Source organism: Enterobacter asburiae, from assembly GCF_007035645.1.
Taxonomy (GTDB): domain Bacteria; phylum Pseudomonadota; class Gammaproteobacteria; order Enterobacterales; family Enterobacteriaceae; genus Enterobacter; species Enterobacter asburiae_B.
The window spans coordinates 4,294,818-4,410,160 of sequence record NZ_AP019632.1 but is presented as its reverse complement, the minus strand read 5'-3'; the positions used below and the strand labels follow the sequence as shown (position 1 = coordinate 4,410,160).

Annotated in this window: 94 protein-coding genes, 2 tRNA genes, 3 rRNA genes and 2 pseudogenes (2 of these 101 cut by a window edge); 65 read left to right on the top strand and 36 right to left on the bottom strand. The window is 53.6% G+C overall.

Annotation, left to right across the window (positions count from 1 at the left end):
* Both ubiD and fre read left to right on the top strand, forming a co-directional pair.
* Nucleotides 1-466, top strand: partial view of a 4-hydroxy-3-polyprenylbenzoate decarboxylase gene (gene ubiD, locus FOY96_RS21125; RefSeq protein WP_161496003.1) — the 3' portion only. It extends 1,025 nt beyond the left edge of the window; only the last 466 of its 1,491 coding nucleotides appear in the window; its start codon lies beyond the left edge, outside the window; it ends in the stop codon at nt 464-466.
* A 42-nt stretch (nt 467-508) separates the two neighbouring features.
* Nucleotides 509-1,210, top strand: a complete 702-nt coding sequence (fre, locus tag FOY96_RS21120; protein WP_008501516.1) for an NAD(P)H-flavin reductase — start codon at nt 509-511, stop codon at nt 1,208-1,210.
* A gap of 182 nt (nt 1,211-1,392) precedes the next feature.
* Here the strand turns inward: fre and fadA are convergent, their stop codons facing one another.
* Complete coding sequence (gene fadA / locus FOY96_RS21115; protein ID WP_109846471.1) at nt 1,393-2,556, bottom strand: acetyl-CoA C-acyltransferase FadA; 1,164 nt, start codon at nt 2,554-2,556, stop codon at nt 1,393-1,395.
* Between the two features lie 9 nt (nt 2,557-2,565).
* Nucleotides 2,566-4,755, bottom strand: a complete 2,190-nt coding sequence (gene fadB / locus FOY96_RS21110; protein ID WP_143347691.1) for a fatty acid oxidation complex subunit alpha FadB — start codon at nt 4,753-4,755, stop codon at nt 2,566-2,568.
* A 190-nt stretch (nt 4,756-4,945) separates the two neighbouring features.
* On the opposite strand from fadB, the gene pepQ reads away from it, so the two are divergent.
* The 12 genes from pepQ (at nt 4,946) to FOY96_RS21050 (ending at nt 17,484) form a co-directional block, all read left to right on the top strand.
* A complete protein-coding gene (gene pepQ, locus FOY96_RS21105) occupies nt 4,946-6,277 on the top strand; it encodes a Xaa-Pro dipeptidase (RefSeq protein WP_045888442.1) in 1,332 nt (443 codons plus the stop codon).
* The gene (locus FOY96_RS21100; RefSeq protein ID WP_143347690.1) at nt 6,277-6,891 is read left to right on the top strand and encodes an IMPACT family protein; all 615 of its coding nucleotides are present in this window, start codon (nt 6,277-6,279) and stop codon (nt 6,889-6,891) included. Before pepQ ends, FOY96_RS21100 begins: the two co-directional genes overlap by 1 nt.
* A 41-nt stretch (nt 6,892-6,932) precedes the next feature.
* Nucleotides 6,933-8,384, top strand: coding sequence for a Trk system potassium transporter TrkH (trkH, locus tag FOY96_RS21095; protein ID WP_023309600.1), 1,452 nt, complete (start codon nt 6,933-6,935; stop codon nt 8,382-8,384).
* Nucleotides 8,385-8,394: 10 nt separating this feature from the next.
* Complete coding sequence (gene hemG / locus FOY96_RS21090) at nt 8,395-8,940, top strand: menaquinone-dependent protoporphyrinogen IX dehydrogenase (RefSeq protein WP_143347689.1); 546 nt, start codon at nt 8,395-8,397, stop codon at nt 8,938-8,940.
* A 354-nt stretch (nt 8,941-9,294) separates the two neighbouring features.
* A 16S ribosomal RNA gene (locus FOY96_RS21085) occupies nt 9,295-10,834 on the top strand.
* Between the two features lie 70 nt (nt 10,835-10,904).
* Nucleotides 10,905-10,981, top strand: a tRNA-Ile gene (locus tag FOY96_RS21080).
* 42 nt (nt 10,982-11,023) lie between these two features.
* Nucleotides 11,024-11,099: transfer RNA gene (locus FOY96_RS21075), tRNA-Ala, on the top strand.
* Between the two features lie 170 nt (nt 11,100-11,269).
* Nucleotides 11,270-14,175: ribosomal RNA gene (locus FOY96_RS21070) — 23S ribosomal RNA — on the top strand.
* A 70-nt stretch (nt 14,176-14,245) separates the two neighbouring features.
* A 5S ribosomal RNA gene (gene rrf, locus FOY96_RS21065) occupies nt 14,246-14,361 on the top strand.
* Together the 16S, 23S and 5S rRNA genes with 2 tRNA genes alongside form the textbook arrangement of a ribosomal RNA operon.
* Nucleotides 14,362-14,487: 126 nt before the next feature.
* On the top strand, nt 14,488-15,516 hold the full coding sequence (gene murB, locus FOY96_RS21060) for a UDP-N-acetylmuramate dehydrogenase (RefSeq protein WP_143347688.1): 1,029 nt from the start codon (nt 14,488-14,490) through the stop codon (nt 15,514-15,516).
* On the top strand, nt 15,513-16,475 hold the full coding sequence (gene birA / locus FOY96_RS21055; protein WP_033146880.1) for a bifunctional biotin--[acetyl-CoA-carboxylase] ligase/biotin operon repressor BirA: 963 nt from the start codon (nt 15,513-15,515) through the stop codon (nt 16,473-16,475). Before murB ends, birA begins: the two co-directional genes overlap by 4 nt.
* 16 nt (nt 16,476-16,491) lie before the next feature.
* On the top strand, nt 16,492-17,484 hold the full coding sequence (locus FOY96_RS21050; RefSeq protein WP_143347687.1) for a family 8 glycosyl hydrolase: 993 nt from the start codon (nt 16,492-16,494) through the stop codon (nt 17,482-17,484).
* Nucleotides 17,485-17,532: 48 nt separating this feature from the next.
* On the opposite strand, the gene bcsG is transcribed toward FOY96_RS21050, so the two are convergent.
* From bcsG to bcsE, 3 genes are read right to left on the bottom strand one after another with little or no spacing between them, the layout of a single operon-like run.
* Nucleotides 17,533-19,212: a cellulose biosynthesis protein BcsG gene (bcsG, locus tag FOY96_RS21045; protein WP_033146878.1), complete on the bottom strand. Its 1,680-nt coding sequence runs from the start codon at nt 19,210-19,212 to the stop codon at nt 17,533-17,535.
* Nucleotides 19,205-19,402 (bottom strand): cellulose biosynthesis protein BcsF, encoded by a 198-nt coding sequence (gene bcsF, locus FOY96_RS21040; protein WP_024908822.1) that lies wholly within the window; start codon nt 19,400-19,402, stop codon nt 19,205-19,207. Before bcsF ends, bcsG begins: the two co-directional genes overlap by 8 nt.
* The gene (gene bcsE, locus FOY96_RS21035; protein WP_143347686.1) at nt 19,396-20,958 is read right to left on the bottom strand and encodes a cellulose biosynthesis c-di-GMP-binding protein BcsE; all 1,563 of its coding nucleotides are present in this window, start codon (nt 20,956-20,958) and stop codon (nt 19,396-19,398) included. The genes bcsF and bcsE overlap by 7 nt, the downstream gene beginning before the upstream one ends.
* A 175-nt stretch (nt 20,959-21,133) precedes the next feature.
* Between bcsE and bcsR the strand changes: the two genes are divergently transcribed.
* The 9 genes from bcsR (at nt 21,134) to FOY96_RS20990 (ending at nt 36,999) form a co-directional block, all read left to right on the top strand.
* Complete coding sequence (bcsR, locus tag FOY96_RS21030) at nt 21,134-21,322, top strand: cellulose biosynthesis protein BcsR (protein WP_008503237.1); 189 nt, start codon at nt 21,134-21,136, stop codon at nt 21,320-21,322.
* 11 nt (nt 21,323-21,333) lie between these two features.
* The gene (gene bcsQ, locus FOY96_RS21025) at nt 21,334-22,086 is read left to right on the top strand and encodes a cellulose biosynthesis protein BcsQ (protein ID WP_143347685.1); all 753 of its coding nucleotides are present in this window, start codon (nt 21,334-21,336) and stop codon (nt 22,084-22,086) included.
* Nucleotides 22,083-24,698 (top strand): UDP-forming cellulose synthase catalytic subunit, encoded by a 2,616-nt coding sequence (bcsA, locus tag FOY96_RS21020; protein WP_029740462.1) that lies wholly within the window; start codon nt 22,083-22,085, stop codon nt 24,696-24,698. Before bcsQ ends, bcsA begins: the two co-directional genes overlap by 4 nt.
* A gap of 10 nt (nt 24,699-24,708) precedes the next feature.
* A complete protein-coding gene (gene bcsB / locus FOY96_RS21015; protein ID WP_143347684.1) occupies nt 24,709-27,129 on the top strand; it encodes a cellulose biosynthesis cyclic di-GMP-binding regulatory protein BcsB in 2,421 nt (806 codons plus the stop codon).
* 6 nt (nt 27,130-27,135) lie between these two features.
* Nucleotides 27,136-28,242: a cellulose synthase complex periplasmic endoglucanase BcsZ gene (bcsZ, locus tag FOY96_RS21010; protein ID WP_033146873.1), complete on the top strand. Its 1,107-nt coding sequence runs from the start codon at nt 27,136-27,138 to the stop codon at nt 28,240-28,242.
* The gene (gene bcsC, locus FOY96_RS21005) at nt 28,224-31,706 is read left to right on the top strand and encodes a cellulose synthase complex outer membrane protein BcsC (protein WP_143347683.1); all 3,483 of its coding nucleotides are present in this window, start codon (nt 28,224-28,226) and stop codon (nt 31,704-31,706) included. The genes bcsZ and bcsC overlap by 19 nt, the downstream gene beginning before the upstream one ends.
* 119 nt (nt 31,707-31,825) lie before the next feature.
* Entirely contained in the window at nt 31,826-33,832 is a 2,007-nt protein-coding gene (gene hmsP / locus FOY96_RS21000) for a biofilm formation regulator HmsP (RefSeq protein ID WP_064673669.1), read from the top strand.
* Between the two features lie 159 nt (nt 33,833-33,991).
* Nucleotides 33,992-35,278 (top strand): dicarboxylate/amino acid:cation symporter, encoded by a 1,287-nt coding sequence (locus FOY96_RS20995; protein ID WP_023309587.1) that lies wholly within the window; start codon nt 33,992-33,994, stop codon nt 35,276-35,278.
* A gap of 227 nt (nt 35,279-35,505) precedes the next feature.
* Nucleotides 35,506-36,999 carry a M16 family metallopeptidase gene (locus FOY96_RS20990; RefSeq protein ID WP_033146870.1) on the top strand — a complete coding sequence of 498 codons (1,494 nt, stop codon included), beginning with the start codon at nt 35,506-35,508 and terminating at the stop codon, nt 36,997-36,999.
* A 57-nt stretch (nt 37,000-37,056) separates the two neighbouring features.
* On the opposite strand, the gene kdgK is transcribed toward FOY96_RS20990, so the two are convergent.
* Nucleotides 37,057-37,986, bottom strand: a complete 930-nt coding sequence (gene kdgK, locus FOY96_RS20985; protein WP_048981464.1) for a 2-dehydro-3-deoxygluconokinase — start codon at nt 37,984-37,986, stop codon at nt 37,057-37,059.
* A 228-nt stretch (nt 37,987-38,214) separates the two neighbouring features.
* Between kdgK and pdeH the strand changes: the two genes are divergently transcribed.
* Nucleotides 38,215-38,988 (top strand): cyclic-guanylate-specific phosphodiesterase, encoded by a 774-nt coding sequence (gene pdeH / locus FOY96_RS20980; protein WP_023309584.1) that lies wholly within the window; start codon nt 38,215-38,217, stop codon nt 38,986-38,988.
* Nucleotides 38,989-39,053: 65 nt separating this feature from the next.
* On the top strand, nt 39,054-41,096 hold the full coding sequence (locus FOY96_RS20975) for an AsmA family protein (RefSeq protein ID WP_143347682.1): 2,043 nt from the start codon (nt 39,054-39,056) through the stop codon (nt 41,094-41,096).
* Nucleotides 41,097-41,156: 60 nt separating this feature from the next.
* Here the strand turns inward: FOY96_RS20975 and FOY96_RS20970 are convergent, their stop codons facing one another.
* The 3 genes from FOY96_RS20970 to FOY96_RS20960 form a co-directional block, all read right to left on the bottom strand.
* Nucleotides 41,157-42,479 carry an MFS transporter gene (locus FOY96_RS20970; RefSeq protein WP_023309582.1) on the bottom strand — a complete coding sequence of 441 codons (1,323 nt, stop codon included), beginning with the start codon at nt 42,477-42,479 and terminating at the stop codon, nt 41,157-41,159.
* A 260-nt stretch (nt 42,480-42,739) separates the two neighbouring features.
* Entirely contained in the window at nt 42,740-43,765 is a 1,026-nt protein-coding gene (yhjD, locus tag FOY96_RS20965) for an inner membrane protein YhjD (protein ID WP_048981470.1), read from the bottom strand.
* A gap of 52 nt (nt 43,766-43,817) precedes the next feature.
* Nucleotides 43,818-44,717, bottom strand: a complete 900-nt coding sequence (locus tag FOY96_RS20960; protein ID WP_143347681.1) for a LysR family transcriptional regulator — start codon at nt 44,715-44,717, stop codon at nt 43,818-43,820.
* 119 nt (nt 44,718-44,836) lie between these two features.
* Here FOY96_RS20960 and FOY96_RS20955 point away from each other — a divergent pair.
* A pseudogene (locus tag FOY96_RS20955) lies at nt 44,837-45,594 on the top strand (SDR family NAD(P)-dependent oxidoreductase).
* A 97-nt stretch (nt 45,595-45,691) separates the two neighbouring features.
* On the opposite strand, the pseudogene FOY96_RS23300 reads toward FOY96_RS20955, so the two are convergent.
* Together FOY96_RS23300 and FOY96_RS20945 are read right to left on the bottom strand one after the other, a co-directional pair.
* Nucleotides 45,692-45,790 (bottom strand): annotated as a pseudogene (locus tag FOY96_RS23300) (lysozyme); the annotation flags it as partial.
* A 71-nt stretch (nt 45,791-45,861) separates the two neighbouring features.
* Nucleotides 45,862-46,401: a GNAT family N-acetyltransferase gene (locus FOY96_RS20945; protein ID WP_143347680.1), complete on the bottom strand. Its 540-nt coding sequence runs from the start codon at nt 46,399-46,401 to the stop codon at nt 45,862-45,864.
* A 148-nt stretch (nt 46,402-46,549) separates the two neighbouring features.
* On the opposite strand from FOY96_RS20945, the gene FOY96_RS20940 reads away from it, so the two are divergent.
* Complete coding sequence (locus FOY96_RS20940; protein ID WP_094934861.1) at nt 46,550-48,139, top strand: STY4199 family HEPN domain-containing protein; 1,590 nt, start codon at nt 46,550-46,552, stop codon at nt 48,137-48,139.
* A 127-nt stretch (nt 48,140-48,266) separates the two neighbouring features.
* Here the strand turns inward: FOY96_RS20940 and FOY96_RS20935 are convergent, their stop codons facing one another.
* The 3 genes from FOY96_RS20935 to FOY96_RS20925 form a co-directional block, all read right to left on the bottom strand.
* Nucleotides 48,267-49,916, bottom strand: a complete 1,650-nt coding sequence (locus FOY96_RS20935; RefSeq protein ID WP_033146864.1) for an alpha,alpha-trehalase — start codon at nt 49,914-49,916, stop codon at nt 48,267-48,269.
* 181 nt (nt 49,917-50,097) lie between these two features.
* A complete protein-coding gene (gene gorA / locus FOY96_RS20930; RefSeq protein ID WP_143347679.1) occupies nt 50,098-51,450 on the bottom strand; it encodes a glutathione-disulfide reductase in 1,353 nt (450 codons plus the stop codon).
* Between the two features lie 71 nt (nt 51,451-51,521).
* Entirely contained in the window at nt 51,522-52,364 is an 843-nt protein-coding gene (locus FOY96_RS20925; protein ID WP_143347678.1) for a 23S rRNA (adenine(2030)-N(6))-methyltransferase RlmJ, read from the bottom strand.
* Between the two features lie 214 nt (nt 52,365-52,578).
* Between FOY96_RS20925 and prlC the strand changes: the two genes are divergently transcribed.
* Together prlC and rsmJ are read left to right on the top strand one after the other, a co-directional pair.
* Entirely contained in the window at nt 52,579-54,621 is a 2,043-nt protein-coding gene (gene prlC, locus FOY96_RS20920; protein WP_048976969.1) for an oligopeptidase A, read from the top strand.
* A 7-nt stretch (nt 54,622-54,628) separates the two neighbouring features.
* On the top strand, nt 54,629-55,381 hold the full coding sequence (gene rsmJ, locus FOY96_RS20915; protein WP_029740252.1) for a 16S rRNA (guanine(1516)-N(2))-methyltransferase RsmJ: 753 nt from the start codon (nt 54,629-54,631) through the stop codon (nt 55,379-55,381).
* Between the two features lie 96 nt (nt 55,382-55,477).
* Here rsmJ and uspA read toward each other — a convergent pair whose 3' ends face one another.
* Entirely contained in the window at nt 55,478-55,915 is a 438-nt protein-coding gene (uspA, locus tag FOY96_RS20910; protein WP_003861223.1) for a universal stress protein UspA, read from the bottom strand.
* A 282-nt stretch (nt 55,916-56,197) separates the two neighbouring features.
* Here uspA and uspB point away from each other — a divergent pair, with 282 nt between their 5' ends.
* A complete protein-coding gene (gene uspB, locus FOY96_RS20905) occupies nt 56,198-56,533 on the top strand; it encodes a universal stress protein UspB (RefSeq protein WP_003861224.1) in 336 nt (111 codons plus the stop codon).
* A gap of 43 nt (nt 56,534-56,576) precedes the next feature.
* Here the strand turns inward: uspB and FOY96_RS20900 are convergent, their stop codons facing one another.
* From FOY96_RS20900 to pitA, 3 genes are all read right to left on the bottom strand, one after another.
* On the bottom strand, nt 56,577-56,984 hold the full coding sequence (locus tag FOY96_RS20900; RefSeq protein WP_143347677.1) for a hypothetical protein: 408 nt from the start codon (nt 56,982-56,984) through the stop codon (nt 56,577-56,579).
* Nucleotides 56,962-57,351, bottom strand: a complete 390-nt coding sequence (locus FOY96_RS20895; RefSeq protein WP_197736964.1) for a polymorphic toxin type 44 domain-containing protein — start codon at nt 57,349-57,351, stop codon at nt 56,962-56,964. Before FOY96_RS20895 ends, FOY96_RS20900 begins: the two co-directional genes overlap by 23 nt.
* A 174-nt stretch (nt 57,352-57,525) precedes the next feature.
* Nucleotides 57,526-59,025: an inorganic phosphate transporter PitA gene (gene pitA, locus FOY96_RS20890; protein ID WP_023309552.1), complete on the bottom strand. Its 1,500-nt coding sequence runs from the start codon at nt 59,023-59,025 to the stop codon at nt 57,526-57,528.
* A 228-nt stretch (nt 59,026-59,253) separates the two neighbouring features.
* On the opposite strand from pitA, the gene FOY96_RS20885 reads away from it, so the two are divergent.
* The 8 genes from FOY96_RS20885 (at nt 59,254) to FOY96_RS20850 (ending at nt 70,586) form a co-directional block, all read left to right on the top strand.
* Complete coding sequence (locus FOY96_RS20885) at nt 59,254-60,456, top strand: BaiN/RdsA family NAD(P)/FAD-dependent oxidoreductase (protein WP_143347676.1); 1,203 nt, start codon at nt 59,254-59,256, stop codon at nt 60,454-60,456.
* A gap of 142 nt (nt 60,457-60,598) precedes the next feature.
* Nucleotides 60,599-61,441 carry a TnsA endonuclease N-terminal domain-containing protein gene (locus FOY96_RS20880; protein WP_020833813.1) on the top strand — a complete coding sequence of 281 codons (843 nt, stop codon included), beginning with the start codon at nt 60,599-60,601 and terminating at the stop codon, nt 61,439-61,441.
* Complete coding sequence (locus tag FOY96_RS20875) at nt 61,428-63,551, top strand: TnsB C-terminal domain-containing protein (RefSeq protein ID WP_143347675.1); 2,124 nt, start codon at nt 61,428-61,430, stop codon at nt 63,549-63,551. The genes FOY96_RS20880 and FOY96_RS20875 overlap by 14 nt, the downstream gene beginning before the upstream one ends.
* Entirely contained in the window at nt 63,551-64,999 is a 1,449-nt protein-coding gene (locus tag FOY96_RS20870; protein WP_001049182.1) for an ATP-binding protein, read from the top strand. The genes FOY96_RS20875 and FOY96_RS20870 overlap by 1 nt, the downstream gene beginning before the upstream one ends.
* A 41-nt stretch (nt 65,000-65,040) precedes the next feature.
* Nucleotides 65,041-66,597 (top strand): TnsD family Tn7-like transposition protein, encoded by a 1,557-nt coding sequence (locus tag FOY96_RS20865; RefSeq protein WP_143347674.1) that lies wholly within the window; start codon nt 65,041-65,043, stop codon nt 66,595-66,597.
* 11 nt (nt 66,598-66,608) lie between these two features.
* Entirely contained in the window at nt 66,609-67,535 is a 927-nt protein-coding gene (locus FOY96_RS20860; RefSeq protein ID WP_000262426.1) for a hypothetical protein, read from the top strand.
* A gap of 362 nt (nt 67,536-67,897) precedes the next feature.
* Nucleotides 67,898-68,197, top strand: a complete 300-nt coding sequence (locus FOY96_RS20855; RefSeq protein ID WP_001097217.1) for a helix-turn-helix domain-containing protein — start codon at nt 67,898-67,900, stop codon at nt 68,195-68,197.
* A gap of 562 nt (nt 68,198-68,759) precedes the next feature.
* Nucleotides 68,760-70,586, top strand: a complete 1,827-nt coding sequence (locus FOY96_RS20850) for an AAA family ATPase (RefSeq protein WP_137493228.1) — start codon at nt 68,760-68,762, stop codon at nt 70,584-70,586.
* A 166-nt stretch (nt 70,587-70,752) separates the two neighbouring features.
* Here FOY96_RS20850 and copM read toward each other — a convergent pair whose 3' ends face one another.
* The 4 genes from copM to silR all read right to left on the bottom strand — a co-directional run bounded on the left by copM (nt 70,753) and on the right by silR (nt 74,081).
* Nucleotides 70,753-71,103: a CopM family metallochaperone gene (gene copM / locus FOY96_RS20845; RefSeq protein WP_049013324.1), complete on the bottom strand. Its 351-nt coding sequence runs from the start codon at nt 71,101-71,103 to the stop codon at nt 70,753-70,755.
* Between the two features lie 147 nt (nt 71,104-71,250).
* Complete coding sequence (gene silE / locus FOY96_RS20840; protein WP_023321967.1) at nt 71,251-71,682, bottom strand: silver-binding protein SilE; 432 nt, start codon at nt 71,680-71,682, stop codon at nt 71,251-71,253.
* Between the two features lie 250 nt (nt 71,683-71,932).
* The gene (gene silS / locus FOY96_RS20835; protein ID WP_137493227.1) at nt 71,933-73,408 is read right to left on the bottom strand and encodes a copper/silver sensor histidine kinase SilS; all 1,476 of its coding nucleotides are present in this window, start codon (nt 73,406-73,408) and stop codon (nt 71,933-71,935) included.
* Entirely contained in the window at nt 73,401-74,081 is a 681-nt protein-coding gene (gene silR / locus FOY96_RS20830) for a copper/silver response regulator transcription factor SilR (RefSeq protein WP_004118020.1), read from the bottom strand. Before silR ends, silS begins: the two co-directional genes overlap by 8 nt.
* Nucleotides 74,082-74,270: 189 nt before the next feature.
* Between silR and silC the strand changes: the two genes are divergently transcribed.
* The 7 genes from silC to FOY96_RS20795 all read left to right on the top strand — a co-directional run bounded on the left by silC (nt 74,271) and on the right by FOY96_RS20795 (nt 83,937).
* Nucleotides 74,271-75,656, top strand: a complete 1,386-nt coding sequence (gene silC / locus FOY96_RS20825; RefSeq protein WP_023331517.1) for a Cu(+)/Ag(+) efflux RND transporter outer membrane channel SilC — start codon at nt 74,271-74,273, stop codon at nt 75,654-75,656.
* A 28-nt stretch (nt 75,657-75,684) separates the two neighbouring features.
* Complete coding sequence (cusF, locus tag FOY96_RS20820) at nt 75,685-76,038, top strand: cation efflux system protein CusF (RefSeq protein WP_001246153.1); 354 nt, start codon at nt 75,685-75,687, stop codon at nt 76,036-76,038.
* 113 nt (nt 76,039-76,151) lie between these two features.
* Complete coding sequence (silB, locus tag FOY96_RS20815; RefSeq protein WP_137493226.1) at nt 76,152-77,444, top strand: Cu(+)/Ag(+) efflux RND transporter periplasmic adaptor subunit SilB; 1,293 nt, start codon at nt 76,152-76,154, stop codon at nt 77,442-77,444.
* 10 nt (nt 77,445-77,454) lie between these two features.
* On the top strand, nt 77,455-80,601 hold the full coding sequence (gene silA, locus FOY96_RS20810) for a Cu(+)/Ag(+) efflux RND transporter permease subunit SilA (RefSeq protein ID WP_137493225.1): 3,147 nt from the start codon (nt 77,455-77,457) through the stop codon (nt 80,599-80,601).
* Between the two features lie 85 nt (nt 80,602-80,686).
* Nucleotides 80,687-81,127 carry a DUF411 domain-containing protein gene (locus FOY96_RS20805; protein ID WP_015387182.1) on the top strand — a complete coding sequence of 147 codons (441 nt, stop codon included), beginning with the start codon at nt 80,687-80,689 and terminating at the stop codon, nt 81,125-81,127.
* A 97-nt stretch (nt 81,128-81,224) separates the two neighbouring features.
* Complete coding sequence (gene silP / locus FOY96_RS20800) at nt 81,225-83,699, top strand: Ag(+)-translocating P-type ATPase SilP (RefSeq protein WP_131653157.1); 2,475 nt, start codon at nt 81,225-81,227, stop codon at nt 83,697-83,699.
* Between the two features lie 40 nt (nt 83,700-83,739).
* Entirely contained in the window at nt 83,740-83,937 is a 198-nt protein-coding gene (locus tag FOY96_RS20795) for a DUF2933 domain-containing protein (RefSeq protein WP_004388331.1), read from the top strand.
* 33 nt (nt 83,938-83,970) lie between these two features.
* On the opposite strand, the gene FOY96_RS20790 is transcribed toward FOY96_RS20795, so the two are convergent.
* Together FOY96_RS20790 and FOY96_RS20785 are read right to left on the bottom strand one after the other, a co-directional pair.
* Nucleotides 83,971-84,708 carry a peptidoglycan DD-metalloendopeptidase family protein gene (locus FOY96_RS20790; protein ID WP_137493224.1) on the bottom strand — a complete coding sequence of 246 codons (738 nt, stop codon included), beginning with the start codon at nt 84,706-84,708 and terminating at the stop codon, nt 83,971-83,973.
* A 288-nt stretch (nt 84,709-84,996) separates the two neighbouring features.
* The gene (locus tag FOY96_RS20785) at nt 84,997-85,446 is read right to left on the bottom strand and encodes a copper resistance protein (protein WP_001023257.1); all 450 of its coding nucleotides are present in this window, start codon (nt 85,444-85,446) and stop codon (nt 84,997-84,999) included.
* A gap of 234 nt (nt 85,447-85,680) precedes the next feature.
* On the opposite strand from FOY96_RS20785, the gene pcoA reads away from it, so the two are divergent.
* From pcoA to FOY96_RS20750, 7 genes are all read left to right on the top strand, one after another.
* The gene (gene pcoA / locus FOY96_RS20780; protein WP_143347673.1) at nt 85,681-87,498 is read left to right on the top strand and encodes a multicopper oxidase PcoA; all 1,818 of its coding nucleotides are present in this window, start codon (nt 85,681-85,683) and stop codon (nt 87,496-87,498) included.
* A gap of 5 nt (nt 87,499-87,503) precedes the next feature.
* Nucleotides 87,504-88,394 (top strand): copper resistance outer membrane transporter PcoB, encoded by an 891-nt coding sequence (pcoB, locus tag FOY96_RS20775; protein ID WP_001378118.1) that lies wholly within the window; start codon nt 87,504-87,506, stop codon nt 88,392-88,394.
* Nucleotides 88,395-88,433: 39 nt separating this feature from the next.
* Nucleotides 88,434-88,814 (top strand): copper resistance system metallochaperone PcoC, encoded by a 381-nt coding sequence (gene pcoC, locus FOY96_RS20770; protein WP_000025662.1) that lies wholly within the window; start codon nt 88,434-88,436, stop codon nt 88,812-88,814.
* Nucleotides 88,815-88,869: 55 nt separating this feature from the next.
* Nucleotides 88,870-89,748: a copper resistance inner membrane protein PcoD gene (gene pcoD / locus FOY96_RS20765; RefSeq protein WP_229692861.1), complete on the top strand. Its 879-nt coding sequence runs from the start codon at nt 88,870-88,872 to the stop codon at nt 89,746-89,748.
* A 54-nt stretch (nt 89,749-89,802) separates the two neighbouring features.
* On the top strand, nt 89,803-90,483 hold the full coding sequence (gene pcoR / locus FOY96_RS20760; RefSeq protein WP_001188930.1) for a copper response regulator transcription factor PcoR: 681 nt from the start codon (nt 89,803-89,805) through the stop codon (nt 90,481-90,483).
* Complete coding sequence (gene pcoS / locus FOY96_RS20755; RefSeq protein WP_143347672.1) at nt 90,480-91,880, top strand: copper resistance membrane spanning protein PcoS; 1,401 nt, start codon at nt 90,480-90,482, stop codon at nt 91,878-91,880. The genes pcoR and pcoS overlap by 4 nt, the downstream gene beginning before the upstream one ends.
* A 217-nt stretch (nt 91,881-92,097) precedes the next feature.
* A complete protein-coding gene (locus tag FOY96_RS20750; RefSeq protein ID WP_000723070.1) occupies nt 92,098-92,532 on the top strand; it encodes a hypothetical protein in 435 nt (144 codons plus the stop codon).
* Between the two features lie 257 nt (nt 92,533-92,789).
* Here the strand turns inward: FOY96_RS20750 and FOY96_RS20745 are convergent, their stop codons facing one another.
* Complete coding sequence (locus tag FOY96_RS20745; RefSeq protein WP_001572377.1) at nt 92,790-93,905, bottom strand: nickel/cobalt efflux protein RcnA; 1,116 nt, start codon at nt 93,903-93,905, stop codon at nt 92,790-92,792.
* Nucleotides 93,906-94,027: 122 nt separating this feature from the next.
* Between FOY96_RS20745 and rcnR the strand changes: the two genes are divergently transcribed.
* Nucleotides 94,028-94,300, top strand: a complete 273-nt coding sequence (gene rcnR / locus FOY96_RS20740) for a Ni(II)/Co(II)-binding transcriptional repressor RcnR (RefSeq protein WP_000019951.1) — start codon at nt 94,028-94,030, stop codon at nt 94,298-94,300.
* Between the two features lie 461 nt (nt 94,301-94,761).
* Here the strand turns inward: rcnR and FOY96_RS20735 are convergent, their stop codons facing one another.
* Nucleotides 94,762-95,700 (bottom strand): NAD(P)-dependent oxidoreductase, encoded by a 939-nt coding sequence (locus FOY96_RS20735; RefSeq protein WP_033146859.1) that lies wholly within the window; start codon nt 95,698-95,700, stop codon nt 94,762-94,764.
* The gene (locus FOY96_RS20730; RefSeq protein WP_058842012.1) at nt 95,700-96,392 is read right to left on the bottom strand and encodes an RraA family protein; all 693 of its coding nucleotides are present in this window, start codon (nt 96,390-96,392) and stop codon (nt 95,700-95,702) included. The genes FOY96_RS20735 and FOY96_RS20730 overlap by 1 nt, the downstream gene beginning before the upstream one ends.
* A 169-nt stretch (nt 96,393-96,561) precedes the next feature.
* Between FOY96_RS20730 and FOY96_RS20725 the strand changes: the two genes are divergently transcribed.
* Entirely contained in the window at nt 96,562-97,299 is a 738-nt protein-coding gene (locus tag FOY96_RS20725; protein ID WP_033146857.1) for an IclR family transcriptional regulator, read from the top strand.
* Between the two features lie 37 nt (nt 97,300-97,336).
* Here FOY96_RS20725 and FOY96_RS20720 read toward each other — a convergent pair whose 3' ends face one another.
* Nucleotides 97,337-98,671: an MFS transporter gene (locus tag FOY96_RS20720; RefSeq protein WP_033146856.1), complete on the bottom strand. Its 1,335-nt coding sequence runs from the start codon at nt 98,669-98,671 to the stop codon at nt 97,337-97,339.
* A 317-nt stretch (nt 98,672-98,988) separates the two neighbouring features.
* Between FOY96_RS20720 and FOY96_RS20715 the strand changes: the two genes are divergently transcribed.
* On the top strand, nt 98,989-99,387 hold the full coding sequence (locus FOY96_RS20715) for a potassium channel family protein (protein WP_023309546.1): 399 nt from the start codon (nt 98,989-98,991) through the stop codon (nt 99,385-99,387).
* Between the two features lie 166 nt (nt 99,388-99,553).
* On the top strand, nt 99,554-100,579 hold the full coding sequence (locus tag FOY96_RS20710; RefSeq protein WP_143347671.1) for a TerC/Alx family metal homeostasis membrane protein: 1,026 nt from the start codon (nt 99,554-99,556) through the stop codon (nt 100,577-100,579).
* A gap of 60 nt (nt 100,580-100,639) precedes the next feature.
* Here the strand turns inward: FOY96_RS20710 and FOY96_RS20705 are convergent, their stop codons facing one another.
* On the bottom strand, nt 100,640-101,302 hold the full coding sequence (locus tag FOY96_RS20705) for an HAD family hydrolase (RefSeq protein ID WP_014885577.1): 663 nt from the start codon (nt 101,300-101,302) through the stop codon (nt 100,640-100,642).
* A 239-nt stretch (nt 101,303-101,541) separates the two neighbouring features.
* Between FOY96_RS20705 and FOY96_RS20700 the strand changes: the two genes are divergently transcribed.
* Entirely contained in the window at nt 101,542-102,069 is a 528-nt protein-coding gene (locus tag FOY96_RS20700; protein ID WP_032667969.1) for an NlpC/P60 family protein, read from the top strand.
* Between the two features lie 5 nt (nt 102,070-102,074).
* Here the strand turns inward: FOY96_RS20700 and FOY96_RS20695 are convergent, their stop codons facing one another.
* The gene (locus FOY96_RS20695; RefSeq protein WP_045403298.1) at nt 102,075-102,869 is read right to left on the bottom strand and encodes an SDR family NAD(P)-dependent oxidoreductase; all 795 of its coding nucleotides are present in this window, start codon (nt 102,867-102,869) and stop codon (nt 102,075-102,077) included.
* Nucleotides 102,870-102,901: 32 nt separating this feature from the next.
* Nucleotides 102,902-103,783, bottom strand: coding sequence for a LysR family transcriptional regulator (locus FOY96_RS20690; RefSeq protein WP_032662157.1), 882 nt, complete (start codon nt 103,781-103,783; stop codon nt 102,902-102,904).
* Nucleotides 103,784-103,882: 99 nt separating this feature from the next.
* Between FOY96_RS20690 and FOY96_RS20685 the strand changes: the two genes are divergently transcribed.
* The 8 genes from FOY96_RS20685 to arnF all read left to right on the top strand — a co-directional run bounded on the left by FOY96_RS20685 (nt 103,883) and on the right by arnF (nt 112,088).
* Nucleotides 103,883-104,386 carry a phenolic acid decarboxylase gene (locus FOY96_RS20685; RefSeq protein WP_008503103.1) on the top strand — a complete coding sequence of 168 codons (504 nt, stop codon included), beginning with the start codon at nt 103,883-103,885 and terminating at the stop codon, nt 104,384-104,386.
* A gap of 326 nt (nt 104,387-104,712) precedes the next feature.
* A complete protein-coding gene (gene arnB / locus FOY96_RS20680; protein ID WP_023309541.1) occupies nt 104,713-105,852 on the top strand; it encodes a UDP-4-amino-4-deoxy-L-arabinose aminotransferase in 1,140 nt (379 codons plus the stop codon).
* A gap of 1 nt (nt 105,853) precedes the next feature.
* Nucleotides 105,854-106,837 carry an undecaprenyl-phosphate 4-deoxy-4-formamido-L-arabinose transferase gene (arnC, locus tag FOY96_RS20675; RefSeq protein WP_029740674.1) on the top strand — a complete coding sequence of 328 codons (984 nt, stop codon included), beginning with the start codon at nt 105,854-105,856 and terminating at the stop codon, nt 106,835-106,837.
* The gene (arnA, locus tag FOY96_RS20670) at nt 106,834-108,816 is read left to right on the top strand and encodes a bifunctional UDP-4-amino-4-deoxy-L-arabinose formyltransferase/UDP-glucuronic acid oxidase ArnA (RefSeq protein WP_143347670.1); all 1,983 of its coding nucleotides are present in this window, start codon (nt 106,834-106,836) and stop codon (nt 108,814-108,816) included. The genes arnC and arnA overlap by 4 nt, the downstream gene beginning before the upstream one ends.
* Entirely contained in the window at nt 108,813-109,715 is a 903-nt protein-coding gene (arnD, locus tag FOY96_RS20665) for a 4-deoxy-4-formamido-L-arabinose-phosphoundecaprenol deformylase (RefSeq protein WP_047652920.1), read from the top strand. The genes arnA and arnD overlap by 4 nt, the downstream gene beginning before the upstream one ends.
* Nucleotides 109,712-111,367: a lipid IV(A) 4-amino-4-deoxy-L-arabinosyltransferase gene (arnT, locus tag FOY96_RS20660; RefSeq protein ID WP_143347669.1), complete on the top strand. Its 1,656-nt coding sequence runs from the start codon at nt 109,712-109,714 to the stop codon at nt 111,365-111,367. Before arnD ends, arnT begins: the two co-directional genes overlap by 4 nt.
* On the top strand, nt 111,367-111,702 hold the full coding sequence (gene arnE, locus FOY96_RS20655; RefSeq protein WP_039263049.1) for a 4-amino-4-deoxy-L-arabinose-phosphoundecaprenol flippase subunit ArnE: 336 nt from the start codon (nt 111,367-111,369) through the stop codon (nt 111,700-111,702). Before arnT ends, arnE begins: the two co-directional genes overlap by 1 nt.
* On the top strand, nt 111,699-112,088 hold the full coding sequence (gene arnF, locus FOY96_RS20650; RefSeq protein WP_143347668.1) for a 4-amino-4-deoxy-L-arabinose-phosphoundecaprenol flippase subunit ArnF: 390 nt from the start codon (nt 111,699-111,701) through the stop codon (nt 112,086-112,088). Before arnE ends, arnF begins: the two co-directional genes overlap by 4 nt.
* Here the strand turns inward: arnF and acpT are convergent.
* The 5 genes in view from acpT to FOY96_RS20625 are tightly spaced (at most 2 nt apart) and all read right to left on the bottom strand, a layout consistent with a single transcriptional unit that may run on beyond the window.
* Nucleotides 112,036-112,653, bottom strand: a complete 618-nt coding sequence (gene acpT, locus FOY96_RS20645) for a 4'-phosphopantetheinyl transferase AcpT (RefSeq protein ID WP_048977509.1) — start codon at nt 112,651-112,653, stop codon at nt 112,036-112,038. The two genes, arnF and acpT, sit on opposite strands and share 53 nt — an antisense overlap.
* A gap of 2 nt (nt 112,654-112,655) precedes the next feature.
* Nucleotides 112,656-113,885: a beta-ketoacyl-ACP synthase gene (locus FOY96_RS20640; protein WP_039263052.1), complete on the bottom strand. Its 1,230-nt coding sequence runs from the start codon at nt 113,883-113,885 to the stop codon at nt 112,656-112,658.
* On the bottom strand, nt 113,882-114,613 hold the full coding sequence (locus FOY96_RS20635; RefSeq protein WP_032662188.1) for a 3-ketoacyl-ACP reductase FabG2: 732 nt from the start codon (nt 114,611-114,613) through the stop codon (nt 113,882-113,884). Before FOY96_RS20635 ends, FOY96_RS20640 begins: the two co-directional genes overlap by 4 nt.
* Nucleotides 114,610-115,083 carry a hotdog family protein gene (locus tag FOY96_RS20630; protein WP_143347667.1) on the bottom strand — a complete coding sequence of 158 codons (474 nt, stop codon included), beginning with the start codon at nt 115,081-115,083 and terminating at the stop codon, nt 114,610-114,612. The genes FOY96_RS20635 and FOY96_RS20630 overlap by 4 nt, the downstream gene beginning before the upstream one ends.
* Nucleotides 115,080-115,343, bottom strand: partial view of a beta-ketoacyl-[acyl-carrier-protein] synthase family protein gene (locus tag FOY96_RS20625; protein ID WP_143347666.1) — the 3' end only. The gene runs 906 nt beyond the window's last position; the window shows 264 of its 1,170 coding nt (coding positions 907-1,170); its start codon lies beyond the right edge, outside the window — the gene reads right to left on this strand; the stop codon is at nt 115,080-115,082. The genes FOY96_RS20630 and FOY96_RS20625 overlap by 4 nt, the downstream gene beginning before the upstream one ends.

The following is a 115,343-nucleotide window of genomic DNA, read 5'->3' as shown; positions in this document are numbered from 1 at the left end:
GATCCTGCAAAAGCAGTTCCCGGAAATTGTTGATTTTTATCTGCCGCCTGAAGGATGCTCGTACCGTATGGCGGTGGTTACGATGAAGAAGCAGTATCCTGGTCATGCTAAACGCGTGATGATGGGCGTATGGTCTTTCCTGCGCCAGTTTATGTATACCAAATTTGTTATTGTCTGCGATGATGACGTTAACGCCCGCGACTGGAATGACGTAATCTGGGCCATTACCACGCGAATGGACCCGGCGCGCGATACGGTGTTAGTCGAAAATACGCCGATAGATTACCTGGATTTTGCCTCGCCGGTTTCCGGCCTTGGCTCAAAGATGGGACTGGATGCCACAAATAAATGGCCTGGCGAAACCGACCGTGAATGGGGTCGCCCGATCAAAAAAGATCCTGCAGTGACCGCGCGAATTGACGCGATCTGGGACGAGCTGGCCATAATGAATAACGGTAAACCCTGAGCTAACCGTTAAGCCCTATAGACTTCCCGACAGAGAGAGCGAATGACAACCTTAAGCTGTAAAGTGACCTCGGTAGATGCCATCACCGACACCGTATATCGCGTCCGTTTAGTGCCAGAAGCGCCATTCTCTTTCCGCGCGGGTCAGTACCTGATGGTTGTGATGGATGAGCGTGATAAGCGTCCTTTCTCTATGGCCTCAACGCCAGCGGAGCAGGAATTTATTGAGCTTCATATTGGTGCGTCAGAGCTTAACCTGTATGCGATGGCGGTGATGGATCGGATCCTGAAGGAACGTGAAATCGTGGTGGATATTCCGCACGGCGATGCGTGGCTGCGCGATGACGAAGACCGTCCGCTGATCCTGATCGCTGGTGGTACGGGCTTCTCTTATGTGCGCTCTATTCTGTTGACCGCCCTGGCGCGTAACCCGGACCGTGACATCACCATTTACTGGGGTGGCCGCGAAGAGAAACATCTGTACGACCTGTCTGAGCTGGAAGCGCTGAGCGTAACCCATCCTAACCTGCGCATTGAGCCGGTGGTCGAGCAGCCGGAAGAGGGCTGGCGTGGTCGCAGCGGGACGGTGCTGACGGCGGTGCTGCAGGATCACGGCACGCTGGCAGGGCACGATATCTATATCGCTGGCCGTTTTGAGATGGCGAAAATTGCCCGCGACCTGTTCTGCAACGAACGTGACGCGCGTGAAGACCGCCTGTTTGGCGATGCGTTTGCCTTCATTTAAATAAAAAACCCGCCCCTGACAGGCGGGAAGAACGGCAACTAAACTGTCTCTCTTCGCCAATGACGCCATAACTGCGTTGGCTGCGCTCGTTCACCCGAATCACTTACTTGAGTAAGCTCATCGGGATTCGCTCGCTTGCCGCCTTGTTCTGACGCCATTGGCTTTGAGATACTTTTCCTGATTTACACTCTCTCAAACACCGTCGCGATACCCTGACCCAGCCCGATACACATCGTTGCCAGACCAAACTGGGCATCTTTGCGTTCCATCAGGTTGATAAGCGTCGTGCTGATACGCGCCCCGGAGCAGCCCAGCGGGTGGCCGAGGGCGATCGCGCCGCCGTTGAGGTTAATCTTCTCGTCGATCTGCTCCATCAGCCCCAGATCTTTAATGCACGGCAGGATCTGCGCGGCGAACGCTTCGTTCATTTCAAACAGGTCGATGTCGCCGGCGGTTAATCCCGCTTTTTTCAGCGCCAGCTTCGAGGCCGGAACCGGGCCGTAACCCATGATTGAAGGATCGCAGCCCACGACCGCCATCGAACGTACCCGAGCGCGAGGCGTTAAGCCCAGCTCGCGGGCGCGGCTTTCGCTCATCACCAGCATCGCGGCGGCACCGTCGGACAGCGCCGACGAAGTACCTGCCGTTACCGTACCGGTGACCGGATCAAACGCAGGGCGCAGGGTAGAAAGCGCTTCTACGGTGGTTTCCGGGCGGATGACTTCGTCGTAGCTGAACTGCTTCAGTACGCCGTCAGCGTCGTGGCCGCCGGTCGGGATGATCTCATTCTTAAAGGCACCGGACTGCGTCGCCGCCCATGCGCGAGCGTGAGAGCGCGCGGCAAAGGCATCCTGCATTTCACGGCTAATGCCGTGCAGACGAGAGAGCATCTCGGCAGTCAGACCCATCATCCCCGCGGCTTTCGCCACGTTACGGCTCATGCCAGGATGAAAATCGACCCCGTGGCTCATCGGCACGTGCCCCATGTGCTCGACGCCGCCCACCAGGCAGGCCTGCGCATCACCGGTCATGATCATCCGCGCCGCGTCGTGCAGCGCCTGCATTGACGAACCGCACAGACGGTTGACGGTGACAGCCGGAACCGAGTGCGGGATCTCCGCCAGCAGCGACGCGTTACGGGCGATGTTGAAACCTTGCTCCAGGGTCTGCTGCACGCAGCCCCAGTAGATATCGTCCAGCGCAGCAGGATCCAGCGCCGGGTTACGCGCCAGCAGGCTACGCATCAGATGCGCGGAGAGGTCTTCCGCACGCACGTTACGGAATGCACCGCCTTTTGAACGGCCCATCGGGGTGCGAATCGCATCAACAATGACAACCTTTTCCATTGTGACTCCTTAAGCCGTTTTCAGCTCGCCAACCGGACGGGCTGGCTCAACTGCTGGATAGTAGGGTTCGTTATGGCGCGCTTTGTTACGCAGCCCTTCCGGCACCTCATAAAGCGGGCCGAGGTGCTGATACTGCTGAGCCATATCGAGATAGCGGGCGCTGCCGAGCGTGTCCAGCCAGCGGAACGCGCCGCCGTGGAACGGAGGGAAGCCCAGGCCGTACACCAGCGCCATATCGGCTTCTGCCGGGCTGGCGATGATGCCTTCTTCAAGGCAACGCACCACTTCGTTGATCATCGGGATCATCATGCGGGCGATGATCTCATCGTCGGTGAAGTCGCGTTTCGGCTGGCTTACATCGGCCAGCAGGCCGTCCACCACGGCATCTTCTTCTTTCTTCGGTTTGCCTTTGCTGTCTTCTTTATAGCGCCAGAAGCCCAGGCCGTTTTTCTGGCCGAAGCGGTTAGCGTCGAACAGAGCGTCAATGGCGTCGCGATAATCTTTCTGCATACGCTGCGGGAAGCCTGCCGCCATCACCGCCTGAGCGTGGTGAGCAGTATCAATGCCGACCACGTCCAGCAGATACGCCGGGCCCATCGGCCAGCCGAACTGTTTCTCCATCACTTTGTCGATTTTGCGGAAGTCCGCACCGTCGCGCAGCAGCTGGCTGAAGCCGGCAAAGTAAGGGAACAGCACGCGGTTAACGAAGAAGCCCGGGCAGTCGTTAACAACGATCGGCGTTTTGCCCATCTTGCTGGCCCATGCCACCACTTTAGCGATGGTTTCGTCAGAGGTTTTTTCCCCGCGGATCACTTCGACCAGCGGCATACGGTGTACCGGGTTGAAGAAGTGCATCCCGCAGAAGTTTTCCGGACGCTTCAACACGCTCGCCAGTTCGCTGATTGGAATGGTGGAGGTGTTAGAGGCCAGCACGGTCTCAGGACGAACTTTATCTTCCGTTTCTGCCAGCACCGCTTTTTTGACTTTCGGGTTCTCGACGACGGCTTCGACTACTACGTCGACACGGTCGAAACCGCTGTATTCCAGCACGGGCTGAATGGTGGAGATCACGCCTGCAAGCTTCAGCCCGTCAATTTTTCCGCGCTCCAGCTGTTTATTCAGCAGCTTGGCCGCTTCGGTCATGCCCAGCGTCAGGGATTTCTCGCTGATGTCTTTCATCACTACCGGCACGCCTTTCCAGGCGGACTGGTAAGCGATACCGCCACCCATAATGCCGGCGCCGAGTACCGCCGCATGTTTTGGCGTCTCAACGTTTTTGGTCAGCTGCTTGGCTTTACCCTTCACGAACTGATCGTTGAGGAAGATACCGACCAGCGCGCGAGCTTCATTGGTGTGCGCCAGCGGGACAAAGCTCTGATTTTCGAGCTTCAGCGCCTCGTCGCGTCCGAGACGAGCAGCCGCTTCAATGGTTTTCACCGCCGTGATCGGCGCCGGGTAGTGTTTACCCGCCGTCTGCATGACCATGCCTTTGGCGATTGTGAAGCTCATGGTGGCTTCAATTTTGCTGAGTTTTAACGGCTCCAGCTTCGGCTGGCGTTTGGCTTTCCAGTCGAGATCGCCGTTAATGGCCTGACGCAGAATGGCGAGTGCGCCTTCAACCAGTTTCTCTGGCTTCACGACGCCGTCGACCAGGCCGATTTTCTGAGCCTGTTCTGCGCCGACATCTTTACCTGCGGCAATGATCTCAAGGGCGCTGTCGGCACCCAGCATGCGCGGCATACGCACGGAGCCGCCAAAGCCCGGCATGATGCCCAGCTTGGTTTCCGGCAGGCCGATGCGCAGGTCCGGCGTCGCCAGACGGTAGTCGGTCGCCAGTACGCACTCGCAGCCGCCGCCCAGCGCGTAGCCGTTAACGGCGGAAATGGTCGGGACAGGCAGATCTTCCAGACGATTAAAGACGCTGTTGGCAAAGTGCAGCCACTGGCTCAGCTGTTCTTCCGGGACCAGGAACAGCGAAAGAAACTCGGTGATATCGGCACCGACAATAAAGGCCGCTTTGTTCGAACGCAGCAGCAGCCCTTTTAATTCAGGTTGTTTTTCAAGAACATCCAGCGCCTGGCCAAGACTGGCCACCGTCGCGGTATCAAGCTTGTTCACTGAGCCGGGGGCATCGAACACCAGTTCGGCAATGCCATCTTCCAGCCAGTTGAGGTACAGGGTGTCGCCTTTGTAGAGCATGTCAGTCTCCTGAATCCAGCAATTGGATCTGGTCATACCAGATGAATCGGAGTGTGGGATTTATGTTAATAAAATGCAAATTACTCATTAAGAAAATGCTGCATTGATCACGGTCGGTGGAAATCACGCAGCCGGAGTGAGGTGTGCTAAGATGCGATGACTTGAGGTCAAAAAAACGAAAGGAAGAATGATGGACTCACTGGCTTCGCTTTATAAAAATCATATCGTTACCCTACAGGAACGTACCCGCGATGTACTGGCCCGCTTTAAGCTGGATGCGCTGCTGATCCACTCTGGCGAGCTGATGAATACCTTTCTGGATGACCACGCTTATCCGTTTAAGGTGAACCCGCAGTTTAAAGCCTGGGTGCCGGTGACTCAGGTTCCAAATTGCTGGCTGCTGGTGGATGGCGTGAACAAGCCGAAACTGTGGTTCTACCTGCCGGTCGATTACTGGCACAACGTAGAACCGCTGCCGACCTCTTTCTGGACGGAAGAGATTGATGTGATTGCACTGCCGAAAGCGGACGGCATTGGCAGCCAGCTGCCTGCCGCGCGGGGCAATATCGCCTATATTGGCCCTGTTCCGGAGCGCGCGCTGGGTCTGGATATTCCGGCTGATAAACTCAATCCGAAAGGCGTGCTGGATTACCTGCACTATTACCGCGCGTATAAAACCGACTACGAACTTTACTGCATGCGTGAAGCGCAAAAAACGGCGGTGAATGGCCACCGTGCCGCGCACGAAGCGTTCCAGTCGGGGATGAGCGAGTTCGACATCAATCAGGCCTATCTGACCGCGACAGGCCACCGTGATACCGACGTGCCGTACAGCAATATCGTCGCGCTGAATGAGCACGCGTCCGTGCTTCACTACACCAAGCTGGATCACCACGTGCCGTCGGAGATGCGCAGCTTCCTGCTTGACGCAGGCGCCGAGTACAACGGTTACGCGGCCGACCTGACCCGTACCTGGGCGGCGAATGCGGATACCGATTTCGCGCAGCTGATTAAAGACGTAAACGATGAACAGCTGGCGCTGATTGCCACCATGAAGGCGGGAACCAGCTATGTGGATTACCACATCCAGTTCCATCAGCGCATCGCAAAACTGCTGCGTAAACATCAGATTGTGAAAGACATGAGCGAAGAGGCGATGGTCGAAAACGATCTAACCGGGCCATTCATGCCGCACGGTATCGGCCACCCGCTGGGCCTGCAGGTTCACGACGTTGCGGGCTTTATGCAGGATGACACCGGCACGCACCTGGCGGCACCGTCTAAATATCCTTACCTGCGCTGCACTCGTATTCTGGAGCCGCGTATGGTGCTGACGATTGAACCGGGGATCTACTTTATCGAATCCCTGCTGGCGCCGTGGCGTGAAGGTCAGTTCAGCAAACACTTCAACTGGGAAAAAATTGACGCGCTGAAGCCGTTTGGCGGTATTCGCATCGAAGATAACGTTGTGGTTCACGAAAACGGTATCGAGAATATGACGCGAGACCTGAAGCTGGCCTGATGGAAAGCTGGCTGATACCGGCTGAACCGGTCACCTTTGTTGAGGAAATCAAGAAAAGCCGCTTTATTACGCTGCTGGCGCATACCGACGGCGTAGAGGCGGCAAAGGCGTTTGTCGAGTCCGTTCGGGCTGAGCATCCTGACGCGCGTCACCACTGTGTGGCGTGGGTGGCAGGGCCGCCAGACGATTCGCAACAGCTGGGGTTTTCCGACGACGGTGAACCGGCGGGCACGGCCGGTAAACCCATGCTTTCGCAGCTGATGGGCAGCGGCGTGGGTGAAATTACCGCCGTGGTGGTGCGCTACTACGGCGGCATCCTGTTAGGCACGGGTGGGCTGGTAAAAGCCTATGGCGGCGGAGTTCAGCAGGCACTGAATATGCTCACAACTACCCGCAAAACGCCGCTCACCGAATATACTTTGTTGTGCGATTACGCTCAGCTATCGGGCATTGAAACGCTGCTCAAACAGTTTAACGGCGTCATCGCGCACAGTGAATATCAGGCATTGGTGCAATTACGCGTGGCGCTTCCGCAGGCGGAGCTGGCTGCTTTTTCAGCAAAACTGGCTGATTTTAGTCGTGGTTCGTTGCAATTGCTGCCGATTGAAGAATAATCCCCACCTCACTTTTTTGAATACCAAAGGAAGCGGCAGAGATGCATTTTCGTGCCATAACCCGAATCGTTGGACTGCTGGTCATACTCTTTTCCGGGACGATGATTCTCCCAGGACTGGTGGCGCTTATCTACCGGGACGGCGCGGGGCGGGCATTTACCCAGACCTTCTTTGTCGCGCTGGCGATCGGCTCGCTGCTGTGGTGGCCAAACCGTCGTCAGAAAGGTGAGCTGAAATCTCGCGAAGGATTTCTGATTGTGGTCCTGTTCTGGACGGTGCTGGGGAGCGTCGGTTCGCTGCCCTTCATCTTCTCTGAACAGCCTAACCTGAGCATCACGGATGCCTTTTTTGAATCCTTCTCCGGTTTAACGACCACCGGGGCGACGACGCTGGTGGGGCTGGATTCCCTCCCGCACGCCATTCTCTTTTATCGTCAAATGCTGCAGTGGTTCGGGGGGATGGGGATCATCGTCCTGGCAGTGGCTATTCTTCCTATTCTGGGCGTTGGCGGCATGCAGCTTTATCGCGCCGAAATGCCCGGGCCGCTGAAAGATAACAAGATGCGCCCGCGTATTGCCGAGACGGCGAAAACTCTCTGGCTTATCTATGTCTTGCTGACGGTAGCCTGTGCGCTGGCGCTATGGTTTGCCGGGATGCCCGCTTTCGACGCCATCGGACACAGCTTTGCGACGATCGCGATCGGTGGATTCTCCACTCACGACGCCAGCGTCGGCTACTTCGACAGCCCTACGATTAACACTATTATTGCCATTTTCCTGCTGATTTCAGGCTGTAACTATGGCCTGCACTTCTCTTTACTGAGCGGGCGCAGCCTGAAAGTGTACTGGCGTGACCCTGAGTTCCGCATGTTCATTGGCGTCCAGCTTACGCTGGTGATCATCTGTACCCTGGTGCTGTGGTTCCATGATGTCTACAACTCCGCGCTGACCACGCTAAATCAGGCGTTCTTCCAGGTGGTATCAATGGCGACGACCGCCGGGTTTACTACCGACAGCATCGCGCGCTGGCCGCTGTTCCTGCCGGTGCTGCTGTTATGCTCGGCATTTATCGGGGGCTGTGCGGGTTCTACGGGCGGTGGCCTGAAGGTAATTCGTATTCTGCTGCTGTTTAAGCAGGGGAACCGTGAGCTGAAGCGCCTGGTCCACCCGAATGCGGTTTACAGCATTAAGCTGGGGAACCGCGCGCTGCCGGAACGTATCCTCGAAGCGGTGTGGGGATTCTTCTCGGCGTATGCGCTGGTGTTTATCGTCAGTATGCTGGCGATTATCGCGACGGGGGTAGATGATTTCTCCGCCTTTGCGTCCGTCGTAGCAACATTGAATAACCTCGGGCCCGGCCTGGGCGTTGTGGCGGATAACTTTGCCAGCATGAACCCGGTCGCGAAATGGATCCTCATCGCCAATATGCTGTTTGGTCGTCTTGAGGTCTTTACGCTGCTGGTGCTGTTCACCCCTACATTCTGGCGCGAGTAAGGAGCCGTTGATGAAAACATTGATTCTTTTCTCTACGCGAGACGGACAAACGCGTGAGATTGCCGCTTATCTGGCGTCGGAATTAAAAGAGCTGGGTATTTACTCTGATGTGGTGAACCTGAACCGTGCGGAGCAGATAGCCTGGCAGGAGTACGATCGCGTGGTGATTGGCGCGTCAATTCGTTACGGGCATTTCCATCCGGCGCTGGATCGCTTTGTGAAAAACCACACGGCGGTGCTCAACAAATTGCCCGGTGCCTTTTACTCGGTCAACCTGGTCGCACGTAAAGCTGAGAAGCGTACGCCGCAGACCAACAGCTACACGCGCAAGTTTTTACTCAGCTCGCCGTGGCAGCCTGACCTGTGCGCCGTCTTTGCCGGCGCGCTGCGCTACCCTCGCTACCGCTGGTATGACCGCTTTATGATCCGCCTGATTATGAAGATGACCAGGGGTGAAACCGATACGCGTAAAGAAGTGGTTTATACCGACTGGTCGCAGGTGGCCAGTTTTGCGCGGGAAATCGCACATTTAACGGGCGATTCGCGACATAAATAAGCGTTAAGTTTGAAAAGTGAGCGAACGAAAAGTTTTTTGTATTTTATGCTTGTCACGTCGGAATAACTCCCTATAATGCGCCTCCACTGACACGGAACAACGGCACACACGCCGCCGGGTCAGCAGAGAAAAGCGAAATTAATCACTTGACTCTGAAGCGGGAAAGCGTAATATGCACACCCCGCGCCGCTGCGAAAAGCGAAGCGGCACTGCTCTTTAACAATTTATCAGACAATCTGTGTGGGCACTCAAAGTGACATGGATTCTTAACGTCGCAAGACGAAAAATGAATACCAAGTCTCTGAGTGAACATACGTAATTCATTACGAAGTTTAATTCACGAGCATCAAACTTAAATTGAAGAGTTTGATCATGGCTCAGATTGAACGCTGGCGGCAGGCCTAACACATGCAAGTCGAGCGGTAACACGGGGAGCTTGCTCCTGGGTGACGAGCGGCGGACGGGTGAGTAATGTCTGGGAAACTGCCTGATGGAGGGGGATAACTACTGGAAACGGTAGCTAATACCGCATAACGTCGCAAGACCAAAGAGGGGGACCTTCGGGCCTCTTGCCATCAGATGTGCCCAGATGGGATTAGCTAGTAGGTGGGGTAACGGCTCACCTAGGCGACGATCCCTAGCTGGTCTGAGAGGATGACCAGCCACACTGGAACTGAGACACGGTCCAGACTCCTACGGGAGGCAGCAGTGGGGAATATTGCACAATGGGCGCAAGCCTGATGCAGCCATGCCGCGTGTATGAAGAAGGCCTTCGGGTTGTAAAGTACTTTCAGCGGGGAGGAAGGTGTTGTGGTTAATAACCACAGCAATTGACGTTACCCGCAGAAGAAGCACCGGCTAACTCCGTGCCAGCAGCCGCGGTAATACGGAGGGTGCAAGCGTTAATCGGAATTACTGGGCGTAAAGCGCACGCAGGCGGTCTGTCAAGTCGGATGTGAAATCCCCGGGCTCAACCTGGGAACTGCATTCGAAACTGGCAGGCTAGAGTCTTGTAGAGGGGGGTAGAATTCCAGGTGTAGCGGTGAAATGCGTAGAGATCTGGAGGAATACCGGTGGCGAAGGCGGCCCCCTGGACAAAGACTGACGCTCAGGTGCGAAAGCGTGGGGAGCAAACAGGATTAGATACCCTGGTAGTCCACGCCGTAAACGATGTCGACTTGGAGGTTGTGCCCTTGAGGCGTGGCTTCCGGAGCTAACGCGTTAAGTCGACCGCCTGGGGAGTACGGCCGCAAGGTTAAAACTCAAATGAATTGACGGGGGCCCGCACAAGCGGTGGAGCATGTGGTTTAATTCGATGCAACGCGAAGAACCTTACCTACTCTTGACATCCAGAGAACTTTCCAGAGATGGATTGGTGCCTTCGGGAACTCTGAGACAGGTGCTGCATGGCTGTCGTCAGCTCGTGTTGTGAAATGTTGGGTTAAGTCCCGCAACGAGCGCAACCCTTATCCTTTGTTGCCAGCGGTTCGGCCGGGAACTCAAAGGAGACTGCCAGTGATAAACTGGAGGAAGGTGGGGATGACGTCAAGTCATCATGGCCCTTACGAGTAGGGCTACACACGTGCTACAATGGCGCATACAAAGAGAAGCGACCTCGCGAGAGCAAGCGGACCTCATAAAGTGCGTCGTAGTCCGGATTGGAGTCTGCAACTCGACTCCATGAAGTCGGAATCGCTAGTAATCGTAGATCAGAATGCTACGGTGAATACGTTCCCGGGCCTTGTACACACCGCCCGTCACACCATGGGAGTGGGTTGCAAAAGAAGTAGGTAGCTTAACCTTCGGGAGGGCGCTTACCACTTTGTGATTCATGACTGGGGTGAAGTCGTAACAAGGTAACCGTAGGGGAACCTGCGGTTGGATCACCTCCTTACCTTAAAGAACCTGCCTTTGCAGTGCTCACACAGATTGTCTGATGAAAAAACAGCAGTAAAAATCTCTGCAGGCTTGTAGCTCAGGTGGTTAGAGCGCACCCCTGATAAGGGTGAGGTCGGTGGTTCAAGTCCACTCAGGCCTACCAAACTCCTTTTAAAGGATGAGCGGTACAGAGACGATAAACGATGGGGCTATAGCTCAGCTGGGAGAGCGCCTGCTTTGCACGCAGGAGGTCTGCGGTTCGATCCCGCATAGCTCCACCATCTTTTACTGCGAACACAAGAAAACTTCAGAGTGAACCTGAAAAGGTGCACTGCGAAGTTTTGCTCTTTAAAAATCTGGATCAAGCTGAAAATTGAAACGACACACATGTTATGTGTGTTCGAGTCTCTCAAATTTTCGCAATCAGAAGTGAAACATCTTCGGGTTGTGAGGTTAAGCGACTAAGCGTACACGGTGGATGCCCTGGCAGTCAGAGGCGATGAAGGACGTGCTAATCTGCGAAAAGCGCCGGCGAGGTGATATGAACCTTTGACCCGGCGATGTCCGAATGGGGAAACCCAGTGTGTTCCGACACACTATCGTTAACTGAATACATAGGTTAACGAGGCGAACCGGGGGAACTGAAACATCTAAGTACCCCGAGGAAAAGAAATCAACCGAGATTCCCCCAGTAGCGGCGAGCGAACGGGGAGCAGCCCAGAGTCTGAATCAGCTTGTGTGTTAGTGGAAGCGTCTGGAAAGTCGCACGGTACAGGGTGACAGTCCCGTACACGAAAGCACACAGGTTGTGAACTCGAAGAGTAGGGCGGGACACGTGGTATCCTGTCTGAATATGGGGGGACCATCCTCCAAGGCTAAATACTCCTGACTGACCGATAGTGAACCAGTACCGTGAGGGAAAGGCGAAAAGAACCCCGGCGAGGGGAGTGAAAAAGAACCTGAAACCGTGTACGTACAAGCAGTGGGAGCACCCTTGTGGTGTGACTGCGTACCTTTTGTATAATGGGTCAGCGACTTATATTCTGTAGCAAGGTTAACCGTATAGGGGAGCCGAAGGGAAACCGAGTCTTAACTGGGCGTTAAGTTGCAGGGTATAGACCCGAAACCCGGTGATCTAGCCATGGGCAGGTTGAAGGTTGGGTAACACTAACTGGAGGACCGAACCGACTAATGTTGAAAAATTAGCGGATGACTTGTGGCTGGGGGTGAAAGGCCAATCAAACCGGGAGATAGCTGGTTCTCCCCGAAAGCTATTTAGGTAGCGCCTCGTGAACTCATCTTCGGGGGTAGAGCACTGTTTCGGCTAGGGGGCCATCCCGGCTTACCAACCCGATGCAAACTACGAATACCGAAGAATGTTATCACGGGAGACACACGGCGGGTGCTAACGTCCGTCGTGAAGAGGGAAACAACCCAGACCGCCAGCTAAGGTCCCAAAGTCATGGTTAAGTGGGAAACGATGTGGGAAGGCACAGACAGCCAGGATGTTGGCTTAGAAGCAGCCATCATTTAAAGAAAGCGTAATAGCTCACTGGTCGAGTCGGCCTGCGCGGAAGATGTAACGGGGCTAAACCATGCACCGAAGCTGCGGCAGCGACGCTTAGGCGTTGTTGGGTAGGGGAGCGTTCTGTAAGCCGTTGAAGGTGTGCTGTGAGGCATGCTGGAGGTATCAGAAGTGCGAATGCTGACATAAGTAACGATAAAGCGGGTGAAAAGCCCGCTCGCCGGAAGACCAAGGGTTCCTGTCCAACGTTAATCGGGGCAGGGTGAGTCGACCCCTAAGGCGAGGCCGAAAGGCGTAGTCGATGGGAAACAGGTTAATATTCCTGTACTTGGTGTTACTGCGAAGGGGGGACGGAGAAGGCTATGTTAGCCGGGCGACGGTTGTCCCGGTTTAAGCATGTAGGCGGAGGTTCCAGGTAAATCCGGTACCTTATTAACGCTGAGGTGTGATGACGAGGCACTACGGTGCTGAAGTAACAAATGCCCTGCTTCCAGGAAAAGCCTCTAAGCATCAGGTAACACGAAATCGTACCCCAAACCGACACAGGTGGTCAGGTAGAGAATACCAAGGCGCTTGAGAGAACTCGGGTGAAGGAACTAGGCAAAATGGTGCCGTAACTTCGGGAGAAGGCACGCTGATATGTAGGTGAAGCCCCTGCGGGTGGAGCTGAAATCAGTCGAAGATACCAGCTGGCTGCAACTGTTTATTAAAAACACAGCACTGTGCAAACACGAAAGTGGACGTATACGGTGTGACGCCTGCCCGGTGCCGGAAGGTTAATTGATGGGGTTAGCGGCAACGCGAAGCTCTTGATCGAAGCCCCGGTAAACGGCGGCCGTAACTATAACGGTCCTAAGGTAGCGAAATTCCTTGTCGGGTAAGTTCCGACCTGCACGAATGGCGTAATGATGGCCAGGCTGTCTCCACCCGAGACTCAGTGAAATTGAACTCGCTGTGAAGATGCAGTGTACCCGCGGCAAGACGGAAAGACCCCGTGAACCTTTACTATAGCTTGACACTGAACACTGGTCCTTGATGTGTAGGATAGGTGGGAGGCTTTGAAGCGTGGACGCCAGTCTGCGTGGAGCCAACCTTGAAATACCACCCTTTAATGGCTGGTGTTCTAACGTAGACCCGTGATCCGGGTTGCGGACAGTGTCTGGTGGGTAGTTTGACTGGGGCGGTCTCCTCCCAAAGAGTAACGGAGGAGCACGAAGGTTAGCTAATCCTGGTCGGACATCAGGAGGTTAGTGCAATGGCATAAGCTAGCTTGACTGCGAGAGTGACGGCTCGAGCAGGTGCGAAAGCAGGTCATAGTGATCCGGTGGTTCTGAATGGAAGGGCCATCGCTCAACGGATAAAAGGTACTCCGGGGATAACAGGCTGATACCGCCCAAGAGTTCATATCGACGGCGGTGTTTGGCACCTCGATGTCGGCTCATCACATCCTGGGGCTGAAGTAGGTCCCAAGGGTATGGCTGTTCGCCATTTAAAGTGGTACGCGAGCTGGGTTTAGAACGTCGTGAGACAGTTCGGTCCCTATCTGCCGTGGGCGCTGGAGAATTGAGGGGGGCTGCTCCTAGTACGAGAGGACCGGAGTGGACGCATCACTGGTGTTCGGGTTGTCATGCCAATGGCACTGCCCGGTAGCTAAATGCGGAAAAGATAAGTGCTGAAAGCATCTAAGCACGAAACTTGCCCCGAGATGAGTTCTCCCTGACCCTTTAAGGGTCCTGAAGGAACGTTGAAGACTACGACGTTGATAGGTCGGGTGTGTAAGCGCAGCGATGCGTTGAGCTAACCGATACTAATGAACCGTGAGGCTTAACCTTACAACGCCGAAGCTGTTTCGGCGGATGAGACAGAGACGATTTTCAGCCTGATACAGATTAACAGAATTTGCCTGGCGGCTTTAGCGCGGTGGTCCCACCTGACCCCATGCCGAACTCAGAAGTGAAACGCCGTAGCGCCGATGGTAGTGTGGGGTCTCCCCATGTGAGAGTAGGGAACTGCCAGGCATCAAATAAGTAGAGAGGCCATCCGAAAGGATGGCCTTTTTGCGTTTTTATAGGCTGCACAAACTAATCCCCCAACGCCCTGATTATACGGTAAACTACCTGCGTTTTTGCATCAGGATAGCGTCTATGAACCACTCCCTTAAGCCCTGGAATACCTTTGGCATTCAACGCAATGCTAAACAAATTGTACGTGCCGATACTGCACAGCAAATGCTGGATGCATGGCAAAGCGCAACTGAAAATAACGAACCCGTACTGATTCTGGGCGAAGGAAGTAATGTCCTGTTTCTCGATGATTTTGCGGGAACGGTGATCGTTAACCGCATCATGGGAATTGATGTGGAAGAGCGTGCCGACAGCTGGCACCTGCACGTGGGGGCCGGAGAAAACTGGCATCATCTGGTGCAATTCACCCTCGAAAAAGGGATGCCGGGCCTGGAAAACCTTGCGCTTATTCCAGGCTGCGCCGGATCGTCACCTATTCAAAACATCGGTGCCTACGGCATCGAACTGAAACATGTCTGTGAATATGTCGACTGCATCGAACTGGCGACCGGAACGGCAAAGCGTTTAACGGCGGAACAGTGCCGGTTTGGCTATCGTGACAGTATCTTCAAACATGAATATCAGGATCGCTACGTGATTGTTGCCGTGGGCCTGCGTCTGTCGAAGGACTGGCAGCCCGTGTTGACCTACGGGGATTTAACGCGTCTCGATCCGGCTACCGTAACCGCCCGCGACGTTTTTGATTCCGTTTGCCATATGCGGGTGACCAAACTTCCCGATCCAAAAGTAAACGGAAACGCAGGAAGCTTCTTCAAAAACCCGGTTATCAGCAGCGAAAATGCAAAAGTCTTTCTTGAAGGATGGCCAGCCGCACCACATTACCCTCAGGCGGATGGCAGCGTGAAGCTTGCCGCGGGATGGCTTATCGATCAATGCCAGCTAAAAGGCACTTCAGTAGGCGGTGCTGCCGTTCACCAGCAGCAGGCTCTTGTGCTGATTAATCAGCGCGATGCGACCAGCGATGATGTTGTACAGCTGGCTCATTATGTTCGTCAGCGTGTGGGCGAAAAATTTAACGTCTGGCTGGAGCCAGAAGTTCGCTTCATTGGCTGCACAGGTGAAGTTAATGCCGTGGAGGCTATCGCGTGAAGGACAATACCGTTCCCTTAACCCTGATTAGCATCCTTGCTGACGGCGAGTTTCATTCTGGCGAGCAGCTGGGTGAACAGCTTGGCATGAGCCGTGCTGCTATCAATAAACATATCCAGACGCTTCGCGACTGGGGTGTTGATGTGTTCACGGTTCCCGGAAAGGGCTACAGCCTGCCGGAGCCGATTCAATTGCTGAATGAAGAAGCGATCCGCAGCCAGATCGGACACGGCAATGTTGCGGTGCTGCCGGTGATTGATTCGACGAACCAGTATCTTCTGGATCGTCTGCCTGAGCTGAAATCCGGCGATGCCTGCGTTGCTGAATATCAACAGGCCGGTCGCGGCCGTCGCGGTCGCAAATGGTTTTCGCCATTTGGCGCTAACCTCTATCTGTCCATGTACTGGCGACTCGAGCAGGGCCCGGCCGCTGCCATTGGTCTGAGTCTGGTCATCGGCATCGTCATGGCGGAAGTTCTGCACGATCTGGGGGCGGATAAAGTACGCGTTAAATGGCCTAATGACCTCTACCTCAACGATCGTAAACTTGCCGGTATTCTGGTCGAACTGACGGGAAAAACGGGCGATGCGGCGCAAATCGTCATCGGCGCAGGCCTCAACATGGTAATGCGCAATGTACAAAATGATGTGGTGAATCAGGCCTGGACTAACCTTCAGGAGGCGGGGATCGTCATCGATCGCAACACCCTTGCCGTGCGTATGATTAAAGAGTTGCGCAGTTCACTCACGCTTTTTGAGCAGGAAGGGCTGGCATCGTTCCTGTCTCGTTGGGAAAAGCTGGATAACTTCATCAACCGCCCGGTGAAATTGCTGATTGGTGATAAAGAGATCTACGGAACTTCGCGCGGTATTGACGCACAGGGCGCGCTGCTTCTTGAGCAGGATGGCGTGATCAAACCCTGGATGGGCGGTGAGATTTCACTGCGAAGTGCCGAATAACCGGATCGAGTTAATTATGCGAAAACCCGTCTGCGCAACGCTGGCCGTCATGATGAGTGTGCTGTTTTCGCCTCTCTCTCATGCGGATCGGGCCTGGGAGAGTTACAAGGCCCGCTTTTTCAAACCGGAAGGCCGTATTGTTGATACCGGTAATGGCGGCGTGTCGCATACGGAAGGTCAGGGTTTTGCCATGCTGATGGCGGTGGCCAACGACGATAAAGCCACGTTCGATAAGCTCTGGCAATGGACAGACAGTCGGCTAAAGAACAAAGAAAATGGTCTGTTTTACTGGCGCTATAACCCCGCAGAGTCCAACCCGGTCGCCGACAAAAACAACGCTGCAGATGGCGACGTGCTGATTTCCTGGGCGTTGCTGAAAGCCGACGCCCGCTGGCATGACAAGCGCTACAGCGCTGCATCGGATGCAATTACCAAAGCACTGATTGACCACAGCGTGATCCGCTATGCCGGTTACCGCGTGATGCTGCCCGGCGTCCAGGGGTTTAAGCTTGAGGGTGAAGTGGTCCTTAATCCTTCCTATTTCGTGTTTCCGGCCTGGCAGGCCTTCTCCAGACGCAGTCATTTGCCGGTCTGGCGCGATTTGATTAAGGACGGGAAACGCCTGCTGGGTAAAATGGGTTCGGGTAAAGCGAATCTACCCACTGACTGGGTTTCACTGGCATCAGGTGGCAAGCTGGCTCCTGCTAAAGGCTGGCCGCCGCGAATGAGCTATGACGCGATTCGTGTTCCGCTGTACGTTGCCTGGTCTGATAAGCAAAGCCCGCTGCTGACGCCGTGGAAGGCCTGGTTCGGTCAGTTCCCCCGGGAACAAACGCCCGCCTGGGTTAACGTCGCGACCAACGAATATGCGCCCTACATGATGGAAGGCGGCCTGCTGGCCGTACGTGATTTCACGATGGGGCAGTCTTCCGGTGAACCCGAAATCACCTCTAAAGACGACTACTATTCGGCAAGTCTGAAAATGCTGGTGTGGATCGCCCAGCAATAATGTCGACATTATCCCTCTCCCCGATGGGGAGAGGGACGTCATACCGTGTTACTGCGGATACGGTACCCAATCCCCGCCGTTCAGGCGAACGTAAGGTTTGTTTTGATATTGAATGACGACCGCGTTAGCGTTTTCTGAGACTTCTGCCGTTTGCGGCAGGTTACTGGTGAGCTGATCCCAGTTCACGCTATCCTCCACAAACAGCTTCCCGTCAACGGCGCGGGCAACCAGCTCTGAGATCGCCAGATAGCTGGTTGGCTGTGTAATCTCAATCGGTGCGCCCTGATGCGGTGCCTTCATCCCAAAGAATTTAATGCCTGCAGGCACGTTAGTGATGGACGGGCTTGGGATATCACGCAGACCCGACACCTGCATTCTGTCACCTTTCAGCGCACCACCGTGCTCAGGTACCACAACCACCATCACTTTACGGCCCGATTTTTCCAGCTCCGTGAAGAACGCGTCCAGCTCGTCAAAGAACTTCTGTGCACGCACTTTATAATCAGCCGTTTTGCTCACGCCCGGGAAATGGTTACCGTCGTGGAGCGGCAGGGTGTTAAAGAACGTCGCGCTGCGCGGATTACTGTCTTTTTCGATGGTCTGCAGCCAGCGCTGCAGGACGGCAGTATCGTCATAAACTGGCGAGCCGTCGAAGCCCAGCAGAGAGACGGGAAGACCGGTTTGATCCATCAGCGGTGCCTGCATGCCGCCCTGTTCGCGCACCTCTTTCAGGAAGTTACCGAACTGGCCGTTATGCCCCAGCATCAGGTGCTGCGTAAAGCCCAGCTTTGCGAGGTTATCGAACAGATAACACTGGTTGCCGGCGGGTTGATACAGGTTTTTATGCGATGTCTGACCGCAGCTTGCACGCAGCAGGCGGATCGCCGCCGGGCCGCTGTACGAGGTGGCAGAGTTGAAATCTTTAAACTGAATATCGAAGTGTGACCACAGCGGATGAGACATCAAACCGGCGGCGTCCACGTCGGCCCAGGAGAGAGAACAGATGTTGATCACCAGCAGTTCAAACGGCTGAGCATCCGCCGGCAGCGCATCCGGGAATTTAGTCTGTCGCTTGTCTTCCGCGGTATAGAAACTGGAGAGCCAGGCGTTCAGGTTGGTAGAGGTCGGCGGTGCGGTCTGGGTTGGGATATCACCCACCACAGGCGTATCGCCTGCCGTTGTGACGGTTGCCGCCGCGCTTCCCCCTGTGGTGGTCACCGTGGTGGTCGGTTGACCGGCAGGCCACAGCGAAAAGTTCGGCCCAGCCAGCGTCAGCACGTTAAGCCAGATCATAATCGCGACGACAAATACCGTGACGCGGATCCACTGTGACAGGAACAGCCAGGCAACCAGCAGCACAAATACCGCGCCAATCATCTGCCAGTTAATAAAGCGCTCGGTCAGATCGAGGACATAGCTGGCGCTAAAGCCCGCCACCTGCGACCCCTGGCTCATAATGCTGTCCGGCCCCGGTAGCCAGGTATCATGCCAGAACAGCGCAAAGCCGACAGGTATAGCGACCCAGTGGCGCAAGCGATGTAACCTGATATTCGGCAGCGGCATCAGCAGGAAGGCCATAAACACGAGGTTGAGAAGGGGATGGAAATTCAGATAGCCTGCCCACAGCAGGCCAAACTTCACCAGAAAGTAGAAGTTCCAGCCGGAAAGGCCGCGCCAGTATTGCCAGAGCGGCGAGGGTGACGAAGCGGTATAGGTAGAATTAGTCATGTTTTCGGTCTGCCTTGACGTGTGATGCCCGTGTCAGTGTTCCGGCTGGTTTTACATAGCGAGGTTTAATAAACAGCACTCTGGCCGTATCACGGATACGGCGGATGGAATGGCGCGCATAGTAGCCAAGCGGGAAAAAGATCAGCGCACAGAATATAACCAGTTGAATGATATCGCTGATGTTCATGATGATGCGTTCTCCGCGTTGTCTGTTAATAAGCGAAGGGGCTCCGGAACCCGACGCCAGACGTGTCCATCATGTCTGGCATTGAGGATCGGTTTGGCATCGCTCTTGATAGCGAGCGGCTTAACCCATTGTTCAGGCTGGAGCGCACGCATCTGCACCAGCTCCGCGCTAATCGTATTATCTTCGAACCAAATCATACGGTTCGAGAAAATATCCCCTGTAGGCAGAGGGAAGATGTGGTTAAGCGCCGTATCGAGATCGTTTACCCGGCAGAAGGACAAAAACAGCACCAGGCGATTGTCGCCAATGGTCATGATGTCCCCTGTACGGTTCGGGCGACATAAGGTGAGAGCCTGTTCAACGCGAATACCCGGTACAGGACGCAGAGCAACCATGACCCCTTTTCCGTCAGCAGGAAGAAGCGTGTTGTTCATCATGTTGCCGACGGCGTCGCAGAAGGTATCCCATTTTTGGTATCCACGCAGCTTCATCGGCTGCGTCATGGAGAGCAGCGTGGAAATATCTTCCGGCACATGGCGGCTAAACTGCTGGCCCTGAACGCTTTCGATAAGCGTCAGGCAGCGTGACAACGGCGCATTCCATGGAATAACCATATTGGCGCCGCAGCCGAGAAGCAGGCGCTCATCGGTGGCGCGCAGGCTGGTATTATTTTCGCGCACGATGATTTTCAACGCACTGCCGCGCTGGCGGCGTAAGGTGTGGATTTGTCGTGCCAGCGTCTCAATCTGGTTATTCTGCATCAGCGAGAAAATAAGGGTTGCCGCCTGGGTTGTGCGGGCTTCATGGAAAAGGGCTTCGTTAGAATCAAACAATGTCCAGTTTTCCGACAGGGCGGGTGCCCCCTCTAAAACCGCGATATGGCTCAGGATGCGTTTTTCATCACTGCGCGGCTGCACCACGGTTTCTTCCTGCTGCGCCAGGTGCCACTCGCCCTCAATATGTTTCAGCGTAAGCTGTTGCCTGGCGCTCACGCCTTTTTCATTACACCAGAATGCAATATCGTAGAGATAGCTGCCTGCCTGGTCACGAACGCTTGCCAGACCGAACAGGGAGCGATATTCGCCCATTAAAAGTGAGAACAGCTTGTCATTATTACTGCCGGGATTGACTATCAATAGCGTGCAATTTTGAAATTTTGCCCATTTATTGATTTTTTCCAGCCAGGGCAGCAGTTTTTCAGCAGGCATATTTTGCAGGACGTTATTTGCGCATTTCAGAATCACTAAATAGTGATCCGGATCAATAGAGCACTGAACGTCGCGGGACAAAAAGTATAGACTATCGGCTTCCGATGTCATGGAAAATAATCGCACCGTCTGGGGGCCGCGACCACTTTCAAGCGTAATAATTTTCTTCGGCTCTTCGCCCATGCTAATGACGGCCACGCGGGAATCCTTATCCTGAGCAGCAATTGTCTGGTTTACCAGACTGATAGCATCTTCATTACGGTCCGTATTAATCCACCAGACTCCTCCGACTGGCATGTGGCTCAATTCGTCCCATAATGACTGGATGCCAATAGAAAATATGGAGTCCACGGTGTCCCTCTTTTCGTCTAATTTATCTGTATCTCAGTTTACTAGCGAAAGCGTAGAAATAAACCTAACATTGAAATTAAAGAACATCAGATTTAGCATGTAAATGAAATTTGTCAGGGCAGGAAGCCCCGCAACTTCTTTAGCGTGCGATTTTCCTTAAAGGGATGGAAAAAGAATGGATAATAACGAACCTGGAACCCCAGTCGACTCGACTCTGGGTTACACATTCCAAAACGATTTTCTGGCGCTGACGCAGGCCTTTTCTTTACCTGAAATAGATTACACCGATATTTCCCAGCGGGAACAGTTGGCCGCGGCTATTAAACGCTGGCCGTTATTAGCTGAATTCGCCCATCAACAATAAGGGAGCCATTGATGGCCATACTCGGATTACAGGGTGTCCGTGGCGGTGTGGGTACCACATCAGTTACCGCGGCGCTGGCGTGGTCATTACAGCTTTTAGGTGAATCGGTGCTGGTTATTGACGCCTGCTCCGATAATTTGTTGCGTATGTCGTTTAACGTCGACTTTTCTCGTGAAGAGGGCTGGGCCCGCGCGCTGCTTGATGATAAAGACTGGCAGGATGCAGGGATGCGCTATACCTCCCAGCTCGATCTGCTGCCGTTTGGGCAACTGACCACCACGGAGCGCGAGAATGAAGCCGCGTATCAGCGCCTGTTTTCGCAGTTCACGCTGGCGCTGCAAACCCTGAAAGAAAAGGGGCACTACAAGTGGATCCTGCTGGATCTGCCGCACGGCGCCGGCACGCTCACCCGACAGCTAATCGCCCAATGCGATCATATACTTTCCATCGTCAACGTCGATGCGAACTGCCATATCCGCCTGCATCAGCAGGGGCTGCCTCAGAACGCTCACCTTCTGATTAACGATTTGCGCATTGGCAGCCAGATCCAGGACGACCTGTATCAGGTCTGGCTGCAAAGCCAGCGCCGTCTGCTTCCCATTGTCATCCATCGTGATGAGGGGATGGCGGAATGCCTTGCGTCTAAGCAACCGCTCGGCGAATACCGCAGCGATTCACTGGCGGCAGAAGAGATCCTGACGCTGGCTAACTGGTGTCTGCTGAACTTCGCCAACAGGGCGGAGCATGCAGGGAGTTCTGTATGAGTCGTCTCGCCAGCTGGTTACTCATCCCACCGGTCAGTTCGCGTTTGAGCGAACATTACCGGCATTTCCGCCGGCACGGTGCTTCGGCATTTAGCGCCGCGCTCGGCTGCTTCTGGATGATTCTGGCCTGGATGTTTATTCCACTCGAACACCCGCGCTGGCAGCGCATACGTGCCCGGCACAGTGAGCTATATCCGCACATTAATCCCAACCGGCCGCGTCCTTTGGATCCGGCGCGATATCTCATTCAGGCCATCTGGCTGGTGGTCACGTCATCCCGCTCAGAGAAAATAACGCCGCACTGGCGCAGCTTCTCCCGCGTCCAGCAGTTACGTGAGCGCTACCACCAGTGGCTGGACAGACTGCCCAACAGCGTAAGCGATAAGACCAGCCATCTGGATAACCATAAAGAGCTCGGGCATCTGCATCCGGGCCTGCGGCGTTTTATCCTCGGCGTGATCGTCGTGTTCTCGCTCATTCTGGCGCTGGTCTGTATTACGCAGCCTTTCAACCCTCTGGCGCAGTTCACCTTCCTGATCCTGCTGTGGGGTGTGGCGCTGCTGGTCCGCCGTATTCCGGGCCGCTTCTCGGCGCTGATGCTGATTGTGCTGTCGTTGACCGTCTCCTGTCGCTACATCTGGTGGCGTTATACCTCAACCCTGAACTGGGACGATCCGGTCAGCCTGGTGTGCGGCCTGGTGCTGTTGTTTGCCGAAACCTACGCCTGGATCGTGCTGGTACTGGGCTATTTCCAGGTCATTTGGCCGCTCAACCGCCAGCCGGTTCCGCTGCCAAAAGACACCGCGCAGTGGCCGTCTGTTGATCTCTTTGTACCGACCTACAACGAAGATCTGAGCGTGGTGAAAAACACCATTTATGCCGCGCTGGGCATCGACTGGCCGAAAGACAAGCTCAAGGTCTGGATCCTGGATGACGGCAACCGTCCGGCGTTCCGCCAGTTCGCAGAGGAGGTTGGCGTCGAGTACATCGCCCGACCGACTCACGAACATGCGAAAGCCGGGAACATCAACAACGCGTTGAAGTATGCCACAGGGGAGTTTGTCTCGATCTTTGACTGCGACCACGTGCCGACGCGCTCGTTCCTGCAGATGACCATGGGCTGGTTCCTGAAGGAGAAAGAGCTGGCCATGATGCAGACGCCGCACCACTTCTTCTCGCCGGATCCGTTTGAACGTAACCTTGGCCGCTTCCGCAAAACCCCGAACGAAGGCACCCTGTTTTATGGCCTGGTGCAGGACGGAAACGACATGTGGGATGCCACCTTCTTCTGCGGCTCCTGTGCGGTTATCCGCCGTAAGCCGCTGGATGAAATTGGCGGTATCGCCGTCGAAACGGTCACTGAAGATGCGCACACCTCTCTGCGCCTGCACCGTCGTGGCTATACCTCTGCGTATATGCGTATTCCGCAGGCTGCCGGTCTGGCAACGGAGTCACTGTCGGCGCACATTGGTCAGCGTATTCGCTGGGCGCGCGGCATGGTGCAGATTTTCCGTCTCGATAACCCACTGATTGGTAAAGGGCTCAAGCTGGCGCAACGTCTCTGCTACGTCAACGCCATGTTCCACTTCTTATCCGGTATCCCGCGGCTGATCTTCCTGACCGCGCCGCTGGCGTTCCTGCTCCTTCACGCTTATATCATTTACGCCCCGGCGCTGATGATTGCGCTGTTTGTTCTGCCGCACATGATCCACGCGAGCCTGACGAACTCGAAGATACAGGGTAAATACCGCCATTCCTTCTGGAGTGAAATCTACGAAACGGTGCTGGCCTGGTATATCGCACCGCCGACGATGGTGGCGCTGATTAACCCGCACAAAGGGAAATTTAACGTCACCGCCAAGGGCGGCCTGGTGGAAGAAGAGTACGTCGACTGGGTGATCTCCCGTCCGTATATCTTCCTGGTATTGCTGAATATCGTTGGCGTCATCGCCGGTATCTGGCGTTACTTCTACGGCCCGGAAAACGAAATCCTGACCGTCTTTGTGAGTATGGCCTGGGTCTTCTACAACCTGATTATCCTCGGCGGCGCGGTGGCGGTGTCGGTGGAGAGCAAGCAGGTTCGTCGTGCGCATCGCGTTGAAATCTGCATGCCTGCGGCGATCGCCCGTGAAGATGGCCACCTCTTCTCCTGTACCGTGCACGACTTCTCTGACGGTGGTCTGGGGATCAAAATCAACGGCCAGGCGAAGGTGCTGGAAGGCCAGAAAGTTAACCTGCTGCTTAAGCGCGGCCAGCAGGAGTATGTCTTCCCGACGCAGGTTGTGCGCGTGGCGGGCAATGAAGTCGGTTTGCAGCTGATGCCGTTGACCAAAAAGCAACATATCGATTTTGTGCAGTGTACGTTTGCCCGCGCGGATACGTGGGCTCTCTGGCAGGACAGCTTCCCGGAAGATAAACCTCTGGAAAGCCTGCTGGATATTCTGAAGCTGGGGTTCCGTGGCTATCGTCACCTTGCAGAATTCGCCCCGTCGTCGGTGAAATTAATTTTCCGGTCACTTACTTCGCTGGTTTCCTGGGTCGTGTCGTTCATTCCTCGTCGTCCTGAGCGGGATGAGGCGAAGCAGGCGGACCCGGTTATGGCTCAACAATGATGATAACGCGATGAAAACAAAACTTTCCTGGTTATGTGCAGTGGCAATGGGGATGAATGTCCTCCCCGCAACAATGGCTAACGCAGCTCCTGGTAACGCAGCGGCAACGCCTGCGCCAACGGTACCTGTCGTCGCGCAAGCAACCGATCCGGTTGTCACCGCGGCACCTGGTCAAACAGAAAATATCATGCCGAACCAGCCAACGGAGGGGAACACCCTGCCGGCAGACGGCCAGGTCATCGGGCAGGTGATGCCGGGCGTCCGGGGGGCGAATGCGCCCGTCGTTGCGGACAATGCGCCGTCGCGGGACGTGAAGCTGACCTTCGCGCAAATTGCACCGCCTCCGGGCAGTATGGTGCTGCGCGGCATCAACCCTAACGGCGGCATTGAGTTTGGCATGCGCAGCGATGAGGTCGTTTCTAATGCGGTGCTGAACCTGGAATACACGCCATCTCCGTCTCTGCTGCCGACGCAGTCTCAGCTGAAGGTCTACCTGAATGATGAGCTGATGGACGTACTGCCGGTCACCAAAGAGCAGCTGGGCAAGAAAACCCAGGCGCAGGTGCCGATCAACCCGCTGTTCATCACCGACTTTAACCGTATCCGTCTGGAATTTGTCGGCCACTACCGCGATGTCTGCGAAAACCCTGCCAGCAACACGCTGTGGATGGACGTCGGGCGTAACTCCTCGCTGCAGATGACCTACCAGTCGCTGGCGCTGAAAAACGATCTCTCGGCATTCCCGGTTCCGTTCTTCGATCCGCGTGATAACCGTCCGCTCACGCTGCCGATGGTGTTTGCATCATCCCCGGACGTGACCGAGCAGCTGGCGGCCACCATTGTGGCGTCCTGGTTTGGTTCACGTGCTGGCTGGCGTGGACAGAGCTTCCCGGCGATGTATGACAAACTGCCGGACAGAAATGCCATTGTGTTTGCGACCAACGCGAAACGCCCGGCCTTCCTGCGCGATCATCCGGACGTCAAAGCGCCGACCGTTGAGATGATAAGCCACCCGGAAAACCCGTACGTGAAGCTGCTGGTGGTGTTTGGCCGTGATGATAAAGATCTGGTGCAGGCCGCAAAAGCGATTGCCCAGGGCAACGTCCTTTTCCGTGGCAACAGCGTTGTAGTGGATGAGGTCAAACCGCTGCTGGCGCGTAAACCTTATGATGCGCCAAACTGGGTGCGTACCGACCGTGCGGTGACATTTGGCGAACTGAAAACCTATGAAGAACAGCTGCAGGCGACGGGGCTTGAGCCAGCGCCGATTAGCCTGTCACTGAATCTGCCGCCGGATCTGTATCTGCTGCGTACCAACGGCATTGATATCAATCTGAACTACCGTTATACCGCGCCAGCGACCAAAGACAGCTCGCGCATGGATATCAGCCTGAACAACCAGTTCCTGCAATCGTTCAGCCTGCAAAGCACGCAGGATACTAACCGCCTGATGCTTCGCCTGCCGGTGTTGCAGGGGCTGCTGGACGGTAAAACGGATGTCTCCATCCCGGCACTGAAGCTGGGTGCGATAAACCAGCTGCGCTTTGACTTCCAGTACATGAACCCGATGCCTGGCGGCTCGGCGGAAAACTGCATCACCTTCCAGCCCGTACAGAACCACGTCGTGATTGGCGATGAGTCGACCATCGACTTCTCGAAGTACTATCACTTCCTGGCGATGCCGGATCTGCGCGCCTTTGCTAACGCGGGCTTCCCGTTCAGCCGCATGGCCGATCTTTCTGAGTCCATCGTTGTGATGCCAAAAGCGCCAAGCGAAGGGCAGGTCACGACCCTGCTGGATACCATGGCGACCGTTGGGGGACAGACGGGATTACCGGCGATTAACGTCACGTTGACGGACGATGGCAGCCAGATCCAGAACAAAGATGCTGACATCATGGTGATCGGCACTATTCCGGATAAGCTGAAGGATGACAAACGTATCGATCTGCTGGTGAAAGCGGCCCAGTCCTGGGTTAACACGCCGCTGCGTCAGACCGAGTTCCCGAGCATTATGCCGGATATGAACGACCGTCAGGCCAGCGCGCAGACGACCGTAACGTCTCCGGGGGCAATGGCCGCGGTGGTGGGCTTCCAGTCACCTTACAACGAACAGCGTAGCGTGGTGGCTCTCCTGGCGGACAGCCCGCGCGGGTATGAACTGCTCAATACGGCCATGAACGACAGCGGTAAACGTGCCGCGATGTTTGGATCCGTGTCGGTGATCCGTGAGTCCGGCGTCAATAGCCTGCGCGTGGGCGACGTGTACTACGTGGGCCATCTGCCGTGGTTCGAACGCCTGTGGTATGCGCTGGCTAACCATCCGGTTCTGCTCGCCATCCTGGCGGCGGTCAGCGTGGTCTTGCTGGCATGGGTGCTGTGGCGTCTGCTGCGTATCATCAGCCGTCGTCGCCTGAACCCGGATGAGTAAGATGTGATGAAAGCCTTTCGCTGGTGTGCATTAGCAGCGTTGATGCTGGCGGCGCTTCCTCTTCGCGCCGCCTGTACCTGGCCTGCCTGGGAGCAGTTTAAAAAGGATTACATCAGTGAGGGCGGGCGTGTCGTTGATCCCAGCGACACGCGCAAAATTACGACCTCGGAAGGGCAAAGCTACGCCTTGTTCTTTGCCCTTGCGGCGAACGATCGCAGCGCGTTTGACCAGCTGCTGACCTGGACGCGCGATAATCTTGCCAGCGGCAATCTCAACGACCATCTGCCCGCCTGGCTATGGGGCCAGAAAGATAAAGAGACGTGGGCGGTGATTGATACCAACTCCGCCTCTGACGCCGATGTCTGGATCGCCTGGTCTCTGCTCGAAGCGGGCCGGTTGTGGAAACATCCGGACTATACCCGCACGGGTAAGGCGCTGCTAAAACGCATTGTCAGTGAGGAAGTGGTGAAAGTGCCGGGGCTCGGCGCAATGCTGCTTCCAGGTAAAGTCGGTTTTGCCGATGAAAACGTCTGGCGTTTTAACCCCAGCTATCTTCCTCCGCAGTTAGCGAGTTATTTCACGCGCTTTGGTCCCCCGTGGACCCAGCTTCGTGAAACCAATCAGCGTCTGCTGCTGGAGAGCGCGCCGAAAGGGTTTTCGCCGGACTGGGTTCAGTATCAGAAAAACAAAGGCTGGCGGTTACAGCAGGATAAATCGCTGGTGGGCGGCTACGACGCCATCCGCGTTTATCTCTGGGTGGGAATGATGAGTGATAAAGATCCTCAGAAAGCCCGGCTGCTGACGCGCTTCCAGCCGATGGCGGCAAAGACAATGAAACGGGGTGTGCCGCCGGAGAAAGTGGATGTGGCGACGGGTAAACGCACCGGGAATGGCCCGGTCGGGTTCTCTGCCGCCATGCTGCCGTTTTTACAACAACGTGATGCCCAGGCGGTTCAGCGCCAGCGCGTTGCGGACCATTTTCCCGATAACAATGCCTATTACAGCTACGTGCTGACTCTCTTTGGGCAAGGATGGGATCAGCATCGTTTTCGCTTCACCGCAAAAGGTGAATTAATACCGGATTGGGGCCAGGAATGCGCAAGTTCACAGTAAATCTACTCACTTTATCGCTTGGCCTGGCACTGATGCCGATGGCTGAGGCCGCCAACTCTCCGCAGCAGAAACAGCTGCTGGAACAGGTTCGGCTGGGCGAATCGACACAGCGTGAGGATTTGGTTCGTCAGTCGCTTTACCGTCTTGAGCTGATTGACCCGAACAACCCTGACGTCATTGCCGCACGCTTTCGCTACCTGCTGCGCCAGGGCGATAACGCCGGTGCGCAAAAAGAGCTGGATCGTCTGAAAGGGATCGCGCCGGGCTCGAGTGCATACCAGTCATCACGCAACACGATGCTGCTGTCCACGCCGGATGGCCGCCAGCAGCTCCAGCAGGCGCGTTTGCTCGCCACCACGGGACACACGCAGGAGGCGATTGCAGCCTATGACAAGCTGTTTGACGGCAACCCGCCGGGCGGCGACGTGGCGACGGAATACTGGAATGTGGTCGCCAAAGATCCTGCTCGCCGGAATGCGGCCATTAACCAGCTCAAGAAAATCAACACCAGCAGCCCCGGAAATACACAGCTGCAGGCGACGCTGTCCCAGCTTTTGTTCCAGAGCGGACGCCGTGACGAAGGCTTTGCGGTATTGCAGGATATGGCTAAATCGACCAACGGGCGCAGCCAGGCGTCTGATATGTGGTATGACCAAATCAAAGGCCAGCCTGCCAGCAGCGCCAGCGTCAGCGCGCTGCAAAAATACCTGAGCGTATTCAGTGACGGCGATAGCGTCGCGGCGGCGCGTGCCCAGCTCGAAGAACAGCAAAAACAGCTCGCTGACCCGGCGTTCCGCGCGAAAGCGGAAGGGCTGGCGGCGGTGGATGCCGGGCAGGGAAGTAAGGCGGTCGCGGAACTGCAAAAAGCCGTCAGCGCCAACCATGCCGACAGTGAAGCAGTAGGTGCCCTTGGCCAGGCTTATTCCCAGAAAGGCGACCGCGCCCGCGCGGTGGCGCAGTTTGAAAAGGCGATTGCCCTCGATCCCCAGAGCGATAACCGGGGTAAATGGGACAGTCTGCTGAAGGTCAACCGCTACTGGCTGCTGATCCAGCAGGGCGATGCGGCCCTGAAGGCGAATAACCCTGCGCAGGCGGAACGTTACTATCAGCAGGCGCGCGGTATCGACAATACCGACAGTTATGCCGTGCTGGGGCTGGGCGATGCCGCAGCGGCGCGTAAAGATAATGACGCGGCGGAACGTTACTATCGCCAGGCGCTGCGTATGGACAGCGGCAACAGCAATGCGGTCCGCGGCCTGGCTAATATTTACCGCGCGCAGTCCCCGGAGAAGGCCTCGCAGTTTATCCAGTCTCTCTCCGCCAGCCAGCGCCGGAGCATTGATGATATTGAACGCAGTCTGACCAACGAGCAGCTCTCCGCTCAGGCAGAACAGCTGGAAAATCAGGGAAAATACGCCCAGGCGGCAGAGATTCAGCGCCGTCGTCTGGCGCTCTCTCCCGGCGACGTTTGGATAACCTATCGTCTCTCGCGCGATCTCTACAGCGCGGGTCAGCGCAGCCAGGCGGATACCCTGATGCGTCAGCTTGCCAGCCAGAAACCGTCCGACCCGGATCAGGTGTACGCCAGCGGGCTCTATCTTTCCGGCAACGATCAGGACCGCGCCGCGCTGGCGCATCTGGACACGCTGCCGCGCAGCCAGTGGAACGGCAATATTCAGGAGCTTGCCGACCGCCTGCAAAGCAATCAGGTGCTGGAAACCGCCAACCGTCTGCGCGACAGCGGCAAAGAGCAGGAGGCGGAAAACCTTCTGCGTCAGCAGCCGACCTCCACCCGCATCGACCTGACGCTGGCGGACTGGGCGCAGCAGCGTGGCGATCTGGCGTCGGCGAAAACGACGTACAGCGCCGTTCTGCAGCGTGAACCGCAGAACGAAGACGCGATCCTCGGCCTGACCGAGATTTACAGCGTGCAGGGCGACAAAGATGCCGCGCGCGCAGAGCTGGCGAAACTGCCCACCGCGCAAAACGGCCAGCCGCTGTCGCTCAACATGCAGCGCAGGATCGCGATGGCGCAGGCAGGCCTGGGCGATTCCGCTGCCGCAGAACAGACCTTCAACAAAATCATTCCGCAGGCTAAATCGCAGCCCGGCTCCATGGAAAACGCGCTGGTGTTACGTGATGCCGCGCGTTTCCAGGCGCAAAACGGTCAGCCTCAGCAGGCGCTGGAAACCTATAAAGACGCGATGGTGTCGACGGGTATCACCACGACGCGTCCGGCCGACAACGACAGTTTCACCCGCCTGACGCGTAACGATGAAAAGGACGACTGGCTGAAGCGCGGCGTGCGCAGTGATGCCGGTGACTTGTACCGTCAGCAGGATGTTAACGTCACGCTGCAGCACGACTACTGGGGCTCCAGCGGCACGGGCGGCTATTCCGACCTGAAAGCGCACACTACCATGCTGCAGGTGGATGCCCCGCTGTCTGACGGACGCATGTTCTTCAGAAGCGATCTGGTCAACATGGACGCCGGTTCATTTGATAACAATAACGGGACCTACGATCCAAAATGGGGGACCTGCTACGAAACGCCGTGTAGCGGCAACACCCATCAGTCCGACAATGGCGCAAGCGTCGCCGTCGGCTGGCAGAATAAAACCTGGGCGATGGATATTGGCACCACGCCAATGGGCTTTGACGTCGTCGACGTGGTGGGCGGTATCAGCTACAGCAGCGATCTGGGCCCCATCGGCTATACCGTTAACGCCCATCGCCGTCCAATCTCCAGCTCCCTGCTGGCGTTCGCCGGGCAAAAAGATACCAACACCGGCACCACCTGGGGCGGCGTACGTGCCACCGGTGGCGGCGTAAGCATGAGCTATGACAAAGGGGAAGCGAACGGCGTCTGGTCAAGCCTGAACGCGGAAACGCTGACGGGTAAAAATGTGGAAGATAACTGGCGCGTCCGCTGGATGACGGGTTACTACTACAAGCTCATTAATAAAAACAACGAGCGCCTGACGGTCGGCGTCTCCAATATGCTCTGGCACTACGACAAAGACCTGAGCGGTTATACCCTGGGTCAGGGCGGCTACTACAGCCCGCAGGAGTATGTCTCCTTCGCGCTGCCGGTGACCTGGCGTAAACGCACGGAGAACTGGTCCTGGGAGCTGGGCGGCTCGGTGTCCTGGTCTCACTCGAAAACCAAAGACGAACTGCGCTACCCGATCCAGAATCTGATCCCGACCGATGAGCCAGACCGCTATACCGACCGGGGCGTGATGGAAACGGGCAGCAGCTCCTCAGGCACGGGTTATACCGCGCGGGCCATTATCGAACGCCGCGTAACGTCCAACTGGTTTGTGGGCATGGGCGTGGATATTCAGGAAGCGAAAGACTATACCCCAAGCCATGCGCTGATCTATGTGCGTTACTCTGCTGCAGGCTGGCAGGGCGATATGGACTTACCGCCGCAGCCGCTCATCCCTTACGCGGACTGGTAATCGGATTATCCTTAATCCATTTGTAAGTCTCTCTTAATAGCGCGGCAATCGGGTATACTCAGGCGCGCCAGGTTTACACCCTGGCGCGCCCTGCGCTTCGAGTTTTGTGGAGAGTCATTTTGCGTGTCAGCCGTTCCTTAACAATCAAACAGATGGCGATGGTTTCTGCCGTCACCGTGCTGTTTGTACTGCTCTTCTGCGTAATTTTGCTGTTTCATTCCGTACAGCAGAATCGCTATAACACGGCTTCGCAGTTAGAAAGTATCGCGCGATCGGTGCGCGGCCCGCTCTCTGCCGCTATCCTGAAAGGGGATATTCCCGAAGCGGAAACCATTTTAAAACGCATTCAGCCTGCCGGCGTCGTTAGCCGCGCCGATGTGGTCTTGCCCAATCAGTTTCAGGCGCTGCGGATGAGCTTTATCCCGGAGCGTCCCGTCCCGATGATGGTGATGCGCCTGTTTGAACTGCCGGTGCAGATTTCGCTGCCCGTTTATTCGCTTGAACGCCCTGCCAATCCGCAGCCGCTGGCCTACCTGGTATTACAGGCGGATTCCTACCGCATGTATAAATTCGTCATGAGCTGGGTGGTTACGTTAGTGACCACTTGCTTACTTATGACGCTTATTCTCAGCGTGGCGCTCACCTGGTGCATTAACCGGCTGATTGTTCATCCGCTGCGCCGTATCGCCCGCGAGCTGAATACGCTTGCGCCGCAGGATCAGATGGGGCATCAGCTTGAGCTGCCGCGTCTGCATCATGACGATGAGATAGGCATGCTGGTGCGCAGCTACAACCTCAACCAGCAGCGCATTCAGCGCCAGCAGGATGAGTTAAACAGCAGCGCCACGCGCTTCCCGGTGTCGGAGCTTCCCAATAAAGCCTTCCTGATGGCGATGCTGGAGCAGACCGTTGCCCGTCAGCAAACCACGGCGCTGATGGTTATCGCCTGTGAAACCCTGCAGGACACGGCTGGCGTGCTCAGGGAGAGCCAGCGCGAAATGCTGCTGCTGACCCTGGTGGAAAAAGTGAAGTCTGTCCTTGCCCCGCGCATGGTGCTGACCCAGGTCAGCGGTTACGACCTGGTGGTGATTGCCAACGGCGTAAAAGAACCCTGGCATGCGATCACTTTAGGTCAGCAAGTACTCACTGTCATTAATGAGCGGTTGCCCATTCAGGGTATCCAGCTTCGTCCAAGCGCCAGTATCGGTATTGCGATGTACTATGGCGATTTAACGGCAGAGCAGCTTTATCATCGCGCGTTCTCGGCGGCGTTCACCGCCCGGCGCAAAGGCAAAAATCAGATCCAGTTCTTCGCGCCGGAAGAGATGGAAAAGGCGCAGCAGCGACTGACGGAAGAGAGCGACATCCTGACCGCGCTGGATAACCGCCAGTTTGCCCTCTGGCTACAGCCGCAGGTGAATTTGCTGACGGGAGAAGTGAAAAGCGCCGAGGCACTGCTGCGCGTGCAGCAGCCGGATGGTTCATGGGAGCTGCCGGAAGGGCTGATTGAGCGCATTGAGTCCTGCGGCCTGATGGTTACCGTCGGCTACTGGGTGCTGGAGGAGTCCTGCCGTCAGCTTGCCGCCTGGCAGGAGCGCGGCGTGACGCTGCCGCTGTCGGTCAATTTGTCTGCCCTGCAGCTTATGCACCCGACCATGGTTTCAGAGATGCTGGAGCTGATCCATCGTTACCGAATCAAGCCTGATACGTTAACTCTGGAAGTGACGGAGAGCCGACGCATCGACGATCCTAATCAGGCAGTCGCAATTCTGAAACCGCTGCGTAATGCCGGCATTCGCATTGCGCTGGACGATTTTGGTATGGGATACGCCGGGCTGCGTCAGCTTCAGCACATGAAAACCCTTCCGGTGGATGTGCTCAAAATTGATAAAGCGTTTGTCGACGGTCTGCCGGGCGACAGCAGCATGGTGCAGGCGATTATCCAGATGGCGCGCAGCCTCAACCTGCATCTTATTGCCGAGGGGATTGAAACCGAAGCGCAACGTGCCTGGCTGGCAGAGGCGGGCGTGGAGAGCGGACAAGGCTTCCTTTTTGCCCCTGCTGTTCCTTCGGATGTCTTTGAAGAACGATACCTTTCTGGTGCTGACAATAACGCAAAAGTGTAATTTTGTTGCTGGCTTGTGCGAGCCAGCTCAAAGTTCTTAACATTTGTGTTTCAAATTTGAACTGAGTTTATTTCTGTCCTGTTATGTGGGTGTTATTTTAAAGCCGCAGGTTAACCATAACCTTACAAAGCCTGTGGTTTTTCTTCCCAAGGACACCTTATGAAAACCTCACTCTTCAAAAGTCTTTATTTCCAGGTCCTGACAGCCATCGCCATCGGTATTCTGCTGGGTCACTATTACCCTGAGCTGGGCGCGCAAATGAAACCGCTTGGCGACGCGTTCGTTAAGCTCATCAAAATGGTCATCGCTCCGGTGATCTTCTGTACCGTAGTAACGGGCATCGCTGGCATGGAAAGCATGAAGGCGGTCGGTCGTACCGGTGCAGTGGCGCTTCTCTATTTTGAAGTGGTCAGTACCCTTGCGCTGATTATCGGTCTGATCATCGTCAACGTGGTGCAGCCGGGCGCGGGGATGAACGTAGACCCGTCAACGCTGGATGCCAAAGCGGTCGCGGTGTATGCCGAGCAGGCGAAGGATCAGGGCGTGGTGGCCTTCCTGCTGGACGTGATACCGGGCAGCGTCATTGGCGCGTTCGCCAGCGGAAACATCCTGCAGGTTCTGCTGTTTGCCGTGATGTTTGGCTTTGCTCTGCACCGTCTGGGCAGCAAAGGCCAGCTTATCTTTAATGTGATCGAAAGCTTCTCCCAGGTGATTTTCGGCATCATCAATATGATCATGCGCCTGGCGCCGATCGGTGCTTTCGGCGCGATGGCCTTCACCATCGGTAAATATGGCGTCGGTACGCTGGTGCAGCTGGGTCAGCTGATTATCTGCTTCTATATCACCTGTATCCTTTTCGTGGTCGTGGTGCTGGGCTCCATCGCCCGCGCGACGGGTTTCAACATCTTCAAATTTATCCGTTACATCCGCGAAGAGCTGCTGATCGTTCTGGGGACTTCCTCTTCAGAATCGGCGCTGCCGCGTATGCTCGACAAGATGGAAAAGCTGGGGTGCCGTAAATCGGTGGTCGGGCTGGTGATCCCGACGGGCTACTCCTTCAACCTGGACGGCACCTCGATATACCTGACGATGGCGGCCGTGTTTATCGCTCAGGCGACCAACAGCCATATGGATATTTTCCATCAGATTACCCTGCTGGTGGTGCTCCTGCTCTCCTCTAAAGGCGCGGCAGGCGTGACGGGCAGTGGCTTTATCGTGCTGGCTGCTACTATTTCCGCTGTGGGTCACCTGCCGGTGGCGGGTCTGGCGTTGATTCTCGGTATCGACCGCTTCATGTCAGAGGCGCGTGCGTTAACCAACCTGGTGGGTAACGGCGTGGCGACGGTGGTGGTGGCGAAATGGGTGAAAGAGCTGGATCACAAAAAGCTCGACGATACTCTGAATAACCGTTCAACTGACAGCAAAAATCCTGGCTTAACCTCTTAATCTTGTCACAAATGCCCGTATTCCCTTGTCGGGATGCGGGCTCCTGCGCATAATAACTGTTCGTACCTGTCATAATTCGACAAGATTTTTTTTGGGTATATTTCACTTCTGACCGTGACGTTTTGCCGAACGCGCGGTCTAATCGACGTGTTTTCATCGTCATCTTTAAGAGTGAAGCGCGTCGCGAAACACTCTTTTTTAACCAGGAATGTTGATCAGGGGTTCACATGCAGGGCACAAAAATTCGACTCTTAACCGGCGGTTTGCTGATGATGGCAGCAGCCAGTTATGTGCAGGCAGATGCGCTCCAGCCAGACCCGGCCTGGCAACAAGGGACATTAGCGAACGGTTTTCAGTGGCAGGTTTTAGCCACTCCGCAACGTCCCAGTGACCGTGTAGAAATCCGTCTGTCCATTAATACCGGTTCCCTCGCGGAAAGCACTCAGCAAACCGGTTTTAGCCATTTTATTCCCCGGCTGGCGCTCACGCAGAGCGGCAGCCTGCAAGCGGTTCAGGTGCGTTCGCTTTGGCAGCAGGCCATCGATCCGAAACGCCCGCTCCCTCCGGCTGTGGTCTCGTATGACTACACCATGTTTAACCTGAGCCTGCCTAATAACCGTAACGACCTCCTTAAAGAAGCGCTTACGTATCTCTCCGATGCCTCTGGCAATCTGGCGATTACGCCGGACACCGTCAACTATGCGCTGAGCAACAGCGACATGGTGGCGACCTGGCCCGGGGATACCAAAGAGGGCTGGTGGCGTTACCGCCTGAAGGGCTCGACGCTGCTGGGACATGACCCGGCCGAACCGCTGAAACAGCCGGTGGACGCCGAACAGGTAAAATCGTTCTACCAGAAGTGGTACACCCCGGATGCGATGACGCTGATCGTGGTGGGTAACGTGGACAGCCGCGCGGTGGTGGAGCAGATCAACAAAGCGTTTGGTGATTTGAAAGGCAAGCGTGAAACGCCAGCCCCTGTCCCGACGCTCTCTCCACTGCGTGCAGAGCCTGTCAGCATTATGACGGACGCCGTGCGTCAGGATCGCCTCTCCGTCATGTGGGATAACGCCTGGCAGCCCATCCGCGAGTCCGCGGCGATGTTGCGCTACTGGCGTGCCGATCTGGCGCGTGAAGCGCTGTTCTGGCACGTTCAGCAGACGCTGAGCAAGAACAACGTGAAGAATATCGGTCTTGGTTTTGACTGCCGCGTGCTGTTCCAGCGTGCGCAGTGTGCCATCAACGTTGAATCGCCGGGCGATAAGCTGAATGCTAATCTGGGCGTGGTCGCAAAAGAGCTGGCAAAAGTGCGTAAAGAGGGGCTTTCCGAAGAGGAATTCAACGCTCTCGTGGCGCAGAAAAAACTTGAGCTGCAGAAGCTGTTTGCGACCTACGCTCGCGCCGATACCGACATTCTGATCAGCCAGCGTATTCGCTCCCTGCAGAATCAGGTGGTGGACATTGCGCCGGAACAGTATCAGAAACTGCGTCAGGACTTCCTGAACGGTCTGACCGTCGAGATGCTCAATCAGGACCTCCGTCAGCAGCTGTCGCAGGAGATGGCGTTGATTCTCCTGCAACCGAAGGGCGAGCCGGAATATGACATGAAGGAACTTCAGAAGACCTGGGATTCCATTATGGCTACCGCGCCGCAGCCCGCGCAGGCCGCCACGGCTGATGATTTACATCCGGACGCGACTGATATTCCGCAGGGGCAGTAATGCTTCAACATTCCCTCTCCCTGTGGGAGAGGGGGAGGGCATTAGCCCGTACCCTCCTTAAACAGGCATCGCCTCACGCGGAATAATCGCCCCGCGATACTGAATCACCGTGCTGGCCGTCAGGTGACCACGCTGTGCCGCCGCTTCCGGCGTTCCACCCGTCAGACGTACCGCCAGATAGCCCGCGCTGAATGAATCACCGGCCGCCGTGGTATCAATCACTTTCTCTCTGGCAAGCTTCACCGCCGGAACGTCAACCAGCGCTTCGCCCGCCACCGCGACCAGGCACGAATCCGCCCCGCGCTTAATCACCACTTCGCTCACGCCAGCCGCCTGCGTGCGTGCAATCACGTCCTCTACCGGTTTCTCACCCCACAGGGCGTCTTCATCGTCGAGCGTCAGGAAGGCGATGTCGGTGCACTGCAGCATCTGCTGATAGATCTGCTGCGTCTCTTCGCGGCTGGCCCACAGGCGCGGGCGGTAGTTGTTATCGAAAATAACCTTGCCGCCGTTTGCACGGCATTCGCGCAGCAGCGAGAGCAGTTTTTCACGGCTGGTAGGGCTCAGGATCGCCAGGCTAATCCCGCTCAGATAGAGGTAGTCAAAGGTCGCCAGCTCTTCGCAGATGGCCGCGGCCGCGTCGCTCTCCAGCCAGAATTTGGCCGCGGCTTCGTTACGCCAGTAATAAAACGTGCGTTCGCCGGTGCTGTCGGTTTCGATGTAATAAAGCCCCGGGAGGCGGTTCTCCATACGTTGAATCAGCGACGTTTCGACATGTTCACTCTGCCAGGCCTCCAGCATTTGCTGGCTGAAGCTGTCCGTACCCAGGGCGGTCACGTAGTTCACGGTGAGCGCCTCAGGCGCGACCTGACGGGCAATATAAACGGACGTGTTTAACGTATCGCCACCAAATCCGCGGCTGACTTCCGCGCCTTTTTGTGACAGCTCAATCATGCATTCGCCAATCACGGCAATTTTTTTGGACATAGTCGTGAACCTGAACAGAAGAATTATCAGCAGTGTGCGCTGAGTGAATTAACCGGTCAACTATATTAAAACAACGTTCCATTATTTATTTGAGCCAGCGCGTGTTCCCGCGCATTTCTGTCATCTTAATTTCATTTTCCCGGTGAATTGAACATAAAGTTCTCAATTGTCGCGCCGATAATCCTGTGACGAGTCCAGAAAGGCTATCCCAACAACAGGACATCTGAAATGAAGTCAGAGCAGGTTATCCAGCGGCTGAGCACTACGCCTGAGGCAAGTATTGAGAACTTGCAGGAGCATCGCTACTGGCTGCAATGTGAGCGTGCGTACACCTATCAGCCGATCTACCGAACAGATGGTCGACTGATGGCAATTGAAATTTTGACCGTCGTTACGCATCCCTCAAACCCTACTCAGCGCATCGCGCCGGATCGCTATTTTGCCGAAGTTGCCGTTCGCCAGCGTCTGGACGTGCTGGAAGAACAGCTTCGTATGCTGGCGACGAAGCAGCCCTTTTTCGAACAGCACGATATCCTCGCCTCGGTGAACGTCGATGGTCCAACCCTGCTGGCGCTGCGTCAGAACGCAAAATTGCAGGAGCTGATCGCCACCCTGCCGTGGATGCGCTTTGAGCTGGTGGAGCATGTCCGCCTGCCGCAGGACTCCTCGTTTGCGTCGATATGCGAATACGGCCCGCTGTGGCTGGATGACTTTGGCACCGGCATGGCGAACTTCTCCGCCCTGAGTGAGGTGCGCTACGACTACATCAAAGTGGCCCGCGACCTGTTCATTATGCTGCGTCAGACCCCGGAAGGGCGGAATCTGTTTACGCTGTTATTACAGCTGATGAACCGCTATTGCCAGGGCGTGATTGTTGAAGGTGTGGAAACACTGGAAGAGTGGCGTGATGTGCAAAACTCTCCCGCAGCGGCGGCGCAAGGCTATTATCTCTCCCGCCCGGTACCCATGGATCGCCTCGATAGCGTTATAACGACCCTCTGATAAGCCCGCTTCCCTTTGTCTGGACTATAGTTTTACAGAACAGGTCATCAGGAAAGGGGATAAAAATGACGAGAACAACCAGGGTAATCTCCTGGACAGCAGGGATTTTCTTGTTGTTGATCGTGGTCGTCGCCATCATTATTGCGACGTTTGACTGGAACCGTCTCAAGCCGACCATCAACCAGAAAGTCTCAACCGAACTGAACCGCCCCTTCGCCATACGCGGTGATTTAGGGGTGGTGTGGGAGCGTCAGAAAGAGGAGCCCGGCTGGCGCAGCTGGATCCCCTGGCCTCACGTCCATGCCGACGACATCATTCTCGGCAACCCGCCGGATATCCCGGACGTCACCATGATCCACCTGCCGCGCGTTGAAGCCACGCTGGCTCCGCTGGCGCTCCTCACCAAAACGGTCTATCTGCCGTGGATCAAACTTCAGCAGCCCGATGCGCGCCTGATCCGACTTTCAGAAAAAAACAACAACTGGACGTTTAACCTTGCCAGCGACAGCGAAAAAGATCCGAATGCCCGGCCTTCTTCCTGGTCGTTCCGTCTCGACAATATTCTCTTCGATCGCGGGCGGATCGCCATCGACGATAAGGTCAGCAAGGCGGACGTGGAGATCCTCGTCGATCCGCTGGGCAAACCGCTGCCGTTTAGCGAAGTCACGGGCACGAAAGCAAAAGGCGACGCGGCAAGCGTGGGTGACTATGTCTTCGGCCTGACGGCAAAAGGACGCTACAACGATCGGCCTCTCAGCGGTAAAGGGAAAATAGGCGGCATGCTGGCGCTGCGGAGCGAAGGCACGCCGTTCCCGGTGCAGGCGGACTTCCGTTCCGGTAACACCCGCGTGGCGTTCGTTGGCACGGTCAACGACCCGATGAATATGGGCGGCGTCGACCTTCAGCTTAAATTTGCCGGCGATTCGCTGGGCGAGCTGTATGAACTGACCGGCGTGCTGCTGCCGGATACCCCGCCGTTCGAAACGGACGGGCATCTGGTTGCCAAAATCGACACCGAAAAAGCGTCCGTTTTTGACTACCGGGATTTCAACGGCCGCATCGGCGACAGTGATATTCACGGCACGCTGACCTACACCACCGGAAAACCGCGCCCGAAACTGGAAGGGGATGTTGAGTCCCGTCAGCTGCGTCTGGCCGATCTTGGTCCGCTGATTGGCGTGGATTCGGGTAAAGGTACCAGGTCGAAAGAGGTCAAAAAGGATGTTCAGCCTGCCGGCAAAGTGCTGCCATACGATCGCTTCGAAACCGACAAATGGAACGTGATGGATGCGGATGTGCGCTTCAAAGGCGGAAAAATTGAACATGGCAGTACGCTTCCAATCAGCAATCTTTCGACCCATATCCTCCTCAAAAATGCCGATCTGCGCCTGCAGCCGCTGAAGTTCGGCATGGCGGGCGGGACAATTTCCTCGAACATTCATCTGGAAGGCGATAAGAAGCCGATGCAGGGACGGGCGGAGATCCAGGCGCGTCGATTGAAGCTGAAAGAGCTGATGCCGAACGTAGAGCTGATGCAGAAAACCCTCGGTGAAATGAACGGTGATGCCGACATTCGCGGCGTGGGGAACTCGGTGGCGGCGCTGCTGGGCAGCGGCAATGGTAACCTGAAGCTGCTGATGAACGACGGGCTGGTCAGCCGCAACCTGATGGAGATCCTGGGGCTGAACGTGGGTAATTTCGTTATCGGGCAGATCTTCGGTGATGATGAGGTGCGGGTGAACTGCGCGGCGGCCAATCTGGATCTGGTTAACGGCGTGGCGCGTCCGCAGATATTTGCCTTCGACACGGAAAACGCGGTGATTAACGTGACCGGGACCGCCAGCATGGCCTCGGAGCAGCTTGATTTGACGATTGACCCGGAAAGTAAGGGGATCCGCATCATCACTCTGCGCTCGCCGCTTTACGTGCGCGGGACCTTCAAAAACCCTCAGGCGGGCGTGAAGCCCGGACCGCTGATTGCGCGCGGTGCGGTGGCTGCGGCCCTGGCTACGCTGGTCACCCCGGCCGCAGCGCTGCTGGCGTTGATTTCGCCGTCAGAAGGCGAGGCCAATCAGTGCCGGACTATTTTGTCGCAGATGAAGAAGTAGCTCCCTTTCTCCCTCTCCCTGTGGGAGAGGGCCGGGGTGAGGGCATCAGGCCGCAGTGAATTACAGAGCCTGGTGCTTCGTCTCGTGCGTCAGCAGCAGCGCAATCAGCGTCAGCGCCGCCATGGCCGCCAGATAGACGCCCACATAGAACAGACCATAGTTCGCCTGCAGCCAGGTGGCGATATACGGCGCAACGGACGCGCCCAGAATAGAGGCAACGTTATAGGAGAACGACGCGCCGGTATAACGCACTTCCGTCGGGAACAGCTCAGGCAGCAGCGCGCCCATCGGGCCGAAGGTCAGCCCCATCAGGCTCAGGCCAATCAGCAGATAGGCCATCACCAGCGCCGGGCTACCTGAACCCAGCAGCGGTGGGAAGACGAACAGCGCGAACAGAATAATCAGCGTGGTGATCGTAATCATGCTCGCACGACGACCGAATTTATCCGCCAGCAGGCCCGCAATCGGTACCATCACGCCAAACCCGATCACCGCCATCATCAGCATCCACAGCACTTCGTTACGCGGCAGCCCCAGGCCAACCGGCGCGGCGGCGGTACTGAACGTCATGGAGTAGACGGTCATGATGTAGAACAGCGTATAGGTTGCCAGCATGATGAACGTGCCCAGTACGGTCACGCGGACGTGTTTGGTCAGCAGCGTACCCAGCGGCACTTTCACCTGCTTGTTCGCCGCGGCCACTTTCGCAAAAACAGGAGTCTCATGCAGCGAAACACGCACATACAGGCCAATCAGCACCAGCACGGCTGAGAAGATAAACGGGAGACGCCACCCCCAGCTCATGAACTGTTCATCCGTCAGCAGCCAGGAGAGCAGCAGGAACGTCCCGTTGGCAAAGAAGAAGCCAATCGGCGCGCCCAGCTGCGGGAATGAACCGTACAGCGCGCGCTTGCGCGCCGGGGCGTTCTCGGTGGCCAGCAGCGCCGCGCCGCCCCATTCACCGCCCAGCCCCAGACCCTGACCGAAACGCGCCAGCGCCAGCAGGACCGGCGCCAGAATGCCGATGGTTTCATAGGTCGGCAGCAGACCGATGGCTACGGTGGAGATGCCCATCGTCAGCAGCGAGGCCACCAGGGTGACTTTTCGGCCAATGCGATCGCCAAAGTGTCCAAACAGCGCAGAGCCAATCGGACGCGCAACAAACGCGATGGCAAAGGTGGCCAGAGACTGCAGCGTGGCCGCCGTCGGATCGCCCTGCGGGAAGAAAATATGCGGGAAGACGATGACCGCGGCGGTGGCATAAATATAAAAGTCGAAGAACTCAATGGCGGTGCCAATCAGCGAGGCGACGACAACTTTATTGCGCGAGTTTACCGGAACGTTTTCCGTTCCTGAGTCGAGTGTGGTGGCTGTTGCTTGCATAATATTTTCTTATTTTTGTCGAACGAAAGGCCATATTACGCACAGCAAAAGCGACATTTCAATCTGTAACAAAGCCGCGCGCTGGTGATAAAAGCAACAAAAAGCGGATAATTTTCAGGCCAGCGAAAACACGTCTATGAAATGCTTCACAGATTTTAAATATCAGTCAATTAAACTGGTTTTCAGTTAAATAAAAGTTACGGACTGGATTTATATGCTGAAATGATGAATCGGGCTGAAATTTCAGCCCGAGAGCGGGGCTAGCGGTGTGTTTTACCGGGCATTCGCGTGTCGCCTTTGTACTCGGCGGTGGCAATCCATGCCGCGCAGAACAGGGTCAGACGGGCGAAGAAATAGAAGAAGGCCATCAGTCCCAGCACCGAGCCAAACGCCGCGCCAGAAGGGGATTTCACCAGCGACGGCAGCGTGTAGGTCATCACGATTTTGATCACCTCAAAGCCGATCGCCGCAATCAACGTGCCGCGGATCAGCGCCTTCTTGCGCGGACGATGGCGGGGCAAGCGCCAGAATATCCAGAAGAACAGCAGGTAGTTGGCGAAGATGGAAATGGCCAGCCCAATGCCGCGCCAGGCGGGCTTGAGCCATTCGATGTAATCAAGATACAGCGCGGAGATGATCATCTGCTGCGCCGAGCCCGCCACGGAGGTAATGGAAAGCGTCACGATCAGCGCGACGAGCAGGCCAATCAGCGAAACAAAATCGCGGAGATACTTCACCCAGATTTTCTCCTGGTCCTGCGGCTTACGCTCCCAGACGTCGCGCGACTGGGCGCGGATGGCCTCGCGCAGGTTGCCCATCCAGTTAACGCCGGAGTAAAGGGCAATCAGCAAACCGACGATGCCGACGGTGGTACGCTGCTGAACGGCGGTATTGATGGTGCTTTTGAGCGTGCTGGCAAGGGTCGGGTCACTGACGTTATTCAGGATCTTAGTGAAGATATCCTGCAGCAGCGTCGGGTGCGACGCGAGCACAAAACCGGCTGCCGCAAACGACACCATCAGGATGGGTATCATCGACAGGAAGGAAAAATAGGTGATGGCGGCACCAAACTGGTTTCCCATACGGTCATTAAACCGTTCTGTGGCGCGTATCAGGTGCGCAATCATGGGAAGCTGCTGGATCTTTTCTGCCATGCTGGTAACCGTACCCAGCGCTTTGCTGGCTGTTCCCGGCGTTGCGGGCGCTTCAGGCTCGGTTTCCATCTTTTTGATGGGGTCATACTCTAAATGTTGAGTCGGTCGTTGCGGATTGTTTTCCGGCGTCACGCGCATTTTCCTTTTCGTTGAGCTGGATGTGTTTTTGAATTATAGCTTGCGGCTAGTCCACGTAAGCTTTTGTGAGTTCGGTAAGCCACTCCATGAACAGATGGACCCGGCGGGAGAGGTTGCGGCGGTGGGGGTAAATCAGGGAGACAGGCATCGGTTCAGCCCGGTATTGCGGGAGGATCTCAATCAGTTTCTTCGCGCGCAGTAAATCACGCACCCCAACCCGCGGAACCTGAATAATGCCCAGCCCGGCGAGACAGGCAGCCTGGTAAGTTTCCGTGCTGTTGACGGTTAACACCCCGCCCGTTTTTATCCACTGCGTCGCACTGCCGTTATAAAACTCAAAGCCCTGCGGGCGGGTTCCCAGCATCGCGGCGTAGTGGATGACGGCGTGCGAGCCTAAATCGTCCAGGATTTCCGGGTAGCCAAATCGCGCCAGATAATCCGGGCTGGCGCAGTTAATCACCGACAGCTTGCCCAGCGGACGGGCAATCAGCCCTGAATCCTTCAATGTGCCGACGCGCACCACGCAATCAAACCCTTCGCGGATCACATCCACCAGACGATCGCTGCTGCTGAGCTCCAGTTCAATGCCCGGATAGTGCTGCAGAAAAGCAGGCAGTTTGGGGATGACTAAATTTCGAGCAACGCCGACGGGCATATCCACGCGGAGCCGACCGCTGATGCTGGAAGGATCGTGCTGAAACATACCGTCGAGTTCATCAAGGTTTGCCAGCAGATCTTTTGCCCGTTCGTAATAGACCATGCCATCCTGCGTCAGGCTGACGCGGCGCGTGGTGCGGTGCAATAGCTGAGTGCCAAGCCGGTTTTCCAGGGCCTGAATTTGCCGCGAGACGCTGCCTTTCGGCAGGGTTAATGTTTCGGCCGCGCGGGAAAAACTCTCCAGTTCCGCGACGCGGACGAACAACTGCATTGCGTGAATTTTATCCATAGAGGAAGCTCATTGTTGTTTCTGGTGAAACAGTGAAGCGTTTTAACCCATCTTTATTGATTTTCTATCACCTAATAAGCTCTTTCTCAATCTCCTTAACAGCCAAAACGAGGTTTATGATGAGTGAACGTATCGCATTAGTGACGGGTGGTAGCCGTGGTCTGGGTAAAAACGCTGCGTTAAAGCTGGCGGCAGACGGAACGGGAATTGTCCTGACATACAACCGTAGCCAGCAGGAAGCGCTGGATGTTGTGCATGAAATTCAGGAAAAAGGCGTCAACGCAGCGGCATTACAGCTCAACGTCGGGGATATCACGGGTTTTGAGCATTTTGCCCGACAGCTTCAGGAAACCCTTAAGACCGTCTGGCAGCGCGAAACCTTTGACTATTTATTGAACAATGCCGGAACGGGTTTATATGCGCCCTATGCCGACACGACGGAAGCCCAGTTTGATGAAGCGCTGAACATTCATTTCAAAGGACCTTTCTTCCTGACCCAGCGCCTGCTGCCGCTGCTTAACGACGGGGGCGTATCCTCAACGTCTCCAGCGGGCTGGCCCGTTTTACCCAGCCGGGCTCTGGGACCTACGCGGCCATGAAGGGAGCGATGGAAGTGCTGACGCGTTATCAGGCGAAAGAGCTGGGCGCGCGCGGAATTTCCGTCAATATCATTGCGCCGGGCGCGATTGAAACCGACTTTGGCGGCGGACGCGTGCGCGACAACGCAGAGCTGAATCAGCTGCTGGCGTCGCAGACGGCGCTGGGACGGGTGGGGCTGCCGGACGATATTGGCGATGCCATTGCGGCACTGCTCAGCGATAAATTGGGCTGGATGAATGCGCAACGTATTGAAGTATCAGGTGGTATGTTCCTGTGATGCACGGGCTTAAGGGGAAGGAACCTCTTAAGGAAACCCTTAATATGGATGTGTCTGCATACTGACAGTGATAAAGAACGCAGGCAGCCATAGCCGATAACCCCTTTTCATCACGATATTTCTCCAGAGAAAGACCCTGATGTTTATTTATTAACGCAATGGCGGCAGAAAATATTTTCAGCGAATGACGTTTGATATTCGTTTCCTCTTAATAGCGACACTGAAGAGGAAACGACGTCCGGGAAATATCTGCTAAAAAGCGGTTGGTCAGGAATTATTATTCAGGTATTCCTGCTGTAATAAACCAAATAGCCAGTCATTTTGCCAGCGCCCCGCAAGGTAATAGCTCTCGCGTAATTCACCTTCCAGACGAAAGCGGGCTTTTTCCAGCAGGCGTCTTGACGCGACATTTCCCGCGGTGACGGTGGCGGTGAGCCGCCGTATACCGCCCTGATGAAAAGCGTAATCGCAAAGCGCTTTCAGGGATTCAAAGCCGTAACCTTTCCCCTGCGCCTCGGGTGCGAAAAGGAAGCCCACTTCGGCGCAGTCCTCCTCCCGATGAATATACCCGGTAACGCCCAGCGGGGCCTGTGAGGCGGTGTCACGCACGACGAGACAAAGCCAGTGCGCGCTGCCCGGTGCCCATGGGGCCAGGCGCGAATCAAACGCCTCGCGGATCGCCGCGGCGGGGCGGTCTTCCGCCACAAAGCGCATCACGTCCGGGTGCTGCTGTAGCGCCAGAAAAAAGGGCCAGTCTTGCTCCTGCAGGGGCGAACAGGTCAGTCGAGAGGTAATTAAAACCGGCATTCAGATTCTCCTGAAACATTTTAAATCATTTTAGGGTTGTCACTTTATTTCAACAGAAAGTCAGGTATGGTTAACCGCGTATAAATAAAAAGAATAAAGGGCGTTTCGTGCCCATTCCGGATGTCTTCGTTGTCGCTTAAGGAAAACAATGACTCTCAGCACATCACATCATATTCGCGAACAGTTTGAACACTGTCTGGCGGTCATTCGCCATGCGTCGGTGGAAATTTTACTCCTTCTGAATGTACATGCTTCTGAGGGAAAAGATCCACGCTGGTTTCTGGAACAACTCGACAGCGCGCGATTAGCTCTGGGCGGCTGGGGAGCCGTTGCGAAAAAACTCAACCTCAATGATGCCGAGATGTCGGAATTTACGCTCCAGCTTCGCCTGCTGCAGCAGCGCGTTCCGCAGTATGAAAGCGGACAGGATGTGAGTGAAAACCAGCTTATTGCGGCGATGCGGTTTGTGACCGCGCTGGAACATCTTCGCCTGCAGCAGCCGCTGTTGACCTACAGCACCGACCTGGCACCGGGAAGCGAACTCCAGCAGCAGCAGGCGCACAAGCAGGTACGCGCGATTGAGCTGATGATTAAAGGACTCATCCAGCAGGCCTGGCCCGATCAGGTGCGGCTGAACAACCATCTAAAGACCCTGTTTAACGCTGACCGCGTACGGCGCTGGCTGAAGCTTGGCGAGATCAATGATGTCCTGAGCGGCATGATGTTCAGTGAACTGGCGCAGATGCTGGTGGATAAAAAAGAGTTCAGCCGCTATTACGCTTCGCTGTTCAGCGACCCGTCCATGCTGACGCTGCTGGTTGAGCCGCGCAAAACGCTGCAAACCTTCCTCGATGACATCCGGCAAATCCGCAACAGCATCACCGTTCAGAAAACGTTAAGCTCGGCGCAAATTCAGCTGCTGGATAGCTACTACGCGCAGATCGCGCGGCCCGTTCAGCGCGCGTTTGAAGAGGGGAGAACGCGCGTCAATCCGGCCGGATTCATGGCGGTAGATGCCAGCGAATTGCATACCTTCTGGGAAAAGGCGCAGAAAATGGATCGGGTCACCGGTGGGGATCTGTTTGAAGTCCGTGACACCATTGAAAAGCCGACCCAGCGCGCGCCGCGTACCCCTGAACAACGCGAGCAGCTCATTTCCGGTGCGCTATGGGGGGCGGTTGGCGTCATGGTGATTGCTATCGTGGCGGGAGGCTTCTGGCTGGTGACCAGCAGCAAACCGCAGCCTGCAACCGCCAGCGCGGCTGAAGCGGCTCCTCCGCAGGAAATGCGCGAGACGCCTTCCTCGCGCGAAACGCTCACGCGCATGGGGGTCACCTGGGACGAGAATAATTTCCGCTCGGCCATTAACCGCAACGATACCCGCGTGACCCTGCTATTTTTGCAGGGCGGTATGGACTGGAAGCTGTCCTGGACCGAAGAGGCGATGTCGGCAGGCTATGACGATGTGCTGGAGCTGATGCTACGCTACCGCCAGAACATGGTGGAAGAGAAGCCGTGCCGTCGCTTCATCAACACGCTCAGCCACGCCATGTCGAACGGCGAGTCTCTGACCTCGGTTCGTAAAGAGTATCTCAAAGCGTTCTGCACCGTGCCTGCCGTGGTGAAACGCCAGCAGCACGATCTCGACATGGCCACTCGCCGCGCGCAGTCGCAGCCGGATGCCACCACGAAAAAATGGCAGTCCATTCAGACTGCCATTTATGAGGTGATTCGCTAAAATTTTTCCCCTCACCCCAGCCCTCTCCCCATAGGGGCGAGGGAGATGAAGAGCGCACCGTGCAGTCCCCTCTCCCCTCTGGGGAGAGGGTTAGGGTGAGGGGTGAGGGCACCAGACCGCACCCCGCTTAAGGCTCCCCATACAACCCAATCAGCCGCCGCACCACGCCGTTCGTCCAGCCGAAACCGTCCTGCAGCGGATACTCACCCCCGCCGCCTTCGCGCGGCGTACTGCTGGCGATGTGGTACTTCTCAATCAGCTTGTGATGCGTCTTATAAAAATGGTTCACCGTATGCAGCCAGCTCCAGGCGATCTCATCGCCCAGCGAGTCGTTGCCGTACTGCTTGAACCCCTGAATCGCCATCCACTGCAGCGGCGCCCAGCCGTTGGGTTTATCCCACTGCTCGCCGGTTTCGTACTCGGTCGCCAGAATTCCGCCCGGCGTCAGCAGACGCGCCTTGACCGCATCCGACAAACGTTCTGCCTGCTCGTGCGTCGCCATTCCAACATACAGCGGCACAATGCTGGCGGCAGAAAACAGCGCCAGCTCTTCGCGTCGCCAGTCGTAATCGCGGTAGCAGCCGCTCTCCTCATCCCACAGATAGCGGTTCACCGCCGCGCGGCGATCGTTGGCTTTCTGGCGGAACGCCTCTGCCGTCTCTTTATCCCCTTTCGACGCCGAGATGTTGGCGATAGCGCTTTCCAGCTTGAACAGGAAGGCGTTCAGATCGATGGGGATAAACTGCGTCGTGCGGATGCTGGCGAGCCGCGACGGATCGCGCAGCCAGCGGGACGAGTAATCCCAGCCGGACGCCGCCCCCGCGCGCAGGTCGCGATACACCTCATTGGGCGGACGACCCGAGTGGCGCGCGGTTTCCACGTCCTCGATCCACGATTCGTCGCGCGGGGTATCACGGTCGTCCCAGTAGCGGTTGAGCAGTGAACCGTCCGGCATACGCACGGCGCTGCGGTAAGCCTGGTTAAGCAGCAGAGACTCCGCGCCGTCCATCCAGAAGGCGTACTCCATTTTGAGGTGGTCCAGATAGCGTTTCGCACCGCGCACGCCGTCCTCCTCGAACAGCTCCACCATCAGGGCAAAGACCGGCGGCTGCGAGCGGCTGAGGTAATAGGTGCGGTTGCCGTTGGGGATATGCCCGTAGCGTTCAATCAGCCAGGCGAAATTGTCCGCCATACATTTGAGCAGATCGTTACGGCCGCTCTCCGCCAGCCCCAGCATGGAGAAATAGGAATCCCAGTAGTAGGTCTCGCTGAATCGCCCGCCGGGGACGATATAGGCCTGCGGCAGGGCCAGCAGGGAAGACCAGGGAATATGATCCTGCGGCTCGCGCGTCAGCACCGGCCACAGGTTATCAATATGCTCTTTCAGGGAGAGTCCCGGGTCGGAGACATATTCTGTGCCGTACGTTTCCGGCATCCAGAAGTGGTTCTCCACAAACTGGCGCAGGTCGAAATCCCGGTGGCGTCTGACCTTGCGGTAGCGGATCAGGATATCCAGCGGATCCATCTTCGGCGCGCAGTCGGGAAAGGTTTTACTGTCCGCAAACAGCCGCGTCGACTGCACATGCTCGAACAGTTCAAGATAGCGGTCTGCGGGCGTCAACGCATCGGAGGCGGGTAGCCCCTCGATCATTTCGGGTTCCGGCTCCGCCTCAATCATTTCATCCAGTTTCAACTCGCAGGGATCGGTCTCGTAGCGCAGCTCTTCTGCAATCTCGAACTCGATGTTCTCGGTAGCCTGTAGTTTCTGGTTGAACATGGTGATAGGGACCTCCGGTTGTGTGTTCAAAAGACAGGTTTATCCGGGCGTCTTATAAGCGTAGACATTCGCTTCGGTAGATGGGGAGGGATATGTGCGGTAGATCACTATTTTCGGAGCATTCGTTTTGCAACGATTTATGAATGTTAAAAAAATGCCCCTCCGGAGAGGGGCATCAGGATTAACGCATGGTCACAAACTCTTCCGCGGCCGTCGGGTGGATGGCCACGGTGTTGTCGAAGTCTTTCTTGGTTGCGCCCATCTTCAGCGCCACGGCGAAGCCCTGCAGGATCTCGTCCATACCGAAGCCGATGCCGTGGATGCCGACAATCTTCTCTTCCGGGCCCACGCAGACCAGCTTCATGCGGCACGGCTGACGGTGTGAGGTGACGGCGGTATACATGGCGGTGAAGGCCGATTTATACACTTTCACCTGGTCGTCGCCATACTGCTCGCGCGCCTGCGGCTCGGTTAAGCCGACGGTGCCGATTGGCGGGTGGCTGAAGACCACGGTCGGGATGTTGCTGTAGTCCAGATGCTCGTCCGGCTTGTTGTTGAACAGGCGCTCGGAGAGACGACGACCCGCCGCAACGGCGACCGGCGTCAGCTCAACCGCGCCGGTGTTGTCGCCGACCGCATAAATGCCCGGTACGCTGGTGTTCTGGAATTTATCGACGACGATATAGCCTTTTTCGTCGGTTTTCACGCCCGTCACGCCCAGGTTGAAGTTATCGTTCGCAGGTTCACGGCCAATCGCCCAGATCAGGCAATCGACGGTCTGGCTGCGGCCATCTTCCAGCTCAAGCGTCAGGCTACCATCCGCGTTTTTCACCACCGCTTTTGGCACGGCGTTGGTGTGCAGGGTCGGGCCTTCGGTGTTCATCACTTCAACCAGCGTATCGACAATCAGCGGGTCAAAGCTGCGCAGCGGCGCGTGTTTACGTACGAACAGGTGCGCTTCCGCGCCCAGGCCGTTAATCACGCCAGCCAGTTCCACCGCGATATAGCCCGCGCCAACAACGGCAACGCGTTTTGGCAGGGCAGGCAGCTCGAAGAAACCGTCGGAGTCGATGCCGTATTCCACGCCCGGGATGTTCGGGTGGCTCGGACGACCGCCGGTGGCGATCAGGATGCGATCGGCGGTGATCGTCTCGCCGTTCACTTCGATCGTTTTCGCGTCCACAAAGCGGGCGAAACCGCGGATAACATCGACGTTATTTTTACCCAGCACGTTGTCGTACGAGGTGTGAATGCGGTCGATGTAGGCGGTACGGCTGGCGATCAGTTTGTCCCAGTCGAAGCGGTTGATGGTGGTGTCAAAGCCGTAGTCCGGGCCATACATATGGATAGCTTCACGGATCTGCGCCGCATGCCACATTACTTTCTTCGGTACACAACCCACGTTCACGCAGGTGCCGCCCAGCGCTTTGGCTTCAATCAGCGCGCACTTCTGGCCGTACATGGCCGCACGGTTGATGGAGGCGATGCCGCCGCTGCCGCCGCCGATTGCGATGTAGTCATAATGCTTAGTCATTGCTTTTGTCCTTAATCGTGAATTGCCGCGATTGTATACCTGAAATCAATAGTTTCCACCGATGACTGCGATTACTCCGGCACGAGCCAACTGACGGTGGCGTGGCCTGTACCGGCGGGCACCAGCGTTTTATGCAGCCACGGCAGCACGTTGTTCATCTGCGCTTCGAGCTTCCACGGCGGGTTGATCACAATCATGCCGGAGGCGGTCATGCCGCGCTGATCGCTGTCAGGGCGTACCGCCAGCTCGATCTGCAGGATCTTGCGGATGCCGGTCGCTTCCAGGTCTTTGATCATGCGTTTGATTTGCGCGCGCAGCACCACCGGGTACCACAGGGCATAGGTGCCGGTAGCAAAGCGTTTGTAGCCTTCGTGGATGCCGGTTACCACCGCCTGATAGTCGGTTTTGATTTCGTACGGCGGGTCGATCAGCACCAGGCCACGACGGGAAACCGGCGGCAGCTTGGCCTTCAGCTGCTGGTAACCGTCGGCTTTTTCCACGCGGGCGCGGCTGTCTTTCTGGAATTCGGAACGCAGCAGCGGGAAGTCGCTCGGATGCAGTTCGGTCAACTGGAGGCTGTCCTGCTCGCGCAGCAGCTGGCGTGCAATCAGCGGTGAGCCAGGGTAGTAGCGCAGCTGGCCGTTGCGGTTGAAGTGATTCACCACACCGATGTAAGGCTCCAGCTCGGCAGGCAGGTCGTCCTGCTGCCAGATGCGGGCAATCCCTTCCAGATATTCACCGGTACGCTCGGCATGCTCGCCGCTCAGCTGATAACGGCCCGCGCCCGCGTGCGTGTCCAGATAGAGAAACGGCTTCTCTTTCTCTTTGAGCGATTCGATGATCAGGCTCTGAACGGTGTGTTTAAGGACGTCGGCGTGGTTGCCTGCGTGGAAGCTGTGGCGATAACTGAGCATGGATGAATGTGTTCCAGGTAGTAAACGTAGGCCCGATAAGCGTAACGCCATCGGGCAAAAATAGAGCGTATCGCCACAGTATACAGAAAAGTTTCCACCGCCGCGAAAGCGCAACGCCCGGCATTGAAATCCTCTACACTTAACCCCATTCTAGATCCTATATGCACAGCGCCGGATGCGCGCTTCATTCACCTATTTCAACAGGACAGCGTTTATGACCAATCCATTACTGACGCCTTTTTCGTTGCCGCCGTTTTCTAAAATCCTCCCTGAGCATGTGGTTCCAGCCGTTACGCAATCGCTGGACAACTGCCGCGCGGCGGTAGAAAGCGTGGTAGCGCAGGGCGCGCCGTACACCTGGGAAAATCTGTGTCAGCCGCTGGCCGAAGTGGACGACGTGCTGGGGCGTATCTTCTCCCCGGTGAGCCACCTGAACTCGGTAAAAAATAGCCCGGAACTGCGCGAAGCCTACGAGCAGACCCTGCCGCTGCTCTCTGAGTACAGCACCTGGGTTGGGCAACACGAAGGGCTCTACAAAGCCTACCGCGACCTGCGCGACGGCGACCACTATGCCGAACTGAACACGGCGCAGAAAAAATCGGTCGATAACGCCCTGCGTGATTTTGAGCTGTCCGGGATTGGCCTGCCAAAAGAGAAGCAGACCCGCTACGGCGAAATTGCCGCGCGTCTGTCCGAGCTGGGCAACCAGTACAGCAACAACGTGCTCGACGCAACCATGGGCTGGACGAAGCTGATTACCGACGAAGCTGAGCTGGCCGGTATGCCGGAAAGCGCGCTGGCGGCGGCAAAAGCCCAGGCCGAAGCGAAAGAGCAGGAAGGTTTCCTGTTAACGCTTGATATCCCGAGCTATCTGCCGGTGATGACCTACTGCGACAACCAGGCCCTGCGCGAAGAGATGTACCGCGCGTACAGCACCCGCGCCTCCGATCAGGGGCCGAATGCCGGTAAGTGGGACAACAGCCCGGTAATGGCGGAAATCCTCGCCCTGCGTCACGAGCTGGCGCAGCTGCTGGGCTTCGAAAACTACGCTGATAAATCCCTCGCCACCAAAATGGCGGAGAACCCGCAGCAGGTGCTCGACTTCCTGACCGATCTGGCGAAACGCGCCCGTCCGCAGGGTGAGAAAGAGCTGGCCCAGCTGCGCGCCTTCGCGAAAGCCGAGTTCGGCGTGGACGAGCTGCAGCCGTGGGATATCGCGTACTACAGCGAAAAACAGAAGCAGCACCTCTACAGCATCAGCGACGAGCAGCTGCGCCCGTACTTCCCGGAAAACAAAGCCGTTAACGGCCTGTTCGAAGTGGTAAAGCGCATCTATGGCATCACCGCCAAAGAGCGTACCGATATCGACGTCTGGCACCCGGACGTGCGCTTCTTCGAGTTGTATGATGAGAAAAACGAGCTGCGCGGCAGCTTCTACCTCGATCTCTACGCGCGTGAGAACAAGCGCGGCGGGGCGTGGATGGACGACTGCGTGGGCCAGATGCGTAAAGCCGACGGTTCCCTGCAAAAACCGGTCGCCTATCTGACCTGTAACTTCAACCGTCCGGTAAGCGGCAAACCGGCGCTGTTCACCCACGACGAAGTGATCACCCTTTTCCACGAGTTCGGTCACGGTCTGCACCACATGCTGACCCGTATCGAAACCGCAGGCGTAGCCGGTATCAGCGGCGTGCCGTGGGATGCGGTCGAGCTGCCAAGCCAGTTTATGGAAAACTGGTGCTGGGAGCCGGACGCGCTGGCGTTTATCTCCGGCCACTACGAGACCGGCGAGCCGCTGCCGAAAGCGCTGCTGGACAAAATGCTGGCGGCGAAAAACTACCAGGCGGCGATGTTCATTCTGCGCCAGCTGGAGTTCGGCCTGTTCGATTTCCGCCTGCACGCCGAGTTTAGCCCGGAGCAGGGTGCGAAAATCCTTGAGACCCTGGCCGAGATTAAAAAGCAGGTTGCCGTTATTCCAGGGCCAACCTGGGGCCGCTTCCCGCATGCCTTCAGCCATATCTTCGCAGGCGGCTACGCGGCGGGCTACTACAGCTACCTGTGGGCCGACGTGCTAGCGGCAGATGCCTTCTCCCGCTTCGAAGAAGAGGGGATCTTCAACCGCGAAACCGGCCAGTCGTTCCTCGATAACATCCTGACCCGCGGCGGGTCTGAAGAGCCAATGGTGCTGTTCAAACGCTTCCGCGGCCGCGAGCCGCAGCTGGATGCGATGCTTGAGCATTACGGGATCAAAGGCTGATTGTTACGTGAAGATCTGCTTAGTAGATGAAACAGGCGCCGGAGACGGCGCCTTATCTGTTCTGGCGGCCCGCTGGGGGCTGGAGCACGATGAAGAAAACCTGATGGCGCTGGTGATGACGCCGGAACATCTCGAATTACGCAAGCGCGACGAACCGAAGCTCGGCGGGATTTTCGTCGACTTTGTCGGCGGCGCGATGGCGCACCGGCGCAAGTTTGGCGGCGGTCGCGGCGAAGCGGTGGCCAAAGCGGTCGGCATCAAAGGGAGCTACCTCCCGGACGTGGTCGATGCCACGGCGGGGCTGGGGCGCGATGCGTTTGTGCTGGCGTCAGTCGGCTGTCGCGTGCGGATGCTGGAGCGTAATCCGGTCGTCGCTGCGCTGCTCGATGATGGACTAGCGCGGGGCTATGCGGACCCGGAAGTCGGCCCGTGGCTGCAGGAACGACTACAGCTGATCCACGCCTCCAGCCTGACGGCATTGACGGATATCACCCCGCGCCCGCAGGTGGTCTATCTCGACCCTATGTTCCCGCATAAGCAGAAAAGCGCGCTGGTGAAGAAAGAGATGCGGGTGTTTCAGTCGCTGGTGGGACCGGATTTGGATGCCGATGGCCTGCTGGAGCCGGCTCGTCAGCTTGCCACGAAGCGGGTGGTGGTAAAGCGCCCGGACTATGCGCCGCCGCTGGCGGACGTTGCGACCACTAACGCGGTGACCACCAAAGGGCACCGGTTTGATATTTATCCGGGTACGCCGGAATAAAAAAGCCGGGTGGCGGCTTCGCCTTACCCGGCCTGTGTCCTCGATCTATTCCCTCTCCCTTTGGGAGAGGGTTAGGGTGAGGGGAGTTTAACGCACTTACTCGTCTTCTTCGTCACGCAGTGGAACAATCAGCATATCCACGTGAACGGTGTTAATCAGCTGGCGCGCTGAAGACATCAGTTTGCTCCAGAAGTCCTGATGATGACCGCAAACCACCAGGTCCATATCGTATTTCTTAATCGCATCAACCAGCACCTGGCCCAGGTCGCCGCTGCCGCTCAGGGTTTCGGTAATCGGATAGCCCGCGTTGGTGGAGAGTTCGCTCAGGGCATGGTGAGTCTCTTCGGAGATGCGTTTCTGCATATCGCCAAGATTCACGTCGATCAGACCGGTGTAGAGGTCGGAGTAATTCACGTCAACGTGAATCAGCGAAACTTTCGCGTTGTAGGGACGTGCCATGGATACCGCTTTATCAACCAGCACTTTGCTCTCCGGAGAGAGGTCAACCGCGATGAGAATGTGTTTGTAAGCCATAGTGTTACTCCTTCCTTAAGTTATCGATGACTAAGTGAGAATGCCGTCGTCTGATACTTTCATTACGGCCCAGTTAAACATATTTTTCAAGCTTTGGTGTTGATAACGATTAACCTTGTGGCAAAAAAATTAACGGATCTCCTACACTGTTAAATGAGCCGTTCGGATATTAAAACGCGAACCGGATCGATTTTGGTCATTCTTTCACTGAACTGTCTGTCAGGGCATTGGGGTGCGGTAGCTCAGGAGCCTTGCTTCGTGGGCGGACGCCGGGGAGGATGTATGATTAGCACCGTCGCATTGTTTTGGGCGTTATGCGTGGTTTGCATAGTGAATATGGCGCGCTACTTCTCATCGTTACGTGCGCTGTTAGTGGTACTTCGTGGTTGCGATCCGTTGCTTTATCAGTATGTGGACGGTGGAGGGTTCTTCACCTCGCATGGACAGCCCAGCAAGCAGATGCGTCTGGTGGGATACATCTACTACCAGCGCTACCGCGATCATCACGATGAAGAGTTTATTCGTCGCTGCGAGCGCCTGCGTCGTCAGTTCATTTTGACCAGCGCCCTGTGCGGGCTGGTCGTGGTCAGTATGATTGCATTGATGATTTGGCACTGAGCGCCACAACAGGCGGGGTCAGCCCCGCCTTCTTTCCTCTGGCTCACGGCTTAACTGAGAACCGGAGATCGGAGATATTGCTCTCAATCGAAATAACTTTCCCGCTATAGGTGATTTTGACTTCTCCGTTTGTATCAAGGCTGGCCGCGGTAATCGTACCTGTACCTTCAATGACCGGATGCTTCATGGCCAACTGATGGATAATGTCGATATCTTTCCCTGCTATCTCGCCTGAGAGATAGTAACGGTAGATTGTGGGCACGGTTGCACCGCCCTGATTGTTCACGGTCATATAGAGCCAGACGCTATCGGATAATTTATAAACGCGCTGGAGGTCATCGCTATTTCGTTGATTAGGCTGGTGGTTTAACCAGAGAAATCCAATGACCAGAGTCAGAAGCGAAAGCGTCACAAGGGAGTGAATCCATTTAATAGCCGTTTTGAATGGCATACTCTATTCCTTCTCTGATGTTGCGTTGGTCCTTTGGGTCGTCTCCGTAAGGCGGCTTTTCGTACCATTTTCCCCATTCCGGTTTTGAGGTACCTGCCCGGCCTTGAGCCCAGCCAGCCCCCATAAGGAGGATGTTTGCAGGGATACCTGCCGCAGTACCAGCGGCTCCGAAGTTGAAGTTACCAAATGCAGCAAAATATGGGTCGAATTTTTTATAATCCCAGGGACCGCCATTTCGGACTTTTTGGTAGAACCAGTAATACGTTGAGGGCGTAGCCATATTGCGAGACATTCCGTGAAGGCGTGCTTCACGCATATTGTTCGCTATAACGATTGAACCCGGTCCTGAAATAGGGACAGAAGCCATACATTCTCCTTTGTCTGGTTTTTCTTCTGGCCGCCATGATAGTTATTTCTGTGTTTTGAAGTTGCGCAAAAAATGTTCAGGAAATCCTCATGTAATCAAACACCTTATTGCAAACAACAGCCATAAAAAAAGCGGGTCAGCTTCCTGACCCGCTTTTTTGTCGCCTTCAACCGATTAAATCAGCTTCAGCGAAATCCAGTACAAACCGCCAGACAGCAGGATGGACGCCGGAAGGGTGAACACCCAGGCCATCAGAATGTTGGTCACGGTTTTGCGCTGCAGACCGCCACCGTCAACAATCATGGTACCTGCCACGGACGAAGAGAGTACGTGGGTGGTGGATACCGGCATACCGGTGTAGCTCGCCAGACCGATAGACACTGCCGCCGTCATCTGCGCGGACATACCCTGCGCATAGGTCATGCCTTTCTTACCGATCTTCTCGCCGATGGTGGTCGCCACACGACGCCAGCCAATCATCGTACCGATACCAAGCGCCAGCGCGACGGCCATGATGATCCAGATTGGCGCGTACTCAATGGTGTTGAGCATATCGCTTTTCAGTTTCTTCAGCAGACGTTTGTCGTCACCATTCACCTCTGGCAGCTTCGCGACTTTATCGGTCACATCAGAGATACAGAGCATGATACGACGCAGCTGACCACGCTGTTCTACAGCCAGTTTGTCGTAGCTTTCGATATCGCCCAGCATGCCTTTCGCACGTTCCAGCGCGTTAATCGCGTTTGCCGGATGGCAGTGGAACTCGCCAGGCGCGGTGGTTGCACCGGCTTCCGGAGAAGGGATCAATTGATCAACGCCGGTCGCTTTTTTCAGCAGGTCAGGATGCTGCTGGAAATAGGTTTCAACATTGTTGACCGCATCGCGGGTACGGGTGATTTCGTAACCCGAGGCGTTCATGTTCACCACGAAGCCTGCCGGTGCGACGCCGATCAGAACCAGCATCACCAGACCAATGCCTTTCTGCCCGTCGTTCGCGCCGTGAGAGAAGGCCACGCCGATAGCAGAAATGATCAGGGCGATACGCGTCCAGAACGGCGGCTTTTTCTTGCCGTCTTTCTTCTCACGCTCAGCTGGCGTCAGGTGGATACGCGCACGTTTTTTCGTGTTACTCCAGTAGCGACGCAGGATGAAAATCAATCCCCCCGCGACTACCAGACCCACGATAGGGGAGATGATCAGGGAGCCGAAAATGCCCAATACTTTAGGCAGGTTCAGTGCATCAACAACCGATGTCCCGGTCATCAGGGCGTTGGTTAACCCGATACCGATAATCGCGCCGATGAGGGTGTGAGAACTGGATGCAGGCAGGCCAAAATACCAGGTACCGAGGTTCCAGATAATTGCAGCAAGCAGCATTGAGAACACCATAGCGAGGCCATGGCCAGAACTAACGTTAAGCAGCAGATCCGTTGGCAGCATATGCACAATGGCATACGCAACGCTCAGCCCGCCCAGGAGAACACCAAAAAAGTTAAATACCGCCGCCATAACAACCGCAAGCTGCGATCGCATTGCGCGAGTGTAGATAACCGTCGCTACTGCGTTTGCAGTGTCGTGGAAGCCGTTGATCGCTTCGTAAAACAGTACAAAAACCAGAGCAAGCAATAATAAAAGCCCGGTATGTAAATCCAGGCCGGCAAACAAATGTAGCATAGGACGTTACGCCATTTTGAGGACATGAACGCGGCGCATTATCCAGGACAAATGCGCGGCGGGCAAAGTGAAATATAGACTTTTTTTGACATACCACCTGATTTGAGAAAAGCACCAGAAAGGATATTCTTTAAATTTCAATGGAATGCCTTTGTAATATCTTTTTACGCTGGTGTGACCACAGAGGAAACTTTACAATCCGCGGCAGTTAACAAAGAGGGTTTTGACGTGGAAAGGTTTGATGCCGTGGTAATTGGCGCCGGTGCGGCGGGTATGTTTTGTGCGGCAATGGCCGGACAGGCGGGTCGTCGCGTGCTGCTGCTGGATAACGGTAAAAAGCCCGGCCGTAAGATCCTGATGTCCGGCGGTGGGCGCTGCAACTTTACTAATCTGTATGTTGAACCCGCGGCCTATTTGAGCCAAAACCGTCATTTTTGTAAATCTGCGCTGGCGCGCTACACCCAATGGGATTTTATCGACCTGGTGGGTAAGCACGGCATCGCGTGGCATGAAAAGATGCTGGGGCAGCTGTTCTGCGACGACTCCGCGCAGCAGATTGTCGATATGCTGGTGGCCGAGTGCGAGAAGGGCGGCGTCGTCATGCGCCTGCGCACGGAAGTGCTGGAGGTCGCCCGCGACGACCAGGGCTATACGCTGCAGCTGAACGGTGAAACCGTCAGTGCGGATAGCCTGGTGATCGCCAGCGGCGGCCTGTCTATGCCGGGGCTAGGCGCCTCCCCGTTCGGCTATAAGATTGCCGAACAGTTTGGCCTGAAAGTCTTGCCCACGCGCGCCGGGCTGGTGCCGTTTACGCTGCATAAACCGCTTCTGGAACAGCTTCAGACGCTGTCTGGCGTGTCCGTTTCCTCGGTCATTACCGCCGAAGACGGGACGGTGTTCCGCGAAAATCTGCTCTTTACCCATCGCGGCCTTTCCGGCCCGGCGGTACTGCAAATCTCCAGCTACTGGCAGCCTGGGGAGTTTGTCACGGTTAACCTGCTTCCCGATTGCGATCTCGACGCGTTCCTTAACGAGCAGCGTACCGCGCACCCGAATCAAAGCCTGAAAAACACCCTGGCAATGCAGCTGCCAAAACGTCTGGTGGAATGTTTGCAGGCGCTGGGGCAGATCCCGGACGTGTCGCTCAAGCAGCTTAACAGCCGCGAGCAGGAGATGCTGGTGGAAACCCTGACAAACTGGCGCGTGCAGCCAAACGGCACCGAAGGCTACCGCACCGCAGAAGTGACGCTGGGTGGCGTTGACACGAATGAGCTCTCGTCCCGCACCATGGAAGCGCGCAACGTGCCGGGGCTCTATTTTATTGGCGAAGTGATGGACGTCACTGGCTGGCTCGGCGGGTACAACTTCCAGTGGGCATGGGCAAGTGCCTGGGCGTGCGCTCAGGCGCTGGCAGATGTCCGAAGACAATAAAGTTGTACACAAAGCACTAAAGTTGTAACCATTCTCAAAAAACGACGCTAATGTTGTATACTTACTGAATGTGTGGTTATAGGGTTGGAGACTATAAAATGCACATATAGGTACGTATCAATGTCGTTTTTTGGGTACGATCATGGGTAGGGGTAGGCGTCTCAAATCCTATTTGGATTATGAAAATGCGCTAGGTGACGGCATAGGAGTGGGCTATGGCCAAAGTTATCAGCCCTGGCTTAGAGCTCAGGACGTTAAATCCCGTGGAAACCGTTCGATAGTCTTTGGCCTTAAGACGTTTCGAAACCATCATCTCCTTTCTTCTGTCGAAAGTAACTTTTTCTATCTGGCTGAGTTTAATGACTCGGTGATTGATATCCGGGAACAATTCCCACTCTTTCCTCTCCGGCTTACCCAACAAATAGCAAATCATCTACATTTTCAACATCCTATGGTGAGGGGAGTAAGAGGAGTACCTGTCGAAGTTCTGAATGTTATGACAACCGATTTTTTACTGACCTTGAGAACTCCTGAAGGCGGACTTCGATACAAAGCTGTAGCAGTAAAACAAAACGAGAGCATACCTGAACGCGAAGCCCAAAAACTTGAAATAGAGAGGATGTTTTGGCAGTTGATTGATGTTGAGTTTCAAATTTATGTTGGCTCGGAACTCAATAACGTCGTCGGTAAAAATATTTGTTGGGTTACTTCTGTATTAAGAGATGGTTCTGTATTTTATGATAAATATCCTCTTGATAAAATCCTATGGAAGCTTAAACCAGATGTTTATCCCATAGTGGGACTACGTGCAATGATTTCATCAATCATTGGGGTAGATGCACAAGAAGCGATGATGTTATTGCAGGCAATGATTGGATTAAAAATGATAAAAATTGATTTATCATATCCAATACTCGAAACCGGTCTGATAAAGATAATATCCAATGGCCACTATATAGGACTGAACGCAAATGGATATTATTAGAAATTCAGTCTGGCTCTCTCAAGGCACTGATTTGCTTGCAGAGGGGCTTTATCGTGTTTTGGATTTTGACAAAAAGGTTGATTTGTTAATTTTGTTTAAAATAAAATCAGAAAGAACGGGTAAGCCAATTCCTTTCTCATTTTCATTGTTTAAATATTATATTGAATCAAATAGCATAACTTGTAAAGATTATATATACCCTTCATATATGTTAGTAGATGAGAAAGAAATAACAGATGAAGACAGGGGAAGGCGAGATGAAAATTACAATATCATTAAAGATCTTGTAGATGACAGAATGTTTCTGTTCGACTATGCATTACATAAAAAGTCTCACCTTTTAATGGACTACTCCAGAAATAAAAAAATATCACAATATACTATCAGAACGCTTCTGGCGTTGTACTGGCGACATGGGCAGGATGTTTATGCATTACTACCCGCATTCTCGAACTGTGGTGCCGCTGGGAAAAGTAGAATCAAACATGAAATTAAACTTGGGAATTCCAAGAAAAACAGAGCATTACCTAATGAACGTTCACGTGTTTTCATTCTTAATGAAAGAGATATAAATAATATTAGAAAATCTCTCATTATGTATCATTATAAAGTTAACGGAGATACGATAAAGAAAACATTAGAGAGACATATTGATTTGTATTTTAGGGATGAAATTAAAACAGCGAACTTAGAAAATAGAGCTCCATATGTTCCTTCTTTAAAACAATTTTCATACTGGAATAAAAAACTCTTCACTAAAGATTTCTCGATAAAGAAGAAGAACACGAAAAAAGAAATAGACCTCAAAATGCGGGCGCTTTTAGGTAGTGCGGCTAATACAACTGTTTTACCGGGTGATGTTTTCGAAATAGACTCAACTGTCGCTGATGTACATCTTATTTCGAGTTTAAACAGACGAAAAGTCATTGGGCGCCCAACTATTTATACAGTGGTGGATCGCGCAACAAGAATGATTGTTGGCCTTCATGTTTCTTTATACCATGCTTCATGGCGAGCTGCCCGACAAGCGTTAGCAAATTGCTTTATGCCAAAAAAAGAATATTGTAGATTATTTGGAATCTCTATTACTAATGATGATTGGCCTTGTTCTCATATTCCATTAACATTGATGTGTGACAACGGGGAGATGATTGGTCTTAAACCTCAGGAAAAGATGACCCCCCTGACAAAACTTGAGTTTGCGCCAGTCGGTAGAGGCGACAGAAAAAGCATTGTTGAACGCTGTTTCGGTATTCTAAATGATGAAGTTATTCATAGGCTTATTGGAACAACACGAAGGGGTAAGATTGTTAAAGGAGAGCCAACACCGCAATCCAGGGCTTGTTTAACGATTCAGGAGGTCACGTCTTTACTGATTCGGGAGATACTTGCACATAATCAGAGAACATATGAAGAACTGGCTTATATCAATCCCTTACTGATTGAAAATGATCTCGTAATATCACCAAAAAATAGTTGGATGATAAGCTTAAAGCACGGGAGATTCAGCGCAAGAGCCGTTGGGGCCGACGAAGTGATCGCACGATTGTTGATCCCTGTGAACGCTAACATTACCGCCGGTGGGATTCAGTACAATAATCTTTTTTATGAATGTGATCCAGACATTGCATCAGGTGCCAGAGTATTTGGAAGAACCACTTGTGAAGCAAGAATAGATGACAATTGCGTAGATTATATATATGTAAGATTTGACAAAAATAGCATTTTCAAAAAGCATTACCTGCTTAAGAAAAGAGATATATTTAAAGGTAAAGCTCATCTTGATACAGATGTAATGGCTGATTGGGTAGATACTCAAAAAGAAATTAATTTATTTACTCTGGATTCACTCAGCAATATCAATAATAAAGATGATTTTAACAAGAAAGGTAACGTAAGATTAAATGAAATATACGAATCTCGACGGGTACATGGTAAAGATATTAAAAAGAACAGGAAAAATGAACTTGATTCATTAGGGCGAACTGATGTTGCTAATGGAAGACCTGAACCCCTACTTCCGTCATCCAGTAAGGTTCTGCTTTTGCCTGGCCGGGAGGAGAAACAAAGATGGTTAAAAGGTAAGAAGAAGACTGAGGACGCAGAATAATGAACCTTATACGGAGCGTTTCAGCGATATATAAAGAACAGGAGTTACCTGAGTATCGTGGCAACCCCTTAATTGAAGCACTTCCTGAAGCGCTTACGGAAGATGAAGTACTTCTGGAAATGAGTTATTTTCCCGAAATTGACGAAAAAATCCGCTGGACTGCCCCGGCGAATGTTAGAGAGCAGTATGTCGAACGTATAAAGAAATTCCGTTGCCCTCAAACCAATCTTATCCAGGCTTATAAAATGATTTTACGGGCACTTAGGGAAAGCTATGCAGCCCGTAATCCTTTAAAAAGCGGAACTATTCAATATCTTCATTACTATGGGACTGAGCGTCCTGATATTGAACCCGAAAGTGGATATTTTAAATCCCAGGCTGAAACCATTACGATAGTTGGAATGAGTGGTTCTGGAAAAACTACCATGATCGAGCAAGTCATGGATCATTTCCCTCAGATTATAGAACACAGCAGCTATAAAGGAGTTTTTCCCGGCTTCAGTAAGCAAATCGTATGGGTAAAGATTAATTGTCCATACAACTCAAGTGTGAGAGACCTTTGTGAAGAGATTTTACAAAAATTAGATGATGCAATTGGTATTGAACGAACTACACCAGAGATTAGAAATGGTGCTCTGGCTCGCCAGATTGCGCAAAGAATAAAATCATCATTTTTAGGTATCCTTGTTATTGATGAAATGCAGAGGCTAAAATTTTCAAGAACTGGAGGTGAGAGTAAGTTGATTGATTTTTTACATGAAATTGTAGATTCGATGGGGGTATCTATGGTTTTTTGTGGAAATCATCCTTTTGACGAGACTCTGACAAAGAAAATGAGAATTGCCAGGCGGGCAGAGTCTGGTGGTTATATGAAAATTTCAAATGTCAGATACGACTCACAAGACTGGCAATCGTTTATTCATTATTTATGGCCATTACAATGGACAAATGTTGAAACACCATTAAATGATGAGTTAAACGAAAAATTATTCATTTTATCTAAAGGCAACATTGGATTGGCTCAGATGATTTATCGGGGGGCACAATTAAAGGTTATCGGTAGCGGTAATGAAATCATAACTGGTGCAGTCTTGTCGGCCTCTGTACCGGTACTCGTAAGCCATACGGAGGAATATAAGGATACTTTACTCCCGGGGGCAGCGACTGAAGACGAGGAAGCCAAATGGCTCTCTGCATCTAATGAAAGTGATGCTTCGGCTAAGTTCATGTCAGAGAAGCCCTTAAAAGCTTTGATCCCTGGAGATATAGACAGGCCACAGCACAAGGAATTCGTAAGAAAAATAGACGAGGTTATGCGCAATTTCGACGAGAAAATACTGTCTCTTGACCATGATCTTGTTATCACCAGAACAGCTGAAAAGAAAAATACCTACGATGCTCTTCAGCGTTGCGGGCTTATAAATACAGATCCACTTAATAAATTGTAATGAGGTCATCAGTTCGTAACGGTCAAAGAGAGGTGGGGTAAATGAGAATGTTGTCTGTTTTACCTGATGAATCCTTGTTCAGTCGGTTTTGTCGGACAGCTACCGTGTACGGTATGTCCCCATCTTCTCTGTTAACGATCATTTTCCACAAACCTGATATGAGCGTCCATCCAATTCTCAATTCAGGATTAAAGGCTATTTCTCTTCATACATCCGAAAGTGCAGACCAGCTCTGGCATGAACAGACTTTACTCCCTCTGTTTGCCTGGGCACTACCAATCAGTCGTAATGAAATTATGGATTTCAACACGACCCCTGCCAGGCTTAATCGATTGTGCCGCCTTAGTAATTTTTCACTAGGACAGCGGACACTATTGAAGTTTTGCCCGGTTTGCGCTCGTGAAGATACTTTTCATTATGGTGTTACTTATTGGCATCTGGCGCATCAACTTCATGGGGTTACAACCTGCCATCGGCACCAGGTAGTGCTTGAAAGCATCAATGTCCCTTCTGCACCGCACATACGTATTGGACTGATGCCTCCTGTTTCGTATACAGAACAACTCAGCAATGAGACAGACTTCTATTTTGCTAAATTTTGTTATGAGTCCATAAATATAATCAGAAGAAAAGAAATTTGTCACCCAAATTACATGGATGTACTTAAAAAGTTAAATTTATTATCATTGGACGGGAATCTGAAGAAAAATGTATTTTACGCACATGTTTATGCTAAGTGCCAGTTATTTGGGGAGGGTTCATCGGAGCTTCTACCGACATCCCTTACTGATTATCACTACTGGGAGCCTATACTCAAAGATAAATGTTGTCAGCATCCCACAAAGCACCTTTTGCTTTGTTATTGTTTGTTAAATACTTGCTGGCCAACGTATGCAGGAAGTCGTCCTAATAAAAAGAAAGAAATCTTTAAAAGTCATAAGGAATACAGCTTTCATATGGCTGAAAATAATACTAGTGTTAGCAACCTTGGGAGAGAATTTAATCGCAGCAGATGTTACATTAAAACACTTATTTATAAAAAATACCTGAGGGCGTTTAAGCGAAACACAAAAATTAATATATTCACTGAATTGCTTATCAAGTCTATGGCTGTAAGGGGGTTTAGTCTGGCATCCATAGCTGAGAAAAACTCATTATCGGAAGGAACTGTATCCTCTGTAATTTCATCTTGTTACGGTTTATGCTCATGGCGTAAAAAATGTAAAAAAGATTCTTTAAGACGGCGTCATAAGCAGAAAATATTAAGATTTATACATAATCAATCCATTTCTGTAACGCGAAAGTTAGTCAAGGAAAGTTGTTATGCTAGTTTCTTTTGGCTAAATAAACATGAAAATGGCTGGCTTAATTCCTGTCTTCCTAAAGCAGTACGATGTTATAGAAATAAAAGAGTAGACTGGAGCGAGAGAGATATAATCTCATCATCATTAATAAATGTTGTTTTATCTCAGGGGCAATACCCGATGTCACTTACAAGCCTGGATGCTTTACTGGGGGGGCATAACTGGCTTTTGAAATACAGAGATAAACTACCAATGACAATGACACTTCTCAGGAAAAAGAATCTAATTAAATAAGAGGGAGTGATATGGTTTACGAAAATGAATTGTGGCACAGTTTTCTTCTGCGTTCACAGATAATGTATAACTTATCCAATTGCAGGAACATAATATCTAAGCATGGTGAACTAAGGTACGATGCCTTTCCTCGGCTCGAACTGATTGATATGTACAAATTGCATAGTTTGCAGGATATATATGACATTCTTGCCACAAGAAATGGTTATATACTAACTTCCAATATAGTGTCGTTATCTTCTGGTGTTTACGGGTATTTCAACGCTGTTGAAGATGCCTGTCGAAATAATTTACACATAACTAATTCATATCCATTGGTAAACATCTCAAAGATTCGTTACTGCCATAAATGTATTATTGAAGATATACACTCTAAAGGCATTGGTTATCTTCGTCATAGATGGTTGTTTGAATCTAAATGTGCAGCTCATAGTACCTGTTTATATGAGGTTTGTTTTGACAACTATTTGGATGCAGTGAAAGGACTTAGTGACTTAATTATAAGTGGAATAAATCCTCATGGTTATTGTTCCCTTGTGGTTGACATTTCAAATCCTTTCAAAACTCCAGTGTATTTATTGCCATGTGCCAGGGATAAAATTTTAAAATGGATTTCTGACAATAAAAATGAGCTGGTTTACTTTCTCTTTGACCTCTTTAAAAGTAAATCGCATTCTAGTTTATTAAAGGTTATTGAAGTCAGGATAATGCATAGTAGTTATATTTCTGCGGTGTTCAGGATATTGAGTGAGGTTAATTTTTGTAATTTCAACTCATTTATTACCGATTTATTCGAGGACGTAAGTTATGCCTCTGTTGGACTTGATGATTATTCTGTTAATGTGGATTTTCTCAGGCTAAAAGCCGCAGATTGCAAATTTTGCCGGTTCAATGGTAAAAATTTTTGCTCACTTTTTAATGTAAAGCTTCTTCGCTAATTTTTACTTCATTTATAAACTACTAAGAAAGCTAATAAGATAGGGTTATATATTTTGATTAGGGCGGGAATAAATTATCACTTCCCGAGTATCCCTGGGGGTTACCACCTGAGTATGATGCCGGTTAGCAACAACGTCTAAAAGACCTACGATCACGATAAATGTCACTGGGTCACTCTCAAGCAAAGTGGTCAGGGGTGCTAGATACCAGTACTGCTTACTCAACACGGCCTTGTTTTTGAAAGATGCCGAATCTTGGCAAGAGGCGTATTACAGCCTATAGTCTGTTAATGAGTATTACAGCTTATCTGCTGTAAATCCATTCGTTGTGCTTGTTAACCCGTCGATACGGAAGATCACTTATGAACACTCAATACGCTTTGAAGACCTTGAATCAGTTGCGTCCTGTTTTAATCGGCTTTCGCAAAGCCAATGGACTGACGCAAAGAGATGTTTCTGAACGTTTGGGTGTAACACAGCAAACTTATGCCCGACTGGAGGCCAACCCTGCAAGTGTGGGTTTTGAGCGTTTGTTTAGAGTGTTCAGCGTCCTTGGAGTGGAGATCGTACTTTCATCCAGGGAACCATTGTCAGATGCAAAGCCCGAATACGGAGCTTTGCACAATGATTCTTCACTTCCAGCCAGGCGGGAGAAATGGTGACGCCATGCGCTTCCCGGTCTAATTGTCTGCAGCAATATTAACCCCTTAGCGGCCTGAAGTATCAGGTTGCTATGAAGCCTTTCGTTTCTTCTGTTATGTTAAATACACCAGTTTGAGCTGTTTCGGACAACCATAAATTATCTCTTCACTCTTAAATGAAAATTTTATGTCGATCACATTATCGATGAATTTAGGAAATAATCCGTAAATGAAAATCTATCTACCTTTAAATTTATCAATGTCCGTACGACATAATTAATATCAAAGAATGTGTATTATTATCATTTAAGTCATAAAAGCCATGAGTCAGTTCCAAAAAATATAATGAGCATTGAAATTATTACCCATCATTCTGGAGTTTTAACTTAGCCATGTATCGAACCACAAGTTGGCTTCCGGTGTTTTGAGGAGCAGTAAAGTTCAGAAAGCGCGACCAGATCATAATCCAGAAATGTCGTTAAGATATTCTCAATAACGGTTATCCCTGCATGCTGGCAGGCATTTGAAAATATATTTTGTATTCAGGTTGCAGCAAAACGCTTTCTTACACACAGGACTTCATATGCGGCTCAAAAAATTAAAACTGAAAAACTTCAGAGGCTACAGAAACTCTACATCAATCATTATTGATGAAGGCATGACGGGCATTGTTGGTCGTAATGACTTTGGGAAATCAACGCTTCTGGAAGCGCTGGCTATTTTTTTTGAAACAGAAGGAATGAAGGCTGACAAGAATGACATGAACTGTTTCAGCCTGAGAGAAGGGGAGGGCCGTTTTGAAATAGCCTGTGAATTCGATGATCTGCCCGATTTTATCATGATCGACGACAGGGTGCAGACCACGCTCGCCTCAGAACATCTGCTGAATGAAGACGGCAATTTTGAAATCGTCAAAACGTTTAAAGCAACGACCTCAGGAAAACCGGAGCAGACCTGCATCCGCTGCATCCACCCGGATGAGGAGCCCCTGAGAAATTTACTGGGCATGAAAATTTCCGAACTCAAGGCGGTGGGAAAAGAAGTTGAAAAAAATGTGGCGGATAAACGCACCGCATCGTTATGGCGTCAGGCCATCAGGGAAGCCGCCGCTCCCTATACCTGTTCGGAAATGTTGCTGGATGTCGATAAAGAGTTTGGAACCGACACAAAATCATTATGGGGTAAGATCCTCGATTTGCTGCCCACGTATGCGATTTTCAAAGCCGACAGGGAAAGCAGCGACGGGGATTCAGAAGCTAAAAACCCCTTACAGCAGGCCGTAAAAGACGCTCAGGCGGCGCTGCAGGACAAAATTACAGCGCTGGAAAATGAGATCCAGGACAGCGTACTGGATGTCGCACAGAGAACGCTGGATAAATTACGTGAAATGGCCCCCGAACTCGCCAGTGAACTGACTCCACGATTTAAGGAAAAACCCAAGTGGACCTTCAATTTCACCCTGGACGGGGAAAATGGCATCCCCATCAATAAGCGCGGCAGCGGGATAAGGAGGCTTATCCTGTTGAATTTTTTCCGGGCTGAGGCTGAAAAGAATGTCGCGGGGACGCCCAGAAACATGATTTATGCCATCGAAGAGCCTGAAACGTCACAGCATCCAAACTATCAGATGATGCTGATGAAAGCGTTGCTGGCACTGGCAGGCCAGCCGCACCGTCAGATTATCGTCACCACCCATGTCCCGGCGCTGGCCGGATTGATCCCTGTCGAAGGTGTACGTTATGTCACCCGAAATGAGGCGGGTGAACCCGTAGTAAAAATGCCGGATGACGCTGTGCTGAAGGAAGCCACTGAAAGCCTGGGGGTGCTACCAGAGACCGGTATGGAAAGGGCGCAGGGGATTGTTCTGGTAGAGGGAAAGTCGGATGTCACTTTCCTGAGGCATGCGGCCAGTTCATTAAAACAGTCAGGTGTGCTGCCAGCCTCTCTGGAGGACGTGAAAATAGTGCCAGTCCTCATAGGAGGGTGTGGCAGCGTCAAACACTGGGTTACATTGAATCTGGCCAACGATCTGGGGCTTCCCTGGTGCGTTTTTCTGGACTCCGATATTGGGGGAGACCCTGCACAGGTTATGTCCATTCAGAAACGTAAAAGAGAAGTGGAGGATGCCGGTAAGGTATTCTTCGCCACGCGTAAACGTGAAATAGAGAACTATCTCTGCCCGGATCTGATCGAAGAAATGACCGGTGTAGCCGTCACGTTTACGGACACCTGTGATGCTAAAAAAATAATTGGCCGGGCGGTGGGAATGAAGCCCGATAATGTGCTTGATAAATTCTGGCCCCGGATGACAGCGGAAAGAATCATCTCAAGATCAACCTATCATGACGGAATGCAGGAAAGGATTGAGCTGGTTGAGATCCTGAGCGATATTGTTGCCATGACGAGATAATGTGTAAAAATTATCGCTGCTGCATATATTCCGGTCCACAGCAAAGGACCGGAGTATAGTATATAAAAAACCCGAAATTAATCGGGTTTTAATTATTTAACGTTTAACAGGCTCCCGTGCCCGGGAGTGAATTAAAATTACGCTTATTATGGCGTTTTTGCAATCTTTATTTTTGACTGCCAAGCCATTTATTCATCTGCTCGATTTCACCTTTCTGAGCTTTAATGATGTCCTGCGCAAGCTTTCTCATTTCGGGATCTTTTCCATACTTCAGCTCGGTTTCAGCCATTGCTATTGCCCCTTCATGGTGTGCAACCATGCCTTTTGCAAAGGCCTTGTCGGGATCTGGCTCATTAACGGCGGCCATCATTTTGTCATGCATATCTTTCATCCCCGCCATGTATTCCTGTGACGATGCTGATGAGGTCATATCTGACATGTTCATTTCAGAATGTTCAGCAGAAATTGCAGGCAGGGATAACATCAGTATTACAAATAGGGAATTTTTGATTTTCATACAATAGTTCCTTGTAAGGTAGTTACCGGTTAATTGTAGCTGAGTCAGATAAAAAAGCCCCCTGATGGGGGCCAAAATGTAGCCACATATACGGTCAAGGAATAATCTATCAAGGAAAGGTTAAAAGCACGGATACTACAGTCGCATTCAGCCTGCATTGCTCATACGGCGGTGCGCTTCGGCCATGGCCTGATGTGGGCCGGACTGACCGTTATTCATGAATTCGTGGGCAACCGCTGCTCTTTCATGCTCATCCATCGCAGCGTAAGACGTTGACGAAACGGGCGTGGATACAGTGTTATTTCCCATCATCTTCTGATGACTTTCCACCATTTTCTGGTGCGCATCCGCCGATCCGTTCGTCATGGTTTCATGAGCAATAATGGCCTGTTCATGCTGGTCCATACCGGCCATACGAGGAGCAGTCCCCTGGATCCCGACAGGAGCCGCAGCAGACTGCATCTGGTGAGCAGGAGCCTGTGCATTGTTGACGCGTTCATGAATATTCACGGTTTCAGTGGCCCAGGCCGAAGAAATTAAACCAAAGCCCAGCAAGGATGCTAATACGATATTTTTCATGATAAATCTCCATTTCTGAATTAGTGATGTCCGGGGAAGTACAACCGGTGTTTTCAGTTCCATAACTGAAACAGGTTCGGCAGTGTTTATTTCTCCGGGAGAGGACTGGATATTCATTTCCTGGCGTACTCTGACGCCGGGTATTGATGAAGCAATCCAGCCTTCCTGATAAGTTGCACTAATTATATCGAATGGCTTCTGTTTGCTGCATGACAGGCTAATGACATCTTTGTCATTTAAATCTTTATTCTCAGTATTGGGTTTCCGGAATCATTTTCTCAAGTCTGGGCACGGATAAGATAAAACGAGTTGAGCGTACGTCCGATTCCACCTGCACTCTTCCGTGATGTGCTTCCACGATTGACTTCACAATCGCAAGGCCGATGCCGCTGCCTTCTCCTTTTCGTTGTCTGGACGGATCCACCCGATAAAAACGGTCAAACAGCCTTGATAAATGCTCTTCAGGGATTGGTTTCCCCGGATTTTCAATCACAAGGTCAAAAAAGCTCTCCTGCTCTCTTATTGAGACGGTGATTGCCTGTCCCTCTGGGGTATAACGCAGGGCATTGGATAACAGATTATTGATCGCTCTTCTGAACATTTGTGGATCTCCCTCAACCAGGCAGGGCATCCCGTTAAATTTGAGCGTGATATTTCGTTCTTCGGCCCAGGCTTCGAAAAACTCGAAGACTTTCATGACTTCTGCTCTGAGGTCAAACCGAACCCTGTCAGGTATCAGCTGATTATTGTCCGCCTGCGCCAGGAACAGCATGTCGCTGACCATTTTTGTCATCCGGTTATACTCTTCAAGGCTGGAATAGAGGACATCCTCAAGTTCCTTCTGGGTTCGATCCTGACTCAGAGCGATTTCAGTCTGCGTCACCAGATTGGTGATGGGTGTTCTGATCTCGTGCGCGATATCGGCAGAGAAATTGGCCTGGCGGGTAAAAACATCCTCAATCTTTCCAATCATATGATTGAACGAGATAACCAGCTGCTCCAGCTCAATGGGAACGCGTGTCGGTTCCAGCCGCGCATCAAGATTCTCGGAGGTGATGTTTTTAATGGCATTGCTGACATTACGAAGTGGCAGGTGCCCCTGACGGACAGCAATGCGAATGATCAGAACAATTAGCAGACTTATCACGACAGCGATCGCAATCAGATTTTTTTTCAGCGCATCGAGGTAATGGAGATGGAAATTAATGGAGAGGCCAGTCAGCATGACATAGTTCTGCTGTTTGCCCTGAAATATCGCCTGACCAGAGGAAGCGATAATTCTGTATGTTTCCATCTTCATTCCGGACCCGGTATCCATCGGTCTCGCAGGATCCTCCACCGTCCAGAGAAAGACATCACGTGCACGGCTATGCTCGCTAAAATCGGCTGAATTCACAGCAGAGCGTAAAGCAGCCCCCTGCACAGAGCTGTACAGCACCTCTCCCCGGGGATTAAGTAGCAAAAGAACAACGTTACGGTAGCTGGCGATCGATTCCTTTATTTTGCTTATTTTCTTTTCATCCGGATCAACCGGAGACTGCAGGATACGGTTTAGTGTGGTGCTGATTTGGTGCAGATCGCTGACATCCTGCTCGGCAAAATGCTTATCAACAGAATGCAGCATAAACCAGGTGAAGGCGATAAACGCCAGTATTGTGGACAGGCTGATAAAAAAGGTCAGCCGCAGAGCGAGTGAGAAAGGTCGTCTGGACGGTTTGCTATGCATCCGGGATCTCCAGCATGTAGCCCACGCCCCGCACTGTCTGGATCAGTTTTGTCTCGTAATCGTTGTCTATTTTAGCGCGGAGTCGCTTTACTGCGACATCAATCGCGTTAGTGTCGCTGTCAAAATTCATGTCCCAGACCTGAGAGGCAATCAGGGAGCGGGGAAGAACTTCTCCCTGATGGCGAATGAAGAATTCCAGCAGGCTGAACTCTTTACTGGTGAGCACAATGCGGTTCCCGGCGCGGCTAACTTTTCTGGATACGAGATCAATAGAGAGGTCAGCCACCTTAAACTGGCTTTCCGTGATCATCGTGTTTCCCCGCCTCAGAAGAGTTCTCACCCGGGCCAGCAGTTCGGCAAACGCAAAGGGTTTAACCAGATAATCGTCCGCACCCAGTTCCAGTCCTTTGACCCTGTGTTCGATCGTGCCGAGGGCCGTCAGCAGTAAGACCGGCATACCCTTTCCGGCAGTGCGCAGCATGCGGATGATATCCCAGCCGTTCACATCAGGCAGCATGATGTCCAGAATGACTAAATCATACTCGGCTGTCATGGCGAGATGATATCCGGTAAGACCATTATCAGCGTGATCCACTACGAACCCTGCCTCTGTAAGCCCTTTGCTGAGATATTCACCTGTTTTAATTTCGTCTTCGACGATCAATATTTTCATCTTGCTCCCCGGCTGGCTGCTAAGGTCATTCTATTGCGCCCACGATCGTTATCAACGGATTACAGCAAAAATGACAACATTGTCATTATCCTGTCACCCGCCAAACAGAGAGCGTTCGGTAAAGTACCCCTATCAATACTCTGGACTTCATTTGAACCATTTACCAGGTCTGCCTGGACGAGAAGCGTTATGTTCAAATTAAAATTACTCAGCATTAGCACGATATTCATCCTGGCCGGTTGTGTCTCTCTGGCTCCTGAATATCAGCGCCCGGCAGCACCGGTACCCCAGCAGTTTTCACTGTCCCGAAACAGCCTGACGCCAGCAGTGAATGGTTATCAGGATACGGGCTGGCGTAACTTTTTTGTCGATCCCCAGGTTACACGGCTGATTACTGAAGCCCTGAATAATAACCGTGATTTGAGAATGGCTGCCCTGAAGGTTGAAGAGGCCCGGGCCCAGTTCAACGTCACGGATGCAGATCGTTATCCCCAGTTGAATGCCTCATCCGGGATCACATACAGCGGTGGCCTGAAAGGCGACAAGCCGACCACACAGGAGTACGACGCGGGTCTGGAACTCAGCTATGAGCTCGATTTTTTCGGCAAACTTAAGAACATGAGTGACGCTGATCGCCAGAACTACTTTGCCAGCGAAGAAGCCCGTCGGGCCGTACACATCCTGCTGGTATCCAACGTTTCACAAAGCTATTTCAGCCAGCAACTGGCGTACGAACAACTCCGTATTGCGCGGGAAACGCTGAAAAATTATCAACAGTCCTATGCTTTCGTTGAGCAGCAGCTCGTGACCGGGAGTACGAACGTTCTGGCGCTTGAACAGGCGAGAGGACAAATCGAAAGTACCCGCGCCGAAATAGCCAAACGAGAAGGCGATCTGGCTCAGGCAAACAATGCCCTGCAACTGGTGCTGGGAACGTACCGCGCACTTCCGTCAGAAAAAGGGATGAAAGGCGGGGAGATAGCACCAGTAAAATTGCCACCAAATCTGTCTTCACAAATTTTGCTGCAGCGACCGGATATTATGGAAGCGGAATATCAGCTGAAAGCGGCTGATGCCAATATTGGCGCAGCGCGAGCGGCCTTTTTCCCCTCCATTACCCTGACCAGTGGTCTTTCCGCAAGCAGTACGGAGCTGTCCAGCCTGTTTACGTCAGGAAGTGGAATGTGGAATTTTATCCCTAAAATTGAAATTCCTATATTTAATGCTGGCAGGAATAAAGCCAATCTGAAGCTGGCTGAAATTCGCCAGCAACAGTCGGTGGTTAATTACGAACAAAAAATTCAGTCAGCCTTTAAGGATGTTTCCGACACGCTTGCGCTGCGCGACAGCCTTAGCCAGCAACTTGAGTCACAGCAGCGTTATCTTGATTCACTTCAGATAACTCTCCAGCGTGCCAGAGGATTGTATGCAAGTGGTGCTGTCAGTTACATCGAAGTGCTGGATGCAGAACGTTCCCTCTTCGCTACGCAGCAAACCATTCTCGATCTTACCTATTCCCGACAGGTTAACGAAATTAATCTGTTTACCGCGCTGGGTGGCGGTTGGGTAGAGTAAATTTATTTAATTAATCAGGAAATTAAAAATGCGTAATTCACTTAAAGCCGTTTTATTTGGTGCCTTCTCTGTCATGTTCTCTGCCGGTCTTCATGCTGAAACACATCAGCATGGCGATATGAATGCTGCCAGTGATGCTTCGGTACAGCAGGTTATCAAGGGCACCGGTGTCGTTAAAGACATTGATATGAATAGTAAAAAAATCACCATTTCGCACGAAGCAATCCCTGCGGTGGGCTGGCCTGCAATGACCATGCGCTTCACTTTTGTTAATGCAGACGACGCTATCAATGCCCTGAAAACCGGCAACCATGTCGATTTCTCGTTTATTCAGCAGGGCAATATCTCCTTACTCAAAAGCATTAACGTTACGCAATCCTGATTGACACTCCGGAGCGAATACATCCAGTGCGCCTGAACATTCATTAAGGGATTACTGTGAATGAATGATCGGGCGCATATGCCAGGTGTTTTGATTTTTCAGCGAGAAATTGTATGGCTTCTTTAAAGATAAAATATGCTGCAATAATTATCAGCAGCCTCATAGCAGGAGGGCTGATATCGGTTACTGCCTGGCAGTATTTAAACTCATCACAAAAAACAGTACAAACAGAACAAAAGGCACCGGAGAAAAAGGTACTTTTCTGGTATGACCCGATGAAACCGGATACTAAATTTGATAAACCCGGAAAATCTCCCTTTATGGATATGGACCTGGTGCCGAAATATGCTGATGAAAGTGGCGATAAAAGCAGTGGCGGGATCCGTATCGATCCAACTCAGGTTCAGAATCTGGGATTAAAAACGCAAAAAGTCACGCGAGGAATGCTGAATTATTCTCAGACAATCCCGGCTAATGTCAGTTACAACGAATATCAGTTTGTCATTGTGCAGGCGCGTTCTGATGGTTTCGTCGAAAAAGTGTATCCCCAGACGATTGGCGATCATGTGAAGAAAGGCACTCCGCTTATCGATATCACCATTCCTGAATGGGTTGAGGCACAAAGTGAGTTTCTGCTGTTATCCGGTACAGGCGGTACGCCAACCCAGATAAAAGGGGTTCTGGAGCGACTTCGTCTGGCTGGTATGCCGGAAGAAGATATTCAAAGGCTGCGTTCAACCCGCACAATCCAGACCCGTTTTACCATTAAAGCACCTATTGATGGTGTCATTACTGCATTTGACCTGCGCACCGGCATGAATATTTCCAAAGATAAGGTGGTGGCTCAGATTCAGGGGATGGACCCGGTCTGGATCAGCGCTGCAGTGCCAGAATCTATCGCCTATCTGCTGAAAGATACGTCGCAGTTTGAAATTTCGGTACCGGCTTATCCGGATAAAACATTCCATGTCGAAAAATGGAACATTCTTCCCAGCGTGGATCAGACAACCCGTACGCTTCAGGTCCGTCTCCAGGTTTCTAATAAGGATGAGTTTCTCAAGCCGGGCATGAATGCCTATCTGAAACTGAATACCAGGAGCCAGGAGATGCTGCTGATACCAAGCCAGGCCGTTATCGATACCGGCAAAGAACAGCGCGTGATTACTGTTGATGATGAAGGCAAGTTTGTGCCGAAACAGATCCACGTTCTGCATGAGTCACAGCAACAGTCCGGCATCGGCTCCGGCCTGAATGAAGGCGATACCGTGGTGGTCAGTGGCCTGTTCCTCATTGACTCTGAAGCCAATATTACGGGCGCACTGGAACGTATGCGCCACCCTGAAAAAACAGAAAGCAGTATGCCAGCAATGTCTGACCAGCCTGTAAATATGCATTCAGGGCACTGAGGAGACGACGATGATTGAATGGATTATCCGGCGCTCTGTCGCCAACCGTTTCCTGGTCATGATGGGGGCCCTGTTTCTCAGCATCTGGGGCACATGGACGATTATTAACACGCCTGTCGATGCCTTGCCTGACCTGTCAGATGTGCAGGTCATTATCAAAACCAGCTATCCCGGCCAGGCCCCGCAGATTGTAGAAAACCAGGTCACCTATCCACTTACCACCACCATGCTGTCCGTGCCTGGCGCAAAAACCGTGCGTGGTTTTTCACAGTTCGGTGATTCGTATGTGTATGTCATTTTTGAAGACGGCACCGATCTGTACTGGGCCCGTTCCCGCGTGCTGGAGTACCTGAACCAGGTACAGGGAAAACTGCCCGCCGGTGTGAGTTCTGAAATCGGTCCGGACGCCACGGGGGTGGGCTGGATATTTGAATATGCCCTTGTCGATCGCAGCGGAAAACACGACCTTTCAGAACTGCGTTCTCTGCAGGACTGGTTCCTGAAATTTGAGCTGAAAACCATCCCGAACGTGGCTGAGGTCGCTTCGGTTGGCGGCGTGGTGAAACAGTACCAGATTCAGGTCAATCCGGTAAAACTGTCTCAGTATGGTATCAGCCTGCCCGAAGTGAAACAGGCCCTTGAATCGTCTAACCAGGAGGCCGGTGGCTCATCCGTTGAAATGGCCGAAGCTGAGTATATGGTCCGTGCCAGCGGTTATCTTCAGAGCATTGATGATTTTAATAACATCGTCCTGAAAACAGGCGAGAACGGCGTGCCGGTTTATCTGCGGGATGTTGCCCGCGTGCAGACCGGGCCTGAAATGCGGCGTGGTATTGCCGAGCTGAACGGCCAGGGCGAAGTCGCTGGCGGCGTGGTGATCCTGCGGTCGGGTAAAAATGCACGCGACGTTATCACGGCAGTGAGGGATAAACTTGAGACGCTGAAGGCCAGCCTGCCGGAAGGTGTTGAAATCGTGACCACCTACGATCGCAGCCAGCTCATCGACCGGGCGATTGATAACCTCAGTTCCAAACTTCTGGAAGAGTTTATCGTGGTGGCCATCGTCTGTGCCCTGTTCCTGTGGCACGTACGTTCTGCCCTGGTGGCGATTATCTCTCTGCCGCTTGGCCTGTGTATCGCCTTTATCGTCATGCACTTCCAGGGACTAAACGCCAATATCATGTCGCTGGGAGGGATAGCTATTGCCGTCGGTGCGATGGTGGATGCCGCCATTGTGATGATTGAGAATGCGCATAAACGGCTTGAGGAGTGGGATCATCAGCATCCGGGTGAGCAGATTGACAACGCCACCCGCTGGAAGGTGATTACCGACGCCTCCGTGGAAGTGGGACCCGCACTGTTTATCAGCCTGCTGATCATCACCCTGTCCTTTATTCCTATCTTTACCCTGGAAGGTCAGGAAGGACGTCTGTTTGGCCCGCTGGCATTCACGAAAACGTACTCCATGGCGGGAGCGGCCGCGCTGGCCATCATTGTCATTCCGATCCTGATGGGATTCTGGATCCGGGGAAAAATTCCTGCCGAGACCAGTAACCCCCTGAACCGGGTGCTGATCAAAGCGTATCATCCATTGCTGCTGCGGGTCCTCCATTGGCCAAAAACAACCCTGCTGGTTGCGGCCTTGTCCATTTTCACCGTTATATGGCCATTGAGTCAGGTGGGGGGGGAGTTTCTGCCGAAGATCAATGAGGGCGACCTGCTGTATATGCCATCAACATTGCCTGGCGTCTCTCCGGCAGAAGCTGCAGCACTCCTGCAGACGACGGACAAGTTAATCAAAAGCGTTCCTGAAGTGGCCTCTGTATTTGGCAAGACCGGTAAAGCAGAGACCGCAACGGATTCCGCACCGCTTGAAATGGTGGAAACCACGATCCAGCTCAAACCTGAGGATCAGTGGCGTCCGGGTATGACGATTGACAAGATTATTGAAGAACTCGACAAGACCGTCCGTTTACCGGGTCTGGCAAACCTCTGGGTTCCGCCAATCCGTAACCGTATTGATATGCTCTCAACCGGGATCAAAAGCCCGATAGGTATCAAGGTCTCAGGGACTGTCCTGGCCGATATTGATGCGACTGCGCAGAGTATCGAGGCGGTAGCCAAAACCGTGCCGGGCGTGGTGTCTGCCCTGGCTGAGCGACTTGAAGGCGGGCGTTACATCGATATCGATATCAACCGGGAAAAAGCGTCCCGTTACGGTATGACTGTTGGTGATGTACAGCTGTTTGTCTCATCAGCCATCGGCGGCGCAACGGTAGGGGAAACGGTTGAAGGCGTGGCCCGCTACCCGATTAATATTCGCTATCCGCAGGATTATCGGAACAGTCCAAATGCATTGAAACAGATGCCGATCCTGACCCCGATGAAGCAGCAGATCACGCTGGGCGATGTCGCGGATATTAAGGTCGTTTCAGGGCCGACTATGCTGAAAACGGAAAATGCCCGTCCAGCCAGCTGGATTTACATTGACGCGCGCGGCAGGGATATGGTGTCGGTGGTTAATGATATTAAAACGGCTATCAGTCAGAAAGTGAAACTGAGACCGGGTACCAGCGTGTCATTCTCCGGACAATTTGAACTGCTTGAGCACGCCAACAAGAAACTTAAATTGATGGTGCCGATGACGGTGATGATCATTTTCATCCTGTTGTATCTGGCGTTCCGCCGGGTTGATGAAGCGTTGTTGATCCTGATGAGTCTGCCGTTCGCCCTGGTTGGCGGGATATGGTTCCTGTACTGGCAGGGCTTCCATATGTCAGTCGCAACCGGAACCGGGTTTATCGCCCTGGCCGGTGTGGCAGCAGAGTTTGGCGTGGTCATGCTGATGTATCTGCGTCATGCCATTGAAGCGCATCCGGAACTGTCAAACAAAGAAACGTTCACACCGGAAGGTCTTGATGAAGCCCTTTATCATGGTGCCGTGCTGCGTGTCCGGCCGAAAGCCATGACCGTGGCGGTGATCATCGCGGGTCTGCTGCCGATACTCTGGGGTACCGGCGCAGGTTCAGAAGTCATGAGCCGTATCGCGGCCCCCATGATTGGCGGGATGATCACAGCTCCGCTGCTGTCCCTGTTCATTATTCCTGCCGCCTATAAACTCATCTGGCTGCGCAGACATAAAAAGAGCGTGTCATAACCCTGAAAGGGCACCCCTGCGGGTGTCCTTTTGCATAAATTCACCCTGACGTCAGGGTTTATATCGATAACATACAGAGGTGAGTATGAAAAAAATAATTTTAATGACCCTGGCTTTTGGCCTTTCACTTCCGGCAATGGCAGGTGAAAAAGTAATAGACATGTACAAGTCTGAAAACTGTGGTTGCTGTTCCCTGTGGGACAAGGCGATGGAAAAGGACGGGTTTGAGGTGCGGACCCACGTCATGAATGATCAGGCCCTGTCAGCCCTGAAAGAAAAATATGCTGTTCCTGCTGAGCTGAGAAGCTGTCATACCGCAGTTACTGGTAATTTGATCATTGAAGGCCATGTGCCTGCAGCCACGATACATAAGGCAATGCTGTCTGGTTCAGGGATTTATGGTCTTGCCACCCCGGGCATGCCTGCGGGGAGCCCGGGAATGGAGATGGGGGCCCGTAAAGAGGCTTACGATGTTATTGCATTCTCTCCGGAGGGCAGTAAAAAAGTCTTCCAGCGAATCGAATAGTCAGCGGAACGGCTGATAACGGGACGCCGGCAGCAGGCACTCCTGTGCCGGCGACATTCGTGGTAATCGCATCCATGACATACCCTGAAGACAGAAAATGCTTCAGGCATGCATAAGGAGAGTTACTGTGAAAAATGACAATGTAGTGCAACACAACAACCAGACTGCTTCTGAACAGACATTATCCCCGGACGAGAGCCACGTATTGCATAAGGTGAGAGATCCCGTGTGCGGGATGGCATTCCTGCCCGACAAGGCGCACAGCAGCATTCGATACCAGGACCATCAGCTTTATTTCTGCTCTGCCAGCTGTGAGAGTAAATTTACAGCCCATCCCGACCGTTATCTTACCGAAGATGCCAGTGAACATTCCCACCACCACCACGATCACCACGAAGTCAGCCCAGACCAGATAAAACAGCCTCACCATCAGGCGGAGAAAGATATTTCTGAAGGTGTGTGGACATGTCCGATGCACCCGGAGATACGCCGCAGTGGTCCCGGAAGCTGTCCTGTCTGTGGAATGGCACTGGAACCGCTCGTAGCCACGGCATCGACGGGGCCGAGTGATGAACTTCGCGACATGACAAGACGCTTCTGGCTGGGGTTGTTGCTGGCGTTTCCGGTTCTGATACTCGAAATGGGATCTCATCTGTTTCCCGCCTTGAGGAATACAGTACCGCCACAATACAACACATGGCTGCAGCTGCTTCTGGCCTCTCCAGTCGTGTTGTACTGTGGCTGGCCATTCTTCGCCCGGGCCGGAATGTCGTTGCGTAACCGCTCCCTGAATATGTTTACCCTTGTTGCAATGGGGACCGGCGCAGCCTGGGTTTACAGCGTCATTGCAACCGTCTTCCCCTCCTGGTTTCCTGCATCGTTCAGAAACATGGATGGCCTGGTGGCCGTTTATTTTGAAGCCGCAGCAGTAATTACGGTGCTTGTTCTGCTGGGACAGGTTCTTGAACTGCGGGCACGGGAACAAACCTCAGGTGCCATTACTGCGCTTCTGAACCTTGCCCCCAAAACAGCCAGGCGGCTGGATCATGACGGTCATGAAACGGATATTAATGCAGAAGATGTCCTGCCTGGCGATAAGCTCCGCATCAGACCTGGAGAGAGTATTCCGGTCGACGGTATCGTGGTCGAAGGCAAAACAACCGTTGATGAATCGATGGTGACCGGGGAGTCTATGCCGGTTACCAAAAAAGAGGGTGAACCTGTCATTGGGGGGACGATTAATCAGACAGGTAGTCTTATCATCCGAGCAGAGAAAGTCGGTGATGAAACGATGCTCTCACGAATTGTTCAGATGGTCGCTGATGCACAGCGTTCGCGTGCCCCCATCCAGAGAATGGCAGACAGCGTTTCAGGCTGGTTTGTTCCTCTGGTGATACTTATCGCGGTTGTTGCTTTCTTGATCTGGTCTGTCTGGGGGCCCGAGCCCAGGATGGCGCACGGTCTCATTGCGGCTGTGTCGGTCCTGATTATTGCCTGTCCCTGCGCGCTGGGACTGGCCACGCCGATGTCGATAATGGTGGGGGTGGGCAAAGGCGCCCAGGCCGGGGTGTTAATCAAGAATGCCGAAGCCCTTGAGCGTCTTGAAAAAGTGGACACGCTGGTTGTCGACAAAACAGGCACGCTCACGGAAGGTTCGCCTACGGTGACAGGGATTATCAGTCTCAGTCCGGGTGGGGAAATATCTCTTTTACGTGTAACAGCTGCAGTGGAAAAAGGTTCGCAGCATCCGTTGGGTATGGCTGTTGTCAGAGCCGCGCAGGAAAAGGGGATCGTGATACCTGCCGTCAGTAATTTCAATGCCCCGTCGGGGAAAGGTGTCTCAGGCGATGTCGAAGGTCAACGGGTTGTTATTGGTAATGAACTGGCTATGCAGGAAAACAGTATCGTTATTGATAATCAAAAGGCCGTTGCGGATACGTTGCGGATGGAAGGCGCTACCGTTATCTATGTGGCCACAGACGGGAACCTTGCAGGCCTGATAGCTATCTCGGATCCCGTGAAAGCAACCACGCCGGATGCGCTTAAAGCTTTGCGTCAGGCGGGGATCCGCATTGTTATGCTCACCGGGGATAACCAGCTTACTGCTGAAGCAGTCGCACGGAAACTGGGAATAGATGAGGTTGAAGCCGGGATTCTGCCGGATGGCAAAAAAGCAGTGATAACCCGACTGAAAGAGTCTGGCCATGTGGTTGCGATGGCCGGAGACGGTGTGAATGATGCCCCGGCGCTGGCAGCGGCTGACGTGGGTATAGCCATGGGAACGGGTACAGATGTGGCAATAGAAAGTGCTGGCGTTACCCTTCTCAAAGGCGATTTGATGATACTCAACAGGGCCCGTCATCTGTCAGAGATCACCATGAAAAATATCCGGCAGAATCTGTTTTTTGCGTTTATCTACAATGCTCTTGGGGTGCCTGTAGCTGCAGGTCTGCTTTATCCTGTGTATGGAATACTGCTGTCGCCAGTTATTGCGGCGGCGGCTATGGCCCTTTCCTCCGTTAGCGTCATTGCAAATGCGTTGCGTCTGAAAAGTGTCAGGCTCGGGAAATAACCCTGAATGAAGGGTCTGTTACTAACAGAAGGAGTCCGGTATGAAAAGTACAACCTATGCGCTTATTGCTGTCGCCGCGATTGCGGCATTTGCTCTCCTGCGCGAACACTGGTCACATGTGGCAGGCTACTGGCCATATCTGTTACTGCTGCTTTGTCCGCTCATGCATCTTTTCCACGGTCACGGGGGGCATGGAGATCATCAACATCACGGAAGTGAAAACGATAAAAAAAATTAATCCGGCAGACGGGACCGCGTCGCGGTCCCGTTATCAGTCCAGGTATCGTTCGTAGTCTCTGACATGCGCAAAGGCATGCTGTTCGAGTTTGTTATCAGCGGGTGCCGCCGTCCGGAACGCCAGTGAGTTAACAGGATTGTTATTGATGACCAGCTCGTAATGCAGATGAGGACCGGATGAACGTCCGCTGTTACCGGATAACGCAATAGCGTCTTCCCGGGTAACCCTGGCCCCTTTAGTAACGAGTATTTTATTGAGGTGGAGATAGCGAGTTTTAACACCGGCTTTTCCCGTTACTTCAACAAAATATCCCATGGTACTGTTGTATTCGGCCCGGGTGATTTTTCCGTCGATGACGCTGACTATTTTCGTGTTCATGGGCATGGAATAATCAATGCCATTATGGGGACTCACTTTTCCCGATACCGGGTTAAGTCTTGCAGGATTGAAAGGCGAACTGAGTCTTGCTGTGGCCGGTAACGGATAATCGAGACTGCCTTTCCCGGAAGTATCGGAAAGGTTATAGAACTTTTTATCTGATATACGATACGCCGTGTAATTAAATGAACCGGACGTAAATTTATAGGCCACGACACGTGATTTTCCCGCTTTCTTTTGCAGTACGAGTTTTAATGATTCATTTTTTTTCAAATGCCGCAGATTAAACCGGGAAGGCAAGGAGCGCTGAAGAGTAGCGATCTCGTTCGATTCCAGCCCCGAGCGGGTGGCTGAAAGGTAGGCATTTTCTTTTACGACATCGGTAGAATACATTTACTGGAATTCGCCGTTAGCATGAACACTGCGGCGTATGCTAGGGGTTTTCAGGAGGCGTGTCATCTGTCAGTTAATCGGGAGCACCGTTGATGGTCGTCATTTTTGTAACATATCTTGTTTCCCGTTTGCTCCTGAAGCTCTGGGAACTGTATGACCAGCCCGACGGTGATGATTAACGGGACTGAAACAGGTTACGGCAGAGCAATATGGGGCTCATGTCCTGCTACGTAACCCGTCAGTAAAGCCCTGCTGCGCACCTGACGCTAAGCACTAACCCGCCTGCAGTTACCTGGTCGAATACAGCCCGCGAAGCTTTCTTGCCTGCGTCTGATGTGCTTCCGCACCGGCATTATTGACCTGCTCATGCACGAGAGCGGCTTTTTCTCCGGCATTCAGTTCGTTAAAAGAAGAAGACGAGGTCTTTGAATTTGCATCACTGCCGGACAGCATTTTTTTATGTTCCTCAATCATTTTCTGATGCGCATAGGACGCGCTGTTGTTCATAAATGAATGAGCAACAATGGCCCTTTCATGTTCATTCATTTCAGAGAATGAGGGCGTGTTGTTTTTATTAACCCTGTCCGGTAAGTTTTCATGCGTCGAGGAATTCACATGACTGACGGCTGAGGCATTATTAACAAATCGATGTGCTTCATGGGCAATATCACTGGACTGAGCAAAAGCTGCCCCACAAAATAAAGCTGTAAACGCAGTGGTCGTGATTAATATATTCATGTGTAATTACCTTCTGAGGTACATAAAAGATGTCCTTATGATCATATATAAAAATAATCAACCTGTGGGGAAGATGACGTAAATGTAATACAGCTATGTACATTACACGATTGTAATGAATTTGTTTCTTAAGGTGTGCTAGATTCATTTCATTGTAAGTGGATGAACCAGTAATTTAATTTAAATCGGTTCTCGAATTCTGTCAGTAACCATACTTTAAATAAGGGAATGCGCATGCTGTTGAAAACGTCTCGACGAACTTTCCTGAAGGGGTTAACCCTCTCTGGCGTAGCCGGAAGTCTTGGCGTATGGAGTTTCAATGCGCGTTCCAGTCTGAGCCTGCCAGTTGCCGCATCCCTGCAGGGTACTCAGTTTGACCTGACCATTGGTGAAACGGCCGTCAATATCACGGGCAGTGAGCGTCAGGCCAAAACAATCAATGGAGGCCTGCCGGGGCCCGTTCTTCGCTGGAAAGAAGGTGACACCATTACCCTGAAGGTCAAAAACCGTCTTAATGAACAGACGTCCATTCACTGGCACGGCATTATTCTTCCGGCCAATATGGATGGTGTTCCGGGGCTGAGTTTTATGGGCATAGAGCCTGATGATACCTACGTTTACACCTTTAAGGTTAAGCAGAACGGGACTTACTGGTACCACAGCCATTCCGGTCTGCAGGAACAGGAGGGGGTATACGGTGCCATTATCATCGATGCCAGGGAGCCAGAACCGTTTGCTTACGATCGTGAGCATGTGGTCATGTTGTCTGACTGGACCGATGAAAATCCTCACAGCCTGCTGAAAAAATTAAAAAAACAGTCGGATTACTACAATTTCAATAAACCAACCGTTGGCTCTTTTTTCCGCGACGTGAATACCAGGGGGCTGTCAGCCACCATTGCCGATCGGAAAATGTGGGCTGAAATGAAAATGAATCCGACTGACCTCGCGGATGTCAGTGGCTACACCTACACCTATCTCATGAACGGGCAGGCCCCGCTGAAAAACTGGACCGGACTGTTCCGTCCCGGTGAAAAGATACGCTTACGGTTTATCAACGGCTCGGCAATGACCTATTTCGATATCCGTATCCCCGGGCTGAAAATGACGGTCGTGGCTGCAGATGGCCAGTATGTAAACCCGGTTACCGTTGACGAATTCAGGATTGCCGTTGCCGAAACCTATGATGTCATTGTGGAGCCTCAGGGTGAGGCCTATACCATCTTCGCACAATCCATGGACAGGACCGGTTACGCTCGAGGGACACTGGCCACGAGAGAGGGGTTAAGTGCTGCCGTTCCCCCCCTCGATCCCCGTCCTCTGTTGACCATGGAAGATATGGGTATGGGGGGAATGGGACATGATATGGCAGGAATGGACCACAGCCAGATGGGAGGCATGGATAACAGCGGAGAGATGATGTCTATGGACGGTGCTGACCTTCCGGATAGCGGGATATCCTCCGCGCCCATGGATCACAGCAGCATGGCCGGTATGGATCATTCCCGGATGGCCGGAATGCCGGGTATGCAAAGTCATCCTGCGTCAGAAACGGATAACCCACTGGTTGATATGCAGGCGATGAGCGTCTCTCCGAAATTAAATGATCCGGGTATTGGTCTTCGAAATAACGGAAGAAAGGTTCTCACGTACGCGGATTTGAAAAGCCGCTTTGAGGATCCTGACGGACGTGAACCTGGCCGTACCATAGAACTGCATTTAACCGGCCACATGGAAAAGTTTGCCTGGTCATTTAACGGAATCAAGTTTTCAGATGCCGCACCGGTGCTGCTGAAATACGGTGAGCGGCTCAGGATCACGCTGATCAACGATACCATGATGACTCACCCCATTCACCTGCATGGTATGTGGAGCGATCTGGAAGATGAAAACGGTAATTTCATGGTTCGTAAACACACAATAGATGTTCCCCCTGGTACAAAACGCAGTTACAGAGTGACAGCAGATGCGCTTGGCCGCTGGGCGTATCACTGCCATTTGCTCTATCACATGGAAATGGGAATGTTTCGTGAAGTCCGGGTGGAGGAATGATGCGAATGAAGAGAAATTTGAAGGCCATACCTGTTCTGGTCGCCGGTTTGTTTACCTCACAGCTTTCTATTGCGGCGGGCTCCGTCTCTGCAGATCCCCACGCCGGGCACGACATGTCTGCCATGCAGATGCCAGCAGATGAGAATTTCACTGAGATGACGTCAATGGAGCCCATTGTAACTGAGAGCAGAACGCCAATTCCGCCTGTTACCGATGCCGACCGGAAGGCTGCATTCGGCAATTTACAGGGGCATGCGATTCACGACAGTGCGATTAATTATCTGGTTCTGCTGGATCAACTGGAATGGCAACGGTCGGATAACACCAACAATTTCAGCTGGAGTGTTAACAGCTGGATTGGAGGCGACACAGATCGGATTTGGCTAAAGAGTGAAGGTGAACGAAGCAATGGGGAAACGGAGGCGGCTGAAGCGCAGTTACTCTGGGGACATGCGGTTGGCCCATGGTGGGATTTGGTTGCGGGTGTTAGGCAGGATTTCAGACCTGCTTCTGCCCGGACCTGGGCTGCTGTCGGTTTTCAGGGGCTGGCACTCTATAATTTTGAGTCTGAAATTACGGGTTTTGTCAGTAATGGCGGAAAAGCAGCCCTTCGTCTGGGAGGAGAATACGACGTTTTACTGACTAACCGGCTCATACTCCAGCCATCCTATGAGGTGAATTTCTACAGTCAGGATGATGAATCGCGGGGTCGCGGCAGGGGACTGACTGACACAGAGCTGGGGCTCCGGCTGCGCTATGAAATACGCCGTGAGTTTGCACCCTATATAGGCGTTTCCTGGAATCAACTTTACGGGAAAACATCCGATATGGCGAAAAGAGAAGGTGAGAAAGACCATCAGGTAGTATTCCTGGCGGGAGCCAGAATCTGGTTTTAACGCACTGATATAAAACACTCAACTAAACAGGTAAATAAAATGTCGATTTTAAATAAAGCCATTCTTACAGGTGGCCTCGTTATGGGCGTTGCTTTCTCTGCTATGGCCCATCCGGAATTAAAAAGCTCTGTGCCACAGGCTGATTCAGCCGTAGCGGCCCCGGAAAAGATTCAGCTTAATTTCTCGGAAAATCTGACCGTGAAATTCTCAGGTGCAAAATTAACGATGACGGGTATGAAAGGCATGTCATCACATTCTCCGATGCCGGTCGCGGCAAAAGTGGCGCCAGGCGCTGACCCTAAATCGATGGTCATTATTCCGCGAGAGCCTTTACCCGCTGGCACTTATCGTGTTGACTGGCGCGCGGTTTCTTCAGATACGCACCCTATTACCGGTAATTACACCTTTACAGTGAAGTAATATTATGAACGACCTGATTATGATTGTTATTCGTTTTCTTCTTTATCTGGATTTGATGGTAATATTTGGATTGCCATTTTTTCAGATATATGGAATAAGCGGTGTCAGACATGAAACCTATAACCTGACTAATTTCAGGTCGTTTATAACCTTTGCTGTTGTTACAGGCATCATTCTTACTGGCATTAATATGCTCCTGGTATCTAATGCCATGAGTGGAGTAACTGACCTCAGAGAATTATCCATCCATGTTATCGAGATGGTGATAGAAGAAACTGATGTGGGTATTAGCTGGATTGTCAGGCTCTGTGCCCTGTTTACCACACTCGGTGCTTTGTTCCTTTACACTAATAAGAGAGTATTGTCCTGCCTGCTGATGACGATGAGTGGGGGCGTGGCGCTGGCTACACTTGCCTGGGGAGGACACGCCGTTATGCATGACGGTCTGCATTACTATCTCCATTTACTGAGCGATCTGACCCATCTCGGTGCTGCAGGTGCCTGGACAGGTGCTCTGGTTGCATTTGCTATCCTGCTGATGCGCAGAAACGAGCATAATGCACAGAGCGTCATTGTGATATCTGACTCCCTGGCAAAATTTGCCACGGCAGGAACGGTGATTGTTGTAGCCCTGATCCTGAGTGCGCTGGTCAACTATCTGTATATTGCTGAGGGTAACTTAACTCCCTTATTCAACAGTTCCTGGGGGAGGATATTGCTTGCCAAGACGGCTCTGTTTGTTCTGATGCTTCTTCTGGCTGCAGCAAACCGGTTTCACCTGGGTCCCCGGCTTGAAGTTATGGTCAGGGAAGGGAATTATGATCGCAGCGTTGCCCTGATGCGAAACAGCATCCTGACAGAATTCGTTGTTGCGATTATCATTCTGGGCGCCGTAGCGTGGCTCGGAATGCTTGCTCCGTCTCAGGTCAGCTAGGGGACAGCCAAAGCTCATGCGTGAGATTTTTACTTTCATATCAGCGAGTTGACCATGCAGCGTATTTTAATCGTTGAAGACGAACAAAAAACAGGTCGTTACCTGCAGCAGGGACTGGTTGAGGAAGGCTATCAGGCCGATCTCTTTAATAATGGCCGCGATGGTCTCGGGGCCGCGTCGAAGGGACAGTATGATTTGATAATACTGGACGTGATGCTGCCTTTCCTCGACGGGTGGCAAATCATCAGCGCACTGAGGGAGTCCGGGCACGAAGAACCGGTCCTGTTTTTAACCGCAAAGGACAACGTGCGGGACAAAGTGAAAGGACTGGAGCTTGGCGCAGATGACTACCTGATTAAGCCCTTTGATTTTACGGAGCTGGTTGCACGTGTAAGAACCCTACTGCGCCGGGCACGCTCGCAGGCCGCAACAGTCTGCACCATCGCCGATATGACCGTTGATATGGTGCGCCGGACCGTGATCCGTTCGGGGAAGAAGATCCATCTCACCGGTAAAGAATACGTTCTGCTTGAGTTGCTGCTGCAACGCACCGGAGAAGTGTTACCCAGGAGTCTTATCTCGTCCCTGGTCTGGAACATGAATTTTGACAGTGATACGAATGTGATTGATGTCGCCGTGAGACGTCTGAGAAGTAAAATTGATGATGACTTTGAGCCAAAACTGATCCATACCGTTCGCGGTGCCGGATATGTCCTGGAGATCAGAGAAGAGTGAGGTTCAAAATTTCCCTGACCACACGCCTGAGCCTGATTTTTTCTGCGGTGATGCTTACGGTATGGTGGTTATCAAGTTTTATCCTGATTAGCACCCTTAATGGCTATTTCGATAATCAGGACCGCGATTTTCTGGCAGGTAAACTTCAGCTCACCGAAGAGTTTCTTAAAACAGAGACGTTCCGGAACAAAACGGATATTAAGTCATTATCAGAAAAAATAAACGATGCGATGGTAGGGCACAATGGTTTATTCATTTCTATAAAAAACATGGAAAATGAAAAAATTGTTGAACTCTATGCCAAAAATTCTGTTGTTCCAGCGGTCCTGCTTAATAAGTCGGGTGATATTCTCGACTATATGATCCAGACGGAAGAAAATAACACCGTGTACCGCAGTATCTCGCGGCGGGTTGCCGTGACGCCGGAACAGGGTAAAAGCAAACATGTCATCATTACGGTTGCCACGGATACTGGGTATCACACCCTGTTTATGGACAAACTCAGTACCTGGCTGTTCTGGTTCAATATCGGTCTGGTCTTTATTTCTGTTTTTCTGGGCTGGCTGACCACACGTATTGGTCTGAAACCGTTACGGGAAATGACCAGTCTGGCTTCCTCCATGACTGTACACAGCCTGGATCAGCGTCTAAATCCCGATCTGGCTCCGCCGGAAATCTCTGAGACCATGCAGGAGTTCAATAATATGTTTGATCGCCTGGAGGGGGCATTCCGGAAACTGTCAGATTTCTCGTCTGACATCGCGCATGAGCTGCGCACACCAGTCAGTAATCTGATGATGCAGACGCAGTTTGCACTGGCTAAGGAAAGGGATGTTTCGCATTACCGCGAAATTTTATTCGCTAACCTGGAAGAACTGAAAAGGTTGTCACGAATGACCAGTGACATGCTTTTTCTGGCACGTTCAGAGCATGGTCTGCTGCGGCTGGATAAACATGATGTGGATCTGGCAGCCGAACTGAATGAATTACGTGAGTTGTTCGAGCCCCTGGCAGACGAAACAGGAAAGACAATCACGGTTGAAGGAGAGGGCGTTGTTGCCGGAGACAGCGATATGCTCCGACGTGCTTTCAGTAACCTGCTTTCCAATGCAATCAAGTATTCTCCCGATAACACCTGTACAGCGATACACCTTGAGCGTGACAGTGACTGTGTGAACGTGATGATTACGAATACGATGTCCGGCCAGGTTCCCGCTAATCTGGAACGTTTGTTTGACCGGTTCTATCGCGCAGACTCATCAAGGTTCTACAACACGGAAGGCGCGGGGCTGGGATTATCAATTACAAGGTCGATCATTCATGCTCACGGCGGCGAGCTGTCAGCAGAACAGCAGGGGCGGGAAATTGTGTTCAAAGTGCGCCTGTTAATGGATTAATCCCGTTCTTCAGGAGAAACCTGGAAGGTGACAAAATTGTCATCATTCAGTCACGCGATAAACAGAGGCGGTTTTTTATAATCATACATAAATCAGGAGCAGAGTGATAACGCAATCGCCTGGTTCCTGGAGTGATGAATAACCCGCCCTGAGATCAAATGCTTTCTCTGTTATAAGCCGTTGATTGTTTGGGTATGAAAACACCGGAGACCCAACCATGAAAAAGATCCTTGTATCATTTGTTGCCATTATGGCTGTCGCTTCATCCGCCATGGCTGCAGAGACAATGAACATGCATGACCAGGTAAATAATGCCCAGGCACCCGCCCATCAGATGCAGTCAACCTCTGAAAAAAGCGCTGTTCAGGGAGACAGTATGACAATGATGGATATGAGCGGACACGATCAGGCTGCAATGTCCCATGAAATGATGCAAAACGGCAACGCTTCTGCCCACCAGGACATGGCGGAGATGCATAAAAAAATGATGAAAGGCAAACCAGGGGCCACCAACGAATCAGCAACGTCATTTTCAGAAATGAACGAGCATGAAAAAGCCGCTGTTGTGCACGAGAAGGCGAATAATGGTCAGTCTTCCGTTATTCATCAGCAGCAGGCTGAAAAGCATCGCAGCCAGATCACCCAGAATTAACCCGCAGCTCCACTTGTTAGACCCTCATTTGACGCCGAAGTCACTGGCTTACGCTCCCGTCCGGGAGCGTTTTTTTTATTCTTTCATTTATCATTGAGTCTTATGGGAATGGATTTAATCAGTTACTTAATCCCTGCCTCAGCAACAAGTCCCGGAAAGAGCAGCTTTATATTCCGGGTTTTTCTGCTCATAACCTCAACGGTGGCGCTTAGGATGTACTTTGTAAGTACCCAGAGTGTGTGTCATCAGTACCGGTGTTAATGCACCAGCCCATTCCAGCCATGTATACCCATGTAAATCCCAACAGCAGCAATCAGGGCGCTTGAAATATAGGGGGCTCTTCTGGCGATGGTATTGAAGCCACTCCAGCGTTTGGCGACCTGACGAACGCTGATCGCCGCACCCACTCCAACCGTTACGAGGGTCAATGCCAGGCCGATACTGAAACAAACAACCAGTGTGGCACCCAGCGTAAGCGCTTTAAGCTGAAGGCAGATCAACAATACAGTTATAGCTGCCGGGCAAGGGATAAGCCCTCCTGTCAGTCCAAATATCAGGATTTGCCCGTTGGTTACTTCTTTCCCGTCGAAGCGGCGTTTTATGTCATTGGCATGAGCCAGTTCGTGAGCGTCCTGATACTCTTTCGAATTCACATCCAGCCCATCAAGCTCAGAGTGGTCATGGTCATGGTCGTGTTCAGCGAACGCCACATCATAGTCATGGACATGACCACGATGTCCCAGAGACAGACGTACGTTGAAACTGTGAGGCTCAGGGATGGGAGATGTTGACTCCAGATAATCACCATGATCAACAAATTCAAAAGTCTGAGAGATCGTACTGTTTTCCCGAAGTGTGGTTAATGAGATATCTTCAGAAGCCCATCTTTGGCCACTAAGAGTGCGTAGCCGCCAGTGGGGAAGTTGTCCTTCTTCAAAAATGGACAGTTCAACTTTTCCATGGCCAGTATCGATCAACCTTGTTTCGTCATGGTGATGATGTTCATTCTCCTGCATTCCCTCCAGCCAGTTTTTCTCACCGCTCCAGGTTCGCCAGAACATCCAAAAAGCCGTACCAAGGATGATCACTGAAGAGACCATCTGTAGCCAGGGTTCGGCTGATTCTGCGGTAAATTTATTACTGATATACATCCCTCCAAAAGCAATCAGCCATACGACTGCAGTGTGCGACAATGTTGCCGCGACACCCAGCATCACGGCCTGACGTACGGTGCCTTTTATAGCAATGATGAATGCTGCCATCATTGTTTTGGAGTGCCCGGGCTCCAGTCCATGAAGCGCGCCAAGCAGAATGGCGCTGGGGATGAAAAACCATGCGTTGCCTTGCTGAAGAAGTGTCGTAAATTCGTTCATGAGAATCATTCTTGGTTATTAAGTGTAGGCCGGATTCTACTCCCCCCCAGTAAAATATACTACCCCCCAGTAGAATAACGCTGGTATAGTTACATAAAATATCCAGGAGAGTGAGAGCCCACATGTCACATACCATCCGCGATAAACAAAAACTGAAAGCACGTACAAGCAAGATCCAGGGGCAGGTTGCTGCGCTGAAAAAAATGCTTGATGAACCTCACGAATGTGCCGCTGTACTGCAACAAATAGCCGCCATACGTGGTGCCGTGAATGGTTTATTGCGTGAAGTGATTAAAGGACATTTGACTGAACATATTGTTCATGAAAGTGAAGAACAGAAACGAGAAGAAGACCTGGACGTTGTGCTGAAGGTTCTGGATTCTTACATCAAGTGACAGTTTGGCTAAAAGCCCTGAGCATTAATTTATCTAAATAACACGTTATCAAGTGACGGTTTTGGGCTGTTTGTAGCGGCATAGTGAGTTTGTTTAATCAATGAGCTTTAAGATGCCCCCCTTCATGCAAGGCAACGCGTACATTTCTGGTACATCTACTTCCCTTACTTTGCTCAGGGCAACCCACATTGTTAAAGCCTCTACTCGCTGACCATCAAAATCACCCAACGTCAGATAATGGAAAAAAATTTTGGATGACATTTTGAAACGTGTCCTCTGCTGTGAACGTCGAGAGATGCTACGCGAGAAAGGAGATGACCTACTTAGTATCCTGTTAAGTAGGTCTATCTGAAGAAGTAGACAACTTTAAAGTCTTTTTCATGTTAAAGGAGACAACTTTAATGTCTGTGTACAGCAGAAGACAAGTGACATAAGAGCACAGCCACTCGTCACGGTTGGATTTACGAGCTGACGGTGGTGACGTCTGTCACAGCAAGAATATTGCTCGCGGCCACGGTCCCCATCCTGATATATGACGCTGCGGTAACGCCGCCAATATGCGGTGAAATAACCACGTTTTCTACGGACTGCCAGAGGTGCGGCGCGGTCAGCGGCTCGTGGGTAAAGCTGTCCAGCGCGGCGCTGTGCAGCGTGCCATCCCTGAGCGCCGCCAGTAACGACTCATCGTGGATCAGCCCACCGCGTGCCGTATTGACCAGAATTGCGTTCCGCTTGCAGTGTGCGAGCGTTTCGCTATTGATCATCCCCCGATTCTCATCGGTCAGCGGACAGTGCAAAGAGATGACATCGGAACGGGAAAGAAGTCCGTTCAGCGTTTCTGCGCGTTCGCACAGGGCAGGCATAGTCTTAGCATAGGGATCGTAAGCCAGCACCTTCATGCCGAAAGCATGACCAATAGTCGCCACGCGCGAGCCGATAGCACCCAACCCAATTAGCCCTAACGTTAAGCCCTCCAGTTCAATGGATTTATGCGTCGCCTTATCCCAGTGCCCGTCTCGCAGCCGCTTGTCCAGAGGCACCACTGACTTTGCGCAGGCGAGGATCAGCGCCCAGGTATGTTCAGCCACTGCCGCCGCGTTTGCGCCTGGCGCAGCCCGGACGGCGATGTTGCGCTCGGCCGCTGCCGTCTGGTCTATCACATCGATCCCGCTTCCGTGCTTGGAAATAACCTGCAAAGCCGGGGCGGCATCCATAACTTTCTCGGTGATCCTGCCGTAACGTACCAGGATCGCCACAGGATTGTGTCGTTTACACAGCGCGATCAGGTCATCTTCTGTGGGCTGGCGGCCCGCAAACACTACCTCAAAGCCCTGTAACATCACCATGGCCTGCTCCGCCAGGTCGCTTCCGGTAACCAGCACTACGTCTTTGCCCCCCATCACAGCGTCTCCTCGTCGCTCAACATACCTGCCTTACGAAGCGCGTCATCAAGCCAGTGTGGACGTAAATCGCCTTCACGGATGGCGGCAAGACGCCGGGTCTCCATCTCCAGCTTTTCTTTTGCCAGAGCGATAACCTCCTGAACCTCATCGCGCGGGATGACGACCACGCCGTCGATATCCGCGACAACAAGATCCCCGGCCTGAACCGTCGCCCCGGCGACTGAAATGGGATGATTAACCCGGCCAGAAATTAACTTTGTCGGGCCGCAGGGGTTCAAACCGGCAGAAAAGACGGGGTAGTGACCTTTGCTCAGGGTGTCGGCGTCACGTACAGCGCCATCAATAATAATGCCCGCAATGCCGCTCGCCTGAGCCTGAGTGGCCATGATTTCGCCAAGCAGCGCGCAGCTCAGGTCGCCTTTGCCATCGACGATCAGGACATCGCCGGGCTGCGCCACCGCCATCGCGGCATGAATCGCCAGATTATCACCCGGGCGGACTTCAACGGTGATGGCCGGACCCGCAACGGACATGTGTGGGGCCAGCGGTTTGATGCGGCCATGAAGCGTACCGCGGCGACCGGCCACGTCGGCCAGAATAGCTGCCTGATACTCGGCCGCCCGACGTACGTCCTCGGCAGAAACGCGCTCGAAATGGCGATTAATCGGTTTTTTTTCATTAACGGACATAAATGCCTCCATATTGTTTTACTGAGTACAATGCAGGTGTACAGAACAAAACAACTATAGCGGTGTTGCTTTCCTTTTAGCCAGACCCGAGGTGGCGTTTGTGATGTAAACACGAAGTGACTCACAAAATTTGAGGTACACTCACTGCCGGGCTAAAAAGGAGATAATGATGGGGAATGAAGGCGTTGTAGCGGTTGAAAAAGCGCTGGCTTTACTGGATTGCTTCCGTCCTGGAGATGAGAGCCTGACGCTGACCGCGCTGGCACAGCTGTCGGGTTATCACAAAACCACGGTTTACCGCTTGATGAATTCTCTTGAACGGATGAATTACGTCGTCAGGCATGAAGACGGCAATTATGCGCTGGGCCCACGTCTGCTTTACCTCGGCAAGCTGTATGAACAATCTTTCCATCTTTCCCGGGTGGTTCAGCCAGAGCTTCAGGCCTTATCCCTGGCGTCTCAGGAGAGTGCCAGCTGGTATGTGCTGGAGGGAGGGCAGCGGCTTTGCCTGTTTCGCGCTGAAGCGTCGCATGGCCTGCGACACAGCAATCTTCCCGGCAGCCAGTTCCCGCTCGATAATTCGGCCATCAGTAAGGTATTACGCCATTGGGGGCTCAATGAAAGCCTGCCGGAGGGAGACGCTGAACTCCCATTCTACACGTCAGGCGCGCGCGACCCCCATACCGCTGCGTTTGCGATGCCTGTCTTCGGCGTTCACGACAAGCTGGTTGCGGCGTTAGCCCTGACCGGCCCCATCTCGCGGCTGACGGAAGATCGTCGTGAGAAGGAAATAGGGCAGTTGATGAAGGCGGCTGCAAGCCGTCTGTCGCAGAAAATGGGCGCCAGCAAGCCCTTCTGTCAGCAGTTCTTTGGTGAAACGAGCGACGCGGCGGAAGAAAATCTTTAAACGCAGAAGCGGGACAAATGTCCCGCTTCTGTCATCGTTAATGCGTGACCTGTTTTTCGTGTAGCTGAGCGCGGCGGGCCTGCCGCCCCATAATGAGCACCGCGATACCCCCGGCCACGCACAGCGCGGCCAGCGGAAGCATTGCCAGCGTGTAGCTGCCTGTCCGCTCATTGATAATGCCGTACGCGTTTACCATCACCGCCCCACCTATCAGGTTTGCGATGGCGCCAATCGCGGCCAGTCCCGCCGCCGCTGAGGTACTGCTCATCCAACCGGACGCCAGCGCCCAGAAAGGCCCTTTCATTGAATAAGCGCCTATCAGCATAATGCTCAGGATAACGATCGTGGCAGACAGCGAGACGCTTACAAAGGCGGCGAACACACCTGCGGCAATCATGAACAGCGTGAGTGCGGTATGCCAGCGGCGTTCGTTGGTACGATCGGAATTCCGTCCCCATACAATCATCAGAACCGATGCCAGACCGTAAGGAATGGCGTTAAACAGACCTGTCTCAAGGTTATCCAGATGGAAGGATTTCAGCAGTTGAGGAGACCAGACGCTGATGGTGGTGCCCGCGGAAGATGCACCCGCGTAAATCAGCGCCATCAGCCAGATCTGACGATGCTTTAGCAACTGCCACGTCGTCTGGTGTCCAATGTTCTTTTGCTGGCTACGCTCGGTCTCAAGCGTGGTTTCCAGCCACTTTTTCTGTTCATCACTGAGCCAGCTCGCCTGATGAGGGCGATCCCGGAGAATAAACCAGGCTGCAATACCCAGCAGCACCGCCGGCAAGCCTTCAATAATGAACAGCAGATGCCAGCCGCGAAGACCCAGCCAGCCATCCAGTGACAGTATCAACCCGGAAAGCGGGGAGCCGATGAAGTTAGCGAGCGGGATGGCGACCATAAAGGACGCAATAATGCGTGCGCGGTAGCGGGACGGGATCCACCAGGTCAGATACAGCACGACGCCCGGGAAGAAGCCCGCCTCTGCAGCACCGAGAAGAAAACGGACGATATAGAGCGACGTGGTGTTCTGCACCAGGGCCATACACATGGAGACGATGCCCCAGCTGATCATAATGCGCGGGATCCACAGCCGGGCGCCGACTTTCTGCATGGCCAGGTTGCTGGGTACTTCAAACAAAAAATAGGCCACGAAATAAAGACTGCTGGCGAAGCCAAACGCGGCTTTGCTGAGGCCAAGGTCCTCATTCATCTGCAGCGAAGCCATGCCGATATTCCCGCGATCGATAATGGAGACCAGGTAACTGACAATCAGAAACGGGAGAATACGCCAGATCACCTTCCGCATCGTCTCTCTTTCTATGTCCTCGGTGGCGGTAGCGCCGTTACGTAAATGTTCTGTCATTGTGTCCTCGCAGGGTTTGTTCTTTGTTTTATTAGGTACAACTCAGTTTTATTAAACAAAACCACTATAGCGACGGCGCGTTATTTTTATCCAGTTAATGGAAGGTTTAAATGATGTAAATAAGAGGTGACTCACAGATAGTGCGCTGCAGATATATCGCTCACAGCAGTCGAACCAGCCGCATAGAGGGCACGCTGCAAGGGAGATAATCACGCAACGCAATTATTGCACCAACTTTTCCTCGTCATTCAACTAAGCTTCGACCAGGTGCCCCGCCTCGTTCGCGGGGCCAGATTCCTTTTGGTCGAGCACGCATCATGCAGCTACTCAGTATTATTATTTTGCTTACCCTTACCGTGGTGATCCATTCGCTGTGGATGTTTGGCGTTTTAAAGTTCATCAAATTAGAAGTCGATTCGGCGGTACGCATCGTTTTACGCAATGTCGGTATCGTGATCTCCATGATCTTCGCCCACCTCCTTGAGGCCGGACTGTTTGCTGCGTTTTATTTTGTCATCGACGCGTTTAATGACTGGAACACCAGCTTCTATTTTTCACTGGTCAGCTACGCTACCGTGGGATACGGCGACGTCACGTTACCCCAGCACTGGCGGCTCATCGGCGGGGTGGAAGGGCTGGTGGGCGCGTTGATGGTGGGCTGGTCTGTCGCGGTTCTGGTGGCGGTGCTGCAGCGTTTGCGCGGCATGAGCGCCTAAACGGCAGATGCGCGATCCCCGCCTGGTAAGGTAAAGTACTCCTCCTTGCGTGGCCGGAAGGCCGCGACTTTGAGGGCGAAGAGGCTGATTAACGGCCCGCCCTTTTCTGTTCCTGGTTTACGCCAGTTTGCATGGTGTTGTGTTTTGTCTGCCAAAAGGGTTTTGTATGTCTGCTGCTCATCTCGGTTTCCCGACGGAAACCGTTGTTGTCTTTGTGGTGATGGCCGTAGGGGCGATGTTTATCGACCTCTTTATGCACCGTCACGATAAACCCGTCTCGCTGAAAAGCGCGGCGATGTGGTCCATTTTCTGGCTCATGATGGCGATGGCCTTCGCCGGATTCCTGTATGTTCACCACGGCGCCGAGATGGCGAGCCTGTTCCTCACCGGCTACGCGCTGGAAGAGGTGCTCTCCGTCGATAACCTGTTTGTGATGATGGCAATCTTCGCCTGGTTCGGCGTGCCGGATAAGTACCGTCACCGCGTGCTCTACTGGGGCGTGCTGGGGGCGATAGTCTTCCGCGGCATCTTTGTGGCTATCGGCACCAGCCTGTTAAGCCTGGGGCCGTACGTTGAGGTGATCTTCGCGCTGGTCGTTGGCTGGACGGCGGTGATGATGCTCAGGCGCAATGAAGAGAGCGACGAAGTGGAAGATTACTCGGGTCATCTCGCCTATCGCCTGGTGAAGCGCTTCTATCCGGTCTGGCCGAAAATCAGCAGCAACGCCTTTATTCTGACCCAGAAAGAGGTGGATGCGGAGCTTGAAAAGCCGGAAAACCAGGACGTGATGGTCGGACGCGTGAAGAAGGCGAAGCGCTATGCGACGCCGCTGCTGCTTTGCGTAGCCGTCGTCGAACTCTCTGACGTCATGTTCGCGTTTGACTCCGTGCCGGCCATTATTGCCGTGAGCCGCGAGCCGCTGATTATCTACAGCGCCATGATGTTCGCCATTCTCGGCCTGCGTACGCTTTACTTCGTGCTGGAAGCGCTGAAGCAGTATCTGGTGCACCTCGAGAAAGCCGTGGTGCTGCTGCTGTTCTTCGTGGCGTTCAAGCTGGGGTTAAATGCCTCCGATCACTTCTGGCATCACGGTTACAGCATTGGCGCGACGGCCAGCCTGTTTGTGGTATTGGGCGTGCTGGCGCTGGGGATTATTGCGAGCGTGATGTTCCCGGGGAAACGTGAGGCCTGATGTACCGCCTTTCTCCCTCTCCCTGTGGGAGAGGGCCGGGGTGAGGGCACCGGACCGCACCTAACCCTTAATCGGTGAATTCCGGCGCTTGCGCGGGTGGTGGAAGTGCCGCCAGTGCGGATCCTGCGCCGCCGCCAGCAGCTCGTGGTCTCCGCGGGTGTCGCCCCAGGCGCGCAGATGATAGGCGTTCAGATCGCCATACACTTTTTCCAGCCTTGCCACCTTCTGGGCGCAGCGGCAGTTATTGCCCGTGATGCGCCCCGTCAGCTTGCCGTCTTTCACTTCCAGCTGCGTGCCAATCAGCTTAATGCCCAGTTTGTCAGCCCACGGCTGGAGCACCAGCGCCGGGGACGCAGAGCAGATGGTCACTTCCGCACCGGAATTCACCTCAGCCGCCACCGCCAGAACCCCTTCGGGGCGCATCAGCTTGTTCCAGTATTTTTCGCAAAAGGCTTCCGCCTGCTGGCGCAGCCAGTGTTCATCCACGCCCGTCAGGAAGGTTTTAATCAGCACTTCCTTCAGCTCATCGCGCGTCAGCTTGCGACGCACGCAGTGCAGCGTAGGCAGCGCCATGCGCACCAGGCGGCCCGCGAAGTAACGTTTGCCGAAGGCAAAACGCAGGAAAGGAATAAAGCTGTCGTGGTGCGTTAATGTCCCGTCAAAGTCGAAGACAGAGAGCACGCTGGATTTAGCCACCGTCTCGTCGGCAATCATATTGGTCATAAATACGTCTTAGCTGAAATACACATTCTGCGGATCAGTTTACCTGCTTTGGCTGGACAGTCCTTATATCACCACTCTTTTTTTCTCGATCTTGCGATCTCAAAGTGAGTCCATTTTTGGCCTCGATAACAATTGGTGAAAAAACGAGCTGTCTATATTATCGCCACATCGCAAGATATTTAGGGGAACCATTGGCCCCCACAGGTAAGGAAAAACTCACTCACTACTTCTTTCTTGATATGACTCTTAGATCGCTTATTTCAATCCTCACGTTAAGTTTTGCTTCGTTTTCTGCGTTCAGCTTTCAACTTCCAGCGTCGATGTTATCGATGAACAGCGAGCTGGCGGCATCACCGGCGAAATCTGCGCTGGTGCATCAGGAAACAGGTCCGCTGCGCTCGCGTATTCTCGATCAATACCAGAAATGGAAAGGCACCCAGTACCGGTGGGGCGGAACCACGCATCGCGGGGTGGATTGCTCCGCACTGATGCAGCACCTGTTCACCGATGCGGCGCATCTTAATTTGCCGCGCACGACGAGTGAACAGATCCATCGCGGCGTGCAGGTGGCGCAATACCGCCTGAGAGCCGGCGATCTGGTCTTCTTCCAGACGGGCCCGAACCGCAAGCACGTTGGCGTTTATATTGGCGAAAACCAGTTTATTCATGCCTCAACCAGTCAGGGCGTAACGGTTTCAACCCTGACGGATGATTACTGGCAGGCACACTACATTACCGCCCGTCGCATCGCAGGCAGCGCGGCCTGACAGCGTCAGATGATGTCATCCACGACGCCACCGTCGACGCGCAGCGCCGCGCCCGAGGTGGCGGAGGCCTGGGTCGAACAGACATAAATCACCATATTGGCCACCTCTTCCACCGTGGCCGCGCGCTGGATAACCGAGCTGGGGCGGTTGGCCATCACAAACTCTTTCGCCAGCTGCTCCAGCGATTTGCCGGTTTTTTCGATTTCATCTTTCATCATCTCTGCGAAACCGTCAGACATCGTCGGGCCCGGCAGGACGCTGTTCACCGTCACGCCGCTCCCCGCCACAAACTTCGCCAGTCCGCGCGCCAGCGAGAGCTGCGCCGTTTTGGTCACGCCGTAGTGGATCATATCCGCCGGAATATTGCAGGCCGACTCTGACGAGATAAACACCACGCGTCCCCAGCCTTTCTGCACCATACCCGGCAGCAGGGCGCGGGACAGACGCACGCCGGACATCACGTTGGTCTGCCAGTAACGCTCCCAGGTCTCATCGTCGGTGGCATAGAAATCCTGCGGGCCGTAAATCCCGGCGTTGTTGACCAGAATATCGACGTTATTCGCCACCTTCAGAAGCGACTCGACCCCTTCCGCCGTGCTGAGATCGGCAATCGCGGCGCGCACCTGTACGCCCGGCACCACCTGCTGGAGCTGCTGAATGCCTTTATTCACCGATTCCGTGCTGCGGCCATTGACGATCACTTCCGCACCGCTTTCTGCCAGACCTCTGGCAATGGCGAATCCGATCCCGCCGGTTGAGGCGGTCACCAGCGCCACTTTCCCCGCAAAGTCGATTTTCATCATCTGCTCCTTATCGTTTTAACGTTCGGACCTTATAGCGTAGCAGGTGAGGATGACGGCTCCTGGCTAAAAAGGCGCAACAGCGTCTCAACCTGTTCATCAAGCGGGGCGAGGGAACGTTTAACAATCAGGTGAAGCGGCGTTGCCCTGCGCGCGCCGTGGCTCAGCGGCAGCCGTTTTAGTACACCCTGATCCAACTGGGTCTGGATGCGTTCCTCTGGCAGCCAGCCGTAGCCGACCTGAGAGACGACGGCTTCAATCGCGGCATCGATGGTGGAGAAGGTCCACGACTCGCCGGCAGCACGCGCGGCGGGCTGGCTGTCCGCAATCTGGATGAGCGGCCACGGGCGCAGCATCTCATCATTTAGCGGCGCGTCGAGGTGAAACAAGGGGTGCCGGGAATGGGCCACGGCAACAAAGTCGATATTCATCAGCCATTCTCCGAGCCCGGTAATGTCCTGGCGGCGGGTTAAGACCATCACATCGGCTTCGTCGTTAATGGCATCGGCGCGGGTATTTTCCAGCACTTCGGTCAGACGTACCTGAGTCTGCGGATACTGCTGCTGGAACTGACGAAGAATAGCGAACAGGCGGCGGCGCGGGAAAATGGAGTCCACCACCAGATCTAACCGCGTTCGCATCCCGTTGCGAAGTGTCGCTGCGCGCGTCTCAACGTACGAAAACGCTTTCAGCAGCGGTTTAACCTGGTTGAGAAGAAGTTCTCCGGCCGGAGTTAACACCGCCCGTCGCCCCTCCGGGACCAGCAGCGCCACGCCGAGCCGCTCCTGCAGCAGCGACAGGTTATAGCTCACCGAGGACTGGCTGCGGTGGGTTTCTTCCGCGGCTTTGGCAAAGCTGCCCGCTTCCACCACTCTTTCCAGTAAAGCCCATTGTTCCAGCGTCGTCTTATGCATGATTTATCTAAAATTTGGATGAATTTGATTAAAACATAGCGTTATTCATTCATTTTTTGAAGGGGTACGATCGTCTCATCAAAACAAAGGAGACATCTTATGAACACCTTCGATAAACACGACTTAAGCGGCTTTGTTGGTAAACATCTTGTATATACCTACGATAACGGCTGGAACTACGAGATTTACGTAAAAAATGAGACCACGCTTGATTACCGTATTCACAGCGGTCTTGTGGCCAACCGTTGGGTGAAAGATCAGCAGGCTTATATCGTGCGGGTAGGCGAGAGCATCTATAAAATTTCCTGGACCGAACCAACCGGTACCGACGTCAGCCTGATCGTGAACCTGGGCGACAAGCTGTTCCACGGCACCATCTTCTTCCCACGCTGGGTCATGAACAACCCGGAAAAAACCGTCTGCTTCCAGAACGACCATATTCCGCTGATGAACAGCTATCGCGATGCGGGTCCGGCGTATCCAACGGAAGTGATTGATGAATTTGCCACGATCACCTTTGTGCGCGACTGCGGTGCCAATAATGAAAGCGTTATTGCCTGTGCGGCCAGTGAATTACCGAAAAACTTTCCAGATAATCTCTAATAAGCGCGACAATTAACTAAAAAGAAAAGTTCCCGGCTATTTCATATTATTTTGAAATGGCCGGGATTTTTTTTGTTTGTTGATGATTGGTTTAAATGAATCCATTTCAAAATGTTGCAAAAGATCACATTAAAAATATTTAATATTAATTTAACTTGTTGTTTTTCAACTAGCTGCTAGTTGTCTTATAACGTTGCAAACGTTGTCTTAATTTTTCCCTAAGGAAAGAGAGCTACTTTGATATAAGTTTATGGTTCGTTGAAATAAACGGGCTGGCATTTGGTTAATATCAAAAACATGCCATTTTTATTGCAAGGAAATTAATAATGAGTGATTTTCTGCCTTTTTCGCGGCCGTCGATGGGCGCTGAGGAAATTGCGGCGCTTCAGGACGTTTTGATGTCGGGCTGGATCACCACTGGGCCTAAGAATCAGGAACTTGAAGAGGCATTCTGTCAGCTTACCGGGAATCAGCATGCGATTGCCGTCTGTTCAGCCACCGCGGGTATGCACGTCACGCTGATGGCGCTGGATATTGGCCCGGGCGATGAAGTCATTACCCCTTCCCAGACCTGGGTATCCACGCTGAATATGATCGTGTTGCTGGGTGCCACACCGGTCATGATTGATGTGGACAAAGATACATTAATGGTGACGCCAGAAGCCGTTGAAGCCGCCATTACCCCGCGTACCAAAGCCATTATTCCCGTTCATTATGCCGGCGCGCCGTGTGAAATCGACGCCATTCATGCCATCGGTGAACGTCACGGTATTCCGGTTATTGAAGATGCGGCCCATGCCGCCGGAACCTACTACAAGAACCGTCATGTGGGATGGAAAGGGACCGCGATTTTTTCCTTCCACGCCATTAAAAATATGACCTGCGCGGAAGGCGGCTTAGTCGTCACGGATAATGCCCAGCTGGCACAGCGGATCCGCAGCCTGAAATTCCATGGCCTGGGCGTAGATGCCTATGACCGCCAGACGCACGGCCGCGCGCCGCAGGCGGAAGTGATCGCGCCGGGCTATAAATACAACCTGGCGGATATCAACGCCGCGCTGGCGCTGGTGCAGTTAGGCAAACTGAAAGAGGCCAACAGGCGCCGCCAGGAAATTGCTGAACGCTACCTGCGTGAGCTTGCCGATACGCCGTTCCAGCCGCTCACCATTCCGTCATGGCCGCACGTGCACGCCTGGCACCTGTTTATTATTCGCGTTGACGAAGCGCGCTGCGGGATCTCACGCGACAACCTGATGGCGGCGCTGAAAGAGAAAGGCATCGGTACCGGCCTCCACTTCCGCGCGGCGCACACCCAAAAATACTACCGCGAGCGTTTTCCTGATGTATCGCTCCCGAATTCTGAATGGAATAGCGCGCGTATTTGTTCTCTCCCTCTTTTCCCGGACATGACTCATGACGACACAACCCGCGTCATTACCGCACTCCATCAGCTTGCAGGACATTGATATGTTCAGTGCACCGCCTGTACAAAAAGTTTCCGTGGTAATCCCGGTTTATAACGAGCAGGAGAGCCTGCCCGAACTGATCCGTCGTACAACCGCCGCCTGCGATACGATGGGCAAGGCTTATGAAATTCTGCTGGTAGATGATGGCAGTAGCGATAATTCCGCGCTGATGCTGACCGAGGCCGCGCAGGCCGAAGGCAGCCATATTGTTGCCGTGCTGCTCAACCGCAACTACGGCCAGCACTCGGCGATTATGGCGGGGTTTAGCCACGTCACGGGCGATCTGGTCATCACCCTGGACGCTGACCTGCAAAACCCGCCGGAAGAGATCCCGCGCCTGGTCGCCAAAGCCGATGAAGGCTATGACGTGGTCGGCACGGTACGTCAGAACCGTCAGGACAGTCTGTTTCGCAAGCTGGCCTCACGCACCATCAACCGCCTTATCCAGCGCACGACCGGTAAAGCGATGGGCGATTACGGCTGCATGCTGCGCGCCTACCGCCGCCATATTGTCGACGCGATGCTGCACTGCCATGAGCGCAGCACCTTTATTCCGATCCTCGCCAACACCTTTGCCCGCAAGGCAACGGAGATTCCGGTTCTGCACGCCGAGCGCGAGCATGGGGAGTCGAAGTACAGCTTTATGCGTCTCATCAACCTGATGTATGACCTCATCACCTGTCTGACCACCACGCCGCTGCGTCTGCTGAGCGTGTTCGGCAGCATCATCGCCGTGGCCGGGTTTGCGTTGTCCGTTCTGCTGGTGGTACTGCGCCTGGTCTTTGGCCCGCAGTGGGCGGCGGAAGGGGTCTTCATGCTCTTTGCCGTGCTGTTTATGTTCATCGGCGCCCAGTTTGTCGGGATGGGCCTTCTCGGTGAATACATTGGCCGTATTTATAACGATGTTCGCGCGCGTCCGCGCTACTTTATTCAACGTGTTGTCCGTCAGGAACACAAAGCATCTCAAGAGGAAATTCACCCATGAAAGCTGTTGTATTTGCCTATCACGATATGGGGTGCACGGGCACGCTGGCCCTGCTGGAAGCGGGCTATGACATTGCGGCAATATTTACCCATCCGGACACGACCGGAGAGAATAACTTTTTTGGCTCCGTGGCGCGTATCGCCGCCGAGCGTGGGATCCCGGTTTATGCACCGGACGACGTCAACCACCCGCTGTGGGTGGATCGCATCCGCGCGCTCGCGCCTGACGTAATCTTCTCGTTCTACTATCGCAACCTGCTCTCTGACGAGATCTTAGGTCTGGCCGCAAAAGGCGCCTTTAATCTTCACGGTTCTCTGCTGCCCGCCTACCGCGGCCGCGCTCCGCTGAACTGGGTGCTGGTGAACGGTGAAACGGAAACGGGCGTGACGCTGCACCGCATGGTGCGCCGTGCTGATGCGGGCGCTATCGTGGCACAGCAGAAGGTCGCTATTGATGCGGACGAAACGGCGCTGCAGCTGCATCAAAAGCTGAATGCAACGGCGCAGACGCTGCTGCGTGATGCCCTTCCAGGCATCCTCAACGGCACCTTCAGCGAGACCGAGCAGGATGAGAGCAAGGCAAGCAGCTTTGGCCGCCGCTCGCCGGAAGATGGTCGTCTGGACTGGAACAAGCCTGCCCGCCAGCTGCACAACCTGGTGCGCGCCGTAACCGACCCGTGGCCGGGCGCGTACAGCTTTGCTGGCGTAAGCAAATTTATCGTCTGGAAATCCCGCGTGCGTGACGACATCCCTGCTGCCAAACCGGGCACCGTCGTCTCCGTCTCCCCGCTGATTGTGAGCTGCGGCGAGCAGGCGCTGGAGATCGTCACCGGACAAACCGACAACGGCCTGTACGTTCAGGGCATGCAGCTGGCGCAGTCTCTGGGTCTGGTGGCCGGGGCGCTGATCACCAGCGCACCGGTTGTTGCCATCAAACGCCGTACCCGCGTGCTGATCCTCGGCGTGAACGGTTTTATCGGTAACCACCTGACGGAACGTCTGCTCAAAGACGATAACTACGAAATCTATGGTCTGGATATCGGCTCTGACGCCATCAGCCGTTTCCTCGATAACCCGCGTTTCCACTTCGTGGAAGGGGACATCAGCATCCATTCCGAGTGGATTGAATACCACATTAAAAAATGCGACGTGGTGCTGCCGCTGGTCGCCATTGCCACACCAATCGAGTACACCCGTAACCCGCTTCGCGTGTTCGAGCTGGACTTCGAAGAGAACCTGAAGATCATCCGCGACTGCGTGAAATACGACAAGCGCATCATCTTCCCGTCCACGTCTGAAGTGTACGGCATGTGTACCGATAAGAACTTCGATGAAGACACCTCCAATCTGGTGGTCGGGCCGATCAACAAACAGCGCTGGATTTACTCCGTCTCCAAACAGCTGCTGGACCGCGTGATTTGGGCCTACGGTGAGAAAGAGGGCCTGCGCTTTACCCTGTTCCGTCCGTTCAACTGGATGGGCCCGCGTCTGGATAACCTGAACGCGGCGCGTATCGGCAGCTCCCGTGCGATCACCCAGCTGATCCTGAACCTGGTGGAAGGCTCGCCAATTAAGCTTATCGAAGGCGGGAAACAGAAACGCTGCTTTACGGACATCAGCGACGGTATCGAAGCGCTGTTCCGCATCATCGAAAACAAAGATAACCGCTGCAACGGTGAAATCATCAACATCGGTAACCCGGAAAACGAAGCGAGCATTCGCGAGCTGGCAGAGATGCTGCTGGCCAGCTTTGAGCGCCATCCGCTGCGCGACAAGTTCCCGCCGTTTGCCGGTTTCCGCGAAGTGGAAAGCAGCAGCTACTATGGTAAGGGCTACCAGGACGTTGAGCACCGTAAGCCAAGCATTCGCAACGCGAAGCGCTGCCTGAACTGGACGCCGACGGTGAAGATGGAGCAGACCATTGACGAAACGCTCGATTTCTTCCTGCGCACCGTGGAGCTGTCGGAACAGGCCTCATGAAAAAAGTCGGTTTACGCATTGATGTCGACACCTTCAGGGGAACGCGTGACGGCGTACCCAAACTGCTGGAACTGCTGAGCAAGCACGATGTGCGTTCCAGCATTTTCTTCAGCGTGGGGCCTGACAACATGGGACGCCATTTATGGCGTCTGATTAAACCGGCATTTCTGTTCAAAATGCTGCGCTCGCGCGCAGCATCCCTCTACGGCTGGGATATTTTGCTGGCCGGCACCGCCTGGCCCGGCAGACGTATCGGCGCGGGTAATGAAGCCGTTATCCGTGAGGCGGCGCAGCATCATGAGGTGGGTCTGCACGCCTGGGACCACCATGCCTGGCAAGCCTGGGCGGGCGTCTGGGATATCCCGCGCCTGTCCCGTGAGGTCGAGCGTGGGATGCTGGAGCTGGAGGCCATTACCGGTCAGCCCGTGCGTTGCTCCGCCGTGGCGGGATGGCGTGCGGATCAGCGCGTCGTGAAGGCCAAAGAAGCCTTTGCGTTTCGCTACAACAGCGACTGTCGCGGAACCGGGCCCTTTTTGCCGCTGTTAGGCGAAAATCGCTACGGAACGGTGCAAATTCCGGTTACGCTTCCCACTTGGGATGAAGTGGTCGGGCGCGAGGTGAAGGCGGATGAGTTCAATCGCTACATTCTGGACCGCATCCATCGTGACGCCGGCACGCCGGTGTATACCATCCATGCCGAAGTGGAAGGGATTGCGTATCAGCATGATTTCGACGAACTGCTGACGATGGCCGCTCAGGAGGGCATTGAATTTTGTCCGTTGAGCGAGCTGCTGCCGGACGATCTCAGCACCCTGCCCGTGGGCAAAGTCGTCCGTAATGAAATGGCTGGCCGGGAAGGCTGGCTTGGCTATCAACAAACCGTGAGTCCGGTCCCATGAAAACAGCCCGTTATGGCTTAGCGCTTCTCGCACTGTTTATCGTTTACTACCTCATTCCGGTCGATATTCGTCTGCTCTGGCAGCCTGATGAAACGCGCTATGCGGAAATCAGCCGCGAAATGCTGGCATCCGGAGACTGGGTAGTCCCGCATTTTCTGGGGCTGCGTTACTTTGAAAAACCGATTGCTGGCTACTGGATCAACAGCATCGGGCAGCTGCTGTTCGGGCACACCAACCTCGCCGTGCGCGCCGGTTCTATATTCTCCACCGGGTTAGCGGCGCTGCTGGTCATCTGGATGGCATGGCGTCTCTGGCGAGATAAGCGGACCGCCATTTTCTCCGGTCTTATCTTCCTGACCCTGTTCCTGGTGTATGGCATCGGCACGTATGCGGTGCTGGATCCTATCATCACCCTGTGGCTGGTGGCGGCGATGTGCAGCTTCTGGCTGGCCTCACAGGCCCAAACCGTTGCCGGAAAAGCGGGCGGCTATGTGCTGCTTGGGCTGGCCTGCGGGATGGGGGTGATGACCAAAGGCTTCCTGGCGCTGGCGGTACCGGTGATTGGCGTGCTGCCGTGGGTAATCGCCCGGAAGCGCTGGAAAGAGGTGCTGATTTTTGGCTGGCTCGCGATCCTGAGCTGTGTGCTGATTGTTCTGCCGTGGGGGCTGGCTATTGCGCAGCGTGAGCCTGACTTCTGGCGTTACTTCTTCTGGGTTGAGCATATTCAGCGTTTTGCCCAGAGCGACGCGCAGCACAAAGCCCCGTTCTGGTACTACATACCGTTCCTGATCGCGGGCAGCCTGCCGTGGCTTGCGCTTTTGCCCGGTGCGATTCGTCTCGGCTGGAATGACCGACAAAACGCGGGTGGCGGATTCTATCTGCTGGGTTGGGTGGTGATGCCGCTGCTGTTCTTCAGCATTGCCAAAGGCAAGCTGCCGACCTATATCCTGCCGTGCTTTGCCCCGCTGGCGATCCTGATGGCGCGCTATGCCTGCCTCGCGGCGGAAAAAGGTGCCAGAGCGTTACGCATTAACGGCGGGATTAACCTGGCATTTGGCGTTATCGGCGTGGTGGCGGCGCTGGTGGTCTCGCCGTGGGGACTGTCTAAGCATCCGGTCTGGACGTCGGTCGAACTGTATAAAGTCTTCTGTGCGGTGGTGGCGTTCCTCATCTGGGCCGCGGTAGGCTGGTTTACCTTCAGACAGAGCCAGCAGCGCTGGTGGCTGGCGGCACTGTGCCCCGCAGGGCTGGCGCTGCTGATTGGTTTTGCCATTCCTAACCTGGTGGTGGATTCCAAACAGCCGCAGTCGCTGGTCGATACCGTGCGCGAGCCGCTTCAGGAAAGCCGATTCGTGCTGGCCAATAACGTGGGCGTGGCCGCGGGCCTGGCGTGGGAGCTGAAGCGTAATGACATCACGCTGTTTGGTCAGAGCGGCGAACTGCGCTACGGGCTGGATTATCCCGATGTGAAAGATCGTTTTGTCAGTGAGGACGACTTCGCGCAGTGGCTGGCAGCGCATCGTCAGCAGGGGCGCGTGTCGCTGGTCATGCTGCTGTCAAAACACGACGATATTTCACGGGCGAATTTACCGCAGCCGGACAATCTCTATATCCAGGGGCGTCTGGCCTTGCTGGAGTACCTGCCGAAGTGATGACCTGGATCTGGCTGATACTGGCAAGCCTGCTCAGCTGCGCGGGACAGCTGTGCCAGAAACAGGCCACCCGTCCGGCGAAAGCCGGGCGGCGCGGGGCGCACATCGCGCTGTGGCTTGGCCTGGCACTGCTGGCGCTGGGGAGTGGCATGCTGGTCTGGCTGGTGGTGCTGCAACGCCTGCCTGTCGGCATCGCGTACCCTATGCTTAGCCTCAATTTTGTCTGGGTGACGCTGGCGGCGAAGGCGTTCTGGCGTGAGCACGTTGCTGCGCATCACTGGCTGGGAGTAGGGTTCATCATCATTGGGATTGTTATCCTGGGAGGGAGCCTGTGAAAGGAGCGTTCTGCGCCTTATGCAGCGTGCTGTTAGTCAGCGCGGCGCAGCTGTTGCTGCGCAATGCCATGCAGGCATTGCCACCGGTCAGTGAGATCCTGGCGTTTGTTTCCGCGCTGTGGCACTTCTCGTCCGGCACGGGCGCGCTGCTGCTGGGGTTGACGGGGTACGTGGCCTCGATGGGCTGCTGGTATCTGGCGCTGCATCGCATGGCGCTCAGCAAAGCGTATGCCCTGCTGAGCCTCAGCTATATTCTGGTGTGGGGCGCGGCGATCCTGCTGCCGGGCTGGGGGGAGCGCTTCTCCTGGCACGGGCTGGTGGGCGTCGGGTTTATTATTCTGGGTGTGTTAGTGATTTTTCTGCCCCGAACGTCCCAACGTGAATAATCGACTCGTGGGTCAGGGTGTAAGGGGTCGATGTGCAGACGGCAAGGCTCAGCGAGCCGACCTGTAGCTGGCTGACCGCGTGCGTCTGCGCCGTGCTGTCGATGCTGACAATCTGCCAGGCGCTGCCGCCACGCTGTTTCACAATCGCTTCTTTCCGCGTCCAGATACGCCAGAAGGCGGAAAGCCGTTCCTCGGGCGCTTCACGCTCCAGCTCGTCATGCTCCGTCATGCTGAATACCGCATTAGCCAGCGCCTGCCAGTTCTTCCTCGGGCGAATCACTTCGATATCGCAGCCGACTTCGCCTTCATCGCTCATCAGCAGGGCGATATCGTCACCGCTGTGGCTCAGGTTGAACCACAGCGGATGACCCTTCGCAAAGGCCGGTTTCCCCTGCTCACCGTAAATGATGTCGGGGAGCGGGTGAGGGGATAACGTTCTGGCGAGCAGCGTTCTCCCGGCCAGCCAGGAGGCCTGTCGGGCACCCTGAGGCGCCCTGTCTGCGAGCGCTGACGCCAGCGGGTCCGCGCAAAGGGTGGAGATTTTTCCCAGTACAAACTGGTACATAGTTACGCCCAGCGTTTAATGATAATCGAGGTGTTGATGCCGCCAAACGCGAAGTTATTGCTCTGCAGATACTCGCAGTCAATCTGGCGGGCTTCTCCCATAATATAATCTAAAGCACCGCATTGCTCATCCGGCTGCGTTAAATTGAGCGTCGGGGCAAACCAGCCTTCACGCATCATCTGCAGGCTCATCCACGCTTCCAGCGCGCCGCAGGCACCCAGCGTATGGCCAAAATAGCTCTTCAGCGAGGAAACCGGCACGCTGTCACCGTAGATAGCGGCGGTGGCCAGGCTTTCGGCGATATCGCCGCGATCGGTGGCGGTACCGTGCGCGGAGATATACCCCATATCCCGGGCGCTTAATCCCGCCATGGCCAGCGACTGCTCCATGCAAATCTGCATGGTGTCACGCTGAGGCTGGGTGATATGGGCCGCGTCACAGTTGGTGGCAAAGCCCACGATCTCACCGTAGATTGTCGCCCCGCGCGCTCTGGCGTGCTCCAGCTCTTCCAGAATCAGGGTGCCTGCGCCTTCCCCAATGACCAGACCATCGCGCTGCGTATCGAACGGAGAAGGGGTGGTTTTGGGTTCGTCGTTACGCTGGCTGGTGGCAAACAGCGTGTCAAACACCGCCGCTTCAGACGGACACAATTCTTCCGCGCCCCCCGCGACCATCACGGTCTGATACCCGTGGCGAATCGCCTCCCAGGCGTAGCCAATCGCCTGGCTGCCGGAGGTACAGGCGCTCGACGTCGGGATCACGCGGCCGCGCAACCCAAAGAACAGCCCGGTATTCACCGCCGTGGTGTGCGGCATCATCTGGACGTAGGTTGTCCCGGTGATGTTATTGGTGTGCTTTTCGGTGAGCATGGTCGCGAATTCGCTGACCGGACCGGTGCTGCCTGTCGAAGAACCGTAGGCGATACCGGTTTGGCCGTTGGTGAGCACCGCTTCGCCAATCAGCCCCGCCTGTTCCAGCGCCAGCTCGGTGGCGCGGGTCGACATCAGCGACACGCGGCCCATGGCGCGAATACGCTTGCGGGTATAGTGTTCCGGCAGCGTGAAATCGTCGATCGGCGCGCCCAGCAGGGTATGCAGGCCATCGTACACCTGCCATTCCGGCATTTTACGCACCGCGTTTTCATACGCCAGCAGCCTGCTGGAAACGGATTGCCAGGTTTCGCCAAAGGCGGTCACGCCGCCCATGCCCGTAATCACCACGCGACGCGTCATAGCATGCCTCCGTTAATGGAAATGACCTGGCGGGTAACGTAGCCCGCAATATCTGACATCAGATAGCTTGCCAGCCCGGCGACCTCTTCAGCCTGGCCCATCCGTTTCATTGGGATGATGGACATGGCTTCCTTCAGCGCGGCCTCTTCCATCTCAATCATGCCGGTATCAATCAGCCCCGGGGCAATGCAGTTGACGGTGATTTTGCGTTTTGCCAGCTCAATCGCCAGCGCTTTGGTGGCGCCGATAATGCCCGCTTTGGCCGCGCTGTAGTTCACCTGCCCGCGGTTGCCCATCACGCCGGACACGGACGATAAGGTGATAATGCGCCCCCCTTTACGGGTGCCAATCATCGGCATAATGCAGGGGTGAATGACGTTATAAAAACTGTCGAGGTTGGTGTGGATCACGCTGTCCCAGTCGTCTTCGCTCAGCGCCGGAAAGGCGCCGTCGCGCGTAATTCCGGCGTTGCTGACCACGCCATACCATGCGCCATGGGCTTCAATCTCCTGCTCCAGCACCTCGCGGCACTGTTCGCGGTTGCCCACATCAAAGGCGAGTAAACGACCGTTGCCACCCGCCTGCGTGATGGCGTCCAGCGTCTCCTGCGCGCCTGCGGCATCACGATGGTAATGCACGCCTACGGTAAACCCGTCGGCGGCAAGCTGACGAGCGATGGCGCGCCCTATGCCTTTGCTGGCCCCGGTGACCAGTACGGAACGACTCATGCGTTAGATCCCTGATTAAAAAGCGATGTTAATTCTTCTGCACTCGGCTGGAAGGTGTTGACCCGGCCCGTGGCCAGCGTCTCTTCATTAGCGGAAATCGCGCATTCAAAGCTGCCGAAGCGTTCGTCCTGCATCAGCAGCTTAACGGTGATGTCCAGCGTCAGGCCTGCGGCGAAACGCCCGCTGGCGCAGACCAGCTCGCGCGCGCCGAGCACCATGCCCAGCGCGATATGATCCTGCCCCTGCTGCTGGCGATGCCAGCCTGACCAGACGCCGACGGTCTGCGCCATCAGCTCGAGCGCGTACCAGCCCGGCAGGTCGCCATCGGCGTTGAGAAACGGCGCCAGCACGCTTTGCCCGTTGACGGCCACGCGGCAGACCGCCGTGTCGTCCGTAACGTTCTCAACGGACCCCAGCAGCAGCATCGGCGGCTCGTGCGGCAGATAGGCTTCGGGTGATAAGTAGCTCATGAGGCTCTCCCCAGCAGAATGCTGGCGTTGTTACCGCCAAACGCGAACGAGTTAGACAAAATGACCGGCTTTTTCAGAGCGGTGCGCTGGTGCAGCAGGCCGCACGACGCCAGCGTGTCGTCCGGCGCGTAGCGGGCGAAGTCCTGCGGCGGCAACGGCAGATCGCGCGTCAGAATTAGCCAGCTCAGGGCCGCTTCGGTAATGCCGGCGGCGCCCAGCGTATGGCCGGTAAGGTGTTTGGTTGAGCTGCACGGCACGCT

Excerpts from the sequence above, each read along its gene's own strand:
- arnC (WP_029740674.1), top strand. The coding sequence starts at position 105,854 with ATGTTCAGTGCACCGCCTGTACAAAAAGTTTCCGTGGTAATCCCGGTT.
- FOY96_RS20640 (WP_039263052.1), bottom strand. The coding sequence starts at position 113,885 with ATGACGCGTCGCGTGGTGATTACGGGCATGGGCGGCGTGACCGCCTTT.
- FOY96_RS20855 (WP_001097217.1), top strand. The coding sequence starts at position 67,898 with ATGAACACTCAATACGCTTTGAAGACCTTGAATCAGTTGCGTCCTGTT.
- fadB (WP_143347691.1), bottom strand. The coding sequence starts at position 4,755 with ATGCTCTACAAAGGCGACACCCTGTACCTCAACTGGCTGGAAGATGGC.
- bcsA (WP_029740462.1), top strand. The coding sequence starts at position 22,083 with ATGAGTCGTCTCGCCAGCTGGTTACTCATCCCACCGGTCAGTTCGCGT.
- FOY96_RS20710 (WP_143347671.1), top strand. The coding sequence starts at position 99,554 with ATGTCTGCTGCTCATCTCGGTTTCCCGACGGAAACCGTTGTTGTCTTT.
- rcnR (WP_000019951.1), top strand. The coding sequence starts at position 94,028 with ATGTCACATACCATCCGCGATAAACAAAAACTGAAAGCACGTACAAGC.
- pdeH (WP_023309584.1), top strand. The coding sequence starts at position 38,215 with ATGAAGTCAGAGCAGGTTATCCAGCGGCTGAGCACTACGCCTGAGGCA.
- FOY96_RS20960 (WP_143347681.1), bottom strand. The coding sequence starts at position 44,717 with ATGGATAAAATTCACGCAATGCAGTTGTTCGTCCGCGTCGCGGAACTG.
- FOY96_RS20860 (WP_000262426.1), top strand. The coding sequence starts at position 66,609 with ATGGTTTACGAAAATGAATTGTGGCACAGTTTTCTTCTGCGTTCACAG.
- FOY96_RS20745 (WP_001572377.1), bottom strand. The coding sequence starts at position 93,905 with ATGAACGAATTTACGACACTTCTTCAGCAAGGCAACGCATGGTTTTTC.
- silR (WP_004118020.1), bottom strand. The coding sequence starts at position 74,081 with ATGAAAATATTGATCGTCGAAGACGAAATTAAAACAGGTGAATATCTC.
- FOY96_RS20945 (WP_143347680.1), bottom strand. The coding sequence starts at position 46,401 with ATGCCGGTTTTAATTACCTCTCGACTGACCTGTTCGCCCCTGCAGGAG.
- arnB (WP_023309541.1), top strand. The coding sequence starts at position 104,713 with ATGAGTGATTTTCTGCCTTTTTCGCGGCCGTCGATGGGCGCTGAGGAA.
- pepQ (WP_045888442.1), top strand. The coding sequence starts at position 4,946 with ATGGACTCACTGGCTTCGCTTTATAAAAATCATATCGTTACCCTACAG.
- FOY96_RS20690 (WP_032662157.1), bottom strand. The coding sequence starts at position 103,783 with ATGCATAAGACGACGCTGGAACAATGGGCTTTACTGGAAAGAGTGGTG.
- bcsQ (WP_143347685.1), top strand. The coding sequence starts at position 21,334 with ATGGCCATACTCGGATTACAGGGTGTCCGTGGCGGTGTGGGTACCACA.
- silB (WP_137493226.1), top strand. The coding sequence starts at position 76,152 with ATGGCTTCTTTAAAGATAAAATATGCTGCAATAATTATCAGCAGCCTC.
- trkH (WP_023309600.1), top strand. The coding sequence starts at position 6,933 with ATGCATTTTCGTGCCATAACCCGAATCGTTGGACTGCTGGTCATACTC.
- pitA (WP_023309552.1), bottom strand. The coding sequence starts at position 59,025 with ATGCTACATTTGTTTGCCGGCCTGGATTTACATACCGGGCTTTTATTA.
- silP (WP_131653157.1), top strand. The coding sequence starts at position 81,225 with ATGCTTCAGGCATGCATAAGGAGAGTTACTGTGAAAAATGACAATGTA.
- bcsC (WP_143347683.1), top strand. The coding sequence starts at position 28,224 with ATGCGCAAGTTCACAGTAAATCTACTCACTTTATCGCTTGGCCTGGCA.
- bcsR (WP_008503237.1), top strand. The coding sequence starts at position 21,134 with ATGGATAATAACGAACCTGGAACCCCAGTCGACTCGACTCTGGGTTAC.
- FOY96_RS20735 (WP_033146859.1), bottom strand. The coding sequence starts at position 95,700 with ATGGGGGGCAAAGACGTAGTGCTGGTTACCGGAAGCGACCTGGCGGAG.
- arnD (WP_047652920.1), top strand. The coding sequence starts at position 108,813 with ATGAAAAAAGTCGGTTTACGCATTGATGTCGACACCTTCAGGGGAACG.
- prlC (WP_048976969.1), top strand. The coding sequence starts at position 52,579 with ATGACCAATCCATTACTGACGCCTTTTTCGTTGCCGCCGTTTTCTAAA.
- bcsZ (WP_033146873.1), top strand. The coding sequence starts at position 27,136 with ATGAAAGCCTTTCGCTGGTGTGCATTAGCAGCGTTGATGCTGGCGGCG.
- FOY96_RS20695 (WP_045403298.1), bottom strand. The coding sequence starts at position 102,869 with ATGAAAATCGACTTTGCGGGGAAAGTGGCGCTGGTGACCGCCTCAACC.
- murB (WP_143347688.1), top strand. The coding sequence starts at position 14,488 with ATGAACCACTCCCTTAAGCCCTGGAATACCTTTGGCATTCAACGCAAT.
- uspA (WP_003861223.1), bottom strand. The coding sequence starts at position 55,915 with ATGGCTTACAAACACATTCTCATCGCGGTTGACCTCTCTCCGGAGAGC.
- FOY96_RS20895 (WP_197736964.1), bottom strand. The coding sequence starts at position 57,351 with ATGGCTTCTGTCCCTATTTCAGGACCGGGTTCAATCGTTATAGCGAAC.
- FOY96_RS20720 (WP_033146856.1), bottom strand. The coding sequence starts at position 98,671 with ATGACAGAACATTTACGTAACGGCGCTACCGCCACCGAGGACATAGAA.
- FOY96_RS20875 (WP_143347675.1), top strand. The coding sequence starts at position 61,428 with ATGGATATTATTAGAAATTCAGTCTGGCTCTCTCAAGGCACTGATTTG.
- copM (WP_049013324.1), bottom strand. The coding sequence starts at position 71,103 with ATGAAAATCAAAAATTCCCTATTTGTAATACTGATGTTATCCCTGCCT.
- FOY96_RS20725 (WP_033146857.1), top strand. The coding sequence starts at position 96,562 with ATGGGGAATGAAGGCGTTGTAGCGGTTGAAAAAGCGCTGGCTTTACTG.
- hemG (WP_143347689.1), top strand. The coding sequence starts at position 8,395 with ATGAAAACATTGATTCTTTTCTCTACGCGAGACGGACAAACGCGTGAG.
- FOY96_RS20730 (WP_058842012.1), bottom strand. The coding sequence starts at position 96,392 with ATGTCCGTTAATGAAAAAAAACCGATTAATCGCCATTTCGAGCGCGTT.
- silE (WP_023321967.1), bottom strand. The coding sequence starts at position 71,682 with ATGAAAAATATCGTATTAGCATCCTTGCTGGGCTTTGGTTTAATTTCT.
- silS (WP_137493227.1), bottom strand. The coding sequence starts at position 73,408 with ATGCATAGCAAACCGTCCAGACGACCTTTCTCACTCGCTCTGCGGCTG.
- FOY96_RS20970 (WP_023309582.1), bottom strand. The coding sequence starts at position 42,479 with ATGCAAGCAACAGCCACCACACTCGACTCAGGAACGGAAAACGTTCCG.
- arnT (WP_143347669.1), top strand. The coding sequence starts at position 109,712 with ATGAAAACAGCCCGTTATGGCTTAGCGCTTCTCGCACTGTTTATCGTT.
- FOY96_RS20940 (WP_094934861.1), top strand. The coding sequence starts at position 46,550 with ATGACTCTCAGCACATCACATCATATTCGCGAACAGTTTGAACACTGT.
- FOY96_RS20935 (WP_033146864.1), bottom strand. The coding sequence starts at position 49,916 with ATGTTCAACCAGAAACTACAGGCTACCGAGAACATCGAGTTCGAGATT.
- FOY96_RS20795 (WP_004388331.1), top strand. The coding sequence starts at position 83,740 with ATGAAAAGTACAACCTATGCGCTTATTGCTGTCGCCGCGATTGCGGCA.
- bcsB (WP_143347684.1), top strand. The coding sequence starts at position 24,709 with ATGAAAACAAAACTTTCCTGGTTATGTGCAGTGGCAATGGGGATGAAT.
- FOY96_RS20790 (WP_137493224.1), bottom strand. The coding sequence starts at position 84,708 with ATGTATTCTACCGATGTCGTAAAAGAAAATGCCTACCTTTCAGCCACC.
- FOY96_RS20975 (WP_143347682.1), top strand. The coding sequence starts at position 39,054 with ATGACGAGAACAACCAGGGTAATCTCCTGGACAGCAGGGATTTTCTTG.
- FOY96_RS20715 (WP_023309546.1), top strand. The coding sequence starts at position 98,989 with ATGCAGCTACTCAGTATTATTATTTTGCTTACCCTTACCGTGGTGATC.
- pcoB (WP_001378118.1), top strand. The coding sequence starts at position 87,504 with ATGAAGAGAAATTTGAAGGCCATACCTGTTCTGGTCGCCGGTTTGTTT.
- silC (WP_023331517.1), top strand. The coding sequence starts at position 74,271 with ATGTTCAAATTAAAATTACTCAGCATTAGCACGATATTCATCCTGGCC.
- arnA (WP_143347670.1), top strand. The coding sequence starts at position 106,834 with ATGAAAGCTGTTGTATTTGCCTATCACGATATGGGGTGCACGGGCACG.
- FOY96_RS21050 (WP_143347687.1), top strand. The coding sequence starts at position 16,492 with ATGCGAAAACCCGTCTGCGCAACGCTGGCCGTCATGATGAGTGTGCTG.
- FOY96_RS20995 (WP_023309587.1), top strand. The coding sequence starts at position 33,992 with ATGAAAACCTCACTCTTCAAAAGTCTTTATTTCCAGGTCCTGACAGCC.
- FOY96_RS20685 (WP_008503103.1), top strand. The coding sequence starts at position 103,883 with ATGAACACCTTCGATAAACACGACTTAAGCGGCTTTGTTGGTAAACAT.
- FOY96_RS20990 (WP_033146870.1), top strand. The coding sequence starts at position 35,506 with ATGCAGGGCACAAAAATTCGACTCTTAACCGGCGGTTTGCTGATGATG.
- FOY96_RS20900 (WP_143347677.1), bottom strand. The coding sequence starts at position 56,984 with ATGCCATTCAAAACGGCTATTAAATGGATTCACTCCCTTGTGACGCTT.
- FOY96_RS20870 (WP_001049182.1), top strand. The coding sequence starts at position 63,551 with ATGAACCTTATACGGAGCGTTTCAGCGATATATAAAGAACAGGAGTTA.
- FOY96_RS20750 (WP_000723070.1), top strand. The coding sequence starts at position 92,098 with ATGAAAAAGATCCTTGTATCATTTGTTGCCATTATGGCTGTCGCTTCA.
- FOY96_RS20865 (WP_143347674.1), top strand. The coding sequence starts at position 65,041 with ATGAGAATGTTGTCTGTTTTACCTGATGAATCCTTGTTCAGTCGGTTT.
- FOY96_RS20630 (WP_143347667.1), bottom strand. The coding sequence starts at position 115,083 with ATGAGCTACTTATCACCCGAAGCCTATCTGCCGCACGAGCCGCCGATG.
- cusF (WP_001246153.1), top strand. The coding sequence starts at position 75,685 with ATGCGTAATTCACTTAAAGCCGTTTTATTTGGTGCCTTCTCTGTCATG.
- FOY96_RS20925 (WP_143347678.1), bottom strand. The coding sequence starts at position 52,364 with ATGCTCAGTTATCGCCACAGCTTCCACGCAGGCAACCACGCCGACGTC.
- pcoA (WP_143347673.1), top strand. The coding sequence starts at position 85,681 with ATGCTGTTGAAAACGTCTCGACGAACTTTCCTGAAGGGGTTAACCCTC.
- pcoD (WP_229692861.1), top strand. The coding sequence starts at position 88,870 with ATGGTAATATTTGGATTGCCATTTTTTCAGATATATGGAATAAGCGGT.
- FOY96_RS20705 (WP_014885577.1), bottom strand. The coding sequence starts at position 101,302 with ATGACCAATATGATTGCCGACGAGACGGTGGCTAAATCCAGCGTGCTC.
- uspB (WP_003861224.1), top strand. The coding sequence starts at position 56,198 with ATGATTAGCACCGTCGCATTGTTTTGGGCGTTATGCGTGGTTTGCATA.
- FOY96_RS20785 (WP_001023257.1), bottom strand. The coding sequence starts at position 85,446 with ATGAATATATTAATCACGACCACTGCGTTTACAGCTTTATTTTGTGGG.
- FOY96_RS20850 (WP_137493228.1), top strand. The coding sequence starts at position 68,760 with ATGCGGCTCAAAAAATTAAAACTGAAAAACTTCAGAGGCTACAGAAAC.
- gorA (WP_143347679.1), bottom strand. The coding sequence starts at position 51,450 with ATGACTAAGCATTATGACTACATCGCAATCGGCGGCGGCAGCGGCGGC.
- pcoC (WP_000025662.1), top strand. The coding sequence starts at position 88,434 with ATGTCGATTTTAAATAAAGCCATTCTTACAGGTGGCCTCGTTATGGGC.
- pcoR (WP_001188930.1), top strand. The coding sequence starts at position 89,803 with ATGCAGCGTATTTTAATCGTTGAAGACGAACAAAAAACAGGTCGTTAC.
- kdgK (WP_048981464.1), bottom strand. The coding sequence starts at position 37,986 with ATGTCCAAAAAAATTGCCGTGATTGGCGAATGCATGATTGAGCTGTCA.
- FOY96_RS20635 (WP_032662188.1), bottom strand. The coding sequence starts at position 114,613 with ATGAGTCGTTCCGTACTGGTCACCGGGGCCAGCAAAGGCATAGGGCGC.
- fadA (WP_109846471.1), bottom strand. The coding sequence starts at position 2,556 with ATGGAAAAGGTTGTCATTGTTGATGCGATTCGCACCCCGATGGGCCGT.
- FOY96_RS21100 (WP_143347690.1), top strand. The coding sequence starts at position 6,277 with ATGGAAAGCTGGCTGATACCGGCTGAACCGGTCACCTTTGTTGAGGAA.
- arnE (WP_039263049.1), top strand. The coding sequence starts at position 111,367 with ATGACCTGGATCTGGCTGATACTGGCAAGCCTGCTCAGCTGCGCGGGA.
- acpT (WP_048977509.1), bottom strand. The coding sequence starts at position 112,653 with ATGTACCAGTTTGTACTGGGAAAAATCTCCACCCTTTGCGCGGACCCG.
- FOY96_RS20880 (WP_020833813.1), top strand. The coding sequence starts at position 60,599 with ATGGGTAGGGGTAGGCGTCTCAAATCCTATTTGGATTATGAAAATGCG.
- silA (WP_137493225.1), top strand. The coding sequence starts at position 77,455 with ATGATTGAATGGATTATCCGGCGCTCTGTCGCCAACCGTTTCCTGGTC.
- bcsG (WP_033146878.1), bottom strand. The coding sequence starts at position 19,212 with ATGACTAATTCTACCTATACCGCTTCGTCACCCTCGCCGCTCTGGCAA.
- FOY96_RS20700 (WP_032667969.1), top strand. The coding sequence starts at position 101,542 with ATGACTCTTAGATCGCTTATTTCAATCCTCACGTTAAGTTTTGCTTCG.
- fre (WP_008501516.1), top strand. The coding sequence starts at position 509 with ATGACAACCTTAAGCTGTAAAGTGACCTCGGTAGATGCCATCACCGAC.
- FOY96_RS20805 (WP_015387182.1), top strand. The coding sequence starts at position 80,687 with ATGAAAAAAATAATTTTAATGACCCTGGCTTTTGGCCTTTCACTTCCG.